Origin of the sequence: Dyadobacter endophyticus, from assembly GCF_014641595.1 — a bacterium.
Taxonomy (GTDB): Bacteria; Bacteroidota; Bacteroidia; order Cytophagales; family Spirosomataceae; genus Dyadobacter; species Dyadobacter endophyticus.
The window spans coordinates 634,387-749,729 of sequence record NZ_BMIA01000002.1; the positions used below are offsets into that span (position 1 = coordinate 634,387).

Here is a 115,343-nt window from a genome sequence, read left to right on the forward strand (position 1 = left end):
GAACTATGAGCAATTGGTGGCCCAGCAAAAAACCGACCCGCAGTCGATGAACCAGTTGCAGACTTACATGAATGATTTCCTAAACAACACGCGCTGGACGAACGATCAGTTTGCTAAGGAAGAGAAGATCAAATGTAAGCTCAATGTAAACCTGACCCGCTCGCTGGCACAGGGAAACTACGAGGGCAATGCGCAGCTGGTAGTGTCCCGGCCTGTTTATGGCTCCACCTACGAAACCGTGCTCTTTACCTACGTCGACAAAAATTTCACATTTACCTACCTGCCCAGCACTCAGCTATATTTCAATGAAAACAGCTATACCGAAGAGCTGCCGTACATGCTGGCGTTCTACGCCAACATTGCGCTGATTTTCGATTACGATTCATTCAGCAAAATGGGCGGATCACCCTATGTACAAAAAGCGTTCAACCTCGTGAACCTCGCAAGGAACTCCTCCCCCAACAAACGCGGCTGGGACTCGAACGGCGATTCAAAAAACCGTTATTGGCTGATTGAAAACCTCCAAAGCCAGCAATTCACACCGTTCCGCGAGGGAATGTATAAATATTACCGCCAGGGCCTGGATATCGCTACGCAGAATCCGGCGGAGACCCGTGCAAAAGTGCTCGAATTTTTGAATACCATCAAGGACGTCAATCAGCTACGGCCGGCAAGTGTGGTAGTGAACTCTTTTTTTGACGCCAAATCGGACGAGCTTTACAGGATATTAATTGAAGGATTGCCGGAACAACGCGCGCAAGCCTATTCGCTGCTGGTAAATCTCGACCCATCCAAAACTCAGCTGTATCAGCGGCTATCCATGTAGCAGATCAAAATCAATGAGTAAACGATTGATACGGGTCAAACCCGACGAAATACGAAGCAAGCAAGGCACTTTGCTCAGCCACCCATTCAATGCGGTTCTTTCAAACGGCAACACGATTTTCGGCAGATTAATATCCTTGGATGAGATGCAACTTGTTTTGAAAGATACCCGTGACCATCATCACCGGATCGCTCTTTCCGACTTGTACGAGGTGGTTTACGACGACAACTCGGGTATCGTTCCGCCAAGCAGGCATACTACGCTATAAAATCCGGGTTACTTCCCCTTATATTTCCTAATTGGGAAGATCATGCCTATATTCGTATCGGAGACGACCTTGATCCCTTCATCATAGCCAGATTGCATCATCTCCGGCGATCTGCTGCATAAATTAGACATGCTTTCTAATTTACTGATCAAAAACTATGCGCTGATAAAGCACCTAGAAATGTCCCCCGATCCCGGCCTGAACATCATTACAGGCGAAACGGGAGCTGGCAAATCCATTATGCTTGGTGCAATAGGCCTGCTGCTCGGAAATCGGGCTGACGCTAAGTCGTTATACGATAGCAGCGAAAAGTGCGTCATCGAAGGCACATTCAACCTGACCGGCTACGATCTCGCCCCCAATTTCGAAGATGAAAATCTCGATTTTTCGGAAGAATGCATTGTCCGCCGCGAAATTTCGGCAGCCGGCAAATCCAGGGCATTTATCAACGATACGCCTGTCAACCTGGAAACCTTGCGGAAAATAGGTATGCAACTGCTCGACGTCCATTCGCAGCACGACTCCATCCTACTCGGTAACAACGAATTCCAGTTGCGGGTAGTGGATTCCTATGCCGAAAATGCCGATTTGCTTAAAACGTATCATATTGATTTTAATGCTTACAGGGAAGCCGTCAGAACCTTCGACGAACTAAAAAAACAGGCACATCAGCTTCGGAAAGAGTTTGACTACGACCAATTTCTTTTTCAGGAATTAAACAATGCAGGCTTGAAAGCCGACGAGCAGGAAAAGCTGGAACATGAGCTGACCATACTTGAAAATGCGGTGGAGATCAAAGAGCGGCTGCAACTGGCTCATGCATATCTCGATAATCCCGAAAATTCTGTGCTCGACTTACTCAAGAGTGCCGTCGGGTCCCTCACGCAGGCGTCGCGACTGGTTACCGAATACGATGTGCTGCGTCAGCGCGCTCAAAGTGCATTGATTGAACTCCGCGACCTCGCCGAAGAAATCGATCAGGTGAATGGAAATATAGATCTGGATTCCGCGCGAACGGAGGTTGTGCAGGAACGGCTTGACCTGATCTATTCGTTGCTCAAAAAACATCAGGTATCGACTATCGGACAGTTGCTGGATATTGAAGCCGGATTGCAGGGCAAATTGAGCATTGTGATGAACCTGGATGAAGATTTGGCGGCGGCGGAAAAGAAAGTAGCGCAAACGCAAAACAAAATGCTCGCAGGTGCGAAAGTACTTTCCGACAGACGCAGGAAAGTGACCAAAGCCATTGAAAAGCTTATTCTGGACCGGTTGTACGAATTGGGAATCCCTAATGCTTCGCTAAGCATTCAAATCAATGAGACTGCGCCGACGACTGCGGGAATTGACTCTGTAACCTTCCTTTTCAGTGGAAATAAGGGAATTGTTCCGCAAGAATTGAAATTAGTTGCATCCGGCGGGGAATTTTCCCGCCTCATGATGGTTATTAAATATATACTCGCCGACAAGCGGAAACTGCCAACCATTATTTTCGACGAAATCGATACCGGCGTTTCGGGCGAAATTGCCAAAAAGATGGGGAAAATGATGCAAAATATGGCTATAAACCACCAGATTATCGCCATTACCCATTTGCACCAGATCGCCAGCAGCGGCGACGCACACTATTTTGTATATAAAGACCACTCCTCCGACAGGACTGTCAGCAGGATCAAAAAACTCACCATCGATGAACGTGTACAGGAAATCGCCCAGATGATCGGCGGACATAATCCGTCGGAAGCCGTGTTGCATAATGCACGCGAGATGATCCTGAGGGATTGACATACACCAATTCGGTTAACTCGATTTTCTATGAAAAACCTTATCCTACTATCGTTCCTGATCACGCTTTGCTTTGCTTGTGGAAAGGACAAAGACCTGGAAAAAGTTGCTGGACTTGAAACGGAAGTCCTGGCGATCCACGACGAAGTAATGCCCAAGCAAGAAGATATTATGGGCCTGAAAGCTCAGCTTTCGAAGAAAATTCAGGGCATAGACAGCCTTCAAAACGTAGGTGTGAGCAGCAATACAATGGCCGAGCAGCGCATTAAGGCCGTTGATTTAAACCAGAAACTGGCTGATGCCGACAAGCTTATGATGGACTGGATGCACGCCTACCGCGGCGATTCAGCCAAAAAACTGGATTCCAAGCAAGCTGTCCTCTATTTCGAAGGCGAAAAAGAAAAGATATTGCTGGTAAAGCAAGCCACCCTGAAGTCCATTCAGGAGGCCAAAACATTTTTAGAATAACCCGTTTATGAACTCAAAAGTAAAATCAATTCTTTTCCACTCCCTGTTTGTTTCCGCCTTCTTGTTTGCTATCACCGCCTGCGGCGATTCAGAAAAGAAGCTACCGATCCTCGGGGAGCGCGACTGGGTGAAGAAGACCGTCGATGGAAAAGAAGTCGTTGACACCATTTATAATACAATTCCAAAATTCGCCTTCGTCAATCAATATAGCGATACCGTTACCGAGAAAATTGTCGAGAACAAGATTTACGTGACCGACTTCTTTTTCACAACCTGCCCCACCATTTGCCCGGTGATGAAAAAACAGATGGTGAAGGTCTATGAGGCATACAAAGGCAATCCCGATGTAATGATCCTCTCCCACTCCATTGATCCCGAGCATGATACGCCGGCAGTACTTAATAAATTCGCAAAAGACCTGGGCGTGGAAGGCCAGCAATGGCAGTTCCTGACAGGTGACAAGGCCAGAATTTATGAAATCGGCCAAAATAACTACATGTCGACCGCCAAAGAAGACACTACGGTGCAGGGCGGCTATATCCACAGCGGGGCGTTCATCCTTGTCGATAAGGAAAAACACGTGCGGGGAATGTATGACGGAACCACAGAAGAAGGTACTAAGAAGTTGCTCAACGACATGGAGCGGTTATTGGCCGAATATAAGAAATGATACTTCCACAAAGTACCCTTGCAGGCACGGCCCGCGTGCTGGCGTTCCTGATGCTGGGCTTGGCTTCCTGCCGGAGTTCGGAGGAGCTTAAAAGTGAGCAATATTTCGTGACCGGGCAGCAATTGTATATGACGCATTGTGCCAATTGCCACCAGATGGAAGGCAACGGGATGTCCAACCTCTACCCTCCTATTGTCGGGTCACAGATCCTTTCCGATAAGGCTCGGATTGCCTGTATTGTTCAATACGGGATGAGCGATACAATCGTCGTAAACGGCAAAAAGTTCAGTCGACCTATGCCTCCTAATCCTAAATTAACCGAAATAGAAATCGCGGAGATTGTGAGTTTTGTATCGATGAAATGGGGAAAAGACAGCCTTTATACGCCGATCGAGTTTGTACACAAGGCACTAGCCGACTGCAAGCCTGATTAGATGCCCTTCGAAATAACCGTTCCGGTCATTTTCCGCAATTTGATCCGCGAAAAGTCCTGCTCGGCATCCATGCCAACGGCATTCGTCACCTCCGGCGACTGGGTATTTTTTATAGTCAGCGCCTTGTCCGTAAAAACCTTCCGAGTTCCGGGACTCCAACTGAGCTCGGTTGTGTTCAGGATCTGGTGTGTTTCGAATTTTACGACCCGTACGTGTCCCTTCACAATGTACACATCCGCATTGCGGTCGTACCTGCCCGAATCGGAGCGCAACGTGGTCACGACCGTGCCCAGCGAATCATAAAAGCTGATATTGACCGAATCAGGGAATACACGGGTTTCATTTTGGTAAGTCAATGATTTGGGTGTTTTAACATACACCTTCATTTTCCCCTGCTCGCTGTACTTCACAACCAGGTCATTGACAATTTCAAACGGCCCGTTGTACGCGGCGCCTATCTTGTCTGTTTTTGATTCACAAGCCGCAAAAAACAGCACGCAAAGTACCAGAATACAAAAAGGAGATAAATGATTATCTCCTTTTAACAAATATTTTTGAATGCCTTTACTAAGCATAAGATTGCCTGTTAATCGATCCGCCTTTTCTCGAACCATCTTTCCATAAGCGTCACGCCCAAAACCATTCGGCCGTACCGCTCGCGGATCGCGCCTCCGGAATTGGTTCCCCGCTGCCCCGCTACGAATGCTACGGAGAGTAAGTTGGCAAAACCACGGCCCATCGGGAAAGTAAAACCAAGGCTGACATTTGTATCGTTGATTTTCGTAATGCCAACCACATAGGGCGTATTACCGGTGCTGAAACCAATGCGGTAACGTACGTTGTCAAAATAACTAAGCGAGCCAAAACGCGGTATATATTCCGCACCAACATGCAGGCGGTTCACATCCTTCATACGCTCATTCACATTGCCGAAGCCCCGGTACTGTGACCATGACTGATGGCTGTAATCCACAGACAGCGTCATTTTGAACGGCCATTCCAGGCTAGCTCCTACCTGATATTGTTCAGGTACTGTCATCGAGCCTCCCAGGTTATTTTCGAGTGTATCGGGTACTGCAACGGGGAATGAGCCTTGTGTTAGTTCAAAAGAAGTAGTTTTAGTAGCGTTCAACGAGGTGCTGAAACTATATGCACCACCCAGGTTGAGGTTCAGCTTATTTTCTTTTTTAAGCGGAATCCGAACCGTACCGCCTGCCCGGAAAGCCACATCCGAATAGGTATTACGTTCGTTGAGGCTCACGATATAGTCGGACGGAACTCCATTGACATACAACAAAATATCCGACGATCTCCGCACGTTGCCAAAAAAGTAGCTGCTCTCCAGGCCCAGTGTTACATAACGGCCTATTTGAAATGAGTTGACCAGCGAAGCCTTGTTAACGCCTCCTTTTCCCGAAACCGTATATTCTGCAACACCCGGCGATCCCGAAACCGAACGGGTAAATGTGTTTTGATAATCGATGAAGCTGTAAGGCTTCAAATTCGCACCGATCACCCATTTGGGTGTGATGGGAAACGACAGCGACAGGTAACCCAGGTTTCCGCCTGCATTTCCCTGCTTTAAATTACCCGAAGCAATGTCTTTATACTGCCCGATCAGCCCGACATCCAGCGTTGTAAACCTGTTGCGTACCCAAAGCGCCGGATTCAGGTTATTGATCTGGAACCCGCTTGAAGTACTTACCCCGGAACCTCCCATTGCAGTGTTGTCGGAATATGCATCCCCGTAAAACTCGCCCATTCCGAGCGATGAATACGGAGAATTGCCCAATCCTTGTGCTTTTGCAAGATTTGTACAACTCCAACCGAGTGTAATGGCAAGCGTGATTATTCCTATTCTACTGTGAAGAGACATTATATGTTAAAATTCTGTTCAATCCTATTAAAACCAGTTCCGGCACCGCAAAGATGGGTGGTTTCAGGCTACTTTCAAAAAAAGCAGCATCCCCACCGCATAATACTACGCGTAAAGTCGGGTAATTGTGTCGGTATCGTTCAATAATTCCTTCGATTTCAGCAAGTGTGCCATTCATCACACCGCTCTGCATGGCCTGACGGGTGCTTTTCCCGATCAGATCCGGCTCTTTTTCAGGCTCGAAAAGTGGAAGTCTTTTAGTAAACGTATGCATCGCATTGAATCGCATCCGCACGCCGGGAGAAATTATCCCACCTTGGAACGCGGCATTGCGGTCGATGAGGTCGTACGTAATACAAGTGCCCATATCGATCACCACGAGATCCTCCCCCGGAAAAATAAAGTTAGCACCTGCGACAGCTGCGATCCTGTCGGCACCGAGGGTTTGCGGGGTGTCGTAATGCTTGCTGATCGGCAATGGCGTATCGGGTGTCAGGCCCATTACCCTGACCGGTTCGTCCAATGCTTCGAGAAACTCTTCCTGTGTTCTCCCGACGGAAGAAAAAAAGAGGTATTCCGGCAGTTCCGCCCTGATGTGACGGATCAGTTCCGGGAATTCCAGGTGCGTCGTATATCGTATAAGTTTTTCCCCTTCGAACCATCCTATCTTCGAAAAGGTATTACCGGAATCCACAACAATATTCATAGTCCGGCAAAAATCCGATTTTCCGGCCATAAAAACTAAGACTTAAAGGAGGTTAATGCACGTTAAATCATCGACTTCGCACTCTGATGGAAGATTTTTTGGCATTTGTAAGCAATAACAATGCCGTTGGCACGGTTTTAAAGCTAAATATTTGGAAATTAAACCACATATATTTACCTTCGTCCATCCAAGTCAGTATCGACTTATAAATCCAAAATCCATCTCGCGGTAATTCTAATCTCAGCGTTATCGAGGTTCAAAATCTTGCCGATTTATTGTCAATACTTCCGGTTTGTACCTGTTACAATTGTCAGATTTGATCCATCAAAGTTTTGCAGTTAGTAAAGCCTTTCGCGCAGGCTTTCGCAATAAATGCTTATCAACCTATCAATGACCATCACGTGACTTCAGGGCGCGCAGTCCTGTTTATATCCAATTATATTCACAATCTTATTGTCCAATTGGTAAAGTGACCCTTTACTTTCCATTTTCTGTATGCCTACAATTGATGATTTAAACATTAAGCTTTTATCAGAGCTACGAGAAATAGCGGGTTCCCTGGGAATACCCGATCACGCCAAACTTCCTAAAAAAGAACTGATTAACCGGATAGTTTCGCAGCATGCAGCACCTGCACCTGTTGCAGAACCCGTTGCCGTGGAAGCCCCTGAGCTGGATGACAGCTCAAACGATTCGGGTGAACCGAAGAAAAAACGTGCCCGCAGGCCTATTGAGCCAACTCCGGTGCCCGTTACGGGAAAAGGCGGAAACAACCGTCCTGCCCGCAATAAAAAAGATAGCAATCAAACAGGCCCTTCTTCTACGCCGTTATTCGATACACCTGCCCGTCAGGAAATCCTGAAACGCGCAGAAGAACGTCCGAAAAACATAGATACTTCGCTCGAAATCGACGAGGACAATGATACCCTCAATGACCTTGGCCGGGAAGAAATCACTGCGGAAGCGGAGGCGACTACCGAGCCGGAAGTAGCGGTTGAAGAAATTCAGGCTGATAATCAAACCGAAAAACCTACGGTAGTTTCGCAGGAACCGGCAGCTCAACCTCGTGAAGAGCGCCAGCCACGTCCACAGCAGGAGGGTCAGGAAAGGCCCCAGCAGCCTCAGCAGCCTCAGCTGCAACGCGAGGATCCTTCCTCTAAGATCAAACGCAATTACAACAATTATGTAAGAGAGTTTGATGGCCTGATCGTCAATGAAGGCGTGCTGGAAATCATGCAGGATGGCGGCTACGGCTTCCTTCGCTCTGCGGATTACAACTATCTGGCGAGCCCCGACGATATTTACGTTTCACCTTCGCAAATCAAATTGTTCGGTCTGAAAACCGGTGATACCGTAAAAGGTCAGATCCGTCCGCCGAAAGAAGGAGAAAAATACTTTGCGCTTTTGCGCGTGGAGACGGTTAACGGTAAAACTACCGAGGAAATTCGCGACCGTATCCCATTCGAATACCTTACCCCATTGTTCCCCGACGAATGCCTGCGCCTCAGCTCGCGCCCGGAACAATATTCAACCCGTATTCTCGATCTTTTTGCACCTATCGGAAAAGGGCAGCGCGGTATGATCGTTGCGCAGCCTAAAACCGGTAAAACGGTCTTATTGAAAGAAATCGCAAACGCTATCACCCGTAACCACCCCGAAGTGTTCCTGCTGATCCTGCTCATCGACGAACGTCCTGAGGAGGTGACTGACATGCAGCGCAGCGTACGTGCGGAGGTAATCGCGTCGACTTTTGACGAGCAGGCCGACCGCCACGTGAAAGTAGCTAGCATTGTTTTGGAAAAAGCCAAAAGAATGGTGGAATGCGGTCACGACGTGGTGATTTTGCTTGACTCGATCACGCGTCTGGCGCGTGCGTATAACACGGTAGTTCCGTCATCCGGTAAAATCCTTTCCGGTGGTGTGGATGCCAACGCATTGCACAAGCCGAAACGTTTCTTCGGTGCGGCACGTAATGTTGAAAACGGAGGCTCGCTGACCATTATCGCCACGGCGTTGATCGATACCGGTTCTAAGATGGACGAGGTGATCTTTGAAGAGTTCAAAGGTACCGGTAACATGGAATTGCAACTCGACCGCAAGCTGTCCAACAAACGCGTTTTCCCCGCTATCGATGTGATGGCTTCCGGTACACGCCGCGAGGATTTGCTGCTCGACAAGGAAACACTCAAAAAAGTGTGGATCCTGCGCAAGCACATGTCGGATATGAATGCGATGGAGTCAATGGACTTCCTTCTAGAACATATGAAAGGGACCAGGAACAACGAAGAGTTCCTGATCTCGATGAACCGATAAATAATAAAGCCCGGGCAAACGTTCCGGGCTTTTTCATGTTACCTCCCCTCCTATTGCATCTTGTCCCGCGGAATCTTATTTTTAGGTAGTTTAAAACACACATTCCCTACCGTTAAACTTCCGTTCCTCATGTTCAATAGTAAGGCGCTTTGGTGGACTTTCCTGGGATTCTGGATGGCAGGTTCCATTTACTGGCATGTATGCAAGATCGAACAATACTGCGATATGCTGTTCGATTCGCACGGCCTTCTTCCCGAAATGTCCGCTCAAAAGGGGCAATTCACCCTTTCATTGAGGGATATAGGCCTCCCTGCCTATCACATAGCGTTCACGCATTTCTGGCAGCATGTGATCATGATCGGGGTGGCACTAATCTTAGGTTTTGTGCTCGGTACTACCTACGAAATGAAGAAAACGAGGGAGTTGCGGTACCGACTGAACCGTATCCGCCGTGAGTTGGTCTTTTACCAATCAAAACAATGAATTTCCCCGCTATGTCGCTCGATTTGGACAGTTTCCCGGTAGCAATTGCAGAAATCGCATTGCTGCTGCTTGGCGCTACTGTCGCCGGTTGGTTCTTGGCAAAAGTGATTATCAAAAAGAGAATCGATAACTTGCGCGAATTATTAGAAGAGAAAAAATACGAACTCGCTCAACTCCGGACTTTAACAGACACCACAGTGGATTACCCGATTGCAACCAACGCTTCCAAAACTGTTTACCCTACCATCAGTCCCGATCACGCGCCCGATGATCTCAAAATAATTGAAGGAATAGGCCCTAAAATTGAAGAAATTTTGAACAAAGCGGGCATTCATACCTTCGAGCAACTTACAGAGACACCGGTGTTGCGTATGGCAGGTTATCTCAAAAAGGCCGGCCCGCGGTATCAGCTGCAAGATCCATCCAGCTGGCCGGAGCAGGCAGCATTGGCGAAGCAGCAAAAATGGGAGGAATTGGAAAGATTAAAGCTTAAATTGATTTCAGGAAGAGAATAAAACAATAAAGCCGCTCCGATGAGCGGCTTTATTTATGTTAATCAACACACTACATTAAAGCGTGTTCACTGTTCGCTGAATAAAACTTGTCAGATCATTCCCTGACAGCATTCCCTGCGAAAGCAATGCAAGATCATAAAGTTGCTTCGCCAGCGACGCTTGCTCCTCTTCATTTTCCGAACCGGCGATCTTTCCGATCAGCGGGTGGTTGGAATTGAGCGAAACCGTGTACATCAAAGGCATATCGCCAAACATTGACCGCTGCCCGGACGAGGCTTGCATGTCGGTCATCCGGCGCATGAATTCCGGAAACGTGATCACCACCGGCAGTTCGTCGACTGGCATTGCTTCCACCTGAATGTGCGCCGTCTTGCTTTCCGAAACGCCTTCGAAAACTTTCTTCACTTTGTCCTGATCGTCGGAAGATAGAATGCTTTCCAGCTTCACTTCTTTTTCAACCAGCTTATCTAATGTATCCGCGTCGACACGTTTGATACTGATCTTTTCCAGCTTCTGCTCCAACGCGTTGATAAAGTGTGAATCGATCACGGTATTCAGGACGAGCACGTCGTAGCTGCGCTTTTTAGCCGATTGGATGAATGCATCCTGCTTTTTCTCGTCGGTGGTGTACAGCCAAACAAGTGAATCGTTCTTGTCGGTCTGGTTTTCCTTAATATGTTCGCGGTACTCTTCGAATGTGAAATACTTACCCTCTGTGTTTTTCAACAGACAGAAATCCTTCGCTTTTTCATAGAATTTGTCATCGCTGATAATGCCGTATTTCACAAACAGGCCAATATCATCGAATTTCTTTTCAAATCCTTCCCGGTCGTTTTTGAAGATTTCGAGCAGTTTATCAGCCACTTTCCGGGTAATGTAGCCGTTAATTTTCTTCACATTGCCGTCCGCTTGCAGGTAGCTGCGCGATACGTTCAACGGGATATCCGGCGAGTCGATCACCCCGTGCAGCAGTTGCAGGAAGTCGGGAACGATGTCTTTCACTTCGTCGGTAATAAACACCTGGCGGCTGTAAAGCTGGATTTTCTCACGTTGTCCTGAGAAATCGTTACGTAATTTCGGGAAATACAGAACGCCCGTCAGGTTGAACGGATAATCCACATTCAAATGGATCCAGAAAAGCGGGTCCTCTCCGAATGGGTAAAGTTCTTTGTAGAACGCCAGGTAATCTTCATCTTTCAGGTCCGACGGGTTTTTGGTCCAGATCGGGCTTGGGTTGTTAATAACCTTGTCTTCGAACTCGATTTCGATCGGCAGGAATTTGCCGTACTTTTCCAGAATTCCCCGCAGACGGTGCTCATCGAGGAATTCTTCTGAATCCTCGGCGATGTGCAGGATAATGTCCGTTCCGCGCTCTTCCTTTTCTATGGATGAAATTTCGAACTCTGTCGAACCATCGCATTCCCAGCGAACAGGCTCCGAACCTTCGCGGTATGATTTGGTAATGATCTCTACATTCTGAGCCACCATATAAGCCGAGTAGAAACCCAGACCGAAGTGACCGATAATGCCTTTGTCGCCCTCGCCTTTGTCCTTATATTGCTCTACGAACTCGGTAGCACCCGAAAATGCGATCTGGTTAATGTACTTTTTGATTTCGTCGGCTGTCATACCGATACCATTGTCACTGATTGTGATCGTTTTGGCATCTTTGTCCAATTTGACAATTACTTTAAGATCGCCCAACTCCCCGTTGTATTCGCCGTACGAAGCCAGCTTTTTGATCTTTTGTGACGCGTCGACCGCGTTGGAAACGAGTTCCCTAAGAAAGATTTCGTGGTCCGAATAAAGGAATTTCTTGATAATCGGAAAGATATTCTCTGTGTGAATGCTCAAATTCCCTTTTTCCTGAATCACTGATTCCATAGTTATGCTATCGTTTGTTTTATATTTTAAGAATGTAATTTCACTTTGCAATACGAGGCACAAATATGCGTTCCAATTACAATCAAAACGCTTACCGGCTGACACATTGTCAGTATAACGCTACCAGGTGGTACGAAAGCTTAATCGGCTGGTATCTGAAAGGCTTTTTTACTAATATTGCGACCGGTATCCAACTCAACTAAAATCACCAAACCAGTTCCGCCGAACACCAATTTCTGACATGAATCTGATTAAAAAAATTTTTGTAGGAGTATTCTTTTTCAGCGGGTTCTCCGCCTGCACCACGATGAACTCCGTTCCTCTCTCGAATTACACCGTTTTTACCGAAGACCTCCGTCGCGACCTGGAAGCTGCCAATATTTCCCTTACGAAAGTTCAGTTTTTCAACGACAAGTCGATCAACATCCGTCGTGAAGTGACCGACCCGAACGATATTAAGGTAAATCCCGAAGGACAGATCACCATGAGCAACGGGAAAAGCATTCAGACGATCAACGTGCTGCCATTTACTCCGGGTGTCGCCTTGAAGACCGGCGACGGGACTATCAACGTTTCCTGGGACGATACGCAGCAGGATACCAAGGGAATGAAGTTCAACCTGAGCGGGCAGAACTACTTCCTCGACGTGCTTCCCAATAACAAATTCGATTACAAAGAGCGTACTTTCGACCTGCAAAGCGGTAATGGTGCTCGCCTGTTTGTAAAGAAGGATTTGTTGAAACAGGTGAAAAACCAGAGAGAGACATTGAAAGGACGTAAAGTGAATCAATAATCCGCTTACATTTCAAAAATAAAAGGTCGGGAAACCCCGACCTTTTATTTTTGAAATGTTCCTTATCAGTTTAGGTTAAAATATTGGCTTTTCTTACTATTCGCCCGGGGCTTCTGCACGATCTGCGAATTGCGGATCAGAACAATCACTACTAACCCCGTGACTATGGCGAGGGAGATTTGCAAAAACGAGATTATACCAAAGCTCGCCACATTTACTTTCGACGCTCTCACCAGGTCCTTACCGATCGTCGACTGGATTGCAGCCAGTTCGTTCAGATTCAAAATCGTACTTTCGAATGTTGCTCCGCCAGGCGCAGAAAACAACTGTTTTGCCTCCGCAAACGATCCGGCCACACACAACGCAAGCACCTGATTTTCCAGCTTCGCATAATTGCTGATCTGATTCTTGAATCCATGCAGGCTTTTTGCCTCCTCATCCACCAGATAAGTCTTTTCAAACAACCGGATCAGCGAATCGATACTCCGATCGTGTGCGCGTAGCTGCGCCTTCACATGCTCGGGCGACTGCTGCGCATCCGAGTAAAGATGGTTTTCCAGCGACAGGCGCTTGCGGTACAGGTTCTCGGTTAAATACAGGATAGTTGTCGCCGGAACCAGGCGATCCTTGTAAATAGACGAAAACGACTCGTCGATCCCCTCCACATTATAGCGGGAAATCAATGTAGCTCCAACGATCAATGCCATGATCCCTCCCAACAAAACCGCAGCTTTGAACTTCTGCTGAATAACAAATGACCACTTCATGGCAACGACTTCATGAATTGAAAATTAACTTTCCCAAGGTATCATTGTATTTACAAAATACAAAAATATCTTTCTATATTAACGAAAAAGTATGCTGTGTAATATCTGTTTTGCAATGTACACACAAAAAAAGCGCAGAGACAAATGTCTCTGCGCTCGGCGGCAATAGTTGACCCAACTAGTTCTGCTGACCGCCGCCTCCTACAACATCCGTATTGTTAACCGACTTCGTTTTCTTCTTCGGCGCATTGAAACTCATCTTTCCGATCGAATAGCTGAATGTCACCTTGAAATTGCGGTTGTAAAGTTGCGTTGCCCCGGTCTGCACGAATTGCGGCGAAGTCAGGTCCGACGTGAATCGTACGCCCTTGGTCAGGAAGTTTTCCGCTCCGAAACCGATGCTGCCCTTTTTGTTGGCAAAATCCTTCTTGAACCCTAATGAATATATGTAGAAACCGGTGCGTGTGCCCTGCAATTGAATCTCCTTACCCCGGTAAAAACCGAATGCCTGCAATCCCCAGCCATTTTGCAGCGAAATCTGCGACATTAAGCGGCCACCATAGTTAAAACCGGAATTGCTCATTGCTTGCGAAGTACCGTCGAGGCCGGTAGTTTGCCCTTCGAGGTACGAATGGAGAATGTCGATGCTACCGTTCAGTGTCCATTTCGGCGTCAGGTATACGTTCGCGAAGATGTTCGCCCCGTAGGCTCTCTGTTTACCGATGTTTTCGTAAGTCGTAACAATGGCACCTTGCAATGTATCCACCGCCATTCTCACTTGTGTGATCGAATTGTTGGTCTGGCGGGTGAAAACCGATGCATTAATGTAAGTCTTCTTGATATTGGTGCTCAATGCAACCTCGAAATTATCTGTCAACTCAGGGCTCAGTGCCGGGTTACCCGTGCTGATGCTCTGCGGGTTCGACAGGTTCACGTTCGGGTTGAGCTGCTGGATACCCGGGCGCTGAATGCGGCGGTTATATGCTGCTTTTAAAGTAGTACTTCCCGAAAGCGCCTTCGAAACGTTGATGCTTGGCACCAGGTTTCCGTAAGCCGGGATGTCGATGGGCTTATTTTCTCCCATATCCGCGGTAATGCCCGTGTATTCGTAACGCGTTCCGAGTTTGAACGTGTATTTGTTTTTGGTAGAAAGGGTGTAGGACAGATAACCCGCCGCCACGTTCTGTTTATAGTTCAATGCTCCTGCCGGATTGGTTGTACTCAGCACAAAATCACCCGACTCGCCAGCCGTAAGGTATTTAAAATCACTATTTACCGTCCTGAAAATACCTTTCGCACCGAATTCAATCAATTGGTTCTTGCCCAGGGGCGTCTGGTAATCGGTTTGGAGGGTCAATTCCGAGTTCTCGTTTTTGTTTTCGTTTTTCAACTTGCTGTTTACCGCGCCGGATTCATTCAGGAGATCGGTATTGAAGTTGTTTGTCAGCCCCGTGCGGCTGTACAATGTCGAAATACTCCACTCTTGCTGCGGTTTGAAGGTGCGGATGTAATCGATATTGAAATCCACAGTTCCGGAGAGATCCTTGCGGTCGACCTTGCGCAATGAACTGTTATTCAAAACGCTGTTTTCGTATTGGTTAATGGTCAGATCCTGTTTTTGGATAAAATTCCGCGTTCCATAGCGCAGTCCGGCCGAAAGCGCCTGATTTTTACCCAAATCATAATCCCAGCCCAATGAATACTGTCCGAACAAGCCGCGATCTTTGGCGGTCGAGCTTTGGTTAGTAAGGAACGAACTTCCACCCGAATACGTCGTCTGATCCAGCACCGATGTGGCTTTGTTATAGAACGCGCGACCGAAACCACCGAGCGTGAAACCCATTTTGCCTTTACGGTAGCTTCCGTTCAATCCGAGGTTCGAACCGCGGTTCCCCACTCCCGAATCGATATTCAGCGTCAGGCCTTGCAGGTTATTCTTTTTGGTAATGATATTAATGATTCCCCCCGAGCCTTCGGCGTCGTATTTAGCCGATGGCGAAGTGATCACCTCCACGGATTTGATCATATCTGCCGGAATCTGCTTCAAGGCGTCCGCCACGTTGGCCGCGATAATCGTAGAAGGTTTGTTGTTGATCAAAACCCTAATATTCGAGCTTCCGCGTAACGATACGTTGCCATCGAGGTCCACCGAGAGCATCGGCACTTTGCGCAGCAGGTCCGATGCGTCGCCGCCTTTGGAAGTAATGTCTTTCTCCGCATTGAATACCAGCCTGTCTACCTTCTCCTCCACCAGCGACTTTTCGCCGGTAATGGTAACCTCCGCCAAATTTTGCACGCTCGAAGCAAGCTGAATTGCCCCCAGTACGACATCTTTGCCCTTCTCCACTTTCACACTCACAGCCTTGTCTTTGTAGCCGATAAAGGAGATCATCAACTTGTAGGTGCCTGGCGCCACTTTCACGATGGCAAATTTACCACTCTCGTCGGCGGTGGTACCGTCAATCGCTTTGTTATCAGCTACATTGAATAATGCAATACTGGCGAACTCGACGCCTCTCGCGGCGGCTGAATCCAGTACAATTCCTGAAATTTTAGAGTCTCCCTGCACAGGCGCTTGTGCAATGGAATGGTTGGCCGCGATGGCCAGGAAAAGCGTCAAAACGGCGAATCTGACGACTGATAGTAAGGGATTCTTCATGGTTTCCATAAGTTAATCAAAGAGGGCGCTCTCGCTGCTGTCCTACTTAAATACAATTCTCAATACAAATGAAATACATGCTGTGCATTTATTATTTGATAATAGATAGCTCCCCCGAATTCATCTGCGAATCGGCACTTTGAAGGTACCAACCTGAAAACAGGCAAGTGGTACAATTTTGGTGGGGAGGGAAGATAAGCGTACTTTTGAGACTCGAATGCAAACCGGTGAGATCCCGTTTGCGCTAACTTACTCGTCCGTTCATGAATGAAGCTGTTATAGATTTTAGCAAAGTCCACCAGATAAATTTATTCGGAATACCCATTATGGAGCCCTCGACGGTACTGTCGAGCCTGATGATGACCGCGGTGTGCATTTACGCCTTTTTTCACCTCAACAAACTGGGCCGCGCGCACCGGATGTATAAGCAAATCCAGTATTTCTTCCTTTTTATGGCTATCGCAACGGCCATTGGCGGAATTCTGGGACACGGTTTTCTGTACATGACCGGCAAAGTCGGTAAGATCCCGGGCTGGTTTGCAAGCATGATCGCCGTCGCATTGTTTGAACGCGCGGCAATATGGCATATCAAACCGCTGCTGCATCAGCGCAATGGTCTTATTCTGGGCTGGCTGAACTATGTAGAGCTTACCGTATTTTTTGTACTCACTTTCATTACCCTCGATTTCAGGATTGTGGAAGTTCATGCATTCTACGGGCTTTTTCTGATGCTCTTCATGATCGAACTCTATGTTTACAAAAAGAAAAAGGATCCCGGAAGCAAAAATATCTTCCTCGCTACGCTCATGGGCGCGATAGCCGCCGGCTTCCATGCATTGAAATTCAGCTTCGGCGATTGGTTCAATTATAATGACATTGCCCACATCCCGATGTCGCTCTCTATCTGGTTCTATTACCAGGGCGCTCGGCATATGATTTACTATGGCGAAGAGAAGATTGTGCCGGAGGAGGTCATTGAAAGCGAAAGCGGCAGTTAAATAAAAAAAGCGGATGTCCCGATAAGAGGCATCCGCTTTTTCATGCAACCGAAAAAACTTACTTATTCGGCTGCGGCGTGTAGCGCAGGTACGGCTTCACGATATTCAACCCTTTGGTAAACTTCTTTTGCGCGTCTTCGGTGCTCACTGCGGGCACAACGATGACGTCTTCACCGTCTTTCCAGTCGGCCGGCGTTGCTACGGAATAGTTGGCTGTCAGTTGGAGCGAATCCACCACGCGGAGGATTTCGTTAAAGTTACGGCCTGTCGACGCAGGATAAGTGAGCGTGAGCTTCACCTTCTTGTCGGGACCGATCACAAATACAGAGCGTACTGTCGCTTTTTCACTCGCATTCGGGTGGATCATATCGTACAGCTGAGCTACCTGGCGGCCTTCGTCGGCGATAATCGGGAAGTTCACTTCGGTATTGTTTACTTCATTGATATCCGGGATCCAGCGTTGGTGCGAATCCAGGTCGTCGACGCTCACGGCGAGTACTTTCACATTGCGTTTCTCAAACTCACCTTTCAAAAGGGCCGTTTTACCCAATTCGGTTGTACAAACGGGAGTAAAGTCAGCGGGGTGAGAGAACAGCAATCCCCAGCTATCTCCCAGCCATTCGTGGAATTTAATAGGTCCCTGAGTGGTATTTGCTTCAAAGTCCGGTGCGATATCTCCTAGTCGAAGTGACATAATGGTGAAGGTTTAAAGAATGAAACATTAATCTACTAACATTGTAGAGTAGAACACAAAATTAAAGAAATAGTTTCATTTAATGCCCCATTTCCTCGATTAATAAATCCAACGGCAAGGCGCCCATCACCGAACTACATTACCAGCTGATAATCTTCATTTTAACTAATTTTAACCGCTTTTTAAGGCTTGTTTAATTGCGTTTTAATTGCTGTTTGGCTCCTTTGAGAAACGAAAACCGGAGGTGGCTCACGTCCCCGGCCGGTCGGTAAAAGGACTTTGTAAAACGCTATCAGCTTCTGCACATGACAGCCCGGAACAACTCTTTCGACGAACAAGCGGTACTGCATGAGTTGAAGCAGTTTTTGCCGGCGTTGTCACCGGGAAAGACATTTACCTATCGAAACCCATTGGAAGGGTTTCAGGAGCAAACCTTTGATGACGCGCTGCGGCACGCGTCCGAAATGCTGGGCTACCGTACTACGCTCTCTTTGGAAGAATACCGTTCGCTTTACAATTCCAAAAGGGTGAAACCAGGTGTCCTGGAAAAAGTGCTGGTCGAAAAAAAAGGCGCTGCCAATACATTTGAATGGCAGGACAAGGTGCTGATGAAGAAATTTCCGGCCGCCGCCGAATCCCCGTCAAAGATCGGCAAACTGAGGGCTAACTGGCAAAAGCAATACAAAACCGACCTGGATGCACGTGTCCATCCGAGACTGTTCCGGATTCTAGGCAACTATCTCGACCACGGTGTTTCGGATTGGAAATTTCCGGTACGCGGAAAAGGCTTTCTCGATTCCATGCGCGAAGTGGAATCGAACAGCTTTGTCAGCGCATTCAATACGCCCCGGGCGCGGAACCTGCTTTTGCAAGCGAGCTCTTCTATCAACGATCTGCTGACGGTCATTGTCGGGGACGAAATGCTTTTCAAACAATACCTTTTCGACCAGCAATTTGCCCACCGCGGCTGGTCCGGACTGGTAGCGACACTGGAAATCGGCCGGGAAATTTCACCCAATGGCAGCAATATTACCCTGCGCGAGCTGATCGTGTTCGAATTGCTGCTCGAAATCGATGTCCTGGATGATCGCCTGGGCAGGCATTGGGAGCCCCTGTCTTACCGGCTACCGGCACCTCCCGAGGATTTGTTTGCGCCAGTTCCGGTCGGCGAAAAGAGTGAAGTACTCGCCATTTGGCAGGAAGCGGTTGAATGGAGTTATTATGAAGCGATTTTGGCTGAATTGCGCCAGGATCCGCAAAATACCCGGAATCAAACCGGTACGCGGGTCACGGAAACAACGTTCGCCAATGCGGTGGATTCGTTATGCATCATCGGCCAGCCATCGCTACTCCGGAGCGTTACGGCAGAACACCGTGCATTCAGGCACGGCTACGATTTTTCGCTCGATCCGAACGGTGAAATGCTGGAAGAGATACTGGAAGCAGTGGTACCCTCACTCGGAGTCGCTAATCTTGAATGCTTCTTTGCACGGACCGGCCTGGCGGGAATGGACGATATTTTGACCGATCAGATGATCGGGTTGTTGGGGCTGGCCGACACTGCCCGGGGCGATTTACAGGCGCCCTTGCCCGCCGGGCTAACCAAAGATTTCGAACCCATGCGCCTGTTGTGTGTCGTTGAACAGTTCCCCGAAACGGTATTGGAGGTGATAGACCGGCTGGCCGTGCAATCGACGTGCGTCGGGCGGCGATCCGTCGGGCGGCGATCCATCGCACTATGGCTGCTGAATGAGTGGGTACACCTCGTAGTGATCGATCCTGTCTCCCGTGAACTCCGGGTTTTGAAAAACAGGAAAATGATTACTTATAAGTCCGCCCCCCGGATCGTCATTGAAGATGCCGTCCATTAAAATATTCGCTATCGGTGGCTGGTGATTGGTGAAGCCGCATTACTGATTGATACCGGTTGTCGATAGCTTTTTTAAATGAGTATATGTTTTGGAGTGATTTCCATTTTGACGGTTTGACGCTAGCCTACCTGACAACAGGGTTCGCGATGACGCTCCTGGCCGTCTGGAATGGCCACAGAACATTGCGCGGGCACAAGCAGTGGCCCCGCTTCGTGTGCACGGTTGTGTTTTTTTGTACCGGTTACGGGCTAACCATTTTTTCAGGTGGTTTGAAAACATTACTGCTCGGCTGGGAGGTCATGGGGATAGCTTCATTTCTGCTCATCATCCTCCACCGGGAATCAACGCGCGGCATTTCGGCGAAAGCCTTCTTTATATATCGCTTGGGTGATGTGGGCTTGCTCCTTGCCATGTGGGCAAGCCACCACCTGTGGCGGGAAAACACGTCGCTCGTATCGTTCCTGTTGGTGGCAACGGCCTCCATGCAATCGTCGCAGCTGCCGTTCTTTTCGTGGCTGCCCCAGGCACTGGAAAATGCTTCCACTGCGAGCGCTATTCTACTTACCACACTCACGGCCCAAATGGGTGTGTTCCTCTTGCTGCGGACTTCTCCGTTTTGGGAACACCAGGTCTCCGTCCGTGTGCTCATCGCATTACTCGGGTTGGCAGGGGCTGCAATGGCGGCTGGCTTTGCCAGGGCGCAATCATCGGTAAAGCGACGCATTGCTTATATTTCAATGGCTCATACCGGACTCATTTTTATCGAAGTAGCCGCCGGATTTAAGAACCTGGCACTCATGCACATCGCAGCAAATGCATTTCTGAATGCGTACCGGCTACTGGTTCCGCCTCCACTGGTTGGCCCGATAGTCGGGGAACGAATTGTTTCAAATAACAAAACCTGGGAAGACCGGCTTCCTAAAAAGCTGAAATACACTGTTTATATGCTCTATACAAAGGAATGGGGCTTGTATTCGCGCTTGTCGAGATACCTGCGGCAATGACCTTATCGATGTTAACCAACAACCAGATCAGTAAACTGAATACCAATTTTCATAATTATAGTTAACCTGTTCGTTTAAGTTTCGGAAACCATCTCATGTTTAAAATGAGATGGTTTTTTGTTTATTTTGAACTAAGCCTGCGTGTTTTGCTTTTTTAGATTAAAACCAACCTTTCCCCCCTTGAAACTGCCCGTCTACCTGGATAATAATGCGACTACCCCTGTGGACCCAAGGGTCTTGCAGGAGATGCTCCCCTATTTTTCGGACAAGTTCGGGAATGCCGCGAGCCGGACACATTCCTATGGCTGGGAAGCGGAAGAGTCGGCAGATATGGCCCGCGAGCAAATTGCCGGCCTCATAGGTGCGCACCCGCAGGAGATTGTGTTTACATCGGGTGCTACCGAAGCTGTGAACCTGGCTATTAAAGGTGTTTTTGAAAATTCGGACCAACAGGAGAAGCATATCATCACCGTATGCACCGAGCACAAAGCGGTGCTCGATACGTGCAAGCATATCGAACGTCTCGGCGGCAACGTCACCTATTTACCCGTCAACACCAGCGGGCAGATCAGCCTTACAGATCTCGAAAATGCCATTACGGCCAATACCATTCTCATTGCGGTCATGTACGCCAACAATGAAACCGGGGTGATCCAGCCTATCCGCGAAATAGCGGCCATCGCGAAAAAAAACCATATCGCGTTCCTGTCGGACGCCACGCAGGCTGTCGGCAAAATTCCGTTGAATGTCCAGAATGACGGCATAGATTTGCTGGCGTTGAGTGCGCACAAGATTTACGGTCCCAAAGGCGTAGGGGCATTGTATGTGCGCAAAAAGAATCCCACCGTGACCTTAACCGCGCAAATGGATGGCGGCGGCCATGAACGGAACATGCGAAGCGGCACATTGAATGTCCCCGGCATCGTTGGACTCGGCTGGGCCTGCGAGATCGCCGGTGCCGAAATGGTCCGGGAAGCCAAACGCATTGCCGCACTCCGGAATGCATTCGAAGTGGAATTGCTTGTGCTGCAAGATATCGAGATCAATGCTGAGGACGCGCGCAGGCTGCCGAATTGCACCAATATTTCGTTCGGACAGGTGGATGGCGAAAAACTGATATTTGAGGCCGGCAGCGACCTCGCATTTTCGCGCAGCTCGGCCTGTACCTCGGCCACCCTCGAACCCAGTTATGTACTGAAAGCAATGGGTTTTTCTGACGAACGCATCCATAATTCCTTCCGTTTCAGTTTCGGGAGGTTCTCTACGGAAGAGCATGTAAATCACGCAGTTTCGGTTATTTCAAAGATCGTAAAACAACATCGTCATGAAAGAGATCACGGACATCATCCGGTCGTATGAGCAGGCATTGACCTCGGGCAAGCGCATGGCGCTCGCGACGGTCGTGCATGTGGAAGGCTCCTCATACAGGCGCCCGGGCGCACGCATGCTCGTGACCGACGACGGCCAGCTCACCGGTGCTATCAGTGGCGGATGTTTGGAAGGTGATGCGTTGCGGAAGGCATTACTGGCTATCTCCCAACAAAAAAACAAGCTGGTAACCTACGATACGACCGACGAAAACGATACCACTCTGGGCGTTCAGTTGGGTTGCAATGGCATTGTACACATTCTTTTTGAACCTATTAAAGCTGATGACGCCGAAAATCCAGTGGAATTGCTGAAAAATATTTCGGCCAAAAGGCAGAATGCGGCTGTGGTGACACTGTTCTCACTGCATTCCCGTGCTGGGACACAACCCGGCACCTGTTTTTTGCATTTGCAAACCGATGATCAGGTGACGTGTAATTGCACCGACCCGGAAATGTACGATCTCCTACTGAACGAAACGCAGGCTGCCTACGAGCGTGGCGATTCATTTTTCAAGGCATTCGACCAGTCGCTAACCGGCTTTGTGGAGTATTTCAATACCCCGCCGTCGCTCGTCATTGCCGGCGCAGGTAACGATACGATTCCCCTCACCGAAATGGCAAGCGTACTCGGCTGGAATGTTACTGTGGTGGACGGCCGCACCGGCCACGCTACACGCCAACGATTTCCAAAAGCCGGAAAAGTGCTGGTAACGCGTGCTGAGGATGTTTTAAAGCATGTCACCGTCGATGAGCGGACGTTTGTACTACTCATGACGCATAATTATAATTACGACCTCGCATTGCTGAAACAGCTGCTCAATGTAGATGCTTGTCAATATGTAGGTGCACTAGGCCCGAAGAAAAAGCTCGAACGGATGTATGCGGAGCTCGAAAGCGATGGAATGGTGATTACGGATGAGCAGAAGGCGAAAGTATTCGGGCCTGTCGGGCTTGATATCGGCGCCGAGACCTCGGAGGAAATCGCATTGTCGGTACTGGCGGAAATTAAAGCCGTATTGGGTAAACGCGCCGGGTTTTCCCTTCGCGAAAAACTGGAACCGATTCACAACCGCTCCGATCAGCGAGTGGATTATACCCGTGACGAAAAGGAAGATTTTCTCTGCGCGGTTCAGACAATCGTCTCTTGACTGATTATGGCTCGCGCTGAATATGGCATTGTAATCCTTGCAGCAGGCAACTCATCGCGACTCGGTGAGCCCAAGCAGTTACTTCAATTTCAGGGCAAGAGTTTGATCCGGCACATTACGGGAGCTGCGCTGGCGACTGTGGGCAGCAATGTCATTGTAGTCACAGGTTCTAATTCTGAATTAATTGAAGCAGAACTTAAAGGCCTGCCATGCAAGCTGGCATTCAATGCCGACTGGCAGGAAGGCATGTCGGCCTCCATTAAAACCGGCATTCATGCGCTGCAATCGCGGTATCCGCAACTTACAGGGGCAATTCTGGCCGTAAGTGACCAGCCATTTGTTTCCTCAGAAATTTTCAATGCCTTAATTCACACTTTCGAAGCAAATGCCAAAGGCATGGTCGCTTCAAAATACAGTGATTCGCTGGGCACTCCTGCTCTTTTTGCTGCTTCCTATTTCCCTGCCCTGTTACAACTCACAGGGGCCGAGGGAGCGAAAAAGTTATTTAAACGCTCTCCTGACGACGTTTCGATATGCCCATTTCCACAAGGAAGCATCGATATTGATACGCAGGAAGATTACAAGCGCCTCATCTCAGGCGAGTAAGCCTCACTTTTGGTTTCTATTTCCTCAAAAATATTTTTTCAGCTACCTGTTGACAATGTCAAATCATCAGTTACATTTGCAGTGTACTATTTAACTAATACACTAAAACAATTGAGCCATGATTCACCTTAACCAGGTTTCTTTTGGGTATAGTAAACGCAACAAGCTTTTTGAAAATCTTAGTTTGAAACTGGAACCCGGCCATATCTACGGATTACTTGGCAAAAACGGGGCCGGCAAATCCAGCTTGCTTCGCAATATGGTAGGGTTATTGTTTCCCCGGGAAGGCCAGATTGAAGTGGCAGGCTACGAGCCCCGAAAACGCCAGCCTGCCTTTTTACAGGATGTCTTCTTTATTCCGGAAGAGATTTACCTTCCATCGGTGACTGTGGAAAAATACCTGGAAATGCTGGCGCCCTTTTATCCAAAATTTGACGAAAAGCAATTCAGAGGCTATATAGCTGAACTAGACATCCCACATGGTAACAAGCTGACCGGAATGTCTTATGGCCAGAAGAAAAAGGTATTAATCGCCTTCGCATTAGCCACCAATACCCGCGTGCTCATTATGGATGAGCCTACCAATGGGCTCGATATTCCTTCCAAGAGTCAGTTCCGGAAACTGGTTTCCTCCGCATTGGACAAAGACAGGCTAATTCTGATTTCCACACACCAGGTACGTGACCTTGACAATCTCATCGACGCCATTATTATTTTGGAAGACAGCAAAATCATGATCCGGCACAGTTTGGAAGCTGTTTCTGAACGTCTTTACTTCGGAATTTTGCCCAGCATTGAATACGACGATCGTGTGCTGTATTCAGAACCCTCATTACGTGGTTACAAGGCAGTTTTCGAGAATTCATTACAGGAGGAAAGCCGGGTTGATCTCGAACATTTGTTTAATGCGGTTATCGAAAACCCTGCGCGGATAAGCCAGATATTTGCTCACTAAGACCATGAGACTGATCATTGTGCTCCTGCTCATTGTGCTGGGCCTGATGCTCCGGCATATATTACCGTCACTTCTTCCTGTCCACTCGTCTCCATTTCTTTCACTATGAACCAGACATTCAATATACATCGCTTCACCCTCATGCTAAGGCTCGATTGGGCTGAAAAGGGCAAAAATTACTTGCTGATGGCATGCGTGTTGGTCTTCTGCCTTCTAATCCTGATGATGCCCGTCGCAATGTCCGATGAATACAGCAATTTCCGGGAGGTCCTGCATTACTTTGCGCTGATCATGATCCTGCTCCTTGGCGGAAGCCTCTATACCAGCACCGCATTCTCACAATATTCTGCCTCCGATACAGGCATTGCTGCATTAATGCTTCCCGCGTCCGGGATCGAGAAATTCCTCAGTTCGTTGTTGATCAACCTCCTTTTTGTCGTTTCATTCCTGGTCTTTTTCTGGCAGTTCCATTATTTCATCATCGACCTTGCCAACAAGAGCCTTCCTCCCAATGGCGACAAGTACAGGTACATTCCGGAAGATTTCATGCTGTACTCCACCTATTCCTACCTTGGCATCCAGAGTGCCGTTTTCCTCGGATCGATCTATTTCAAAAAGTCATCCTACATTAAAACGGCTGCCGTGTTCATCGGATTTGCGTGCATCACGACATTGATGAACCTCATGCTTGCCACAAGTCTTGCCTCAAATCCTTCCAAGATCGCGGTCTTTCCATTGACTGGGTGGAAGTTATGGTACTATCCCAAAGACGACATGTCGCCCCCCGAGTATGTCGCCGGGTTTTACCACTTGACGTTTCCTCCCGAGATGTTTACGGCATTACAAGTCTTTTCCGTGTTCATTGCATTGATGCTTTGGGCGTGCGCCTACTTTCAGATGAAGGAAAGGGAAATTTAACAAAGCTATTTATGGAATTTAAAGATAAACAAGCCATCTACCTGCAAATCGCCGACTACATCTGCGAGCAGATTCTACTGGGTAAATGGCCGCCCGGTGAGCGCATACCGTCGGTAAGGGACCTCGCCGCTATGATGGAGGTTAACCCCAACACGGTCATGAGAACCTATGACTTCCTGCAAAACAAAGAAATCATATTCAACAAGCGGGGAATTGGCTATTCGGCCGATGAGAAAGCGAACGAAAAAATATTGGCCTATCGGAAAGAGCGCTTTCTGGCAACCGAATTACCGGATTTTTTTAAAACTATGTATCTGCTCGACATCGGAATAGACGAGTTGCAAAACCGCTATCAGAAATTCATCGTAGAAATGTACCCGTTAACCAAATAATTCCGAGACCATGAAAACAAGTAATATCCTGCTTATCGTGACCGTGTCCTTATTTTTTCTGGTCACGCTTTCTTCCAATCTGGCATTGAAAAGCCAATTTGATAAAATCGACAAGAATGATGCGTTCTATGGGTTTTCACGACACCCGATCAAACCGTTTCAATACATCAAGCTGCTAGGCAAGGACGTTGGGTTAACCGAAATCCGACAAGGACCCGTTGCCGAAATCAGAATGATCACGCTACCGAAGTACCTGCGATGGGACTCCTCAGGTGACACCTTAATATTGACGTATACACCAGAAGTAAATCAGGGTTATCGGCCAAGAGGCGGTACCTATGGCTCACTTCCTTCCTTTTACGTGATAACGCCTAGCCTTCAAGGTATTATTTTGGACAACGTCCGGTGCAAAGTCAGAAACTTCAAATTCGGAGATCTGACGGTGCAGCAAAAAGGCGACGGCCTCTTTTTCGCGGGTAGTTCAATCGATAACCTGACGGCTAATGTGGCGGCAAACGGCTATCTCAAACTAGACCAGGACAATCAAATCGGAAGAGCTGATATTACGGTGCGAGATAGTAGTGTATTGAGCGCAGACAAGGATATGTTCAAGCTGTTTAATGCCAAAATCGACAGCTCGGCCTACATCAGTATGCCTGGAAGCATGCTTAAAAAGATGATGACGGGAAATAAAATAGCCCCGAGGTAATCCCGGGGCTTTGATTATTTTGTTCGCAACAATTATTGCTATTTAATCCCCAGCATCAAGCTCGTACTTCCGCCGGCATTCGTCGTCGGTAGTATGCCGTTCCATTTGGCGACCCATTCTTGCTGGATGAGCAGCGGGGTAATTGTTTTTTGTCTCAGCTGGTTGGCTTCCGCTTCCGCCCGGGCTTTGATTAATGTGGCTTTCGCCTGGCCCTCAGCGCGGGCGATAATAACTTTTGCTTCTGCTTCGGCCTGTTTCGCCTGGTTTTCAGCTTTCAGACGTGCCTGAATGGAGGCATTCTTTTCGTCGATCATTTGCCGGAGCGATGGCGGCGGGGTAATGGCGGAGGTCAGCTGGTCGTAAACGAAACCGTCTTTGCCGAGGGTTTTCGTCAAAACATTCTGAACTCTGTCTTCGAAAACCTCACGGTTCGACATGACGCTGTCAGAAGTGAATGAGTTGGCTACGATGCGGTAGGCGTCATAAATGGTGTTTTTCATAAAACCCTGCTGGATTTCCGCTAACGGTCTCCTGTATTGGCGGTAAATCTGCGGCACTTTATCGGGGTTAATGTGGTAGTTCAGTTTCGGATCGACTTTGAATTCGGCGGCGTCTTTCGTCGTAATCACAAATGACTCGTAATCAACACTCTGCGTATAAGTAGGGAATTCTACAATCTTGGTCGTCCAGGAATTGTACCAAACGCGGCCAGTTACCAAGGTAATGTTGTCGACACCCTTATCGCTACCGTAGAGATTAATGCGGATACCTACATTACCCGCATCAATGTTTTCGAACGAAAATGGTTGTATGGCGAGCGCCATGATTAGTACGATGGTTGTCAGAACTCCGATAATAATGTTGCGCTTCATATTCAATTACAGTTTAGATTTCAATTGGTTTACGATTTGTCCGAGGGCAATATTGAGAAAGTACAAAGACAACCCGATAATTGCTATGCCGGCAAAAACAAGCAAATCGGACTGGGCGTTGACGAGCCGGAGCGCGTAGGTTATCACAATGACAACCGCCGCGATTTTCAGAATGTGTATCATGTGGGTGAGGTTTGTTTTGTGTAAAATTAATGCGCAGACGGGTGAACGACCGTTAGATTTTATCTAATGGTGCTGCGCGTGGTTGAACGCGTCAAAAACCCCATAAACAGCACGAAGCACGCCGACGGATCGACGTGCTTCGCAGCATTTGGAATAACAATATAAATCTTACAGCAGCGCAGCCGCAGCCTCGTCCACAAACCAATGCAACTGCCCTTTTACGGGCTGAATAATCTGTGAAGGATAAAGGTCTACATTCTTTTCTCCTTCCAAAACCTGTTTCAGAACCTCCGACTTACCTGCGCCTGCCGCGAGGAAAACCACGCAGGCAGCCTCATTCACGACCGGGGCCGTGAGGGTAATGCGGTACATGTCCTGGGCTTGCAGGAAGAATGAGGTTGCAAGCGCATTTTGCTCGTGGATTACTTCCGTTCCGGGGAAAAGCGACAATGTATGACCATCATCCCCCATTCCGAGCAACACGAAATCGAAAGTGGTTTCAGAACCTTCGAAATAAGTTTTTACTATCTTCTCATATTCGGCTGCCGATTCCTCAGGCGTAATGTCCGTGCGCATGATGTGGATGTTTTCGGCCCTTACAGGCACTTTATCCAGCAGTTCGTCGTAGCACATTTTGGCATTATTCCTTGAATCTTCAAACGGAACCGCGCGCTCGTCGCCCCAAAAGAAATGTAACTTTTCCCATGGAATCGACTCTTTGTAAGGCGACTCGCCCAGCAATGCGTACAATGCCTTCGGTGTGCTTCCGCCCGAAAGTACGAACGTGAAACGGTCCTGCTTTGCAAGCACTTGCTGAATGTAATGGTTAATCCATTCAGCAAGGCTGGCACTCAATGCTTTGGTATCCTTCTCGATATGCAACTCCATAGCTTACGGGGTTGGAGGCAGGTTGAGCCAGGTATGTCCGTCGCGGGCGAGCAGCGCATCGGCCGCATCGGGTCCCCATGAATCCGGCGCATAGTTCGGGAAGTCCTGTGGCGGGCGGTTTTCCCAGGCTTCGAGGATCGGCATGATCACTCTCCACGCTGCATCTACCTGGTCGTTACGCATGAATAGCGTCGCGTCGCCTTCCATGACGTCCAAAAGCAATGTTTCGTACGCCTCTGGTGCGTGCTCTCCTGCTGCGTCGTAATCGAAAGTCATATCCACCGGATCGAGCATCATCGTTTGTCCCGGGCGTTTGGCCTGGAAACGGATACTGATGTCCATATTCGGCTGGATGCTGATCGTCAGACGGTTGGAACGCCAGGTTTCAGCAGACTCAGGCGGGAATGCATAATGTGGCGCTTGTTTGAAATGCAATGTAATATGGGTCGCTTTCTGGTTCAGGAATTTACCGGTCCTCACGTAGATCGGCACACCCTGCCAGCGCCAGTTATCGATATAAAACTTCACAGCCGCGAAAGTATCGATATTCGACTGCGGGTTCACACCTTCTTCCTGGCGGTAGCCTACCACTTTCTCGCCCTTTTTCCAACCACCCGAATATTGTCCGCGAACGGCGAAATCGTGTACTTGTTCTTTGGTAATGCGGCGGATCGCGTTCAGAACGTCTACCTTTTTATTACGGATCTCATTAGCATCGAACGACACCGGCGGCTCCATCGCAATCATACACAGGATTTGCAGGATGTGGTTCTGCACCATGTCGCGCAATGCGCCTGCGTGCTCGAAATAGCCTCCGCGGCCTTCGAGACCGACTGCTTCGGCAGCCGTGATCTGGATGTGGTCGATGTAGTTGCGGTTCCAGAGCGGTTCGAATAATGCATTGGCAAAACGCAGTGCAAGGATATTCTGAACCGTTTCTTTGCCCAGATAGTGGTCGATTCGGAAAATCTGCTCCTCAGCAAACATGCTCGAAAGCAGCAAGTTCAGCTCGTGAGCACTTTCGAGGTCGTGCCCGAAAGGCTTTTCAACTACAATACGGGTCGTGCCTTTCTCGCCGCAGATCTTCAACGCACCCAGTTTCTGAGCGATCGAAGGAACGAGCTGAGGAGCGACGGCGAGATAGAATATCACGTTGGGATGAACACCCCATTCTTCTTCTTTTTCTTTTACCAGGTCGGTGATCTTGTGGTACGCTGCCGCGTCGTCCCCGTCCATTTGCAGGTAGGAAACATGCTGCGTAAAATCCGTCCAGTGGCCATTTTGCTTACCCTTGCGGCGCGAGAATTTCGTAACGCCGTCTAGCAAATGCTCATGATATTTTTCATTGGAATAAGCACTCCGCCCGATACCCGCGATCGCGAACTGATCGGGCATCCAATTATCCAAAAATAAGTTATAAAGGGCGGGTGTGAGTTTCCGGTAGTTCAGGTCACCGCTTCCTCCGAAAATAAAGAGTACCGAGGCAGGGGGACGTTTATTGGTTTGCATAAAATTTCTGATTTATTGTTGACCCCATTCTGTATGGAAAGTACCTGGGATGTCGGTACGTTGGTAGGTGTGCGCGCCGAAATAATCGCGTTGCGCCTGGATCAGGTTCGTCGGCATGTACGCTGTTTTGTACGCGTCGAAATAGGCCAGTGACGACATCAACGCAGCGGCCGGGATACCCGACTGGGCGGCAAAAGCGACCAATGACCGCGTATTACCTTCCACAGACTTAACCAATGCAGCTACCTCTTGGTTCAACAGAATATTGGACAATTCCGGGGTTTGCTTGTAGGCGCTCGTGAACACACTGAGGAGCGACGAACGGATAATGCAACCACCTCTCCAAACGCTCACTACGTCCGTCAGCGGGATCTCCATTTGCAGGTCTTTCGAAGCCTGGAACAGCATTGCGAGGCCTTGCGCATAGGCCAGAATAGTGGCAAAGTACAATGCGTCGTGTACCTGCTGGATCAATACCTGGGTTTCTTCCGAAATCGCATTGCTTGCTCCATAAAGCTCAGCCGCAACCACTCTTTCATCCTTATAACCTGAAAGCGTACGCATAGCCACTGCCGAATCGATCACGGGAACAGCCACAGGCAATTCCATAGAGTCCTGCGAAGTCCACTTACCGGTTCCTTTCGAACCCGCTTTGTCGGAAATCACGTCAACCAGGTGCGCGTCGGTCTTGTCGTCCTTTTGCAGGAAAATATCGGCGGTAATTTCCACCAGGAACGATTGCAGGTCGCCATCATTCCAACTCTTGAATACTTCATGAAGTTGCTGGTTGCTCAAACCGGCCTTTTTCAGGATCGCGTACGATTCGCTGATGAGCTGCATAATGGCATATTCGATACCGTTATGCACCATTTTCACATAATGGCCGGCACCTTCTTTGCCTAGGTAGGCTACGCAAGGTTCGCCATTCACTTTGGCTGCAATGGCTTCCAGCATCGGCTGCACGTGTGCATATGCCTCCTTGTCGCCGCCGGGCATAATGCTCGGGCCTGTGCGCGCGCCTTTTTCACCACCGGAAACACCAATTCCCATGAAATGAATATCCTTTTCACGGAGGTATTTCACGCGGCGGAGCGTATCTGTATAATGAGAGTTTCCTCCATCGATGATAACATCGCCTTTTTCAAGAAGAGGTAATAGGGATGCGATAACATCGTCGACCGGCTGGCCGGCAGGCACCAGCATCATCACCTTACGGGGACGTTGCAGCAGCTGGATCATCTGGGCTAGTTCTGAAACGCCCTTAACAGTGGTGCCCGGGGTGGCACTGGATTCCAAAGCAGAATTTTTGGTTTCGTCCTTATCGAAACCGATAACAGAGAAACCATGATCGGCCATGTTCAGTAACAGGTTTCGGCCCATTACGCCCAGTCCAATCATCCCAAAATCGAATAAGTTCTGTGACATAGATTAAACGTCTTGAATTAAGAAGCTGCAATATCAGGGTTTTTCAAAGACCAGCTTACATCTTGATTGATAATCTGTTTAAAATTTAAATTGTTCTTAATATTTTATTAAATTCACCCTAACTATGGTTATTCAATAGTTAGTCAAATAGTCAATAATAACTATACACATTACTATGTACTACAAATTTATCCGGGTCGCCTTTCTGGCTATCCTTGCTTCATGCAATGCGTTTTCGCAAGATTCGCTTGTCATTAAAAACCGCTTCCTGGAAAGAAAATTCACTATAAGTGATAATTCTTTCCACACATCGCGCTTTCAACATCTTCTGACGAACAAAGATTACAGCCGCCCTGGCTCGGAAGAATTTTATTTTACAATTAACGGTAAGGCAGTAAGTGGCAACGGTGCGGATGGGTTATTTAAATACATCAAACACACATCGGCCAGGACGGGTGACGGAGTTCAAAAAGTGGTCGTACAACTCGCGGGACGATCGGGTAACAGCGCTGAAAATGTAGTAGTAGATTTGAGCTATGAGGTGTACGACGAGTTGCCGGTTATCAGAAAGCAAATCAGCATTACCAACAATGGCTCAAAGGCGATTGCTATCGCCGATCTGGAAGTAGAAAGACTGAATCTAGTGCCCGTTTCTTCACAGCAAAGTGAATTATACACCAATTACGGCTCCCGGTTCGCCTGGCGGCCCTATCACGGCGACCACCATGATGCAGCCATTTTTGTGTACAATAATTATGCAAAAGAAGGCTTCATCCTGGGTAATGAAGCGCCCAGCATTCTCAAAAAGACAGAAATCTACGCCGATCACCACCGCATTTCGATCGGTATGACCAAGCTGACTGACCATTATCCATTTAAAAAGTGGATTGAACCGGGAGAAAAGTTTAACAGCCCCAAAACATTCATTTGTCTCGTCCAATCACAGAAATGGGAAGATGCCTTCGAAGGCCATTTCGCCGACTTCATTCGCACGCGCCTGGGCGTGAAGCTTTTCGAGCGAAAAGAAATCCCGTTCACATTCTACAATACCTGGCGGCCTTTTTATACCAATATTAATGATACGCTGGTAACACAGCTCGCCGACGGCCTCGAAGGCACCGGCACCGATTTGTTCATTATGGATGCGGGCTGGGAAAACAATTACGGTGATTGGGAAGCCCACCCTACCCGATTCCCGAATGGCTTGAAACCAATCACCGACCACATCCGGAAAAGAGGAATGAAAGCCGGTCTCTGGATGGGCCTGGCATCGGTGGACAAAAACAGTAAACTTTACAAGGAGCATCCCGAATGGGCCATTTACGACAAAAACGGCGAACCCGCCTACCTGCACGAGGAAATGAAAGGCCGGGTTACCATGTCGCTTGCGTCGGGGTATTACGATTATATCCTGGAAAAAATAAAGCGTCACGTCCGTGAGAACGACCTTGCTTACATAAAGCTCGACCTGGCCATCGCCAATTCCGCTTACGTGCTCGACTATTCAAAAAAAGGAGATTACAAATCGGAAGGTAAAGCCCACAAAGACCGCGAGAGCTCGTATTTCGCCATTTACGAAAAAGCATTACAGCTCTTCGACGATCTGCACAAAGCATTCCCCAACCTGCTCGTAGATTGTACCTATGAGGTTTGGGGAGAGTACTATATCAATGACTATGCATTAATCGAACACGCCGACTACGACTGGCTCACCAACTACGACGACGACGCTCCCGTTGGCCCGATCAACATCCGGCAAATGGCTTTCGACCGTGGGCGGGCCATCCCGGTCGCTACAAACCTGATCGGCAACCAGTATATGGACTCGCCTTACTCCAAATACACATTTCTGTCGCTGGCCTCTGTCAAACCGATTCTCGTTGGCGACTCACGAAAACTGCCGCAAACGCTAAAACCCTGGTATTTAAAATGGAATACCTGGTTTAAAATGATGGACCAAAAATATCAGTTCACGCGCTTCTCGTATGTATCCGACATCTTCCAGCGGCCGACGATGAGCAACTGGGACGGGGTCTATAAATTCAATAAAGAGAAACAGGGCGGCGTTTTGTTCTTCTTCCGAAACGGGTCTGTTGAAACCACACGGACATTTGCATTTCCGCTTGCGCAGCCAGGCGGGCGTTATCGTCTGTTTTCACCCGAGGATGGCAAAGATCTCGGCATTTTCAGTGGAACAGAATTGCTTGAAAAAGGCATTCGAGTTACCATTGAAAAGCAGTTCGACGCCAGCGTATGGGGCATTGAGAAAGTGGAGTGACTAAATAGACAACCGGGCTAAGAGCAGCAAGCGCTATTTTCTCCTCGGTTTCCGGACTCCCCGCCACCAAAGCAAAAAGCCTGTGACAGATAATAGACCCGGAGCAAGCCCGGTTATCACATACAAAACCTTAACGGGAATGCCACCGAAATTCCCGACATGCAGCGGGAAGAATGTCGCTTCAATGCGCTCGGCCAAGGGCTTGTCCGAAAATCTGTTAATAGATAGTAACTCCCCGGTCTGCGGATCGATCTTCACCGAGTTGGAGCTTCCCCAGATCTTCCATTGCCCCGCCGAATAGCCGCGTACTTCAAACTTACGGGTTGGTTGCGTCGGCAGGTAAACATAGGTCGGCTGCAAATCCGGCATGCCCGAGAGCGCTTGTTTAAACATCCGATCCGGGGAGATGGTTATGAGTGTATTGGGCCGGGCGGCTACCTGCTCATTCTCCCACGTTTTGGCTTTGAACGCAAACAGGTTCATCCAGAATCCGGTAAAGAAAATCACAGCATTCAATAGCAGCGACCACACGCCCACAATACGGTGTAAATCCGAGCTGATCGTCCGCCAGTTCTTTCGGTTGATTTTTATTTTAAAACAAATCACTTTCCACAGCATCTTGCAGTAAACCACCGCGCCCGTGATCAGGGAAAGCAGCATGGTAATGCCAAAAACGGCAGTCAAAGCCGCACCGGGAATGCCTAGTTGGAAGCTGAAATGAAACTGGAAAAGCCACTCGATAAAACTGGGCGTGAACTCGCTCGACGGTCCCTCACGCAGAATCGCACCGGTGTGCGGGTCAAATGAAATCAGCCCGAGATCATACGTAAACAGGCGGGCGTCGTTGAAGTAAATCCTGAAATTGTAGGCATCGGTCGGCCCCGCGTCCGGATTTACCCATGCAATGCCGTCCAGATTCGGGTAGCGGGTGGTGATGTTTTCGTAACAACGCTTCAAGACCTGGTCAGTCGCGGTATTGGTTACCGGTGAAACATGCAGCAGATTTCGGTTAAAATACTGGTCAAGCTCCGTTCTGAAAACCAGAACGGAGCCACTTAATCCCAGCAAAATCAGAAATATCCCGGTTAACAAGCCAAGCCAGCTGTGTAGCCTGAAAACGGTCCTGGCAAATGGTACTTTCTTCATAATGCGCTGATAATCCGGTTACCAGAGTTGATAGCTAATTCCTAATCTTACATTAAATGGATCACCTAACCCTGCCAGCGTCACGCCGGAACGGCTTCCGGTGAAGTAGTGCTTGTTGGCCAGGTTATATGCATTCAACTGGACCTGGAACCTGTTTCGCTGGTACGAAAGCGCTGCATCCAGGACGATGTAAGAAGGGAAAACAAAGTTCTGATTGCTCAGCAAACCGACCTGGTCGCTCACATACCGAGCACCCGCCGCCAAACTGAACCCTTTGAGCACATTAGCAGGAAGCGCATATTTGCCCCAAAAGTTGATCTGATGCTTCGGCGCATTGGCAAATCGGTCGCCTTTTTTGCCGTAGGTGGTCGTGCTCACCAGCACGTGCTCGTTGAATGCATACCCAGCTATCAGGCTGAGCGCGTTCAGGCTGCCGGTAATGGAAAACTCACCTCCCCGGCTGCGCGTCCCATCGATCGCCGCCTGCCGGTGGGAGTTTTCTTCCGTCGGTGCGGCCGTCAGAATGTTAGCATAATTGATTTGATACAACGACAATGTTGCCGACAAGCGGCTATCGAGCACATCAGCCTTTGAACCAACTTCATACTGGGTCGCTTTCCGGGTCGGGAATGGGCCGCCAGCCAGCACATTGTTGGAAGTTTGAGGGTTAAAGGATTTTAGATAGGTACCATAAATCGAGACATTCTTCACCGGCAAATACACCAATCCGATCCGGGGAATCCAGCCAGAAGCTTGCAGCTCGTCGCCCTGCTTGTTGTCGCGGTCCGAAAGCGGCGTTTCCTTCGCATTATAGCTGTCGTAACGCAGTGAAAGCAGCACTTTCAGTTTACTCCCGATGCTCAGCTGGTCCTGGATATAGCCGCCGATCAGGTTCGTTACACGCTTATTGTCATCCGACTCGTCGGCCGGAACCGAGGCGTCGGGAACACTGCCGGTATAGTCGGGGTTCAGAATGGAAATGCGGGTGGATGGTTTGTATTGATAATCGTTTTCAGTCCATCCATAACGGTTATAATCGGTACCGACGATGACCTGATGCCCTACCGCGCCGGTTTTCGCGCTGTAAGTGGCGAAAGCGGTCGTTTGCAGGCTGAACCTGTCGGTCAGCCAATCCTGGTACCCTCGGCTGACCGAATCGTTTCTGATCCTTCCAACCGGAATATGGTCTGTAAAATCGAGCACATTTCGCACGGCCCGCTCCACGACTGTGAGTTTGAGATTGTCGTTGATCCGGTGATCGAAGGTGAGTGTGGCCGACATGTTACGGGTTTTGCCGTAATCTGTCGGGCTCTGGATGGTCAGCTTGTTGGAATAATGGTTGAAATCGAAACTGCCGTCGGGCCTGGTATAGATGAAGCTACCGTTGTCGTATTGCTGAACGGCCCTGGAATAGGCATAGTTGAGTTCGAGGTTCAACGAAGTCCGGCTGTTAAAAAGGTAGGTTAGTGACGGCGCAACGAAAAGGTTCTTTTTCTCCTGATAATTCCTGAAACTCTCCCCGCGGTCATAGCCGACGATCGCCCGGTATAAAAGCTTCTTCTCACGATCGATAGGCCCGGTAAGGTCGACCGATGCGCGGCCAAATGCCCAGCTTCCCAGAGAAAGATCCACGTTTGCCCGCTTTTCAGTCAGCGGCTTTTTAGTGACAAAATTGACGACACCACCCGGAGAACCCTCACTAAACAAAGCGCCAGATGGACCACGAAGCAACTCTACGGACTCGATATTATAAAGCAACGGCTGCTGGCTCCACAAGAACAGGTTCCCCCGTATCCCATTGTAAAGCAAGAAACTGGCGTCATTGGGTGAGTAAGCCGTAAAACCTCGTATCTGAAAGTTACCATTACCATTGTTGGCTTTCATGCCTGTAAATGAACCGGCAATCTCATTGAGCGTGAATGCCTGCCGGTCGCGCAGCACTTCCGCCGACATTACCTGCACCGATTGAGGCGTAGCAAGCAATGGCGTATTCGTTCGGGTGGATGCATGGGAGGATAAAACCTGGTAGCGGTTCTTCGCTGTACTCACTACCACTTCTTCCAGTTCCTGTTCTTTGCTGATGCTATGCCGGTTCAGCGAATCAGGACGGGATTGGGCAAAGCTTTCTTCACAGATAGTTGCGGTTAAAAGAAATAGCAACAGATATTTGATTTTCATCGATAGATACAATTAATGTGCTCACCCGGTTTCAGAAGCGGGCGAGATAGGTTGGATATAAGCAGATGCGCTGATCCGGATGACGAGAGAGAGGTCATCGGAGCTAAATGCGGCGTTTCAAATCAAAAAATTGTGCTACGCACAGGGAGGAGGCACAAGTATGGAAAACGGCGCCTGATAGGTGGCCAACCGATATGGAACAATGCGCTGAACGGCTTGTGGTAGTTGCACCGGAATGAACTCGAAACGTGTTAATGCAGAAGCGAATAGTTGGAGCATCGGAATGCTTTCCACACGCTCGCTAGTCTGCCGGTCCTGTTTCTCCTGCTGCTCTTTGAGTTTTTTAGCCAGGTAGCATTTCCCATTGCAATGGAGCTGCGGTTTATCCCGGTTTTGGCAGAGGACACGCGTGATATATTCCTTGTTAAGCTTATAGTACGCAATCGTTCCCCACTGACTAAACGTCGGCAGGATCGTTGTAATAAGCCATATGTAAAGTATAAATGTACGCATCGATCGGCGCGCAAATATAGCAAATCCTAAGATATGCGTTAATTTGTGCGCTCAAAGTCGCATTTTATGAAAACGAAAAGACTGCTTTCCCTGGCTTGCCTGTTGTTATTTTGTTCATTGGCATTCGCGCACGAATTCTGGCTCGAACCCGTAAAATTCTGGCTTAACAAAAATGAAAAAGTCCGCATTGACCTGATGGTTGGTGAAGATTACACCGGCGAGCATTCGAACGGACATAAATACAAAATCGTTAAGCTGGATCACTACCATAAAGGCCAAAAACACGACGTTCGCAGCAACGTTTATGGGGATAGCCTCAGTAGTATCGATATGAGCTTTGCCTCGGAAGGAAGCCACCTCATTGCATTTAACAATACCAGCAAGTTTATAGAACTCGAAGCTTTGCAATTCAATGCGTACCTACGTACCGAAGGTCTGGATCATGCGGCAAAGCTTCGAGAACAACGCAAGGATACGCTGAAAGCTGGAAGGGAATTGTACCAGCGCTGCGTAAAGACGTTGATTCAGGTGGGAAAGCCAACCGATGAAACTTACGCCGTCAACACAGGTATGCGGCTTGAAATTATCCCTGCCAGGAATCCCTACGCGCAAACGGCCAAAGGCCCGATGACCTTTAAAGTACTTTTTGATAATAAGCCGTTGGGCAACGCACTGGTACTGGCTTGGCATAAGGTGGGAGGGAAAACAACCCATGAATCGTTTAGAAGTGACAACGACGGGAGCGTGAGTTTCTCCATTGATCAAACTGGAAAATGGATGATCAGCACGGTGCAGATGGTTCCCAATAGCGATCCAAAGCAGGCTGACTGGCAGAGCTACTGGGGAAGCTATACGTTCGGTTTTTACTGAATGATCCGTTCAATCGAAATTTTACCAAGCTGGACCGTCCTCCTCGTAATTCAACAGTACCAACAAGCAAATCGAAACCAGTGGTAACCAGATACTCATTCAAGCTAATACTGCTTGAATCGAAGTTTTGCAAAAGGATATTGAATTGAAAGTAGGCCTAAGATGTGGAGAACTCATTTGATAAAGCAAAACTTAGTTTAAATAGAGACTAAGCTTGATGAATAAATTGCTCCCGAAATGGTGAAATCATCGGAAAACTCAATTTGAAAGAATTTACTTCAATTAACTAATCAAAAAAATCTGTCAAAAAAAATCAGGGCTCTTCTGCATATGGAAATTTCTGGATTTATGCTCTTTCATCAGCCACGGTGAAAAGAAAAGGATTCAATTGTCTATAATATATTTAAAACCGATTCACCAATTAACGGTTCATTCGTCAGGACATATGTAACCGTTCGTCGAAAATACGATAGTATAAATAAATTGGAGCTTCAAAATCGCTAAACTTAAATACGATTAACCGTATAGGTTAAAAGTTGTAGTAAGAAGTTTGCTAATTATCCCCTGGGTTCTGGGGGATGATTCTCTTCATCAATAGACAAAAAAGAGTGCACCGTGCGTCGGCTTCGTTCGGATTCACTACTGGACAACAATTCTTCCGAGAGGCAATTGTTAATGGATCAGCTAATCCATCACGGGTTGGATGTCTTTGATCACAGGGCGGATGTTCTGGGAAGATGGTTTAAAACCCCAACTGCCATTTGGCATTTTTACGGGATATTAGGTTAGCTATTACCCTGAACTAACTCGGTATTAGTTGCTGAAGCGCGAAATGGTGAGCTAAAAAACATAGAATCGGTGGTGGCTGAGCCGGTCAACTGAACCAAAACGACAAAAAATGTTCGACCTAAAGAAAAAGCCACTTACATATAATTTGTAAGTGGCTGATTATCAAGTGGAGAATATCGGATTCGAACCGACGACCTCTTGCATGCCATGCAAGCGCTCTAGCCAACTGAGCTAATCCCCCGATTTCAATGTTTCGCCGACATTCCCGATGGAATATCTGGCCCCCGATTGAGGAGTGCAAAGATGAAACAGAGAACTTTCAGATGCAAGCACCTGCATGATTTTATATTTCAATTTATATCTTTTCAAAAACCGCTATCGCGAACCGCCCCCAAATGCCTTAGCCAACAGCCAGATTACGATGGCGATAATGCCTACCACGAGAATTACGCCAGTCCAGACGCCGGTTTTAAAGATATCGCCGATGAGTTCGCAGCTAGTGAGCGTAAAAGACAACAGGAGGATAATCAGAAGATTGATGTAAGCTTTCATGGGAAGGAATATTTAGTTAGTGATGCTAACCAATATTCAAAAACCATTCCATGAAAGGTTCGGGCCGATTTCGCTATTGATAAAGATTAATCGGAATAAGATTTTGGCGATCATTAGAGAGTAACATCTCAAAAAGGCGTACGGTTGCTTCCGCGTCACCATGAGCCCGGTGGCGGTTTTCGATCATAATTTCCAGACTCTCGCAAAGATTACCCAAACTGTACGATTTCAGGCCTGGGAAAATCTTCCGGCTCAGCTGCACGGTACAAAGCAAGTCGCGTTGAAAGTACTCATCTATTGCCCCGAATTCTTTTTTGATAAAGCCATAATCGAATTTGGCGTTGTGGGCCACGAACCACGCGTCGCGTGTCATTGCCCGCACAGCGTCCTGCACTTCGTAAAATGTGGGCGCGTCCTTAACCATCTCATTATCAATTCCCGTAAGCCGGGTTATAAATGGCGGAATGTATATCTCCGGGTTGATCAGCGAGTGAAAAAAATCGACAATCTGCACACCATCGTGCCTGAATACAGCAATCTCCGTAATGCGTGCAGCTCCTCCCCCGCCCGTGGTCTCAATATCAACTATCGCATACATTAATTACTCACACTGAAATGGTTACTCACAAATACTATTATCATCCGGCTTACCTGGTAGAAGATTTCAACACCACAAAAAAACAAAAAAATCCCCGCCGAAGCGAGGATTTTCTTCAATAACAGGGAGGCATCTACGCAATGAGCGATGATCAGTCCAGTTGAAATGCAATCGGCAGTGTAAATCTTACCCTTACCGGAACGCCGGCTTGCTTGCCCGGCATCCAGTCTTTCATCATCTTCACCACTCTAACCGCTTCTTCATCGCAACCAAATCCGATACCCTTCAATGCGGTCGCATTCTCTATTTTTCCATCAGAACCTACTGTAAATTGTACAAATACCTTCCCTTGCACGCCCGCTTGCGATGCAGGTCTGGGGTATTTAAGGTTTTTACGCAGGAAAGCCGACATCGCTTCATTTCCTCCCGCATATTGTGGCGACTGTTCTACATGCGTAAAAGTCTCATCTCTCCTCGTTTCGACGCCAGCGACTTCTGCCTTTGGCGCCGGTGCGTTTTCAACCGGAGGGGCAATCACGTCGATATTTTCAGCTCCGTCCACTGTTGCTGTCGACGGCTGCGCATTCTGAAGATCCTCCACCACTGGCGGCAGTTCTTCAATTTCAACCTCGTTATCTGGAAGCACTTCGGGAGTCAGTGCCTTCACCGTTTTCTGCACTGGAGCTGGTTCCTCCTTTGCAGGCGGCACCGGCGGTTCTTCCATTTTAATGTTCACGGGGTTCACCTCCACCAACCAGGCAACATCGTCCGGTTTGGGATCGGGCGTGAGCCTCGCGTACAATTTCGGGAACATCACCAGCAGCAGAAAAAACGCTACACCCATCACGACCGCCCGCTGGACGGTCTGGCCGTAACCTTTTCTCAGATCATACGCGCCGTAAGACTTGTTACGGTTCTCGAAGACGATGTCGTTCAAAGATTTTTCCATGGCTAATAGATTTTGATGATCAACACTCAGATTCAGGAGGGTTTGCGCATCAGCTGTTTTTACCATATCCTGGTAAATCTGCTCGAATGCCTGGCCATCCCAAAGACTTTCCTCCGCTTCACAAGCCAGGTGGTCGAGGATCTCCGGGAGCAATTCCGGATCCAGCTTGTTGGCCTGCAAATACTTGCTTATTTGGTCAATGCGATTTTCCTGAAGGCGTTTCATAGATCGATCTGTTTAAAGATTAGCCATGTACCTGTTATTTATTCTGTTGCCAGTTTTTTGGGGGCTAGCAGTAATCTTACTGCATCTATAAAACGCTCTAAGTCATCGGTTTTAGTGCGCGCGGTTTCATTTCCGCGATGTGTCAGCGAATAATATTTCCGGAGACGCCCGTCCACCTCCACCGACTCGGTCAGCAGCAGCCCGTCCTGTTCCAATTTATGGAGTACAGGATAAAGCGCACCGAATGTCAGGGCAATAGCGCCACCTGTTCTATCCTTAACCTCTTGGGTGATTTCATAACCGTACATGCGGTCGTGCTCTGCCAGCAAATTCAGCACGATGGTTTTTAATGTACCCCGTACATACTCGTTACTCGTTGTGTTATTCTCCATGAGTGAAATTTTTATACAGCAAATATATATAAGTTTTTTATATATACAATACAAATCTACAAATTTCTTTTAATGAGGTCAAGAGAAATCTTCAACTAGCTTTCAGCCAATGGAATAGAGCGGTTGATTCTTTCTTCCAGCGATATGAACGTTTCTGTGCGTTGGATACCGTTTACTTTCTGGATCTTGTCATGGAGGATTTCGCGAAGGTGCCCTGTGTCTCTGCAAACGATTTTCAGGAAGATACTATAAATTCCCGTAGTATAGTGGATATTCACAACTTCGGGTATCCCCTCCAATTCGGTGGCAACCTGCTCATACAACGAACTTTTATCGAGGTAAATTCCAAGAAAAGCGCTGATATCCCAGCCCAGTTTCGTCGGGTCGATCACGAGCTGGGAGCCCTTTACGATCCCCATGTGTTCCAGCTTTTTCATGCGCACATGCACGGTCCCGCCGGAGACAAACACACGCTTGCCTATTTCCGTGTACGGTAACGCTGCGTTCTCGATCAGCAGGGAAAGGATGCGCAGATCGGTACTGTCAATATCTGAATATTTTTGCATTTTGTGTTAAAAGTTTGAATTCTTCGCAACAATCAATCTCAAATTATGAAAGAATCGTAAATTTTAACAATTTTAAATGAAAATATTTTATAATTCAGAACAGAAGTTTTAGTTTTGCAGAACCAAAATCAGAAAAGTAGTTGGAAACAACGCTTTATTCGATTTGAGATCACATTGTAGGGTGATGAAATTGGCAGCCATGCCCTCCTGTCTCGGGGGTGGTGAATAAGGGATAAACGCGGCATAATGCCGACGCAAGTCGACTGGGGTGGACCACCAACAGTATTTGTACCGTAGCTAACCGCACCGTGGGTGGTTCGAATCCCCCTCCTACAGCAAAAAAAACTTGACAAGCGATTTTTTTCGTATTAGTTTTATTTGGTTTTTAGTTTGTTGATGAAGTGTAATTTGACACGCGGGTTCATTTTGAAACCTGCGTGTTTTTTTATGGCCGTTTCAAGCCCAATAGCAGCATTTCAGTGCCATTTACCACCCACCAGAATTGTCCCGACAATGATCCCAACCAATGCCAGCACAAGCATGATCACGGGAAGTAGCGCAACGAATGTGGCTGGCCTATCCGAGTGGAAGTAATATTTAATAAGAAGACTCGCGATAAGCAATACCGAGAGCACGAGGATCGGATAGAAAACCTGGCGGTAATATTCAGGATAGACATACCGCTGATCAGCGCGGAGCAACAGCCACGCTTTACGAATGAAATACACCAGCCCCGCCGATTCCAGGGTTACTGCTAGCCAAAATATTGTTTTCATGTCTTCCAGGTTAAACCAACCTGAAGTTAACAATCTGGCAGCACAGTCAGAACTCCGATTATCAATCGGTACGAAAAAGCTTTTCAGGCCGCCCCTTGCATGACACCCTACGCGGGCCGAACATGTAAGCTAACCAACTGAACTACCAAGCAAAAGCCCTAAAACGCAAAAAGCCCAGATTTCTCTGAGCTTTTGTGCGGTCTGGCTGGGCCGGCACACCGGCGGGACTCGAACCGCGCAGGCCAAACATGTATGCTAACCAACTGAACTACCAAACAAAAGCCCTAAAATGCAAAAGCCCAGATTTCTCTGAGCTTCTGTGCGGTCTGGCTGGGCCGGCACACCGGCGGGACTCGAACCCTGTGGGCCGAACATGTATGCTAACCAACTGAACTACCAAGCAAAAGCCCCAAAATGCAAAAAGCCCAGATTTCTCTGAGCTTTTGTGCGGTCTGGCTGGGCCGGCACACCGGCGGGACTCGAACCCTGTGGGCCGAACATGTAAGCTAACCAACTGAACTACCAAGCAAAAGCCCTAAAATGCAAAAAGCCCAGATTTCTCTGAGCTTTTGTGCGGTCTGGACGGGACTCGAACCCGCGACCCCATGCGTGACAGGCATGTATTCTAACCAACTGAACTACCAAACCATTAAATAAAGAACTTCAAAAAATCGGCGGTCTGGCTGGGCCGGCATTCCGGCGGGACTTGAACCAGCGCAACTAACCAACAATACTCAAAAAATCGGCGGTCTGGACGGGACTCGAACCCGCGACCCCATGCGTGACAGGCATGTATTCTAACCAACTGAACTACCAAACCATTAAATAAAGAACTTCAAAAAATCGGCGGTCTGGCTGGGCCGGCATTCCGGCGGGACTTGAACCAGCGCAACTAACCAACAATACTCAAAAAATCGGCGGTCTGGACGGGACTCGAACCCGCGACCCCATGCGTGACAGGCATGTATTCTAACCAACTGAACTACCAAACCGATTCGTTCCACAATCGTCCTTGTAAAACGTGGTGCAAAACTACTATTAATATTTACGATTGCAACACCTTACACAGCAATTTAGTTATTTTATTTGTAAAACAATAACCCTTCAATGAAGAATATTCTGAAAATGAAATAGTTGAACCACCAGAAAATTTATGACCTTCATCAAAGAAATTTTAGTCGAGCTTGAAAAGCTCGCACCGCTGCCCTACCAGGAAGATTATGACAACGCGGGATTACTGGTAGGCTCGCCGGATACTGAAGTGGCTGGCATCCTTTTCACGCTCGACATTACCGAGGAGGTCGTCGACGAGGCCATCCGTAAGCATTGTAACCTTATAGTGGCGCACCATCCTATTATTTTTAAGGGCCTAAAAAAACTCAACGGCAAGAATTATATCGAGCGGACGGTGATGAAGGCGATCAAAAACGATATTGCGCTTTACGCGACGCATACCAACCTCGACCACGTCGTCGGTGGCGTGAACTCGCAGATCGCCAGGCGTCTCGGCCTTCAGAATGTCAGAATACTGGCCCCCAAAAAGCAAATACTGACCAAACTGGCATTTTTCTGCCCTGTCGAAAATACGCAGAACGTCCTGGAAGCACTTTTCGAGGCCGGCGCCGGCGAAATCGGCGAATACCGTAATTGCAGCTTCCGGAGCGAGGGACTAGGTACATTCCTTCCCGGCGAAAATGCAAACCCGGTTACCGGCACACGTGGAAAACTAGAAACGGCGGAAGAACACCGTGTGGAAGTAATACTGCCCTCGCATTTGCAAGCACAGGTGCTGAGCGCACTCAAGCGCGCGCACCCGTACGAGGAAGTAGCTTATTACATGTCTGCGCTGGAAAATGAAAACCAGGACGTCGGCGCCGGGGCGATCGGGGAACTTCCCGAGGCGATGGATACAGCCGGCTTTCTGACCCATTTGAAGGATAAAATGGACGCATCGGTGATCAGATACACAGAACCGACCGACCGCAAGATCCGGCGCGTGGCGGTCTGCGGTGGAGCTGGCAGTTTTTTGCTACGCAATGCCATTTCCGCAGGTGCCGACGCGTACGTGACGGCGGACTACAAGTATCATGAATTTTTCGATGCCGAAGGACGCATTATCATCTGTGACATAGGGCATTACGAAAGTGAAGTATTTACGAAAAATTTATTGCATGAATATATATCAGGAAAATTTAGTAATTTCGCACTCTGTTTGTCAGAAATCAGTACTAATCCGGTGCGGTATTTTTCCTGAAAACCGGTTTTGACAACGAATTCTGCTGATAATCTGTTAATATTAGGGCTGACTACCTCACCATTCAAGCATTGAAACAAGTCCATAAGAGACATACATGGAAAACACAATCGCACAAAAACTAGATGCTCTCCTGAAACTTCAGGAAATCGATTCAAGCCTTGACGAAATACTAAAAACCCGCGGGGACCTTCCCGAAGAAGTAAGGGACCTGGAAGACGAGATTGTAGGATTCGAAACGCGGTTAGGGAAGTTTAAATCAGAAATTGCCAATCTGAATACAGAAATTGACAATTTCAAAAATGCACAAAAAGAAGGGGAAAAACTGATCAAGAAATACAAAGATCAGCAGATGAACGTTCGCAACAACCGCGAATACGATGCCATCACTAAAGAAATAGAATTACAGGAGCTCGACATGCAACTGGCCGACAAGAAAATTAACGAAGCCAGAGCCCGCATCCGCCTCATCGAAGAAGACGCAAACCGTGCGGAATCTATCCTGAATGAAAGAAACGAAGACCTGAAAGCGAAGAAAAACGAACTTTCGGTAATCACCAGCGAAAGCGAATCCGAAGAGAAGGCACTTAGCGCGGAAAGAGAGAAGCACGCAAAGAAAATCGAAGAACGTTTATTAAAATCTTACCAAAAAATCCGCGACAACTCGCTGAACGGTCTGGCCGTTGTGCACGTACAGCGCGGAGCTTGCGGTGGATGTTTCAGCATCGTTCCTCCTCAACGCCAGGCTGATATCCGCGAACGCAAGAAGCTGATCGTTTGTGAGCATTGCGGACGTATCCTCGCCGACGTAGAGAGCGTTCAACCGGTTCACCAGCGCCGCTAGGATCTTAAATATTAAATTGAAAGGTTGTCTTATCCGGACAACCTTTTTTTATGCGCATTACCATGAGCATGAGATTACCCAAAGGCAAATCCAAGGTGTACAGGCTGTTATTTTGTCTGCTTCTATTCGCATACTTCCCGCCTTCATTAGCTGTCGAGGAGCAAAGCGACGTTGTTTTTTCTCCAAAACTGCAAAAGGCCTATTTTGAAATACAAAAATTAAGACTCCCCGCAGCACGCGAACTGATCGACGAGGAAAGGGTGGTTAATGCCGAAAACCCGTTCATAGCTTACCTCGACAGTTACGCAGACCTCCATTATCTGCTCATTGCCGAAGACCGTTCCCGCTATAAAGTTTTCACCCAACAACAGGAAAAACGACTCGACCAGGTCGGGAGACTTTCGGAGAAGTCGCCCTACAAACGACTATTCCAGGCCGACATCCGCCTGCATTCTGCATTTGCCAAGCTCAAATTCGGCAATGAGGTTAGCGGCTCCTGGGAGATTATCAAGGCCTACCGGCTTTTGGAAGATAACCGAAAGAAATTTCCGGCATTTACCCCTACCCTCAAATCACTGGGCCTCCTCCACGTGCTGATTGGCTCAATTCCTGAAAATTATACCTGGATCGCCAAGATTCTGGGGTTGAAAGGGAATATCAAGCAAGGCATCCGCGAACTTCGGGAGGTGGTGAAAGAAGAACCTTTTTTCAAGCAGGAGGCCGAACTGATCGACCTCCTATTGCATGCCTACACCCTCCAACTAAGCCCCGAACAGCAAGCACGCATCCGGCAATGGCCCAAAGAGCAGCCTGATAACCTGCTACTGCATTTCTTCGCCACAACGGTTTTGATGAAAGAGAACCGAAGCGAGGAGGCCTCGTATTTCCTGGCAGAGGCACCGGTCGGCAAGGAATATATGCCCTTTCCATTCCTAAACTACCTGCGTGGGGAAATCGCACTTCAGCGTGGCGATTATGAGGAAGCACTCGCTTTGTATGCGCGGTTTTTGAAACAATATACCGGGTTCAACTACATTAAGGACAGCTACTTCAAAATGTTCCTGTGCCGCTGGCTCACCGGCCGCGACCAGGAGGCTGCGGGATATATTCAAAAGGTAACCCAAACCGGCAGTACCATCGTGGAAGCCGATCAGTTTGCGGAAAGAATTGCGAAGGAATTTGGCGAGGGCAAAATCAGCCCGATGCAAAAAGTGCTGTACAAGGCCCGGTATGCAACTGATGGCGGCTATTTTCAGAAGGCCGGGGAGTTGATGAAGACCGTTTCGGAAAAAAGTTTTGGCACAACTTACGAAAAAGCCGAGTTCAATTATCGTATGGCCCGAATTCTCCAAAAATCTGGTCATATCAACGAATCAATGCCATTTTACGACCGCTCGATCGCGCTTGGGCAGGCCGATGCCGGTGCGGGAGGTTTTGCGGCATCTTCGGCATTGCAAATGGGCTATATTTACCAGAAAAAGGCTGACAATCAGCGCGCTGTATTGTATTTCAAAAAAGCTATGAGTTTCAAAAAGCATGAATACAAGAACAGCATAGACAACAAAGCCCGTGCCGCCCTCACGGAACTGGGACAATAGCGTTTGTTACCAAAACGCACTTTCTGCGTATCAAGGATGCAAGCCTTAATGCGCCGGAATATGCCCAGAAAAAAAAGCGACAATCCGAAGGTGATCATCAACTGGCACGACGATGACAAACCCCGTGAAAAATTTATGAACAAAGGCCGGGCCGCATGCTCGGACTCCGAGCTGATGGCCATTTTAATCCGCTCGGGAACCACGGAAATGACCGCCGTCGACCTGGCGAGGGAGCTGATGGCGTCAGTTGGCAACAATATCAACGAACTCGCCAAGCTGAACGTCAGGGATCTGACCAAAATCAAGGGTATGGGCGAAGCGAAGGCGCTCACTATTCTGGCAGCATTGGAGCTCGGCCGGCGGCGCAGCGACATTGTTTCTAAAAAGAAAAATAAAATTATCGGCTCCAAGCCGGTCTACGAAGCCATGCGTCCCTATCTGATGGACAAAACGCATGAGGAGTTCTGGATTCTGCTGCTCAACCGGGGAAATTACGTGATGCGAGCCATACAGGTGAGCGTAGGAGGCATTTCCGGTACGGCTACGGATATCAAAATGGTATTCAAAATCGCACTGGACCATATGGCCAGCTCCGTTATTCTCGTCCATAACCATCCGTCCGGGCAACTGATACCCAGCCTGGCCGACAAGGTCCTCACCGAACAAATTACAAAGGCAGGCCGATTGCTCGACCTGCCCGTTCAAGATCATATAATCTTTACCAATGACGGCTATTACAGCTTTAAGGATTCCGGCGAGATGTAATCAGAACACCGCTTCTTTCCGGATAATGCCTTTCAGTTCTTCGTAAGGGATTGTAAATTCGATCGGACCACGGGCATAGGCCGCGATTTCATACGGATTGTAGTAGAAAAGGACGCCCTCGGTTGTGAAAACGTAATTTGCGGGAATGAAAAATTTGTGGTTTGCTAAAAAATAACCGGCGTCTTCCAGATCGACTCCGGGTGTCAGTTTTTCAAGTTCGCGAAACTTTGTTTCAACCAGTTTTAGCAAAGCCACGGAGTCGGCCACAAAACTTTTCATTTCGACCTCTTCGCCGGTTTTACCGTCGAATGCGTGGTACGACGTGAAGGTGTTCGGATGCGCACCGCCTGTAAATGCATAGTGGTCCAATTGATAAAAAAGCACTTTCGGCGTCGTCATCACGGTATCTCCGTGCAATTCTATCTCCCAGCAGCCGCGCGAGTCGGGAAAATCCTTTTTAAAATCGTTATAGTTCTTTTCGAAATCCTTAAATGCAGCGCTCGTACTTTTGTTTGCTTCGAGGCGCGCAGCAGCGCTGGCCGGGTCACCATAGGAATTCAGTCGCTGAATCGTCTTCTCATTCAAGATCTCCCGAATTTTCGCCGCTACTGCATTCGAATCGGTAGGTTGCCAAAGGTTGACAATCAGGGAAATGCCTTTGCTTGTAATAGTGTCACAACCGCCAAACTTCTCCTTTTTAACCTCACCCGTCTGATAGCTAATTCCAACGACCGCATTTTCCTTTTTTGGCGACTGGTTACATGCCCAGAACAACAAAGCGCCGAGCGCCAGGGCTGGCATTTGCTTCAAACCCATAGACATTGTTTTTATAGTTCGGGAAGACATTAAAGGCTCATTAGTTCCTTAAACCGGATCGCCTGACGACGGGATATCTCTATTTTATCCCCGCCCTGCAAGGTTACCAGAAGGCCTCCGCTAAACCACGGCTCGATTTTCTCGATCCAGTGCAGGTTGATAATGTGCTTGCGATTGGCGCGGAAATAGGTATTCGGGTCCAGGCGCTCTTCCAGATTGTTCAAAGATTTCAATACCAAAGGCTTCTGGTCGTCGAAATGCAGGCGGACGTAATTGCCCATCGATTCGAACAGCCGGATTTTGCCCAGTTTTACAAACCAGCATTTCTCCCCGTCTTTCACAAATACCTGGTCATTTTCGCCAAGTACTTTCTCCGCACGCTCGCTGGCATGCGCAGGAGATTCCGGCTGCGCCTGGTTTTCTTCGATGCGGTGAATGGTTTCTTTCAGGCGCTCAGTATCGATCGGCTTTAAGAGGTAATCCAATGCGTTGAATTCGAATGCTTTGATCGCATATTCATCGAATGCAGTCGTAAAAATCACCTCCGGGCTTTTACCTTCGATCGACGAAAGCAGCTCGAAACCATTTTTACCGGGCATCTGAATATCCAGGAAAAGCAATTCGGGCTGTTGTTCCTCGATCAGTTTCAGCGCCTCTTCCGCATTCGCGGCCTCTCCTACTATTTCAATTTTGGTGTATGGTTCCAGCAATCTCTTCAACTCGTTGCGTGCTAATCGCTCATCATCTACAATTAAGGTCCTCATGGCGGATGGATCAGTTAGGAATAATAAATAGAAAGTATATTGATTTGGTCATTAGTTTGCTTTTTCAGATCCCTCCCCCACCATCATCACACCTTCGGAAAGCATCGGGATTTTTATTTCCGAACAAACCACATTCTCTTTCTCCTGAAAAATCCGGAATGTTGCTGCCTTACCGTATAAAATCGATAGCCGTTCGGCCGTATTTTTCAAACCAACCCCACCGGATTCACTATTACCGAGGTTACCTGCATTCACTTCCGTGTCGCCCAGGTTACCTGAGTTATGGATAGTGATAACGAGCAACTCATTCGCAATTTCCGATTTTAGCCCGATAAATCCACCTCCCATTTGCTTTGCTACGCCATGTTTGATACCATTTTCGACGAGCGTCTGCAACATCATCGGCGGTACCTGCCAGTAAATGGCCTGGGGATTCGTGGTAATGCTGTAAGAAAGACGGTCTTCATAACGCACTTTTTCCAGTTCGAGGTAATCTTCCACGGTACGAAGCTCCTCCTGCAAATCGACTGTTTTGCGGCGATCGGCCAGCAATGAATTTCTTAATATATTGGATAGCTGCGTAATGCTCAGCTGCGCGCGTTTGGGATCTTCATACACGAGTGCGCGAATGCTGTTCAGCGCATTGAATGTAAAATGCGGGTTGAGCTGCGAACGAAGCACTTTGGCCTCCGCCTCGCGCATCGACATTTTCAGCATGATCTTCTCGTAGCTGGCCAGGCGCGTCTGTTCCACATAATGATAAACCGTGTAGGACAAAATCCAAGCCAGCAGGTTTTTGCACCAGTTGGCATAATAACCCCAGAAAACAAGCGGCTGGTTGAGCAGATTATGTTCCAGCACTTCGCGGTCCATCGGCTGATTGATCATCGCCATGATCAGTCCGAGCCACAATACCGAACCTATTACACGTAATGCAAGCCTGGGCAACGGCAATGACGACCAGTTCCACCGCCGGATAACTAGGCGATAGACGTGAGTAAGACAAATGCCTAACAATATATTGGCAAGTGCGGTATAGAATTCCCTCAGTTCGAAGCCGTACTCGAGTGCATACGGAATATATTCGAACATGATTAACAATGTCCAGCCAAGAATTTGCAGAGTCCAATAGATGCGTTTTTTGGACATGAACATAGGAACGCTGATAAGGTACTGAAAAGCCACAAATGTATTAATGCCCCCTCAGGAGAGGTACATTAATACACCAATGGAAACGAATCTACACAAACGGCTGCTATATCGTTTGCGGAATTTCGATGGAAAGAAGGTGCGTGATGTCGTTGGACACTTCCAGCTCGAACTGCTGGGTATCGTAAGAATAATTGATCTTGTAGAGGCAAAGATTGCTGTGTTCGTAGTCGTCCATCCGTACCAGCGGCTGGTTGAAAAGCGTCGTCAGCAAGACGCGCATGGCACGACCGTGCATGGCAATGAGGATGTTCCGCTCATGCGGGCGGGAAAGGATCGCGTCGATCACCGGAATCTGACGTTCCCTCACATCCAACGGGCTTTCGCCGCCTTCGGCTGCAAGCTCAACATTACCGGCTTTCCAGGCATTGACCAGCCCGCGGTAATAGTTATTGTCGCCCGTATTGGGTTCGCGGCCTTCACGGTCTCCCCACGATATTTCGTTCAGCCCGGAGTAGCTTTCATGCGGTATGCCGAGCCTGATGAACCCGCGGACGGTTTGATGTGTTCGCTTTAAATCAGAAGTATAAATTTTGTCAAACGGAACATGTTGATAAGCACTAAAAAAAGCTGCGGCCTGAGCTTCTCCCCATTCATTCAGCAAGGAATCAACACCACTTCCCTGAACAACTCCCCTGCGGTTAAAATCAGTTTCACCGTGGCGAATGAGGTAAATCGATTTTCTTTTCAAAATAATAGGATAATTTAAATATAAAATTTACAAAAACCTTGTTTTTACTCCGCAAAGCCAATACAAATTTATACATTTTTTAGATATGTTTAATAAAACCGTTACCGTCGATTCACTACAATCTTTTGGAAAGAACAGCATTGCCCATCACATCGGAATAGAGTTTACGGAAATCGGAAAAGATTATGTGTCAGCGCGGATGCCGGTCGATCAGCGAACGCACCAACCCTTCGGGATTTTACACGGCGGAGCGTCGGTGGTACTGGCCGAAACGCTGGGCAGTATCGCTTCATTTTTGTGTATTCCTGAAAACGAAAACAAACACGCAGTGGGGCTCGAAATCAACGCTAATCACCTCCGGCCTGTCAGGGAAGGTTATGTTTACGGAACTGTGCGGCCGATCCACATTGGCAAGACGACACACATTTGGGACATCAGGATTACCAATGAAGAAAATAAACTCGTTTGTATAAGTAGACTAACGGTCGCTATTGTGAATGCAGACCGCTAACATTATTTTGCAGAAAATTGACCTAACGGGATATTGCCCATTCGTTATAAATGCTATCAGTACAGACCGACACCGGGACCTCGATATTTGAAGGATTACAGATTCAGGAGCTTTGGCACGCATCCAAAATGACGGGTTTCCCCTCTGCATTATGGCGCCTGCCTCACACCAACGAAATAAAACTGCTTATCTCCATCCAGGACGGCATCCGTAAATGCCTCCCCGAACTCGAAAAAATGAGCCCGGGCTTTGTGATGAGCACATTCTATTGGGAAGACGACCAGGAAGTGCTCTTTCTGGAAGGTGATATTATCCTTACATTCTCCGAGGACAACCGGCTCACACAAATTGACAACCGGCTTGGCGAAGAGCATCCCGAAGTCAAAAGACTGGTACAATTGGCTTCCTCGGCAGGCGCAGAAAACCCCGTTAATCCGGCACCTGCAATCCAGCTCCTTCCGTTGAGCGACCGGCCCGATGCCAAATCCCGCTTCGAACGGACAGTAGAACTCGCCGTGGCAGCTATCCGCCAGAATCAGTTTAAGAAAGTGGTGCTCTCGCGGGCGAAAGACCTCCGGTATACCGACGCATTCCAGCCGGCCCAGGCATTTCAAAGGCTTGTAAAGGCCTATCCTCATGCATTTATTTCCCTGGTGAACCTGCCGGAAGAAAATGAAATTTGGCTTGGCGCAAGTCCCGAGCTATTGGTAGAGCAGCTATCTGCCGGCACATTCAAAACAATGTCCCTCGCTGGCACGCAAGCGGCACGCGACGCATCGGGGACACTTATCCCCAAATACGACATCCGCTGGGGCGAGAAAGAAATTGAAGAACAGGCACTTGTAAGCCGGTATATTATTGAATGCTTCAAAAAAATACGCCTGCGCGAATACCTGGAAACAGGACCTAAAACCGTTCTTGCAGGTAACTTGTACCATCTCAGGACCATTTTCGAAGTTGATACGGTAGCGCTCAACTTCCCCGAACTGGCTTCGGTCATGCTCAAACTTCTGCACCCTACATCGGCCATTTGCGGAGTCCCGAAAGCGCCCAGTCTTCAATTTATTAATGATGTGGAAGGCTATAACCGCTCCTATTACAGCGGCTTTCTGGGCCCGGCACAAGTGGGCGGGGATACCAATCTGTTTGTAAACCTCCGTACTGTGCGTTTTAAAGACGGTGTGGCCACGTTTTTCGCCGGTGCCGGAATTACGGAAGACTCTGTACCTGAGCAGGAATGGCTCGAAACCGAGCTGAAATGCGATACCCTGCTGAAAGTGATCGGGAGTACCTTATAAAAAAATTAGCTGGCATTAAACTTTTATAGCCGTAAAAAGTCTAATCCGTTCGAGATTAATATCTAATTTTGAACAAACCTCTGACCAGGACGTATTTAGTCCTGCGAACTCCTAAACCATTTAAGCCAGGTTAACCAAACCCTATGAATGTTATCGCCAGATCTGCCCGTGCAGAAGGACTGCCAAATTTAACCAAACCTCTGTCTTCACTTATCATTGCCGGTTCGCTCTTTATTACGCTTTCGTGCGGAGAAAAAAAGGATACTTTTCAGCAAAAAGGCGGTGGAGGCCCCACTGTCGTAGACGTGATCGTTGCGAAATCCGAGAAGGTCAGTGACAAGGTAGAAGTGAACGGCACTATCGTGGCCAACGAATTCGCAGAATTGCGACCGGAAGTAAGCGGCTTGCTCACATTCCTCGAAGTTCCGGAAGGCAAAACCGTACAAAAAGGAACCGTCATCGCGCGGATCAACAATGCCGACCTCCTGGCCCAGCTCAACCGGTCGAAAATCCAGCTGGACCTCGCCGAAACGACCGAGAAGAGGCTCAAACAGCTGATCGCCGTAAACGGTATCAACCAGGCCGACTACGACCTGGCATTCAATAATGTCAATACCCTCAAAGCCGACATGGCTTATACCCAGGCGCTGATCGACAAAACGATCATTAAAGCGCCGTTCACGGGCGTGATAGGCTTGCGCAAAGTGAGCGCGGGCTCATACGTAACGCCCCAGAGCGTCATCGCCACCATGCAACAGCTCTCGAATCTGCGCATAGATTTCACTGTTCCCGAAAGCTACCAGCAATATGTAAACAAAGGTGGTACAGTGGAAGTACTGCTCGACCAGGCCTCCGGCAAATACGAAACTGCCCGCATTCTGGCCATTGAGCCGCAAGTGAACCAGACCACCCGGAACCTTACCGTCCGTGCGGTGCTAAGCTCGGGGAATACCAGCCCCGGTTCATTTGCAAAAGTGTATATCACTGCCAGCAACAATAAAAATAGCATACTTATTCCTTCCAACAGCATTATCCCGGAAGCACGCAGCAAGAAAGTCGTGATCGTGAAGGGCGGCAAGGCTGTGTTTACACAAGTAGAGACCGGCGACCGCAGGGAGGATGTAGTGGAAGTGACCAAAGGCCTGAATGTCGGCGATACGGTGGTTGTTTCGGGCGTACTTTTTGCCCGTCCCGATGCTCCTGTGAAAGTGAGAAGTGTTAGAAACCTGAATGTAGCGACTAAGTAACAAATGCCTCCGCGGTACTTGTTGCAACGACCATTCCTTTGAAACCCATGCTATGAATATTTCAGAACTATCCCTGAAACGGCCCGTTCTGGCGGTCGTGATGAACCTGCTCATCATCCTTTTTGGTGTGGTAGGCTACAACTTCCTTTCACTGAGGGACTACCCGGCCATTGACCCGCCGATCGTGAACGTGCGAACGAGCTACACGGGCGCCAATGCCGATATTATCGAGAGCCAGATCACCGAACCGCTTGAAAAAAGTATTAACGGTATCCCGGGTATTAAGAGTATCAGCTCTTCTAGCCAGATCGGTTCCAGCAACATTACGGTGGAATTTAACCTGAAATCCGACCTCGAAGGCGCTGCCAACGACGTGCGCGACAAGGTGAGCCAGGCCGTTCGTAACCTTCCGCAGGATATCGATGCCCCGCCGGTAGTAAGCAAGGCCGACGCCAATTCCGACTTCATTCTCCTCCTGGCAGTGCAAAGCCCCTCGAAAGGTTTGCTTGAACTGAGTGAGTATGCCGAAAACGTACTCCAACAAAGCTTGCAGACGATCGACGGCGTGAGTGCGATCAATATTTTCGGGCAAAAGCGATACGCGATGCGCATCTGGCTGAATCCCGATCAGATGAGTTCCTACAATATCTCATTCAACGACATTACTAGTACCCTGGCTGCCGAAAACGTAGAACTACCGGCTGGTAAGATCTATGGCGACAATACAGAATTAACGATCCGGACAATGGGCCGGTTGAAAAGCGAAAAAGAATTCAATGACCTCGTGATCCGTAACGACAGCTCGGGGATCGTAAGGCTTGGCAACGTCGCCAAGGTGGAATTGGGCCCTGAAAACGAAGAACAAAGCTGGAAGTACAACGGCATGTATGCGGTAGGTCTGGCGGTAATCCCTCAGCCGGGTGCCAACTACGTGCAGATTTCCGACGAGTTCAACAAACGTCTGGCAGAAATCCAGAAATCCAACAAATCGGACATTACATTCAGCGTGCTGATCGATAATACGCGGCTTGTGCGGCAGTCGATCAAGGAAGTTGAAGAAACGCTGCTCATCGCATTCTCACTGGTGGTGATCGTGATCCTGTTCTTCTTCCGGAACCTGCTCGTGGCCATCCGACCGTTGATCGACATTCCGATATCGCTCGTGGCTACATTCTTCGTGATGTACTTATGCGGGTTTTCAATCAATATCCTGACGCTGCTGGGGATCGTACTCGCGACGGGCTTGGTGGTCGATGATGGTATTGTAGTAACTGAAAACATCTTCCGAAAGCTCGAAAGCGGTTTATCGATCCGACAGGCAGCGTTGGAAGGGAGCCGGGAAATTTTCTTTGCGGTTATTTCAACTTCGCTAACGCTCGCGGTGGTATTTCTTCCCGTGATATTCCTTGAAGGTTTTGTTGGAAGCCTTTTCCGAGAATTCGGGATCGTGGTCGCCTCGGCGGTGTTGATATCCGCATTCGTTTCACTTACGATTACCCCCGTATTGAACGTAGTCTTAAATCGCAAAGACGCAGGCCATGGCTGGTTTTATAACAAAACGGAGCCCTTTTTTACCGGAATGGAAGACGGCTACAACCGGATGCTCCGCGGATTTATGAAAGTGCGCTGGGTGTCCTGGGTACTGGTTGTGGCGTGTGGTGTGCTGATCTGGTTCACGTACTCGCATTTGCAAAGCGAACTTGCCCCAATGGAAGATAGGAACAGCATCCGTTTCAACCTTTCCGCACCCGAGGGAACCAGTTTTGGCCAAATGCAGCAGGTTTCGGACCAGCTTAGCGATTTTCTGAATGATTCTATTCCTGAAAAGGCATTTACCTTCTCGGCTACCCCGGGTTTTGGCGGCGGCGGTGTGAACAGCGGTACCGGCCGTATCGGACTGGTTCCGTCGGATCAGCGCAAAAGGAGCCAGAACGAGATTGCCCAGGATATTAATAAAAAACTGTCGAGATTTAACGATGCACGGATATTCGCGACACAGGAGCAGACGATTTCCGTAGGTATCGGTTCGAGAGGATCACTTCCAGTTCAGTTTGTATTACAAAACCTTGATTTCGATAAACTGAGTGAGGTTCTTCCGAAGTTCCTCGACGAAGCACGTCAGGACCCGACTTTCCAGAATGTCGACGTCAACCTGAAATTCAATAAACCCGAAGTGCGGCTTACGATCGACCGTCTCAAAGCGCGCGACCTGGGCTTGTCCACCACCGATGTCGCTGCGACCATCCAGGCTGCATTCAGTGGCCGCCGTCTGGCCTATTTTATCATGAATGGCCAGCAATATCAGGTAATCGGTCAGGTTGAGCGCGCGGAGCGTAACAAACCTGCGGATATTGACAAATTGTATGTGCGCAACAATCGCGGTGAGAGCATTCCGCTCACGGCCGTGGTGCATATGGAAGAGGAAAGCGGCCCGCCGACTATTTACCACTATAATCGCTACAAAAGTGCCACGATCTCCGCATCGCTCGTAGAAGGTAAAACCATCGGTGACGGCGTGGAAGCCATGCGCAGGATCGGCGCGAAACTGCTCGACGAGTCCTTCCAGACATCGCTCACCGGCCCTTCCCGCGATTTTGAAGAAAGTTCTTCCAATACCAGTTTCGCATTTGGGTTGGCACTTTTGCTCGTGTACCTGGTACTCGCGGGCCAGTTCGAGAGCTTCACCGATCCGTTCATCATCATGATCACCGTGCCATTGGCATTGGCTGGTGCCTTGCTAAGCCTTTATTTGTTTGGTTTAACCATCAATATCTTCTCCCAAATCGGGATGATCATGCTCATCGGGCTTGTGACGAAGAATGGTATCCTCATTGTGGAATTTGCCAACCAGAAACGGGAGCAGGGAATGGGCAGAATGGCCGCGGCGGTTGAATCGGCTACGCAGCGTCTGCGCCCCATTCTCATGACAAGCCTCGCAACGGCATTCGGCGCATTGCCGATCGCATTGAGCCTGGGGGCGGCGGCGACCAGCCGGGTACCGCTGGGCGTTGTGATCGTGGGCGGTCTGATGTTCTCGCTGATCCTGACATTGTTTGTGATCCCGGCGATTTACACATTCATTTCACCCAAAAAACACAAGGTTACGGAAGAGCAGAAAATGGCAGAGGAGCTTGTGGCTTAAAGGATATTTTTAATAAAATCAACTATTGTTTGTTACATGGGCTCGCTCACCTTTCTTAAGAAATACAAATACACATTCCTAATTGTTCTGCTGTGTTCCGGGACCTGCTGGGCCGGCCAACCGGGGGCTGGCCTTCCGGGGGCCGCAGCGCCCGCCGATACACTCGCGCTGACGCTTGAACAAGCCGTGGCTACCGCGCTCAAAAACAGCTACGAAATCGAGATTGCCAAAAACAATGTAGATGCGAACACGATCCTGAACAACTATGGCGTAGCAGGTGGCCTGCCAACCGTCAACCTGAACGCTACCAATACGGAACAGATCACCCAGGTAAATCAGAAACTAAACACCGGTGTAGAAATCAACCGTAATGCTGCTGCCGGTAACAATACCCAGGCGAACCTTTCGGTAGGGATGCTCCTTTATAATGGCAAACGGGTGGTGGCAACCAAAAAGCGCCTCGCTGAACTGCAGTACCAGAGTTCCGAGGTTCTCAACTCGCAAATCCAGAACACGATCGCCCTCGTTATGACAAGCTATTATGATGTCGTGCGCCAGTTGAGCTATATTAATACGATCCGCACATCCATTATCGCATCCGAAAAACGCCTCGAAATCCTGCGCGTGCGCAAGGAAGCGGGTATGGCCAATAACGCGGATATTTTTCAGGCGGAAATCGATTTGAACACGCTCAACCAGACCCTACTGAACCAGCAAATGGTGGCACAGGTGTCCAAAACAGAACTGCTTCGCACCCTCACGCTCGATCCGAAATCGGCATTGACCATCAAGGATACCATTACGGTGGACAACAATATGCAACTAGCCTCCGTAATGGACCGGCTGGCTTCCAATGCGGATATCAAAGCGGCGGATCGCCAGATCAGAATCAATGAACTGATTGTAAAGGAAACGGCTGCGCTCCGTTACCCTACGGTTCGTTTCAATGCGGCTTATAATTTCAGCCGCAACCAAACCGCTGCTGGCCTCACATTGCTCAACCGCGTGGCGGGTCCGCAGGCGGGCCTCTCGCTAGCTGTCCCGATTTACAACGGCTCGGCATTTAAACGCCAGAAACAGGCAGCTGAAATCGATACAAAAACGGCTGAATTGCAGAAAAGCACGCTACTTCGCGATTACAGCGCCAGCGCGGTTAAAATGTACCAGACCTACCAAAGCTCCATTGAACAACTCGAAAACCAAAAGAAGAACTACGCGCTCAGCAAGCAGCTTCTCGACCTGACCTTGCAGCGTTTTGAACTGATCCAGGCGACGATCATCGACGTACGCGAGGCTCAGCGCAGCTTCGAAGAAGCAGGTTACCGGCTGATCAACCTCAACTATGCTGCCAAAGCTGCTGAGATTGAATTGAAAAGACTTAGCAATACGCTTCAATAAAGCCACTTTCACGTCGCCGGAATAAAATTTTTTCCGGCGACGTGCATTGATTTCCTCACCAGTCCTGTCCAAAGTGTAAAGGCCCGAAAGAGCCTGGCTTTGGCTGACTGAAATCAGAAATCAATGAAGGTACTGGCTATCCATAATATCCTCTGGTCGCACTACAAGGCCAAAATTTTCACCGAACTTCACCAGCGTTTACGCAAAGAAGGAAACGACTTCTTTGTGCTGCAACTGGCATTCAGCGAACTGAGCCGGCTTGGCCTCAAAACCGATCTGAGCATTCATACCTACCCCTACGAAGTCCTGTTTCCCGACAAGGCCATCGAACATATCGGGCATGTCGAAAAAACCCAGAAGTTACTCGCCGCACTCCGTCATCACCGACCCGGCATTGTTTACCTCAATGGCTATTACGACCCTTCGTACTGGTTTGTATTGGCCTATTGTAAAATCAAAAAAATAAGAGTGGTGCTGGATTTCGAGAGTAGCGAAATCAGCAGGCGGCGGGTCTGGTGGAAAGAGGAAATGAAAAAAGCATTTCTGAGCCAATGCAACGCGCTGGTTTGCCTGGGGCAGAAAGCAGCCGAATATGCGCTGAAACTGGACGTGAAGCGTGAGCGTATTCTGAGTACCAAGAATGTGGGTGTCGACAACGATGCATTGCTCGAAATCTATACGCGCGAGCTCCTGTTGCGCGAGCACCGGAAAGCGGAAACGGGCCTGCCACGCTACAACTTTTTATACGCAGGCCGGTTCGTGGAACGGAAAAACCTCGACATGTTCATCAGGGCATTTCATGAGGCGAAAAGCTTCTCGGCACGCGGAACCGAATGGGGGCTCATCCTGAGCGGCGAAGGGAACCAAAAACCCCGGCTACAAGAGTTGATCGATTCGCTGGGCTGCGAATCCGTGCATTGGATGGAGCCCTGCGAATGGTATGAAGTACCGATCCGCTACACACTCGCCGACATAGCGGTGCTGCCAAGTACTTTCGAGCCCTTCGGCTTTCTGACCAACGAGGCGATGGTTTACTCGATGCCCGTCCTGGTGTCGGAGCGGTGTGGCAGTGCCGCCGACCTTGTGATCGACGGGCTGAACGGCTTCCGGTTCGATCCTTCGAATCAGCCGGATTTTACCAGTAAGCTGCTATGGTTCATGGATCATCCCGAAAAATTCAGGCAAATGGGCAGCAACGGGAAAGTGATCATCGACCAATGGTCGCCGGAAATCATCACAGAAGAGCTCATTCAATCATTTCACAAAGTAGCAGCACATGGTTAGCAAACAAAACAAAACGGTCCTGGTGACGGGCGGAGCGGGTTATATCGGCTCCGAGCTGGTCCGCATCCTCTTGCAGGACGAGTTTCGCGTGGTCGCATTCGATAACCTTTCTTTCGGCGGCGAATCGCTGTTGAGCTTTTGGGGTAACCCGTCGTTCAGTTTCCTCAAAGGCGACCTTCGGAATGACGAGGATATCAAAGCGGCGTTAAAAGGCGTAGACTACGTATGCCACCTGGCCGCTATCGTCGGTGAACCGCCCTGCAAGAAATATCCTGAATTAGCCCTGCAAGTGAACTGGCACGCGTCCGTACGCCTGTATGAGCTTTGCGAAGACGCCGGAATCGAGCGGTTCGTGTTTGCCTCCACTTGCAGCAATTATGGTAAAATGGCCGTTGCCGATTCATTGCTCGACGAAACGGCGGAGTTGAACCCGATTTCGTTATATTCCGAGACCAAGGTGAATTTTGAAAAATATCTGCTTAGCCGGGAAAACAACACTATTACACGCACTATTCTCCGCTTTTCCACAGTTTACGGAATATCGCCCAGGCCTCGTTTTGACCTTACTGTCAATGAATTCACACGCGATGCGGCATTGGGAAAACCGTTGCTGATTTACGGTGAAAACTTCTGGCGCCCATACTGCCATGTGAGCGACCTGGCCCGCTCGGTAAGAATCGCGCTCACTGCCGATAAAGACAAGGTCGACGGGGAGGCATTCAATGTGGGCGATACCTCACAGAATTATACCAAGAAGATGCTGGCCGCTGAGATCAGGAAAGCAATTCCCTCATTGGAAGTGAATTACCATCCGGTAGTTACCGATCCACGCGATTATAAGGTGAATTGTGATAAAATCAAAAATGTGCTCGGCTTTGCCATTTCTAAAACCGTCCCGAACGGTATCCGTGAAATTGCTTCCCTGTTCCACGAACAGGTGATCAGTGAACCGATGAATGCAAGATATGGAAACGTATAAACTCTCCTCTATCCCACTCTGCGAGCCAAATCTCAATGGGCGCGAAAAGCAATACATGGCCGAGGCCATCGATTCCAACTGGCTTTCCGGCGGAAGTTTCCTGCGCCGGTTCGAACAGCAGCTGGCCGATTACTCGGACGCGGCACATGTAATAGGCGTGAGCAACGGCACCAGCGCGTTGCACGTAGCGCTCACGCTCGCAGGTGTGGAAAAAGGGGATCTCGTACTGGTCCCCGATCTGACGTTTGTGGCGACGGCAAATGCGGTCAAGTACCTCGGCGCCAGTCCCGTAATGGTCGACATCGATGCCAGTACCTGGCTGATGGACCTGGATTTGTTACTGGATTTCCTCGAAAACCAGACCTACCAGAACAGCGGCGGGTGCTTCCACCGTGACAGCCACCGGCGGATCAAAGCAGTGGTACCGGTGCATTTACTGGGAAATATCTGCGAAATGGAAAGGCTTAATGCAATCGCCGGGCGGTTTGAACTGGCTGTGGTCGAAGATGCCGCATGCTCGCTGGGGTCGTTCCGGAATGGGCGGCATTCGGGGACGTCCGGTTTACTGGGAACAGTAAGTTTTAACAGCAATAAAATTATCACAACTGCCGGAGGTGGCGCTATCCTGACCAACGACGACGCCCTGGCAAAACGTGCGCGGCACCTCATTACCCAAGCCAAAAGCCACCCCACCGAATACATCCACGACGAATTGGGCTATAACTTCCGGCTCGTAAACCCACTCGCGGCGATGGGATGTGCGCAAATGGAACAGCTGCCCGGTTTTGTGCTAAAGAAAAAAGAAATAGCTGCTCATTATCGGCAGGAATTCGGCGATTACGAGGTAATGTTCCAGCAACTGACTCCCGGAACAGACTCCAATCACTGGCATTCTGCCATGCTTGTCAATGAAAGCCGCAGTCTTATCGCTGCTTTGGCGGCAGAAAATATCGAAACCAGGCCGCTATGGACGCCCATTCATGAGTTGCCGGTATTCCAACAGGATTTGTATATCAGCCGCGAAAACATAGCCGCGGATGTGTCCCGGCGGGGGATCATGCTGCCTTGCTCGACGTCGATCTCCGACGAACAGCTGCAAAGGGTTTGTCAAACCATCGGAAGATTTCTGAGTGTGAGTATTAAAATCTAAATAATATGTATTGGAACACGGAAGTGGGCCACTGGCCCGTGAATGTAATCATCATGGCCGGAGGCAAAGGCACCCGCTTGAAACCACTGACCGACAATACCCATAAATCGCTCATTCCTGTCGGCGGCAAGCCCATTATCCGCCATCTGATCGACCATTTGGCCGGATTCGGTTTTAGGGAAATCCACATTTCGGTCGGTCACCTGGCCGAGCAGATGATCGGCTACCTGGGCGATGGAAGCGACCTCGGAGTTTCGATCCGGTACATTCAGGAACGTATTCCAATGGGTAGTATCGGCGCCATGTCGCTCAAACATCGCTGGCCCCATGAACATTTCCTGGTGATCAATGGCGATGTATACTCTAATTTCGATATCGGGCATTTGTGCACAGAATATTTCTCTCAAAAAGCCGACATGGCCATTCTGGCTGTGCCAAACACGGTTAAAGTTCCATACGGAGTGCTTGAAATGACTTCCAGCGGCCATATCAGCAGTTTTACCGAAAAACCCGGATATGAATTTATGGTCAATGCCGGAGTGTATATTTTCAACAAGCGCACCTTGAATATGCTGCCAAAAGGTATCGCCTATGAAGGCTGGCAACTGGTCCAGTCGGTGCTACATGCGGGATGGCGTGTCGTCGGTGTGCCTCAGACAACGGGGTATTGGATCGATATTGGAAGTATGGAAACGCTCCGAAAGGCCCAGGAAATGAGCCAGATAGGTATCACGCAGGCATAGCAGAGCTGGCACGTGTTTTTCATGAAAGATTAAAAAGTCATTAAACCTTTACCCGGCTTTTCAATCTAACAGGCTCACCTTCAACCTAACATATCCCAGGCCCTGCCCGGTGTTATGGTAAATGCCGTCATGAAGAAAATACTACTGATCGTTTCACTCCTGAATTTCCTGTGCACGCAACTCTATGCGCAGGACGAACCCCTGGCAACCTATCCTATTACCGGCAAGCTCGAAGATTCCGAGAAAAAGCCGGTCCCTTTTGCGAATGTGGCCCTTCTTGCCGCGAAAGACTCCGCGTTGATCGGTGGCGGTACTGCGGATGAAAACGGGCTTTTCAATATCCCTGCCGAACCAGGCAGCTATCTCGTCAAAATCACTTTCCTGGCCATGGATGAGAAAATCATCCCTAACGTCCGTGTCGCAGCCCAGCCCGTAGCGCTAGGTACGATTACTCTCACATCGAACGCCCACGTGCTCGATGAACTGGTTGTTCAAGGCGAAAAGAGCCAAATGGACCTGCAATTGGACAAGCGGGTATTTAACGTGGGAAAAGACCTGGCCAACATCGGCGGCAACGCGTCGGATATTCTCAATAATATGCCTTCCGTGACGGTGGATGTGGAAGGAAATGTGGCACTTCGCGGCAGCGGAAATGTACGGATACTCATCGACGGCAAGCAATCCGGCATGGTGGGTCTGAACCCCGCCGAAGCGTTGCGCCAAATCCCCGCCGACCTGATCGAGAGCGTGGAGATCATTACGAACCCGTCGTCACGCTACGATGCCGAGGGTGAGGTTGGGATCTTAAATATTGTGATGAAAAAAAATATCCGCTACGGGCTGAATGGAACATTCACCGGCACGGCGGGCTATCCTTCCAATTTCGGCGCTTCTTTTAATGTCAACTACCGCAGAAAAAAGGTAAACCTGATCGCCAATTACGGCTGGATGTATCGTGATGGCCCTGGCCGAGGGCATTCAAGACAGGAGTACAACAGCGCCGATACCAGTTTTGTGTACGAACAAACCAACCGGCGCAACCGCGCGGGATATTCCAACAACGTCCGCGTAGGGCTGGATTATTTTTTGAATAACTACAATACCCTCACAGCTACCCTCTCTTACCGCAGATCACAAAACGACAACAAATCGCAGCTCGAATACCGGGATTTCGACATGAATAATGTTCTCACGCGCACGGTAACACGTGCGGAGGACGAAACGGAGCCGAGAACGAACATCGAAGCGGCATTGAATTACCGGAAAACGTTCGAAAGAAAAGGGCAGAGCCTGTCGTTCGACGCGAAATACATTCTCAGCGATGAAACGGAAGCATCCAAATACCACGAGGTGGCGAACAACAATTCGGTCGATATTCGTCAGCGATCGTATAACACGGAGGATGAAAAGAATTTTCTGGCCCAGCTGGATTACATACACCCGCTCGGCAAGGACGGAAAGCTAGAAGCCGGGCTGAAAACATCCGTCAGGCTGCTGGACAATGACTTTTCGGTTCATCAGCAATTGGAACCCGATTACTGGGTCATTCTGCCCGATTATGATAATCGGCTGGCCTACGATGAAAAGATCCACGCAGCATACCTGATGGCGAGCAACCAGTTCGGGAAAGTGTTTGTACAGGCAGGCCTACGCGGCGAATACACCGATATTCTGACCGAACTTAAAAAAACAGCTCAAACCAATCACCGGCAATACTTCAACCTCTTCCCCAGCATTCACTTATCCTACAAGCTGCAAGACGCCCAGACTTTGCAGCTCAGTTACAGCTACCGGCTGAGCCGGCCCAATTTCCGGGATTTGCTCCCTTTCTCCAATTTCAGCGATTCACGCGTTTTCCGCGCGGGCAATCCGCTGCTGAATCCGGAATTTACACACTCCTTTGAAGCGGGACATTTGCTGAATATGAACCAGGCAACCTTGCTTTCGAGCATTTACTACCGCCACCGGCTGGGCGTAGTGGAAAATATTACTTCGGTGGACTCTACCGGTTTTACCACTATTACGCCTATTAACCTCTCGACAGGCGATTCGTACGGTTTTGAATTCAACCTTACCTACGATCCGGCACCATGGTGGAAACTGACTGCCAATGCTAACATTTTCCGGGCGATGAACGAGGGGTATTACAATGATAAACTATACCAAAGCGATACCTACTCCTGGACCAGCCGGTTCTCGTCGCGCATTACGCTGTTCGGTTCGGTCGATTTCCAGACGTCGTTCAACTACCGCGCGCCGCGGCGTACCACCCAAGGTAAGGAGTTGTCGATTTACTTTATCGATCTCGGTTTGTCCAAGGATATTCTTAAAGGTCGCGGTACGCTTACTGCCAGCGTCCGCGACCTGCTCAATTCTCAGAAGCGCCGAAGCATTACAGAGAATGCGGGCTATTATTCGTATTCGGTATTCCAATGGCGGCCACGGCAGTTTCTGGTCACTTTTTCCTACCGCTTGAACCGCTCGAAAGAAAAACAGAATATGGATAAGCAGGGTGATATGAACGACGAAGAGTAAATCGGCTCGAAAGCACTACCTTTGTACCCGAACCTCGTTATTTGAATAATGCTATTTATCGGAAAATACAATTACCTGACCATCGAGCGGGTTACCAGCGTAGGGATGTTCCTGAGTGATGTGGAAGGTGAAGAAGTGCTGCTTCCCAACCAATATATTACGGACGAAATGCAGGTCGGCGACCAGATCAAGGTATTTGTGTACCTCGATTCCGAAGACCGGCCCGTTGCAACCACTCAGACGCCCAAGATCGTCCGGAACGAGTTTGCCTACTTGGAAGTGAAAGACGTCTCCGAGCACGGTGCATTCCTCGATTGGGGCCTTATTAAAGATCTTTTCGTACCATTCCGCGAGCAGCCCAAGCCCATGGAAATCGGTGAAGGGTATGTCGTTTTTCTCTACCTCGACCAGAAAACGCAGCGGTTGCTGGCCTCCGCGAAAATCGACAAGTTCCTGGAAAGCGAACGACTTACTGTTGCGGAAGGCGACGAAGTGGATCTGCTTATCTGGCAAAAAACCGACCTGGGTTACAATGTGGTCGTAAACCAATACCACAAAGGCCTCATATACGCCAACGAAGTATTTCAGCCGCTGAAAATCGGCGATTCGCTGAAAGGCTACGTCAAAAAGATCCGCGAAGAAAACAAGCTGGATATCAGCCTGCAAAAAACGGGTTACGAAGTAGTGGAGCCGGTAGCGAAGCAAATTCTGGAAGAAATAGAGAAAGGCAAAGGATTTCTGGCCCTTTCCGATAATTCATCCCCCGAAGACATCTACCAAAAGCTCAAAATCAGCAAAAAGGTATTTAAAAAAGCGATTGGCGGCTTGTACAAGCAAGGTATGATCAGGATTACCAGTGACGGGATTTATCTGATTGGGGAGAGCTGATTTTTAACCAAAATCATAAAAAGTAAAGGCATCCGCCGATAATAGACGGATGCCTTTTACAATTCCTGGCCTACTGACTAATTACTTTTTCCCATACTTCTCTTTATACTTTTCATAGAGTCGCTTCTGCTTGTCGTCCAGATTGACCTTGCCACCGCGGATGTAGGCCATTTGAACCATATTGCCGCGCATATCGAGAATATCGCCGTCTGAAACGAGCAATGAGGCTTGCTTGCCCTTTTCCAGCGTCCCCACCTGCTGGCCGGCTCCGATAATATCGGCTGCATTGCGCGTCACGAACTGCAATGCTTCTTCCGGCGTCACACCGCTGAAACCGGAGGCGGTACCAGCCAGAAACCCTAAGTTGCGCGTACGCCACCATTCGTCGGCATAAGTAATAGCCACTTTAACACCTGCTTTATGAAGCAATCCGGGCAGTTCGTACGGCAGGTAAACGTTCTCGTCTACACCCTCGGGGAGCCTGTGTGTGGTATTGATAATGACCGGAACCTGATTTTCTTTCAAAAATGAGGTCACTTTGTAGGACTCGTTCCCGCCTGCGATAACGATCTTTTTCACACCTGCTTCCTGAGCAAAACGTACGGATTCGATAATGTCTTTGGCATAATCGGCGCGGATGTAAAGATTGGCAGTTCCGGCAAAAAGTGGCCTCATCGCTTCCAGGCGCAGATTCACAGGGCTCGGATTAGCTATTTCTGCATAAGCCTTAGCCTCGGCGAACGTCTTCTTGAATACGTCTATCGTTTCCTGGCGCTTCTCATTTCGTTTGATAGAATAGGTAAAAGTCTCGTTATCGAAATTCCCTGCCAGAAAAGACGGCCAGCTTAGCCATATGCCATCATCCTTTTTCAAAACGGCATCCTCCCAGTTCCAGCCGTCGCTATAAAAAACAGATGACGAACCTGAGATCGCGCCTCCCTGCGGAACAGCCTGCGACAACAGGATACCATTGCCCCGCAAAGTTGGTATCACCTCCGAGTCGGTATTATAGGCTACGAGTGCGCGCACATGCGGGTTGATCTCCCCTACTTCATAGTAGTCGAGCGTAGCTCTTACCGATGCGATTTCCTGCAAGCCGACGGTCGTATTGAGCGAGATCAGACCTGGGAAGATATGTTTCCCTTTTACGTCCACGGTTTCGGCACCGGCCGGGCTGGTTAGCGACGCAGCCGGCCCTACTTGTGTGATAATGCCTTTATCGAATGCAATGGCGCCGTTCTGGATCACCTGCCCGTTTCCGATGTGGATCGTAGCGCCTGTGAGTACTACCGGCTTGGTTTGTGGCTTTGCAGGTGCCGGGTTTTGCGCATACGCTCCGGCTGTCAGCCCCAGCAGCAAGCCGGCAATTAATGTATATTTTTTCATAAAAATCAATTTGAATGTCTTGAAACAGTATTACTTGCCAGCATGTATATCGGCGTGTTCCGCGTGGATGCCTACCACATCTTCACAATGCCACATATGGGGCTTCGTGGCCTCTGGCTTCTGCGTGGGCTTGCCTTCGGCCTTTTCACCAAGCATTTTCTGGATCAGCCTTTCGCGTTCCACGGCGATGGATTTCTGTTTCTCCTCATCTTTCTTGCGGTCAAAATAAATAGCGCCTTCAACCATCGTGAAGTCGGGTCTTGCATATACCGAAAGCGGGCTCGCATTCCAGAGCACGAGGTCTGCATCTTTACCCGGCTTCACACTCCCCATCCGATTGTCGAGATGGAGTAGTTTTGCGGGGTTCAGGGTTACCATTTTCCAGGCTTCTTCTTCCGGCACACCACCGTATTCGACGGTCTTAGCAGCCTCCTGATTCAGGCGACGGGCCATTTCGGCGTCATCGGAATTGATCGCCACGGTCACGCCTTCATGGTACATCAGGGCTGCGTTGTATGGAATAGCTTCTTTCACCTCCATTTTATAAGCCCACCAGTCGGCAAACGTCGAACCGCCGATCCCGCGCTTCTGCATGCCGTCGGCCAGTTTATAACCTTCCAGGATGTGGGTAAATGTGTTGATTTTGAATTTCAATGAATCCGCTACGTGCATCAGCATATTGATCTCCGATTGCACGTACGAATGGCAGGTGATCGAACGCTCGCTACCGAGGATTTCCGCCAGTGCATCGAGCTCGATATCCCTCCGTGGAGGTGCGATATTCTGCTTTTTGGCATTCGCATTGTAGCTTTTCCAGCTTGCTGCATATTCTTTCGCACGCAGGAAGTGGTCAAAATAGATCTGCTCCACACCCATCCGCGTCTGCGGGAAGCGTACACGCTGCACATCACCCCAGTTCGACTGTTTCACGTTCTCGCCCAATGCGAATTTGATTGTCTTCACTTCCGGGACCAGCATTTCCGACTGGCTCGCCCCCCATTTCAGCTTGATCATCGCGCTCTGTCCGCCGATCGAGTTTGCAGAGCCGTGCAGCAAATGCGAGGCTGTTACGCCGCCCGCCAGCTGGCGGTAGATATTAATATCATCCGGATTGATCACGTCGCTCATGCGCACCTCCGCGGAGCTCGATTGCCCGCCTTCGTTAATACTGAAAAGCGCGATATGTGAATGCTCGTCGATAATACCGCTGGTAAGATGCTTGCCGGTCCCGTCGATCGTTCGTGCTCCGGACGGCGCTGCGAGGCTCTTCCCAACTTTGGCAATTTTACCGTCCTGGACAATCACGTCGGCATTTTGCAGAATACCCTCCTTTTCATTCGTCCAGATCGTCGCATTTTTGATCAGGAGCGTTTCTTTGGCGGGCAATGTTTCATTTCCATAGCCTACAAACGGATAAACGATCGGTCCTGTTTCCCTGCTTTTCGGCTTAGCGGTGTCTGCGGCGGCTACTGCAGCGCTCTTTTCAGTAAGCGTAGCGCTCCATGGAATCACAGTGCCGTTGGGCAACACACCTTCTCCACTGAACCCATTTCTGCTTAGCCAGCCTGTTAGACGGGTTGTACCGCCTACTTTTTTGTCTTGCTGGTAGGTCAATGTAAGCAATGCGTTTGCCAGGATCGCTTTTGGCGTAATATTGATCGAGTCCTGGACTGTGATCTTATATTCAGGCTTTTCCGGCGATCCGGTAATCTGCAACTTCCCGGCAGGCTGGTTATTCAGCGACAGCGAGTAAATGCCCCTGATATCCGGTACATCAAATGCCGTAAGCACGAATTTCTTTCCCTGGATCCAGTTTTCATAAATCACATTGTCTTTCGAAAACAGATCGCCCGAGGTAATGATAAAGTTAGCGAGCATTCCTGCTTTCAGGCTTCCGATCTTGTTTTCAGCCTTGATCAGCGAAGCAGGAAGTGTCGTCAGTGCAGCCAATGCCTTTTCTTTGGGTAAGCCGTATTCGATGGCTGTCCGGAGGTTTTTCCAGAAATCGGCTTTGTTGCGCAATCCCATGGTCGTCAATGCAAACGGAATTTCAGCTTTCGCTACCTCCGACGCGTTGCTCGGTGCCAGTTCCCAGTGTTTCAGCTGGCTCATGGTTACCACTTCCGCATCCCAGGGGTCTGTTACATCATAAGCATCCGGATATACGAGCGGCAGCAGCAACGTTGCCTTGCTCTTCTTGATCTCCCCAATACGCTGGTACTCATCTCCTCCTCCGCGGATAATGTATTGCACTCCAAACTCGTCCCCAATCTTATCGGCCCGCAGAATACCGTATTTATCACCGGCTTCAAAGAACGAAGGCAGCGCTTTGATCTGGTTGAATGCTTCGAGGGACAAATTGGTCTCTTTTTTGTTTCCGCCTTTCGCGTACCAGTCGGCGTCGTAATAGTTTTGTCTTAGAAGCGCCACCACGCCCATTCCCGACGATGGGTAGGTCTGTGATGAACTTCCTTTCCCGAACGAAAAATGTGCCGACGCTTTGCTATTAAGCATTGCCTTGTTCGCTGGTTCGTCGGTAAGGGTCACGAGCGCGCCGTTTCCACGCACGATGCCGTCATGCGAATGCACCAGCACGGTACCGAAACCAATTTTCCGCAGATCACCTGCCTTTTTAGAATCCGGTGTAAAAAGAATGCTGGCATCTGTTTCGGGCTGCATTGCCTGATTCCATCCGAATGCACCTTTTTTGTTCGATTCCAGCTGGGGGGGTTGCCGCCCCCCGCCGCCTTGCGCCCTTCTGACATCCGGCATCCCATAATCCGAATCCAGCTCGATGAGCGATGCATAAATGAATTTGCCTTTCAGGTCCACGGTAACTGTACCGGCAGGGACTTTCACCTGTTTCCCCGTTTCCCGGATCACTCCGTCTTCAATCAGCATTGTCGCATTTTCGATCGTAGTTTTCGGATCGACGACGATCGTAGCGTTTGTGAAGGCATATCGGCCGGCTCTTTCATCATAAGCACCGTTCCTTGGAAACGTTTCCTGCGCGTGGCAATACACGGCAAGCGTCATACAGCCTAATATCGTTGATAATTGTTTAAACATATATTGTTATCTTAATTACAATTGTGCCTTACAATATACAAGTTAAATCGTTAAATCAGGGCCCTGAGGCTTATATTGCAACAGGTTTTACCGTTGTCCATCATCTTTCCGCACATCATGACATACGAACAATTTCAGGAATCGATTTCACAACCCGCACCGCCGAAAGGCCTTCCGATCCTCCTTGAAGCACTTTGGCACGACGCCAACAACGATTGGGAAGCAGCCCATAATATCGCCCAAAGCAAAGAAGGTACGCAAGCTTACGACCGCTTACACGCCTATCTCCACCGCGTCGAAGGCGATACTTTCAATGCCGGATACTGGTACAGACGTGCTGAATCAGAGGTATTTAAGGGAAGTCTTAAAGAAGAATGGGCACATCTGGCAAATCTATTTTTGGAAAAAGCATAAGGCTTTTACCTTATATTAGTCCAATATAAGGTTTTTTACTTATATACTTAAAATATAAGGCTTTTACCTTATATTTGGCAATTATAAGCAAAAAACCTTATACTCATGAGAGCGTTCCGAGCAGTTATAACCGCTGATATGGTAAATTATACGCAGTTCTCGCGGGAAGAATCAACTGTATGGCTGGAAGAGATGCTTGCTGTTCTACACAAAAACCAGGCGTTCAAATGGGCTTTAAAGCCGGAAATCTACCGCGGCGACAGCTTCCAGGCAGTTTTAAAGAATCCCGAGGAGGTCATGCGGATGGCTATTCTCGCCCGTGTATGCATACGTAAGCACGCGCCCACCGCCGATATGCGCATCGCGGTCGGCATTGGGCTGACAGAACAGCTTACCGATCGCCCGGGCACCTCCGATGGCGAGGCATTCAGATTATCGGGGCATTTGGCCGATAAAATCCGCCAGCAGAAAGCGAGGATCGGCGTTGCATTACCCAAGCCGTCGGAGCCTTTAACAGCAACACTCGATTTACTCGAAACATTGATCGAAAGCTGGACGATAGCTCAAAGCCAGGTAGTAGAAGCCTTGCTAATGGGCAAAAATGTCACGCAGATCGCCGAGATGTTATCCATTAGTCAATCTGCTGCAAGCCAGCGGGTCGCGTCGTCGAAGTGGTGGGCAATTGAAAGTTTTATTGCTACCTTTCCAAAGCAGTTATCACTATACACCAAACGATAAATCACTATGACGGAATTCCTGCTCCTCCTCCTGGCACACGTTCTTGTAGATTTTTACTGGCAGCCCACCCACTGGGTAGCCGACAAAAAGGAGAAAAAATACAAATCCAGATACCTGTATCTCCACACTTTGCTGGTCATCATCGTATCATATATTGCCCTGCACCAGTGGGGAAACCCATTACCTGCCATTGCATTAGGCATTGCACACGGCGCGATAGATCTTATTAAAATATCATTCGACAAAAAAGGATCGCTCACCTGGTTCATCGCCGACCAGGCAGCACACCTGGCAACCATTGCGTTTACTGCACTCATGCTCACAAGCAGCATATTATCCGGTTTCGACACACTCATAACCTGGTTTAACACCCCAAAAACACTGGCAACGCTATCCGGGGCATTACTATCCCTCTCGCCCGTCTCATTTCTGGTGGGCATTCTCACAAAACCATGGCGGGAAGAGCTAAGCAGACTCGCACCCAATGCCGATGACAACCTCGCAAGCGCTGGCCGTTGGATAGGTATGTCTGAGCGGCTGCTCATTTTTGTTTTTGTATTGGTAAATCAATACTCGGCCATCGGCTTTCTGATCGCCGCTAAATCGTTATTGAGGTACAACGACAAATCAACCGAGCCGGGCATCCCACCGGCCTACATCAGTAAGAAATCGGAATATGTCCTGGTGGGCACACTGATGAGTTACACCTGCGCCATAGCTGTCGCATTGATGGTCCAGATACTCAGCCAAAAAATTAAATAGCCCGTTAAACTTAATGCTCGTTTTTCCATCTAACACGAGTATCTAAACTTTTGTGACCATGAGGAAATCATTGTTGGCTATTTTATTCGCCTTTGTAAGCTTCACAACTTTCGCGCAACGCGGCGGCAATGCAACGCCGGAGCAACGCGCCGAGAACCAGACTAAAACCCTGACCGAGAACCTCAAACTTTCGGACGACCAGCAGAAAAAAGTATACGATCTCAGCTTGGTCCGCGCTAAGAAAATGCAAGAATTAAGGGATGCCCAAAATATGGACCGCGAGCAAATGCGGGCTTCAATGGAAACATTTAATACCGAACTTGGCAAAATCCTGACCGTAGAACAGCAGGAAAAATACAAAACCATGCTGGAAGACCGCCGGAATAACCGCGGCGGCGGAGGAGGTGGCGGCGGGCCGAAAAACTAACGTCGATTTAAAGCAAAACAGGCTGCCATATATGAAATGTGGCAGCCTGTTTCAGTATTTGGCATTTTGTAATTCTAAATCACTCCTTCCTTCTTCAAAAGATCGTTCAGACAGAACTGGTATTGATCAAAAAGAGGAACAGTCTCATCCCACTCACAAACAAACCATTCGCGCGAACGGTCCATTACCATGATTTTACGGTTATCGGTAAGCACCCAGATCACACTTTCCGTTCCGAACTCGATCATCTTTTCGCTCTTGCGGGAAATATAATCCTTTGGATCAGGGAACTGATCTGCCTCGATTTTAATATCCACCCCAATCGCTACTTTCGGCGGCACATCTGCGTATTTTTTTGAGAAAATATCCTTAATCATCGCCCTATCGAAAACCGCGACATCGTTAGTCAAGTTATTCCCAAGTGACACGTGCAGCCCACCTTCATTACTGGTCACCAAATATGGCTTACCTCTCAGAATTTCCGCAAAATACGAACTAAGAATCCTAGCGATCAACGCCTGAATAAAACTGCAACCCATAATCTCTTCCGGAGACAAATTATTGGCCAAAACTTCCTTGTAGCCCTTGCGGTACAAGGGGCGTCCGTCGAGTTCTTCGAAGATCAAGCTGGCAGGAATCGTCTCAGTGAGTATCATGGTCTTTCACTTTGCTTCTAGACAAATATAGCGAATTTCAACCCAACTCAAAATCAGCCTTAAAGCGCCATTTCTGTCTTAAATTCCGACGTGAAATGGAAGTGAATAGCCGGGTTGTTCTCGCGGTTCATACGGATCATCCATTCGGATTCGGCGAGAAAAACCGGGTTACGGTCCTTGTCGTATGCGATTTGGTTGCCTTTCAGGCGGATAAATTGGTCCATGGCCGGTTTATCGTCGGCGGTGAGCCAGCAGGCGCGCGAGATATTCATCGGCACCCAGCGGCATTTCGCGCCGTATTCGTGTTCGAGCCGGTATTGGATTACGTCGAATTGAAGTTCTCCAACGGTACCTACTACTTTTCTATTGCCAAGATCGAGTGTAAAAAGCTGGGCTACCCCCTCGTCAGTAAGCTGCTGGATACCTTTTTCCAATTGCTTGGATTTCATTGGATCCATATTAATAAGCTCTTTGAATATCTCGGGCGAGAAACTAGGAATGCCCGAGAATTGCAAATTCTCACCCTCGGTCAATGTATCTCCGATTTTGAAATTACCGGTGTCATAAAGACCTACCACATCGCCCGGAAAACCCTCATCCATCACGCTCTTATCCGAAGCCATGAATGTGAATGGGCTGGAAAAGCGAACTTCCTTACCGAGTCGCACGTGTTTATAGAATTTATTTCTTTCAAACTTACCCGAGCAAATGCGCAGAAACGCAATGCGATCGCGGTGGCGCGGGTCGAGGTTGGCGTGGATTTTAAATACAAAACCTGTGAATTTCGGTTCCGTAGGCTCTACTTCGCGCACGTCCGTAGGGCGCGGCTGCGGGATAGGTGAAATATCGCAGAATGTATCCAACAACTCTTTGATACCGAAGTTGTTAATAGCACTCCCAAAGAATACAGGCGCAAGTTGCCCTTTTTGATAAGCCTCCTCCGAGAATGCATCATAAACGCCTTCAACAAGCTCCACGTCCTCCGTCAGCTGTTCTGCATCTTTTCCACCCAGCAAGTCGGTCAGTTTCTCGTCTTCGAGGCTCACTTTCGCTACATCGCTTTCAATTTTGGTTTTGTTGATTTTAAAGAAATATAGCATTTGCTCATACAAGCTGTAAACCCCTTTAAAATTGGCTCCCATATTGATCGGCCAGGTAAGCGGTCGAACCCGGATGTTCAACTTGCTTTCCAGCTCATCAAGCAGTTCGAAGGGATTCTGGCCTTCGCGGTCGAGCTTGTTGATGAACACGATCACCGGTGTGTTTCGCATGCGGCAAACTTCCATTAGCCGCTCGGTCTGCTCTTCGACGCCCTTCACGCAATCAACCACCAGGATTACGCTGTCTACGGCAGTTAATGTGCGGTAAGTATCTTCGGCAAAGTCCTTGTGGCCCGGTGTATCGAGGATGTTGATCAACAGATCCTTGTATTCGAAGGTCATTACCGACGTTGCGACCGAGATACCACGCTGCTTCTCGATTTCCATAAAGTCGGAAGTCGCGGTCTTTTTAATTTTATTGGACTTTACCGCGCCCGCCGTCTGGATCGCACCGCCGAAAAGGAGCAACTTCTCGGTCAATGTAGTTTTCCCGGCATCAGGGTGGCTGATAATCGCAAACGTGCGGCGTTTCTTTATTTCTTGTAAATTACTCATATATATCGCTGCCCGGAACGGACAGTCATTTTTCAGGGGCATTACCTAATGCACTTTATTTCAAAGCATTGGCAACACATTGCCTATTGTGACTGAATAGCAAAATTTGCACAAAGATAAGAATAAAGAAAAGCCGCCCCTAATGAGGGCGGCTCTAAATTATACAGCTTTTTACGCTGATCGGATATTCTCTGAATCTCAGTAATAAGAATGCTTGTAATCCTCCACCGAAGTAAGAATCACTTCGTGTGCCTCTTCTCTACCATACACATTGGTAATTTCGATATGCGCTTTCTCTCCCGGCAGGTTCTTATAAGTGAGGAAATAGTGCTTCAAACGCTCTACGATACCGTCCGGCAGCTCGCTCAGATCACTGTATTGCCCGTAAACTTCGTCGCCTTTCAGAACCGCGATGATCTTGTCATCAGCCTCGCCGCCGTCGATCAGACGGATGCCGCCGATGGGCTTCGCCTCGCACATGATGTTACCATGCGAAATGATTTTTTCACACAATACGATGATATCCAGCGGGTCACCATCTCCTTCGGTCACATCACGACCTGACCGTTCCCGTGCCAGCGCTGCGATTTTATCCGCGCAATAGGTCTTAGGAATGAAGCCGTACAATGCAGGAACGATGTTCGAATATTTCTGCGGGCGGTCGATTTTGAGGTAACCGGTCGCCTTGTCAATTTCGTATTTTACGGTATCGGTAGGAACAATCTCAATAAAAGCAGTAACTAATTCGGGTGCCTTGTCACCCATTGGGATTCCGTGCCACGGATGTGCTTTGTGTACGTTAGCGATCATTAGTTGTGTAATAGGTAATAACTTAAAACTTAAATTTCGTTGAATACTAATCTTAATTTCTTACAATCCCGCCTTTTCGGCAATGGTGTAATCCCCTGTCTTCGAAACAGATTGCTTCACAAACAATTCACCCAAAAATCCTGCGAGAAATAATTGAGACCCTACCATAATGGCCACCAGCGCCAAAAAGAACATCGGGTTCTCTGTAACATTCCGGTAAGGCAATAAATTGTAAATGTTATATATCTTTTTTCCGATAAGCCACACAGCTATAAGGCTTCCAAGAAAAAACATAAGGGTTCCGAGACTGCCAAACAAATGCATGGGTCTTCGTCCAAACTTATTCACAAAGGCGATCGAAAGCAAATCCAGGAAGCCAAAAATGAACCGTTCGAGACCGAATTTTGTGTAACCGTATTTCCGCGCCCGGTGCTGCACTACTTTCTCCCCTATTCTGGCAAAACCATTCCATTTCGCGATCACCGGAATGTACCGGTGCATCTCTCCGTAAATAGTGATATTCTTCACGACCTCCCCACGGTACGCTTTCAATCCGCAATTAAAATCATGCAAATAAACACCTGAAATACTGCGGGTAGCGGCATTGAACAGCTTGGTCGGTATTGTTTTGGTGATCGGGTCGTAACGCTTTTTCTTCCAGCCCGAAATTAGGTCGTAGCGGTCGTTAACGATCATATTGTACAGTTCGGGGATTTCGTCGGGACTGTCCTGCAAATCGGCGTCCATCGTGATCACGACATGGCCTTTTGCCGCTTGAAAACCCGTTTGCAAAGCCGCTGTCTTGCCATAGTTCCGCACAAAACGCATTCCCCGCACATTTGGATTTTCCTGCGAAAGCCGCTGGATCACTTCCCACGAGCGGTCCCGGCTGCCGTCATCCATGAAGAGCACTTCGTAAGAAAAATGATTCTCGTCCATAACCCTTGCAATCCACTCGCAGAGCTCTGGAAGCGACTCTTCTTCATTGTATAGCGGGATAACAACGGAAATCTGGATAGCTTGGTCGGTCATGTACGGTTTCAGTGACAATGCTTTGCCGGTAATTTGCCGCAAAGTTCGTGTTTTTCCTGATCAAAATTTCAAATAAAAAGCTTTTAGCAACTCCCTGAAACGTGGGTCATGGGTGATACCGTCCGTTCCATAAATATACAGATCGGGTTCAATGTGCACATTATGAGCGAATTCAGCATGCTGAAACAGCATTAACAAGCGAAATGCTTTTTTATCTTCCTGATGAAACAATGTCAGCTTGCGGGTAAGTTTCCAGCCTGCATTTTCCGCTTTCTCCACAAAGCGCTCGCCTTCATCCACGGGGAAAAGAATGTTGAATTTACCCTCCGGTTTCAAAAGCCGTTCGATGGCAACCAGCAGCTCCTCAAAATCAAGCGATTTGGCATGATGGGCGATATTCTTTTTATCGATCGGCGAAAGCAGGTCCGACTGGAAGAAGGGCGGATTGGTAATGATCACATCGTACAAATGATCGGAAACAAACTCCTGTACCGCCGAATGGAACAAGGTAATGCGGTCGTGAAACGGGCTTTGCTCCACATTTTCACCGGCCTGGTAAAATGCTTCCGCATCAATTTCCACTGCATCGATCATCGCGTAGGAGTTGCGCTGCGCGACCATCAGCGAAAGCAGCCCCGTTCCGGCGCCGATATCGAGAATACGGTCGGCGTCCTCCACCTCCGCCCACGCGCCCAGGACACAGGCGTCGGTACATACTTTCATGGCGCACTGGTCCTGCCGGACAGTGAACTGTTTGAACCGGAAATGGGCGTTACGGGGCATATTATGAGTTATTTTCTTCCAAAATCAGCCGGATTCTCTCCCCAATATTCCGTCTCCCATTTCAGTATCTTGTTGGGGTAAGTATTCGTTGCGAGCCAGCGTTCGGCGCGTTGCAACATTTCAAAAAGCGGCTTGTTCCGCGGGGTCAGAGCCAGCTTGGTATTCGCGTGTTTCTTCTTAATCCAGGCCATTGCCGTTTTGGAATCGGTATAAATGGGCAAGTCGCTTTCCTTCTTTTGCAAATAAGCCAATGCGTGCACGATTGCCAAAAACTCGCCGATATTGTTGGTCCCGTCTTTAAAAGGCCCTTGCAGGAAAATACGATCGCCGGTGGCATAATACACGCCCTGATACTCCATATCGCCGGTAGCGGTGTTCCACGCCGCGTCCACCGCAATGCTGTTTTTGATCGGCCGTCCTACGTTAGCAGGCGGCTCCTGTGCAGCCGGTTTGGAATCCTTTTTGGCCACGAATTCCCAGTAATTCCGCTGAATGGCCGCTTCGGCTTCCTGCAATGAGTCAAAAGACTTGTAGCGCGCATCCTCGAAGCCCTTAATCTGTGCCTCGCACTCCTTCCAATCGGTAAAAACGCCCGTCTTCCGGCCTTGCCACACTACGTAGAACTTTGTCTTTTTCAATTTTGAATGATTGAATATATCAATGATTGAATGACCGAATGATTGAATGACTGAATAGGTTTTATTCGGTCATTCAGTCATTCAATCATTCAAAATTATTTTTCCTCCCAAACGGTCGCCAATTCCACGATGACCTCCACCGCCTTTTCCATATCCTGCACCGATACCCATTCCAGTTTGGAGTGGAATGCGTGTTCGCCAGCGAAGATATTCGGGCATGGAAGTCCCATGTACGACAGCCGCGAACCATCGGTGCCGCCGCGAATACTGCGTTGGATCGGATTTAAGCCCACACGTTCCATGGCGGTTAATGCATTTTTTATGACTTCCGGGTGCTGGTCCAGTACCTCCTTCATGTTCCGGTACTGCTCCTGAACCTTGAATTCGCCGCTGGAATTGGGATATGCTTTCAATACTTCCTCCATAATACCTTTCAGAAATGCCTCTTTCTCGTGCAAGCCTGCAACAGTAAAATCGCGGATAATGAAGCTCAAAACCGCTTTCTCCTGGATGCCTTCCATTTGCACCGGGTGGATAAAACCTTCCTTATCCTGCGTGGTTTCCGGCGAAAGCGTATCTTTCGGAAGCCGCGCCAGTATTTCGGCAGCGATTTTCAATGCATTTTCCAGCTTGCCAATCGCATAACCCGGGTGTGTGCTCACGCCGTGAATGGTAATTTTTACCCCGTCGGCAGAAAACGTTTCATCTTCCAATGTGCCGATTGCCTCGCCATCGACGGTATAGCCGAAATCAGCACCCAGCTTTTGCAAATCTACATTTTCGGTTCCTCTCCCTACTTCTTCGTCCGGCGTGAACAGGATTTTAATATCACCGTGCTTAATCTGCGGATTGGCAAGTAAATACTCGGCGGCGGCCATAATTTCGGCAACACCTGCCTTATTATCAGCACCCAACAATGTGCTACCGCTGGCAGTAACAATGTCGTTTCCGATTTGCTGATCTAGATCGTGCAGTTCTCCTATTCTCAAAACCTGCGAATGATCGTCCGGCAGGATAATGTCCGAGCCGTCCCAGTTTCGGTGAACGATCGGCTTCACGTTTTCGCCCGTAACATCCGGCGAAGTGTCGACGTGCGAACAGAAGCAAATCACGGGAATGTCCTTTCTGTCGGAATTCGACGGAATCGTCGCGTACACATAACCGTGGTCATCCACATGTGCGTCCGCTACGCCCAGCGCACGAAGCTCTTCGGCGAGCAAGTTACTCAGGTTACGCTGTTTGGCGGTGCTGGGGAACGTCTCCGAATTAGGGTCTGACTGGGTATCAATTTGTACGTAACGCAGAAATCGTTCAAGAACTGAGCTCATAGTGGGTCGATTGAGGTTTTCTGAATACTACTAACCTATGATCGACGACAGGTCGGCAGGCGAATAATTGATATTCTTCAAAGTCTTATCGTCGGCGGTGCGGTACACCAGGTATTTGCCATTGTCTTCCTTAAAATAGCATTCGGTACCCTTCGCCTGGTAATGCGCGACGGTCGCTTCGGCTTCTTCTACTGAATTGCATGCCTTCGACATATTCGAACGCTGCACTTCGTCGAACAACGTCCGGAATTTCTCGCCCAGCCCGAATTCCAGCACCGCGCCCGACAATACATATTGCAGGTCGCAAAGCGCGTCTGCCACTTCCACTATATCCTTTTCGAGGATCGCAACTTCCAGCTCCTTCAACTCCTCGGCCAGCAATGCCACGCGCAGGCGGCTTCTTTCTTCGGAGGGGATCGTCGGGGTTTCCAGGATCGGGTGTTTGAAAGTTCTATGAAAATCCGCGACTTGATTAAGGCTATCCAGTTGTTGCATTGTTATATGGTTTTAAAATTTGTCTTACTTGAATGTAGCGTCGGGGCGCCACTTTACATCGAAAGGTTGGTTTTGAAAAGCTTGATAGCAATCGCCAGCAGGATAATACCGAAAACCTTCCGGAGAATATCCGTTCCCCCCTGCCCCAGCTTCCTTTCCAACCAGTTCGATGATTTTAATACGAGGTAAATAAAAAAGAGGTTCAGCACGATGCCGACCAGGATATTCTGGATCTGATAGGTCGACCGGAGCGACAGCAATGTAGTCATGGTAGCAGCGCCGGCGATCATCGGGAATGCGATCGGAACAATGGACGCCACGCTCACATCCATATTGCCGTGTTTGAATATTTCACGGCCCAGGATCATTTCAAGCCCCAGCAGGAACAGGATAATGGCCCCGGCAATGGCGAATGAAGCGATATCGACCCCAAAAAGGCTCAGTAGCCTTTCTCCCAAAAACAAAAAGATCACCATGATCAATCCGGCCACGATGGTCGTTTTTTCGGACTCTATCTTGCCGAGCTTCCGCCGAAAATCGACGATAACCGGCAATGAACCAAGCACATCGATCACCGAAAAGAGGATCAGCGTGACGGAGACGATTTCCTTGAAATTGAACATGGGCTTACACTTTGGGGCGTTTTGATCCCGCAAAGTTGCTCAAAACCGACTGTTTACACAACCTCAAAAACCAATGATCGTGAAATTAGCGGCGGCTAGGAAGCGCTTCCCGGCAGGAAGTTCAGGAATGTGTTAAACTGCTTTTTATACTTCTCCTCGTCGATTTTGTAAAAGAATGCCCCTTTTTTAGAATAGCCTTTCTGCTTTTCGTCCAGCTTTATCAATAAATTGGTTGACAGCAACTTACGGCTAAAATTACGCTTATCGAGCTCCGTCCCGAAAATTGCCTCATACAATTTCTGCAACTGCGGAATCGTGAATTTTTCGGGTAATAATTCAAAGCCGATGGGGTGCTGGGATGCCTTATAACGCAGGTGCTGGATCGCCATATCAACCATCATGGCATGGTCGAAAAGTAGTTTGGGTAACTCCTGCATTGAAAACCACTGTGCCTCATAGTTTTTGGATATCTTATGGTCATAATCCTCGACATTGATCAATGCAAAATAGGCGACAGACACGGTGCGCTCCACCGGGTCGCGGAGAGGGCTACCGAAAGTATGAAGTTGTTCCAGGTAAATGTCTGTCAGGCTGGTCAATTCAAAAAGAATGCGGGACGATGCTCCTTCAAGGCTTTCGTCGGGCTGCACCCAACCGCCCATCAGCGACCACGTATGATGCTCGTCTTCGATGCCCCTTTTAACCAGCAACAGTTTCAGCTCTTCGCCATCAAAACCAAAAATAATCGAATCCAGCGCGACCAGACATTTCGTCTGGGCCTGGTATTGCTTTAAAATATCTAATCGCACAACTAGTAAGTCGCAGGTGAGTGGATTTGTTTTTTAGTTATAAATACAAGGAAGGCCATTTACTACTCATTCCGTCAATTGGGGGCCATTTTCACTAAAAAAGCCTTCAATGTGGCAATTTCCTCATCGCTGATCGCCGGGAAGTTAGCGATCCGGAAACTGGTATCTTTCTCCTTGCCATAGCCGTTGCCCAACGTAATACCCTCTTTATAGGCTGCATTTTTCAGGAATTCAATACGTTTCTTTTCCGCGCGGACAGCGATGACGGTATCCGAACGCATTGCCGTATTTTCAACCACAAGCTCATACCCATTTTCCAAAAGGAACGCATACCAGTCGTGTGCACGACGGCGGGTATGCTTGTCCACCTCGTCGATTGGCGGCACTTGCTGCATAACCTTCCCGAGCAGGTAAATACCGAGGATATTGGGAGTAAAAGGGGTTTGAAACTTCAAAAAGTTATCGCGGATGAACAACAGGCTATTATAATGCTTCCGCTCGCCTACCTGGATCGCGCGCTCGACGGCTTTCGGCGAAACGATCATCACGGCCAGCCCGGCAGGCAGTCCGAAACATTTCTGCACTGAAGCGTACCAGATATCGGCATTCTCCCATGGCAAGACCACACCCGCCATCGACGACGTGGCGTCTACCGCAATAAGGTTATCGACCTTTTTCCGAATATCCAGCAGGAAATCTTCCGGAACTTTGGTACCGTTCGACGTCTCATTATGCGTCACGCAAATCAGCTCATTACGGGAGAACACGGCAGAACGGTCCATGAGTAAAGTTTCGTTCAACCCGAATGCAGCGTCACTGGCGCGGTGCGAAATGCGATGGGTATATTCCATCCATTTCTCGCCGAATGCACCATTATAAATATGCAAGCTCGAATCAATCAGCAGCGATTGAGCGATAATCTCCCAGCATTCCGTAGCCGACGACACGAAATAGGCCTCATAACCGGCCGGAACGTCCAGCTTGGCTTTCAGATCAGCGATCGTCTGTTCCAGCAGCTGCATAAAACCTCTGCTTCTATGGTTGGAGCTGACCAGCCCGCTCGCAAAAGCCTCGGAAATATATTGTTCGACCTGTGGATAAACCTTGCTGGGCCCTGGGTAAAACGTAATCATAGCATTTCGTTTTTGGTTTAAAACAAAACATCACAGGCCGGAATAAAATCCCCAAACCTGTGATGCCTGAAAATATAATTATAGAGCCGTGAATACCAAATAACTACACCTGACTATTCCTGACTTTTATTGTCACATAAACCCTTCGCGAACCATCGCCTTTGCCAGCTTCTCGCCCAGTTCTTTCGATGCTTTCAGCAATGGCAAACGTACATCCGAGCTGCAAATACCTTTAATTTCCAGGCATTTTTTGATCCCTACCGGGTTCGATTCGATGTAAAGCAATGTATCGAATTCCAGGAATGCGAGTTGCAGTCTGGCAGCTTCTTTGAAACGGCCTTCGAGCGCAGCCCAGGTGAGATCGTGGAATTCTTTCGGGAATGCATTGGCAATCACCGAAATAACGCCGTGCCAGCCAACGCTCACCATAGTGGTTACCAGGTTGTCGTCGCCCGACAGGAGCAAAAAGTCTTCGGGCACGCGCGAGGCGAGTTCCATGCTCTGCTCGATGCTGCCGCCCGCGTCTTTGATCCCGATGATATTCGGGTGGGAAGCCAGCTTCACGATGGTATCCGACTTCATATTAATTACCGTACGTCCGGGAACATTGTACAACAGCACAGGCACCGGCGAAGCGTCGGCGATAGCTGTAAAATGTGCGATAATGCCCTCCTGGGTTGGTTTGTTGTAATAAGGACAAACCGACAGGATCGCATCCACGCCCGTGAAATCGGTTTCCTTAATGGTATCCAATACCGACTGGGTATCATTGCTTCCGATGCCGTACACAATCGGGAGCTTCTTATAGTTGTTTTGGATTGTAAATGCCAGGATATCACGCTTTTCCTTGGAAGTAACTGTCGGCGACTCGCCAGTTGTTCCTTGTACTACCAGGTAGTCCGTACCACCTTCCGTCACCAGGTCGATCAGTCTTTTCAGACCCGGATAATCAATCTCATTCTGTTCATCAAAAGGTGTGATCAGCGCGGCCCCTACCCCTTTGAAACGTTGGTCCAATGGCATTATTTACTTATATAATTGTTAGATTTTAAAACACAAAGTTAGCCTTCCGGGGCTATTTTCTTTACTTAATTTCCAATCATTGCTAAAAATTCTTCCTCGGAGAGGATGGTTACGCCCAGTTTCCGCGCTTTTTCGAGCTTGGAAGGCCCCATATTCGCTCCTGCGAGCAAATAGTTGAGCTTTCCGGATACCCCGCTAAGCACTTTTCCGCCATTCGCTTCGATCTTCTCTTTCAGCTCGTCCCGCTCGAAATTTTCGAAAACACCCGAAATCACAAACGTCTTGCCATCCAGCAGGTCGCTTTCAATTTCCACCGGTTTTTCGTCGCCTTCCATTTGCAACCCGGCTTGCTCCAATCGCTCAACGAGCAGCTGATTTTCCGGCACACTGAAAAACGATTCGATGCTCAACGCAATGCGGCCGCCGATTTCAGGTACTGCAACGAGCTGATCATAGGAAGCGGCCCGCAATGCCCGCATGGATTTAAAATAGGCGGCCAGCTTTTCGGCCACAGTCTGGCCTACGAAGCGAATGCCCAATGCAAAAAGCACATTTTTAAATGGAACCGTTCGCGACAAATCGATGCCTTTGAGGATATTGTCGACCGTTTTCTCACGGAAACTGATCTTTTTGACCTTTCCGGTTTCTTCGTTGACCAGGTTCTTTTCCAGGCCCAGCAGCTTGTCGTAATTGAGATCGTACAGGTCCGCGGGCGTGCGCACGAGATCCAGATCAAATAGGAGCTCTATTTTGCCTTCACCCAAACTTTCGATATTCATCGCCTTTCGGTGAATGAAATGTTCGATGCGCCCTTTCAATTGCGGCGGGCAATGGCTGTCGTTCGGGCAGAAAAATGCCACTTCTCCTTCGTTGCGCTGCAATTCCGAATCACATTCCGGGCAATGCGTCGGGAAAACGATCTCCTCGGTTTCGTACTTTTCGCGTTGCGAAACGTCTACGCCCGTAATCTTCGGGATAATCTCCCCGCTTTTTTCCACAAAAACCGTATCCCCAATGCGGATACCAAGCCTTTCCAGCTCGTTCGCATTATGCAAAGTCGCCCGCTTCACCCGCGTACCCGACAAATGCACACCTTTCACCTGGTTGTAAGGCAATGCGCGCTCGGAGAGGTCGCACAGGTTTGCGACAGGCGTCACAGCACCCGTCCGGCCTACCTGGTAGGTTACCATCCGCAGCACGGCAGGTTTGTTTTCGGCCTTATATTTATAGGAAATCGCCCAACGTGGACTTTTAGCCGTAAAACCAAGTTCTTTTTGCTGAGCAAATGAGTTTACCTTAATCACAATGCCATCCGTAGCGAGCGGCAAATGCATCCGCTTCTCCTCCCATTCATGAATGTACTCGATGACCTCGTCGATATTAGAGACTTTCTTCCAGCCCGGCGAGACATTGAAACCCCATGATTTGATGCCTAGCAGGCTTTCCTCGTGACTTTTGAAATAATCATCATCCGACAAAAAGTAATAGAGGTAACAATCGAGGCCGCGACGCGCCGTTTCGGCAGAATCCTGCAATTTAAACGAGCCGGAAGCCGCATTGCGGGGATTGGCATACTGGTTTTCTCCTAATGTATCCATTTCCTCATTCAGTTTTTGAAATGAAGAAGTCGGCATGAAACCCTCCCCGCGAATTTCGAACAATGGCGGCAGGTTGTCGGCCTTCACGCGTAGTGGCAGCGAGCGGATCGTTTTGACATTATTGGTGATCTCGTCCCCGCGCGTACCGTCGCCGCGCGTCACGCCGCGCACGAGGACGCCGTTTTCGTAGGTGAAACTGAGGGAAATCCCATCGAATTTCAGCTCACATATATATTCGTAAGCCTCGCCATCCAATCCCCGGCGTACGCGGTCGTCGAAACTGCGGAGCTCCTCCTCGTTATAAGTATTGTCAAGCGACAGCATTGGGTACCGGTGGTACACCGCATTGAACGCCTTGGTTACCGTCCCGCCAACCCGTTGCGTGGGCGAATCGTCCTGTTTGAATTCCGGATACTGATTTTCCAGGGCTTGCAGCTCTTTGAGCAACTGGTCAAATTCATAATCGGATATTTCAGACACGCTCTCCTGGTAATAGCGGTCATTATAGTAATGCAGCTTTTCGGAAAGCTCCTGGATTCTCTGTTCGGGATTCATAATGGTCACGGCGGCTTGATGATTCGGCCCAAATTTAAGATTTATTCCAAATTCTGAGCATTCGATAACCGATGTGTTACCAATTGCGGGTTCATGCGTATCAATGGGACATTCACCTATCCATCACATGCTCAGTAGGTCACACATTTTTTGTATTTTCGTTCAAAACGGCAAAGCTTATGAAACCCCTGGAACCGACCATTTACTACAATCCGGATCTGACGCAGATTATCAACGGGGAGGAAATCATGTCGCCTAGCCCTAGATTGCTCCATCAAAGAGCCTCCATGAGATTGGAATGGCTCTTACTGAATCATCTGGCGAAATTTGATTTGGGTGAACTATTCCATGCTCCATTCGATGTTATTTTCGAGCAAGACTTCAATCATCTGCAACCAGATATCCTCTTTGTATCCAAACAAAACCAGGAGATTTTACAGGATTGGGTACGCGGCGTGCCCGACCTCGTTATTGAAATCGTCTCTCCCGGTTCGAAGAAGATGGATACCGTTATCAAAAAGGATATTTATGAACGCTACGGCGTTCTTGAATGCTGGATTGTGTTTCCCGAGCAGGTTTGCATTGAGGTTTATACCCTTGTCGATCGCCAATATGAGCTGTACGGCACGTTTTTGAGGCAGGACAGTGTGCATTCGAAGGTTCTGGAAGGGTTATCATTCCCTGTCAATGCTATTATCAAATGATTAACAGGCGGTTAGCAATGCAAAACCTTTGAATTACCCGCCTTCCCCATAAATTCACTAATTTCGGCCTCATTAATCATTACTAGCTTCTGATTTCATGGCTGAAATTGCCCCTTCTATACTGGCCGCGGATTTTGCAAACCTGCAACGCGACGTCGAAATGATCAACAGCAGTTCCGCAGGTTATATTCACGTCGACATTATGGACGGCATGTTCGTCCCCAATATTTCGTTCGGACTTCCCGTCTGCGAGGCCATTCATAAACATGCCCAAAAGCCGCTGGACGTACATTTGATGATTGAGCAGCCCGACCGCTACCTCGAAGCATTCCGTAATGCGGGGGCATCGGTGCTCACGGTACATTATGAGGCTTGTCCGCATTTGCACCGCACGATCCAGCACATCAAAGAACTCGGTGCAGAACCGGGTGTCGCGCTCAATCCACATACACCGGTGGAAGTTTTGAGTGAGATTATGGGCGATGTTTCGCTGATCCTGATCATGTCTGTGAACCCCGGTTTTGGCGGCCAGAAGTTCATTGAAAACAGCTACCGGAAAATCGCAGCGCTGGACGCCTACCGTAAAAAATTCGGCTACAACTTCAAGATAGAGGTAGACGGCGGCGTTAACCTCAACAACGCGCCCCGGCTTGTGCGCGAAGGCGTGGACATCCTCGTGGCAGGCAGCTTCGTTTTCACCTCGCCCGACCCCGTACAAACGATCACCGAGCTGGGAAATAGCTAGCATTCATTTAGCTGACACCCATGAAAATTTCAAAATCACTGGCTCTCATTTTGCTGGCCTGCATACTTCTGACAGCGTTTGCATTTCAAAAAGAAGATCAGGCCTCTGCAAAATTTCCGTTGAAAATCAGTCCAAATGGCAGGCATATTACCGACAACAACGGTACGTCGTTCCTGATGGTGGCCGATGTAGCCTGGCAAATGCTTCGGAAACTGAGCTATACCGAAGCGGTTCAGTATATGGACATCCGCAAATCGCAGTCGTTCAACACCTTCCTGGTGCATTTACTTCCCGCACTGCCCAATCAGCGGAATTTCAATAAGGTAGCGCCGTTTCTTGACAATAATGATCTTTTAAAGCCTAATAAGCCCTATTTCGATTACCTTGAAAAGATCGTTATAGCGGCCAGGGAACGTAATCTGGTGGTCGGCATTGTGGTGTCGCGGCAGAGCTGGAACACGGTTTTTGATACCCAAAAAGAAGAAGCGTGGAAAAGTTACGGGACTTATGTAGGAAAGCATTTTTCGAAATATTCCAATATCATCTGGATCATCAGCGAAGAAGAGTACCAGAGTGCCTCTCAATTTAAAGCCATTTCCGAAGGTATCCGGGCGGAATCCGACGGACAGATCGTGGCCTCGCTCAATACCTGCTCACCCACGAGCGTGAACGACAATTCACCCAATCACTCGGAGCTTAAATTCATTATTCCCGACTCCACGGTAACCCCCGCCGAATATGCCGCATTGGCTAACTGGCAGAAAAACTCGGCGGAAGCGGCATTAAGGCCGTTCCTGATCGCCAATTCGGAGTTCCCAAAGGAAATCACCGACCAGTCGACGCTCATCCGCAACCAGGCCTATCAATCCGTTCTAAGCTCGGCGGCCGGTTTCTGTCACATGAGCACGATCAAGAACTTTAATCCAACCTGGAAAGTCAACATTACCAAAGACGGTGCCGAATACATTCACCAGATGGTAAAAATCCTCAAAGGCATTCCGTGGGAATATATGCAGCCGGATACGCCCGACCTCCTCACAGACTCACTCGACAGGGCCGAGATAGGCATTGTTTCGCTTTCGAATAAAAAGATGGCCATGCTTTACATTCCTACCTCGCGACCAGTGCGCCTGAACCTCAAACATTTGGAAGGAAGCCTGTTCGGTGCGGTTTGGTACAGCCCGCGCACCGGCAAAAGGTGGAACGGAAAGGATCTGAAAATTGAAGAAGAAGCGATCGTTCAGCCACCCGACTCTCAGCCTGAATGGGACTGGATACTCCTCATCGGCGCCAAGCAGTAGATTGACATTTTTTTGTATTATTAATATATTACCAGATATTGAAAACCCCGGCCGGTATCTGACGACCCCATGCGCTTGACATTTACAAACACCCTTTTTGGCATATTACTGGCAGCAATGCCGCTATCCGCGTACTGCCAGGAGGTGTTATGGGCAAACAAGGTGCTGGGCTATTCTTCCGAATACCGCCCGTCGCAAATAGGCCACGCCTACCGCTCCAAACAGATCCTCGGCGTTCCCAGCAAGCTGCCGGATTTTGACGACAGCCCCTGCGCCTGGTCGCCAGCCGACGCCGACGGGCGTAACGAGGAATGGATCAAAGTTGGTTTTGACAAAACCATTCCATTAAAACAGATTGCGATTGCTGAGAACTTCAACCCCGGCGCTGTTGTGCGGGTATATGCATACGATCCCGCCGGCAAAGAATACCTGGTTTCTGAAACACCAGCTGCCCAGCAGACTGTAAGAGGCCGGATGCTCCATATTTTCCCCAAACAGAACATCCAGGCTAATGCGGTGAAAGTAGTCCTGCAACCGGGCAAAGTTTCGGGTTTCAACCAGATCGACGCGATCGGTATTTCCCCTGATGCGACACCAGTAGAGGCAAAAATCAATTTTGTCGCGTCTCAGCTCAAAGCGCAAAAGGAGAATATGGGTAAGGCGATCAACTCCAAAGGTCAGGAAGTGGCGCCCATTATCGCGCCGGATGGAAAAACGCTCTATTTTACGAGGAATAATTTCGAAGGCAATATCGGCTCACCAGCCCGTCAGGACGTCTGGTATTCGACGCTCAACGATCAGGGGCAATGGGCGGATGCGACCAATATAGGCCCACCTATCAACAATGCGGGAGATAATGCGATTACCAGTATTTCGGCCGACGGAAAAACGATTTACCTGATCAATGAGTACCGGCCCGACGGCAGTTTGTATTTCGGATTTTCACGTTCCTTTAAAACCAAATCAGGCTGGGGATTCCCGCGTACATCGCGGATCACCAACCTGATAAAGACGGCGAAAACCCTGGAAATCACAGTATCTCCATTCGAAAACGTGCTCATCATGTCTGTGGAAGGACTTGATTCGGAGGGTGGTAAAGACCTTTATATATCATTTTTACAAAAAGACAATACATGGTCCGAACCGCGAAACCTGGGCGGCGTGATCAACACCGCCGACACCGAAGGAACGCCTTTTCTCGCATTGGACAACAAAACCTTGTATTTCTCTTCGCAAGGCCACGCAGGTTACGGAGAAGGCGACCTCTTCCTCACCCGCCGCCTCGATGACACCTGGCTGAACTGGTCTACACCCGAAAACCTTGGCCCGGCGGTGAACTCACCACTTTGGGATGCATTTATCAACATCCCGGCAACCGGAGATTATGCCTATTTCAGCGCAAGTGACAAGGTTTTAGGACAGGAAGATATTTTCCGCATCCGCATGACGCCCGAGATCAAGCCGGATCCGGTGGCGGTCGTAAGCGGAAGCATTCTGGAAGCAGAGACGAACAAGCCGGTAAAATCGGACATTGTCGCCGACATTAAAAGCACCAATACCTCCTTCGCAACCGCTAGTTTCGACCCGGAAACAGGCGAATACCGGCTGATACTTCCATTGAAGGAGATATACCGCATTACGGCTTCCGGTGAGGGCCATTTCCCGGTTGCGGAAGATATGGACCTGAGCGCAGAAACCAGTTTCCGCACCATCCGGAAGAATATCTACCTGCAACCCATTAAGGCAGGGCAGCAGATCAGGCTTAGCAATACGATGTTTTCCCAAAGCAGCGCGGAAGTGATCCCGTCGTCATTTGCCGAGCTCGACAAGATCGCGGAGACGATGAAGACCTATCCAACGATGGAAATATTGCTGGAAGGCCATACCGACAACCAGGGTGAAGTACAAAAGAATGTCAAACTCTCGGCGGACCGTGTGGAACAGGTAAAAAAATACCTGTTATCCAAAGGAATCGACGGCAAGCGCATTCAAACCAAGGCCTGGGGCCCGGCGCGCCCCATCGCCAGCAACCTCACGGAACAGACACGCCAGAAAAACCGCAGAGTAGAGTTTACAATTCTTAAAATCTAAAAAATATCCTATAACGGGAAATTTCCTTATTTTCGCGGCGTCCATCAGCGAACGCACTAATGTCTCTCAACCAAACCAAGGAAACCCTGCGGTCAAGGCTTATACTATCCCTCATTCTGCTTGCTGGTCTTGCTTTAAGGCTCTACCATCTCGATCGTTACAGTATTTTCTTTGATGAAGTGAGCACGTTGCTCGTCAGCCAGGGCATTGTATTGGAAGGAGCCAATCAGAAAGAGGCATTTGCGACGCGCGAACTGGTCGATTCCCGTTTCTGGACGACGCCGGAAACTCCTCCGAAAGGCGTACTCCGTTCATTTACCGCTAACGAAGTTTTTCATCCCAAAACATTCACGCCTGCCGAATTCTGGGCCCCGAAATCGATTCCGGACTATTACGAGGCGATGACGCGCAGCGACATTGGAAACAGTCCCTTCTATTACTCGCTCCTCCATCCGTGGATCGATATTTTTGGCTTTTCCGATTTCTCGATACGCTTCTTTTCGGTCATTTTCAGCGTGTTGATCATTGCATTGACGTATGCCTTCGCAAGGAGGTTCTTTGGCATTAATACCGCATTGATAGCAGCCGGCATCACAGCCATTGAACCCTTTTTTATCGCTTACAGCCACCAGGCACGCAACTATTCGCTCACCTTTTTCCTGACGTTGGCCGCGACTTATTTCTTTTTACAAATCATTGAAAATAAAGCCAGTAAACGGAATACGCTCTGGTTATACATCGGTTATGTATGCTCCGCCGGGCTTGGGCTTCTCAGCCACTTTCTGGTAATTTCGGTGCTGCTGGCGCATGCGGTTTATGCATTGTTCTTCCTGAGAACCTTCAAAGGCTGGGTTCGAATGGCCATCGCGGCGGTATTCACGCTTTCGGGGGTTACCTGGTGGCTGATGTTCGGAGGCGGTGTTTACACATTGTCATCGTTGCAACATCAGGCCGATTTGTACCGGCGAATGGCCGAAACGGGCGAACAGACGTTCGGCAACATCCCTCCGGCAACGCCTATTAACGTCTTCAACAAATCGCTGCCTGTTTTTACCGACCTCGTCATTTTCACCAATGGCCTTACCGATGCACTGGGAGGTAAAAAGAATGTGGCGATTGCGCTGGTGGCGGCATTGATACTGATATGCTGGTACCGTTTTAAGGACAAAATCAATACGCCAGCCTGGCTGACACCACGTTTCCCGTATTTGCTGATCATTTTGGTTTCTTTCTTTTTTACTAATCACAAACTCCAGTTCAGCATTTTAAGCGTCAGCCTGTTTGCTTTGTCCTTCATTCCTGACCTATATAAAAATGCAAGCCGTGAGCAGCGGAGCCGGCTCTGGCTGCTGTATATGATGGCGCTCGTACCGACATTGTTCCTGATCCTGATGTCATTCAAAAATGGGCATACTTACGGCATTACGCAGCGCTATTCAGGGTTTTCATTTCCTTATGTGATCATTCTGCTGAGCCTTTTGCTGCAATTCTACACCACTTTGCAGGCGGAGTTCAGGGTACTTATTTTCGTGTTCCTGGCAGCTCAGCTTTATTTTGTAGGATTGAGGTTAAAAGAATTCTATGAAGACCGCTCGCCGAAATACGGATACTTCGCCGTACCGCGCGTGCCGAACCCTTACATAGAGGCAGCGAAGAAGATCGAAGCGACTTATCAACCCGGCGACACGGTTTACTACCCATCCCCTCGCTACGAGATCACTTCGGAAATGGATAGGACATTCCTCCCCTACTCGATCCACGATGCGCAGATTACCAACCTCTATTTCCCGAAAGACGCGCAGTATGTCCAGGCTATGGATACCACTCAGAACGAGCGGATCTGGATCAGAAAAAAAGGCCGGACGGAGCCTGTCGAAATCATGAAATTGACCGGCAAACGTTACGGTTTTGAGTAAGCGGCAAGGTTGTTTTGACAGAGCCGTCCAATAAGATTTCGTATATTGCGGACTTAAAACCGGAGATCTGGCCGTTATTTTGCAGGCAATACCTTACATCGACATACAACATCAGGCATGACAGCAGCAGAGATATTAAAAGACCCGAAACAGTTGAGCGGCGAGCTTCGCCTGAAAATACTGGGGCTTTACCACCAGGCCAACGCGGGCCACATTGGTTGCTCGCTCAGCTGCATTGACCTGATGATCGCGGTCCTTTTTCTCCAAAAATCGGTCGACGATACTTTCATTCTTTCCAAAGGCCACGCTGCGGCCGCGCTTTACGCCTGCCTCAATACCCTTGGCGAAATTACCGACGAAGAGCTCGATACATTCTACCTCGACGGCACCACTTTACCTGCGCACCCCGCACCGCGCCAGTACAAAGGCATTCCTTTTGCTACCGGTTCGCTGGGCCACGGATTACCCATTGCAACGGGCATTGCCCATGCAGCCAAGGTCGGCGAAGAAGCAACGTATTCCTTTACGCTGCTGTCTGATGGAGAAACCAACGAGGGTACCACCTGGGAGGCCGCCCACTACGCTATTCAGAACCAGCTAGACAACCTGATCATGCTCATCGACAAGAATGGCTTGCAGGGTTTCGGATTCACCGACAAAGTTCTGGGAGAAACCGCTTCCGTGGAAAAATGGAAAGCAATCGGTTTTGAAACCGTCGAAGTGGATGGTCACGACATTGCAGCCATCAGCGCGGCAATCAGCGAATTGAAGGAACATAAGAACGGGCTGCCCAAAGCGATCATTGCCAACACTGTCAAAGGAAAAGGGGTTTCCTATATGGAGAACAAATTGGAATGGCATTACCTGCCCATGAATAAAGACCAGTATGAGCAAGCTACACTGGAAGTAAAGGAACGTTATCTTAATGAATTGACGAATGCTTGATCATTTACCGGTTTACCGCGATAAAATAGAGAAATTAAAAGGGCCAGTTTTTGTTTTCGGTGCCAGCGGCTTCATCGGCGCCAATCTCTTCAATGATATATTCAAAATCCGGAAGGATTGCTATGCAGTAACGCACGACGCCACCAAAGCGTGGCGCTTGAAACTGCTGAATGTCCCGTTTGAAAACATCATTCACTGCGACATTCTTTCCGACAATTCGATTAAGGAAGTATTTGAAAAATACAAACCGCAAACGATTTTCAACCTTGCGGCTTACGGTGCGTATAGTAAACAAAACAATGTGAACCTGACCTACGAGACGAATGTGCTCGGAACAGTCAACATCCTTCAAAATTGCACGAAGGATATGGTTTACATCCATGCCGGAAGCAGTTCCGAGTACGGTTTCAACTGTACTTCTCCCAAAGAAACCGACCGCGTCGAACCGAACAGCCATTATGCGGTGTCAAAGGTTTCGGCCGCCTATTTGCTCGAATATTATGCCAAAGTCGCAGGACTTAAAACGCTCAACCTGCGCCTGTATTCGATTTACGGGTACTGGGAAGAACCCGACAGGCTGATCCCGCGCCTGATCGAGAATGCGCGTAAAAAAGGATTGCCCTCGCTGGTGTCACCCGATATCAGCCGTGATTTTGTGTTTGTGGAAGATTGCGTGGAGGCGTTCCTGGATGCCGCATTAAAAATCGATGATGAAAAATCGGGACGTTCCTACAACATTGCTACCGGACGCAAAACGACGATGGGCGACCTCGTGGAAGTGACCCGCAAGGCATTTTCTATTGCAAAGGAGCCGGAATGGGGCAGCATGTCGAACCGTAAATGGGACCTTGCCGAATGGTTTGGCGACCCTACCGCATTTGAAACCGATTTCGGCTGGAAAGCCCGGACTTCCCTGGAAGACGGCCTGACACGGTACAGCAAATGGCAGGATGCTGTTCAATATGAAGCACGCTTGATCCCGGCTTTTGAAAATCCAAAACTCAACCCGGTCATCACGGCGATCATAGCCTGTTACAAGGACGCGCAGGCGATCCCGTTCATGTACGAGAGGCTTGTCAAGACGTTCAATGAACTGAAAGTCCGCTACGAGATTATCTTCGTCAACGACAGCTCCCCTGACAACCAGGAGGAAGTGATCAATGCGATTTGCGATAAAGACCCTAATGTAGTCGGAATCAGCCACTCGCGTAACTTCGGTTCACAATCGGCATTCCTGAGCGGAATGGAAATCGCAACCGGCGATTGCGTGGTGCTGATGGACGGCGACTTGCAGGACCCCCCCGAAATTATCCCGGCATTCTACGAAAAATGGATGGATGGCTACGACGTCGTGTACGGCGTACGCGTACAGCGCGAAATGAAGCCGCATATCCATTTCTTTTATAAATCGTTCTATAAGATATTCCAGGGACTCAGTTACATTCCAATACCACGCGATGCCGGCGATTTCTCTATGATAGACCGCAAGGTGGTAAAAGAACTGGTGGATTTGCCCGAAACAGAACAGTTCCTGCGCGGCTTGCGTGCGTGGGTAGGTTTCAAACAGACCGGAGTTCCTTACGTACGTCCGGAAAGGATGTTCGGCGTTTCGACCAACAACTGGACGAAAAACATCTGGTGGGCTAAAAAGGCTATCTTCTCATTCAGTTTTGCTCCATTGGAACTGATGAGTTATGCGGGATTCGGCCTCACCGCCCTATCTATTTTGGGAATTGTTTGGCAGATACTGGCCAAATTCTTTTTCTTCCCGGATACGCCGAGAGGCCTCAGCACCGTAATTATCCTGATAGTCTTCTTCGGTGGGCTTACGATTCTGGGTATTTCGTTTCTTGGTGAATACATTACCAAGATATTCGAAGAGACTAAAAAACGTCCTAAGTATATCCGCACCAGAATTCGGCGCGGTTCGAAGGCATATAAAACTGCCGACGAGATCCGGGCTTTGGTGAAACAATTGAGAAAGTAGCTAAATTGCGTGATATCAACCGATTAGGCAACTAATCCATTTAAGTTAAGCAATCAATCGGCCTGGCGCCCACTTAACGATGAGAAAAGAATTTTCAACAGCCATAGAAGACCTCGCGGTGGAAGACGACTCCGTCATTTTCATCACGGGCGATCTAGGATATAATGCATTGGAGAACTTGCAGGCCAAAATGGGCAAGCGGTTTATCAATGCCGGTGTTGCGGAGCAGAATATGGTGGGCGTAGCTGCCGGCTTTGCGCACAAAGGTTATAAAGTATTCTGTTACAGCATTGCGCCGTTTATCGTGTACCGCTGCCTCGAACAGTTCCGTAACGACGTATGCTTCAACAACTTACCGGTCTTCCTGGTTGGTAATGGCGGCGGATACGGATATGGTATTATGGGCAGCAGCCACCATACCATTGAGGATCTGGCATGTTTGAGCGGCCAGCAGAATGCCCAGGTGTGGGTGCCTGCCTTCGCCGACGAGGTGATACCGGTTGTGCAACAGATCGCGGCAGACGCGCGGCCCGCCTACCTACGCCTTGGCGCCGGAAAAACTACGCCTGCAAACAGTTACCTGACAGGTTCATTTAAAGTAATACACCAGCCAGCCCACGCCGAAATGACCGTTTTTGCATTGGGCCCGGTTGCCAATAATGTGCTATCGGCGCTGGGGCTTACTCCCGAGCTGGCCGAAAAGGTGAACGTGGTCACTGCCCTGCATTTCCCGCTAGAACTGACCGACGAACTGATCGCGCTGGTCAGAAAAGCACCGGCGATCCTCGTTGCCGAAGAGCATATCAGCACCGGTGGTTTGGCTCAGCAGCTTTCAGTTCAGTTACTGGAAAAAGGTATTTTCCCATCGGTATTTAAAAGTCTGAAAGCGGAAGGCTACCCCAATAGCCGCTACGGCAGCCAAAGCTACCACCAGAAGCTTTCCGGACTGGACGCGGATTCGATATTGTCGAGCATCAGCCAACTAATGATCACGGCATGACGAAAAAGGCTTTAACCATTATCCTGAGCCTGATCCTGCTGTTACCCGTCGCCATTTATTTCACGGTTTGGGATTACTATGCCATCAATATCCCTAAGTGGGACGACCATGCGCTGAAAAATTTCATCGCCGAATACGCGCAGGCCGGTGACTGGAAGGGAAAAATCAAGGCGCTTTTCAAGCAGCATAACGAACACCGCATCGCGCTGACCCGGCTTTTTGCGTGGATTGATTATGCCGTTTTCGGACATCTGAACTTCCGGCATCTGATGACCGCAGGCAATATCATGCTCCTGGCGGCGATTCCGCTGTGGTATGATCTGCTCAAAAAGAATAAAAAGCCGCTTTTCGCATTGGTACCCATTCCATTCCTGTGGATGACGCTCGCATTCTGGGAAAATATGTACTGGGGAATGGCGGCCGTTCAGAATCTCGGCGTTGTTACGCTCGTACTCTGGACGTTATACCTGGTTATCAATCCCAAAGTGTTACCTTTCTCGATTGCTATGCTGCTGAGCGTGGTAACCGTACTGACAAGCGGTAACGGGTTGATGGTGTTACCCTTAGGTGCTATCCTGCTTTTTCTGGCACAGAACCGGAAGCGGTTTGCACTGTGGATCATCATCAGCATTGCCGAGATCGTCTGCTATTTTTATTGGTATACCAAACCTGAATCCAATCCGGAATCGAAAGCCGGTATTCTCCAACTTGCGAAGGGCTACATGGCGTTCCTGGGCTCATTTGCAGAGTCCATTCCGGTGCTGGATCATTTCAAGGTTTGCCTTTTTATTGGTATCGTGCTGTTTTTGGTAGCGATTTCCATTGCTTCTACTACCCTTTTCCGTATTGCACGCAACAAGTATTCCGTAAAGTTCGAGCGGACGACCGATCTGTTCTGCCTCGGCGCAATCCTTTTTATCCTCGGAACGGCGTTAATCGTGGTTTATACCCGCGCAGGTTTTGGTCTGGAAGGATTGATCACGAGCCGCTATAAAATCTATTCGGTACTGTTGCTGATCATCGCCTATATCTATGTGGTGGTTCCGATCCGCGGCAGCTTTCTTTCGCCTTACATTACGGCCATCATCGCGCTTGCAGTTACCTTTAATGTGTTCAGCTACCATTATCATCTGGTGGACGCCTATAACCTGAGGAAGCAGTTGGTAACCTGGCAGTTCAATTGGACATTTACGGATAAGTCATTGAAATACCCCACAGACACATCGTTTACGGCCAATATCGTGGAAAAAACGCCGGTGATCTACGACAAATGGCTGCCGCTGATCGCCATCGCCGACCGTCAGAATTATGCCGGTAGCTCGCGTGGAATGGTCGATTTGTATGATAAGACCACATTCACGACGGATACTGCATCCATTAAAATCAGTAACACCACATTCACCAGCCAGCGGTTGCAGGACAGCGGTGTGTATGTGCTCCTGAGTTCAGAAGAATGCTATTACATTTTCCCGGCCTTGCGCACACGTAACACGAGCCGAAAGCAACTGTTCCTGAAACAATACTACTTCGCCCCTGGCTTTTATGCCGACATTCCGTTCTCCGAAATGGACAAGGGTACATACAAAGTGGCGCTGATCCATCAGCAGGGCAACGAGACCGGCATTCTGTTCAAAGACCAGCGCGTGACGGTGAAACAAACCCGTAAAAAAGAAGTGAAAGTTAACTGGTAACCATGCGCACCAATTCGGAAGGACACATTATTCAACTTGACGGCGTGCGCTTTATTGCAGTAGGGCTTGTTCTGCTCGATCACCTGATCGTAGAGATCAACATTATCCCGTTCGGGGCGCTCGGCGTGACCATTTTCTTCGTGCTCAGCGGTTTCCTCATCTCCCGTATTTTGCTCAAAAGCAAGGAAAAAACTTATGGGACGCCCGGAGGCTTCAAAAAATACCTGCGCAAGTTCCTGATTCGCAGAACGATCCGGATATTTCCGGTTTATTACCTGATCATCGCAATACTGTTCATTCTCAATGTGCCGCCAGTCCGTGATAAGCTGGCGTGGCTCGCATTGTACGGGACCAACATTTATATTGCCCTGCACAAAACATGGATGGGCTCGGTGGACCATTTGTGGTCGCTGGCGGTGGAAGAGCAGGTATATCTCTTTTTCCCCTTCCTGATATTCTTTATTCCAAAGAACAGATTGGTGCCTGTGCTGGGCTTAATGGGTATTTTCAGCATTCTGCTGCGCGCTTACATTTTCTATTCCGGCAGGATTCCCGGCACCAACTTCGTCACAATGGCCGAATGGACGGTCGCATACGTATCCACGCCCGCTTGCTTCGATTCGTTCGCATTGGGTGGGCTTATGGCCTGGATGCAGCTTTACAAGAATGACCTGTTTGTCAAATTCTTCAACAAATCGTGGCCGGTTCTGCTCGGCTTACTGGGCTGGGTGCTGGTACAATGGTGGGCTAAATCGCTTGCTCAGCCTTTCAACTTCCCGTACGTAGTGCTCGACAGAACCTTGTCGTCCATTTTCGGGTTTATGCTCATAGGGCGCGCTGTGATGGGTTTCAAGGGCTGGATGGCCGCGTTTCTCGAAAATCCGGTGTGTATTTATCTTGGCAAAATCAGCTATGGCCTGTACCTGTACCACAATTTTGTATATAACCACTTTCACAGCGGTCCCATGCACCCAACGGTCAGGCTTTTCCGGAAAATCTATCAATATATCCCCAGCCTCGAAGGCAATATCGCATTCGAAGCAACGGTTGTAGTAGCGCTCACTGTCTTAGTCGCATCGGTTTCCTGGCACTTTTTCGAGAAACCGATTAATGCCTTGAAAGACAAGTACGCTTACTAAATAATGAAACCCCATAGCCCGGTTACAGGCTTTATTTATTAATTTCGCGCAACATACCAAATACGCTTTTGCATGTCATATCTTCTGAGTATAGTAATGCCCGCATACAATGAGCAGGATTGTATCGAAAAAGTAGTTTATAATTGGACCACCTTCCTCAAAACCAAATTCCCCAACGATAACACTACCCTGATCGTCATCAACGACGGATCAAAAGACAATACGAAGGTATTACTGGATGAACTCGACAAAAAGATCGACAACCTCACGGTGGTTCACCAGAAAAACGGCGGGCATGGTAATGCGGTTGTAAACGGCTACCGCAAGGCGCTGGAAGTTGGCTCCGAATATGTATTCCAGACCGACAGTGATGACCAGTTCGTTTCCGACGATTTCGACAAGCTCTGGGCCAAACGTTCCCAGTCGCAATTCATACTCGGTTACCGCCAGGTGCGGCACGATGCGGGCGTACGCCTCTTTATTACGAAATTCCTCCGCGGTACGATCTCTTCTGTTTATGGTACATTTATCATGGACAGCAATATTCCGTTCCGTCTGATCAAAGGAACATTCCTTCAAAAACTGATGGACCAGCTGCCCAACCCTGAACCGTTCGCACCGAACATTTTCCTGGCTGTGATGGCTAAAAAATCGGGACAGGAACTGTTCGATATCCCTATCACCCACAAAGACCGTGAAACCGGCACCGTTTCGATCGTGAAATGGAACCTGTGGAAAGTTTGTATACGAAGCTTTAAAGAACTCTTGCGGTTTCGCCTCGAACTGAATGATAAAGTGAAAGCGATCCGCGCTTAAAAAACAGGCTTGTGTCGAAAAAAAAACTGATTGCTATCCTGCTGGTCGTACTTATCGCGTCAGCAGGATATTTCCTGTTCAAATGGTCGAGGGGTTCGTCGGCAGCCTGGCAATTCATCCCGTCCAATGCCGTGGTGGTAATCACCAGCGAGCATTTGCAAGATTCGGCCTATACGGCTACCGAGGCCTCGCTTGACCTCAAACGGCTTCCCCTCCTGGACATCGCCAGCGATAATCTGACATTGCTCAACCTGCTGACGAAAGATCCTAAAAAACTCAAAACATTCCTGAAAGGCAAAGCCCTTTCGTACTCCTATCACCCGCGTACGAGCACGGAATGGGGGGTGATCATGTACATTCCCGTAACGGAAGAGGAAACCAAATGGCTCGCCAGCCCGCAGCACGCCAACATTCGGCTTCTGCACCATAACTTCCAGGACCACCGCATTACCGACGCCATCGACGCCAATTCGCGGCCGCTGTTCTCCTATCTGGTCAAAGACCACTTCCTGATCGTGAGCTATTACGGTGATCTGATTGAAGACGCCGTGCGTGCGTCGTCACTCAATATCGCCTCGTTCAGGCTGCGCTCACGCTTTTCGAATATCAATGATTCTGACTACGGAACGAGCATTTACCTGCGCACGGACGCCTGGAAATCCGTCATGTCGATGGAGAATGTGGCTACCCTGGCCGAGTTTGGCAAGAGTTTCCCCTCCTATCAGGATTTTCACATCGAAAAAGCCGAAAGTAAGGGTAATCTGGTCGTTAAATCGGACGGGGCGGATGCGCCGGATTATTACCTGGCCGAAATCCTGAAAGATAACCCCGGCACGCCATTCCTCGGGCATAAGCACGTTTCCCAGCAAACTTCCTTTTTGTACCGCGCAGCTGCATTCGACAAGGCGGCTTTCAAGGCAGCTTTTGCGAAATGGCATAGTAAATACAAGTCTCCGGCCTGGGACAAACTCAACTACTATATCGCGGGCGAAAGCAGTGTGCTGGTCGATAATATTGGTTCGGAATTTGTGCTATGCCAATTGGAAGAAAACAACAGCATTACCGACGGTAAAATACTGCTCACGGAATTTTCCAATTACGATAAAGTGAGGCCGGTGCTGCAAAAACTCGCGCGCCTGGCCAACCAGGAAAGCAACGCTTCCGCCGACCAGTACCAGGGCTATGACATTTACTCGGTACCCGTTCCTGAACTGCCGGCAGGATTGTATGGCCCGATGTTTACCGGCTTTCCGCGCAGCTACATCACTTATATCGCGCCCTACCTTGTGATCAGCAACAATTCGCAGGTTTTACAAAACTATATTGTCGATTACGAAAACCAGATCACCTGGAAACAGTCGCCTGAATACGACAGCGTGCTCACGAACGTGAACAACGAGGCGCAGCTTTCGATGATCGTGAACCTGCGGAAGGCGCAATCGGGCGAGGAGACGCAGGTAAGCAAGAAGTACAGCGACCTGACTGCCAAAATTGAGTCGATTACCCTGCAATGTCGTTTTGAAGGCAACGAGGCATTTCCGGAACTGACATTCCATCCCAAAAAACGGCAAACCGCCAGTAAGGTACTCAACCGTACGTTCCTGAATATCGACATAGAATGGCCGGATATCTACGATGCGGAACTAGCCGCATTGCAAAACCCGATCGACGGAAGTTCGGAAATATTACTGACCGACAAGGAACATAATCTACTCAGAACGAATAACCTGCGCGAAGGAAAAACGCAAGCGATTGCAAAGCTGAACGGCCCCATCAGCACAGCCGCTTACAAAGTCGACTTCCTGAACATCGGCCGCCAGCAACGTATTTTCGCCACCGGCCGCACGGTGTACGCATTGGATGAAGACGACTCCACCAATGTATCCGCATTCCAGGCGCATTTGCCTACCTCCGACCCTATTTCGGCATTGTACCTTATCGACGGCGGAGAGGACGGCAGTAACCGGTTTATCGTCAAGAGTTCGGCGGAAGAGCTGTTTGTTTGGGAAAGTGTGACCCGCTCACTCAAAAGGTTGAACCATTCGGTGGATTTCGAGAAGATTGTCGGACCGGTTGTAGCCTTGAACCAGATCGGCAACAGGGGCTTCATCGTGACGCAGCAGAATGGAAAGATCTATTTATTGAAAGAAAACGGGACGGTAAAACCCGGCTTCCCGGTCGATATCCTGACGCGCGCCGAAAGTCCGTTTACCTGGGCGCAAAATCCGCAGACCGGTCAGCCGGAGCTCGCGGGCGTGAGCGTGTCGGGTGAGCTGATCCGCATTACGCTGGACGGTAAAATCACTTCCCGCCGGCAGCTCCTGCGTCCCGAACCGGGTTCACGCTTCCGGATCCTTTTTGACCGCAATTCGCTGGATTGGATATTGGTCCGCTCCGTTAATTCAAAAACCGCCATTATTACCAAAGACGGTCGTGAACTGTTCGAAATCAAGGATATTTTACCCAATTCAACAATCCAATACCATTTTTTCGGCGTCGACAACCGGTTTATTACGATCAAATCGGGCAACTATACCACGGTTTTTGACATGAATGGAAAGCGCCTCGGCGACAAAGCTATCCCGTCGGAAATGCCGGTGCAGCTCACCTATCAGCCCGGTTATTATAAATTATTGATATTCAGCCGGTCGGAAAAGAAAATACAGGTCTGGTCGATCAAGTTGAGATAATGCTATGAAAATTTTAAGATATATCGCTCTGGCCGCTGGCTGCCTGATCTGGGCCGTGGGACTCATTCCGACCATTTTACCCTGGCTTTGGAAAGAACAGGTCGTGGAAGACGGTTATCAGTATGGCGATCTTTACAAACTCTCGAACCTGTCCGGGTTTCGCGATCCGCGCCATCAGTGCACCGGGTATATCCCCCCTGTTCGGCCGCAGTCTGCGAAAAAAGTGCATTTGTACATCATCGGCGATAGTTTTACGGAAAAAGGAAGGGTTGAAAAGAAGGACTTTCCGGTAGATGAATACACCTGGGTGAAATGGTCCGACTTCCTGCATATTAAACTCGATACAACCGAACACAACATTCTTCTGATCGAAAGCGTCGAACGGCATTTCCGCCAGAAATTCGCATCGTCGGTCCTAACCGTGCTCGTTCCCGACACCGCGACATTTGTTCGGGATGGGGCTCCCGCTAAGTTCATGTACCGCCTCGACGAAGCGTTCAAAGGCTCGCATACTGCCGACAGACTCGACGGTTTTCTCTTCCAGAACGACTTCGTGCTGCGCCTGAAAGAATGGAAATCCGATTTTAATCACCGCTTTTTTAACCGCACCGGTTCGGGTGTCACACTGGTAAACGACGATCGCGATATCGTGTATTACATGGATACCGACACGCCTAATATCACCTCGGCATTCACGCCGGTTCGCGCTACGGAAGTTGATTCGATGGTAACTAATCTCAACGCAAGCCGCGACTTCGCCGATTCGCTGGGCTTTAACAATGTGATATTGTCTATTATCCCAAATAAGGTTTCGGTGCTCAGCCCCGATTATGGTCCGTACAACAATGTGATCGAGAAGATATACAATCATCCCAAACTAGCGGTACCATATATCGATATCCTTCCCGATTTCCGGCGCATGGGCCGCTCGGCATATCTGAAAGGCGATTCCCACTGGACTTGCGAGGGGCAGACGCTCTGGTTGAATAAAATCAATGCGCTGATCAACCGGCTCGTGGCCGAACCTGCTTCCTAGTCAACCGCTTATTCCTCGTCGGGAAGGCGGGCGGTCAGCTTACTCACCGTGAGCCCCTGGACGATGATCGAGAACAGCACCACAAAATAGGTGATCGCAAGCAACACGTCTTTGTTAAGATCCTGATCAATGGATAATGCCAGCGCGATGGACACGCCTCCCCGCAATCCACCCCATACCAATATCGTAATCGATTTCTTCCCGAAACGCGTCCTGAATGGAATCAGTTTGACCGGAATGTAGATCGAAATAAAACGTGCCGAAAGCACTACCACGATGGCCGCCAGTCCTGCCCAGCCATATTGCTTCATATCCGGAATGAGCAGCAATTCGAAACCGATGATCAGGAACAGGATCGCATTCAGGATTTCATCGATCAGCTCCCAGAACTTATCAATATAGTCACGTTCCGTATCCGAAACCGCACCGGGGTTTTTACCATAGTTACCTACTACCAGGCCCGCCGCCACCATTGCGAGAGGGCCCGACATATGCAATGCCTGTGCAGCCAGATGCCCGCCCATCACGATCGCGAGCGTAATGAGCACATGGACATTGTAGCCGTCTACCCGGTACATCATTTTGGAACCCAGAAAACCGAGCGCCAGGCCGAGCAAAATCCCGCCAATCGCCTCTTTGACAAACAATCCGGCGATCCCTGTAAACGATGTATTCACCTCTTCCCCGCGCGCCAGCGCAAGCATGAGAATGAACACCACCACCGCCATACCATCGTTGAAAAGCGATTCACCGGCGATCTTGGTTTCGAGGGATTTGGGAACGCCTGCCTGTTTGAGGATACCGAGCACAGCAATAGGGTCGGTAGGCGAAATCAATGCGCCGAACACAAGACATTGGATCAGCGGAATGGTAATGCCGAGCAAAGGCAGAATATAATACATTAGAAAACCGATCACGAAGGTCGATATCACGACGCTGACGGTCGAAAAAATGATCACCGGCATGCGCTGTTCGCGGAGATCTTCCAAATGCAAATGGATGGCACCCGCAAAAAGCAGGAAATTGAGCATCGCCCCCATGAGTATTTCCGTAAGGTCGACGCTCGCAATGAGCGTGGAAATGCGGATGAACGTGCGCGGAAATATGCTGTCGGTTGCGATAAGCCCCAGTGAAACCATCAATGCGATCACCATGACGCCGATGGACGGAGGTAATTTCAGAAACCGGGAATTGAGGTAGGAAAATATCGCAGAGAGGACAATTAAGGCAGAAAAAGAGTAATACAGCTCCATGAAAATATTTTTTAGACTAGTCAAAAATAGAAAATTAAGGGCTCGCATTCAAGGCGGAAGGAGCCACGCGGGCAAACTCTAATAGTATTCTAATCGATTGTTTTCCTACATTAGTAATCCAAAGGTTGCTTTGTCATTCAACGCTTCGCTATCAACTATGCAAAAGACTCTGGCAAATTTCAAGCCGTGGCCGTCCAGGCATTTTTACCCGGTTTTGATGCTGCTAATCGGTATCTTCCCCGCTCGGCCCGTATTTTCACAAACCGGAAAACTGAAACCCGGCTTCGACAAGGCCGAGTACCAGGAGCTCGTGTATATGCACGCCCTGCTGTACGACACCGCCATGACCAACCGGCAAAAGTTCAAGGTACCGCGGCCGACCAGGGCCGACTCCATTTATTCCTCTCCCGTGATGGGGCTTGACAATCGCTGGGGGCTTTGGAAAAATAAATCTTCGGTAGGCGTGATCAATCTCCGCGGTACGACGATGAACGCCGTAGGCTGGCTTGAAAATTTCTATGCCGCGATGGTACCCGCACACGGGGAACTCAAAATCAGCGGGGATTATACATTCAAATATCATCTGGCCGATAATCCGAAGGCAGCCGTGCACGTTGGTTGGCTCGTCGGTACGGCCTATCTCGCCAGGGATATCGTCCCGAAAATCGATTCATTGTACAAAACCGGCGTTAAGGATTTCCTGATCATGGGCCACAGCCAGGGCGGGGCGCTCAGCTTTCTCATGACGGCCCATTTGTATTCGTTGCAAAAACAGGGTGCATTACCCAAAGACATCCGTTTCAAAACCTACGCCAGTGCCGCCCCCAAAGTGGGAAATACCTATTTTGCTTATGAATATGAACACCTGATCGACGGCGGCTGGGGTTATAATGTGATCAACTCTGCCGACTGGGTGCCGGAAGTGCCATTTTCGGTACAAACCCTCGCCGATTTCAACAATACCAATCCTTTCAAGAATATCGACGGCATTATCAAAAAGCAAAAGCTCATTGCCCGCATTGGCATGAGGCACGCTTACAAGGGTTTGCGAAAGCCGAGCGAAAAGGCGCAGCGCAATTATGAGAAGTACCTGGGCAAGTATGCGGGAAAGATCGTCTCCAAAAACCTGCCCGAATACCAATCACCGGCCTTCTATAAGAGCAGCAATTACGTACGCACTGGGCCGACGATCGTGCTGCTGGCCGATGCCGCATATTATACGCAATTTGAAGATTCGGACCAGAACGTCTTTATCCATCATGGTCTGCATCCCTACCTCCACCTGATCGAACAATACAAATACTAACCCCTTCATGCGCTCCAAACTGACACTAACCCTGCGGGGCATCCTGCCGGGCATCCTGCTGGGCATTGCATTTCCCGCCGCTGCCCAGTACCAGACCCTATTTGAAAAAAGCGGCGGCAAACAAACGCCTACCTACGAGGAAGGCATTGCATTTTACCGGCAGCTCGCGCGGAATTTCCCGCAGGTGCAAATGCAGGAAAAAGGCCCTACCGACAGCGGCCGGCCATTGCATCTGATATTGTATTCAAGAAATAAGGTTTTTGATATTAAAAAACTGAAAGCACAGGGAAAAGCTGTTTTGTTCATCAACAATGCCATTCACCCGGGTGAGCCCGATGGCGTGGATGCGTCGATGATGCTGTTGCGGGATATGCTCATTCATCCTGCCAAATTTCCGGAACTGGACAGCGTCGTGGTCGCCATTATCCCATTCTACAACATCGGGGGTGCATTGAACCGCAACAATACCACACGCACCAATCAGGTCGGGCCGGAGGAATATGGTTTTCGGGGAAATGCGCGGAATTACGATCTGAACAGAGATTTCATCAAATCGGACACCCGGAATGCACGGAGTTTCGCGGCCATTTTCCATGCGCTCGATCCCGATCTCTTCGCGGATACGCACGTAAGCAACGGAGCCGATTATCAATATGTGATGACGCTCGATTATGCCCAGAAAGACAAGCTCGGCGGCCCGCTCGGCGACTTTACCGACAAGGTTTTCCTGCCTTACATGTACAAGCATTTGAAAGAAACAGGCTACGAAGCGACGCCCTACGTGAATGCTTACGGACAGACGCCTGACAAGGGTTTTGTCCAGTTTCCCGACTGGCCACGCTATTCAACGGGCTATGCGGCTTTGTTTCATACAATAGGTGTAATGACCGAAACGCACATGCTGAAACCCTATGATCAGCGCGTGAAATCGACTTATGCCTATTTGCACGGCAACATCAGGTTCCTGGCCGCATATCGCAAAGCTTTGCTGAAACTTCGGAATGAGACGAAAGAGGCGGTTAAAAAGCAAGAGAAATTTGCCATTACCTGGCAAGTCGATAAGTCAAAACAATCTACTATCGCATTCAAAGGCTACGAACCGGAGTACATACCGAGCGAAGTGAGCGGGTTGCCCAGGCTGCATTACGACCGCTCAAAACCGTTTACGAAGGACATTCCGTTTTACGACACCTACGTTCCGCTGGATGAGGTGACCCGGCCCGAAGCTTACATTATCCCGCAGGGCTGGCATAATATAGTAGAGCTGCTGCGATTGAATGGTGTTGAAATGAATGTGCTTGACAAAGATTCGGAGATTAATGTGGAAACCTACCATATCCAAGAACTGGAAACTCCGAAACAGCCATTTGAAGGGCATTACTGGCACACTTCCGTCAAGCTAAGGACCGAAAAACAGAAGCTGATTTTCAAAAAAGGCGACTGGGTTGTTCCTGCCGATCAATCCGCCAACCGCTATATTATCGAAACCCTCGAACCGAAAGCAGTGGATTCTTTTTTCAAATGGAATTTCTTTGACACCATTTTACAGGCGAAGGAGCATTACTCGGGCTACGTTTTTGAAGATCTTGCCTCGGATTTGCTTAAAAAATCACCCGAATTGAAAGCGAGACTCGAAGAGAAACGTAAAGCCGATCCTGAGTTTGCCAAGAACGGCAATGCACAGCTGGATTTTATTTATCAAAATTCGGATTACGCGGAAAAGGAATATATGCGCTATCCCATTTTCCGCGTCGTCAAATGATCAGAAACGGAAGCCCAGATTGAAATTGAATTCACCGGTGATTTCCATCCCCCTGTTCCTGTAAGTTTCCGATCTGAATTTTTCACGGTCAATATACCGCGGGCCTAATCCTGCATTCAGGCCGATCTGGAAGTGTTTCGTGATCTGGAAATTCACGTAGTTATTGACGATCATTCCCATCCGGAAGCGTTCCCTTTCCTCGTCGCGGCTGGTGTGTACCTGCGTTGTAGGGTTGTAGTCCGTATAGTTGTACCAACGTTTACCAACACCGGCGTAAAGCGTGGGTCCCACTGCGTAGGTAACGCGCTTCTGGCCGAAGGGATAGATTTTTAAGCTTGGTGAGAAATAATACATCTGGTCGTTATCGTTTGATTCCGATCCGACGGGGAAGTAATAGCTGTCGGGAATGGTAAGCGTAAATGGCAGAAGCAAGCCAAAATAACCGCTTTTATCCAAAATTCTTTCATAACTGATCCCGAAGCCCGGCCCGCTATCGAGTGCTTTAAAAGGCGAGAAATCAATTTTGTTCCTGCGCATCTCTTCGTCCTGGACCACCGGCGAGTTGCGTTCGTGTCCGCGCTCGCTGCTGCGTTCGCTACTGCGTTCGCGACGTTTATCGAACCAGATCGTCTGGCCGTTCCCGAACTCGATCCGCAGCAATTCATTCTTTCTGATCACGAAATTGGCTGCATTGGCTTCCTGGCTGATCTTGTACAATACCTTGTCGATACCTACTTCCACTACCTTTCCTTCGATGGTAGAGCCATTTTTCCGGACCATTACATCCTGCCCATGAACGGCCACGAAGATGAACGACAATAAGAATGTGAGAGTAATAATTCTGCCCATAGCGTTGCTGCGTTGATGAATGATGACCAAATTTACACGATAAGTGAGTACTTTTGCCAAGTATACTCACTGAACGTTTAAAAACATACTTCTGTTATACACCTGGCCGGATCGGCCGATTCATATTATGCAGGCTGCGTTTAAAATGGATAATCGACACGCAGCCCTTAAAAAGACCAAATGACATTTCAGGATTTAGAACTCATTGAGCCGATCAAAAAGGCTCTTCAAGAAGAAGGATACACCACCCCCACCCCCATCCAGGCCAAAGCTATTCCGGTTATTCTAGAAAATAAAGACTTGCTGGGCTGTGCGCAGACAGGTACCGGTAAAACCGCCGCTTTCGCGATTCCGATGCTGCAATTGCTGCACGAAAACCCGGTTGGGAAGTTTGAAAAAAGCCGTATCCGTGCCTTGATTTTGACCCCTACCCGCGAGCTGGCGATCCAGATCGGTGAGAGTTTCGCTGCCTATGGGCGCCATACGCGTGTGAGGCACAGCGTTATTTTCGGTGGTGTGGGCCAAAAACCGCAGACCGACGCATTACTGAAAGGCGTCGATGTAGTAATCGCCACGCCGGGCCGCTTGCTCGATCTGATCAACCAAGGATTCGTTAAACTGAATCAGCTCGAATTTTTCGTGCTCGACGAGGCCGACCGCATGCTCGACATGGGTTTTGTACACGATGTAAAAAAAGTGATCAAGCTGCTACCGGCCAAGCGCCAGTCGTTGTTCTTCTCGGCTACGATGCCTCCGGCGATCGTAACGCTGGCGAGTACCATTTTGAGAAACCCCTCGAAAGTGGAAGTTACCCCGGTTTCTTCAACGGCCGATACCATTCGCCAATCGGTGTTTTTCGTAGATAAATCAGACAAAAATTCGCTGCTGCTGCATATTCTGAAAGATGAATCTATTGCAACGGCATTGGTTTTCACCCGTACCAAACACGGGGCGGATAAGGTAGTGAAAGTATTGCGTAAAGCAGGTGTTACTTCCGAGGCGATCCACGGCAACAAGTCGCAGACCGCCCGCCAGAATGCATTGAAGAATTTCAAAAGCCAGACTACCCGTGTTTTGGTAGCGACCGACATCGCAGCACGCGGTATCGATGTGGATGACCTTACACACGTGATCAACTACGAAATCCCGAATATTCCCGAAACGTACGTTCACCGCATCGGTCGTACGGGTCGTGCGGGTGCGAAGGGCATTGCGTTCTCGTTCTGCGACCGAGAAGAAAAGACGTATCTCAAAGATATTCATAAGCTGATCGCCAAGAACATCCCGGTAGTAAACGACCATCCTTACGCGCTGGGCAGGTAATTGGTAGTATGTCAAAAAAAACCTACTCGGATATTGACCTTCCGCAAGCGCTTGCATTAAGCCAAAGACCGGACACCGTGCTGGTGGATGTGCGTGAAAGCTGGGAGTTTGAGGAGTTCAATGAAGGGGGAATCAATATCCCGCTGGCCGAGATCAGGGAAAAACGGCCGCTGGTGGCTCCTTATCAGACCATCGTGGTGATTTGCACCAATGGCGTCCGAAGCAAGGTTGCCGCTATGGATTACTGCCGCGTGCCTGAATGGGCCGACAAGCAGATTTACCATGTGAGAGGCGGCATTATCGAATCCGAATAAAATAAAACAGCCTCGCAAATCACCAGGAATTGCGAGGCTGATTCATTATTCTGATCTCCTAGACATTTAGTGTACCTTCAAAAACGCGCACTGCGGGCCCTATCAGGTAAATATCATTAAATTGCCCTTCTCCGGCCGTCTGGTACTCAACGGACAGCGTACCGCCGATGGTCTCCACCTGCACCGGGCCTTCCCAACCTTCGCGGATATGTGCGGACAGCGCGCAGGCTGTTACGCCCGTTCCGCAGGAGAAAGTTTCGTCCTCCACACCGCGCTCGTAGGTACGCACGCTGAGGTGATTGTCTTCGATCACTTCCACAAAGTTCACATTGGTACCGCCTTTGGGACCGTATACTGAGCCGTATCTGATCTCGCTGCCAACAGCCACGACGTCGGCTTCGTGGATATCGTCCACATAAGTCACATAATGCGGCGAACCGGTATTCATGAAATCATACGCCTCATATTGCTCCACGCCTTTCACATTCGACATTTTGAGGCGGATCGTATCACCCGAAACCGTTGCCTCATGCTCGCCGTCGACCGCTATGAATTTAGTGCTGTCCTTAAACAGCCCAAGGTCATTCGCAAAACGCACCACGCAGCGGCCACCATTCCCGCACATACTGCCTTCGCCACCATCGGCATTGAAATACACCATGCGAAAGTCGTAGCCCTCTGCATTTTGCAGAAGAATAAGGCCATCGGACCCCACCCCGAACCGGCGGTGGCAGATCGACGCGATCAACTCTTTTGAAACCGGGAATTGCAAGTTGCGGTCGTCGACCATTACGAAGTCGTTTCCGGTGCCCTGGTATTTATAAAACGCGATACTCATATTTGTGGTCGTTTTCCGTCGGTTTAAACGGACGGATAAGGAAAAAACAAATCTTTCAGTCAAAAAAGCATCAAATCTCTCTCTTTCTCTCAATTCCCGTCAGTTTAAACTGACGGCAAGGGTTTTGTTTTTTAAAAAAAATCAGATTGATTTTTTTTAAAAAACAAAACCCTGCAAGAAAAATTCGCTTGCAGGGTTTTAAAATTTCGTGCCGAAGCTCTTTGCAGATTACTTCGTTGTTTTGAGCTCTTTAATACGAGCGGCTTTACCCTGACGGCCACGCAAGAAGAACAGACGCGCACGACGTACCTTACCACGACGAATAAGCTCGATTTTCGCGATGCTTGGTGAAAGGATTGGGAAAACACGTTCAACACCGATACCGTTTGAAATTTTACGAACTGTAAAAGTTTCGCCAGCTCCGTTTACGTTACGACGCTGCATAACGGTACCCTGGAACTGCTGGATACGCTCTTTGTTACCTTCACGGATTTTCACGTGAACGTTGATCGTGTCGCCTGATTTGAAATCAGGATACTCGGATTTACGATTTTCAATCGTAGCTTCTACGAGTTTAATAAGTTCGCTCATGACGAGTGATTTTATGGATTTAAAATGATAGCTTGCTCCCAGCGGACGGGGTGACGCCCCTTCATTCAAAACAGCTTTTGAGAAAACGAGTGCAAATCTAGCACTATTTTTTTGCAACTGAAAGCTTTTCCCGTGACTATCATGAAGATTTTCAATGTAGAACAGATCCGGGCCATGGATGCCTACACCATCGCACGCGAACCTATCAATTCCATCGACCTCATGGAGCGCGCCTCACAGGCATTTGTACGCTGGTTTTGTAATCAATATGTAAATACCCGTCCCATCGCCGTCTTCTGCGGCAAAGGAAACAACGGCGGCGACGGCCTGGCCATCGCCCGCATTCTGAGCGGATGCGGCTATGATGTACAGGTTTTCGTCGTCGAATATAACTTGAATGCAACCGACGACTTTCGTCAGAACTTGTCGCGGTTAGCCGATCACCTGACGCCACGCCTCATCCAATCTGAAAACGATCTTCCCCGACTGGAAAAGAAGGTCGTCTGCATTGATGCACTGCTCGGTTCTGGTCTGTCGCGGCCGGTGGAGGGATTGCTGGGCATTGTAATAAAGTATTTAAACGACCTCCCCAACCGGTTACTCGCCGTCGACATTGCCAGTGGCCTTTACACCGACCGCCCCAACGGCCCTTCTGATATCATCATAAAACCCAGATACACCATTACATTTCAGCTCCCGAAACTCTCATTCATGCTCCCGCAAAATGCGGAGTATGTCGGCGAATGGCATGTTGTGGACATTGGGCTGAGTTCGGAATACATCAAAAATACCGATACACATTACTATTTCACCGACAAACCAGAAGCCGAAAAGCGCATTAAACCAAGGCAAAAATTTTCGCACAAAGGCACATTTGGGCACGCCGTGCTCATTGCCGGAAGTTATGGCAAAATGGGTGCTGCCGTCCTCTCAGGCAAGGCGTGCCTGCGTTCGGGTGTGGGCCTGCTCACGATGCATGTACCCGCGTGTGGGTATGAGATTGCCCAGATATCAGTCCCGGAAGCGATGACGACGGTAGATGAATCCGAAAAATACATCAGCGAAGCACCTGACCTGGGCTCCGCCACGGCTATCGGCATCGGGCCGGGCATAGGCCAGGCCCCTGCAACAGCGAAAGTGTTGGAGAAAATCCTGGGACAGGCAAAAGTGCCGGT

At 48.9% G+C, this 115,343-nt stretch carries 103 protein-coding genes and 4 tRNA genes (2 of these 107 only partly in view); 59 read left to right on the plus strand and 48 right to left on the minus strand.

Annotation, left to right across the window (positions count from 1 at the left end; translation table 11 throughout):
• The 6 genes from porD to IEY24_RS14830 form a co-directional block, all read left to right on the plus strand.
• Positions 1–826, plus strand: the 3' portion of a protein-coding gene (gene porD / locus IEY24_RS14805) for a type IX secretion system protein PorD (RefSeq protein ID WP_188933362.1). 101 nt of this gene lie to the left of the window's left edge; 826 of the gene's 927 nt are visible here — the last part of the coding sequence; its start codon lies beyond the left edge, outside the window; the stop codon is at positions 824–826.
• A 13-nt stretch (positions 827–839) separates the two neighbouring features.
• Positions 840–1,094 carry a hypothetical protein gene (locus IEY24_RS14810; RefSeq protein WP_188933364.1) on the plus strand — a complete coding sequence of 85 codons (255 nt, stop codon included), beginning with the start codon at positions 840–842 and terminating at the stop codon, positions 1,092–1,094.
• Between the two features lie 129 nt (positions 1,095–1,223).
• On the plus strand, positions 1,224–2,879 hold the full coding sequence (recN, locus tag IEY24_RS14815; RefSeq protein WP_188933366.1) for a DNA repair protein RecN: 1,656 nt from the start codon (positions 1,224–1,226) through the stop codon (positions 2,877–2,879).
• A gap of 30 nt (positions 2,880–2,909) precedes the next feature.
• Positions 2,910–3,347, plus strand: coding sequence for a viral A-type inclusion protein (locus IEY24_RS14820; RefSeq protein ID WP_188933368.1), 438 nt, complete (start codon positions 2,910–2,912; stop codon positions 3,345–3,347).
• A gap of 7 nt (positions 3,348–3,354) precedes the next feature.
• Positions 3,355–4,017 carry an SCO family protein gene (locus IEY24_RS14825; protein WP_188933370.1) on the plus strand — a complete coding sequence of 221 codons (663 nt, stop codon included), beginning with the start codon at positions 3,355–3,357 and terminating at the stop codon, positions 4,015–4,017.
• Positions 4,014–4,451 (plus strand): c-type cytochrome, encoded by a 438-nt coding sequence (locus IEY24_RS14830; protein WP_188933372.1) that lies wholly within the window; start codon positions 4,014–4,016, stop codon positions 4,449–4,451. Before IEY24_RS14825 ends, IEY24_RS14830 begins: the two co-directional genes overlap by 4 nt.
• Here the strand turns inward: IEY24_RS14830 and lptC are convergent.
• Genes lptC through IEY24_RS14845 form a run of 3 tightly spaced genes read right to left on the minus strand, consistent with a single transcriptional unit; the run spans position 4,448 to position 7,033 of the window.
• Positions 4,448–5,026, minus strand: a complete 579-nt coding sequence (gene lptC / locus IEY24_RS14835; RefSeq protein ID WP_188933374.1) for an LPS export ABC transporter periplasmic protein LptC — start codon at positions 5,024–5,026, stop codon at positions 4,448–4,450. The genes IEY24_RS14830 and lptC overlap by 4 nt on opposite strands.
• Before the next feature lie 11 nt (positions 5,027–5,037).
• The gene (gene bamG, locus IEY24_RS14840; RefSeq protein WP_229222359.1) at positions 5,038–6,327 is read right to left on the minus strand and encodes a BamG family beta-barrel-assembly machinery protein; all 1,290 of its coding nucleotides are present in this window, start codon (positions 6,325–6,327) and stop codon (positions 5,038–5,040) included.
• Positions 6,311–7,033: a type III pantothenate kinase gene (locus IEY24_RS14845; RefSeq protein ID WP_188933376.1), complete on the minus strand. Its 723-nt coding sequence runs from the start codon at positions 7,031–7,033 to the stop codon at positions 6,311–6,313. Before IEY24_RS14845 ends, bamG begins: the two co-directional genes overlap by 17 nt.
• A gap of 495 nt (positions 7,034–7,528) precedes the next feature.
• On the opposite strand from IEY24_RS14845, the gene rho reads away from it, so the two are divergent.
• The 3 genes from rho (at position 7,529) to IEY24_RS14860 (ending at position 10,344) form a co-directional block, all read left to right on the plus strand.
• Complete coding sequence (gene rho / locus IEY24_RS14850; protein ID WP_188933378.1) at positions 7,529–9,346, plus strand: transcription termination factor Rho; 1,818 nt, start codon at positions 7,529–7,531, stop codon at positions 9,344–9,346.
• A gap of 129 nt (positions 9,347–9,475) precedes the next feature.
• The gene (locus tag IEY24_RS14855) at positions 9,476–9,829 is read left to right on the plus strand and encodes a hypothetical protein (RefSeq protein WP_188933380.1); all 354 of its coding nucleotides are present in this window, start codon (positions 9,476–9,478) and stop codon (positions 9,827–9,829) included.
• Complete coding sequence (locus IEY24_RS14860) at positions 9,826–10,344, plus strand: helix-hairpin-helix domain-containing protein (RefSeq protein ID WP_188933382.1); 519 nt, start codon at positions 9,826–9,828, stop codon at positions 10,342–10,344. The genes IEY24_RS14855 and IEY24_RS14860 overlap by 4 nt, the downstream gene beginning before the upstream one ends.
• Before the next feature lie 54 nt (positions 10,345–10,398).
• Here IEY24_RS14860 and htpG read toward each other — a convergent pair whose 3' ends face one another.
• Complete coding sequence (gene htpG / locus IEY24_RS14865) at positions 10,399–12,228, minus strand: molecular chaperone HtpG (protein ID WP_188933384.1); 1,830 nt, start codon at positions 12,226–12,228, stop codon at positions 10,399–10,401.
• 241 nt (positions 12,229–12,469) lie between these two features.
• On the opposite strand from htpG, the gene IEY24_RS14870 reads away from it, so the two are divergent.
• The gene (locus IEY24_RS14870; RefSeq protein WP_188933386.1) at positions 12,470–13,021 is read left to right on the plus strand and encodes a hypothetical protein; all 552 of its coding nucleotides are present in this window, start codon (positions 12,470–12,472) and stop codon (positions 13,019–13,021) included.
• Between the two features lie 65 nt (positions 13,022–13,086).
• Here the strand turns inward: IEY24_RS14870 and IEY24_RS14875 are convergent, their stop codons facing one another.
• Entirely contained in the window at positions 13,087–13,788 is a 702-nt protein-coding gene (locus IEY24_RS14875) for an MCP four helix bundle domain-containing protein (protein ID WP_188933388.1), read from the minus strand.
• Between the two features lie 178 nt (positions 13,789–13,966).
• Positions 13,967–16,456 carry a TonB-dependent receptor gene (locus tag IEY24_RS14880; RefSeq protein ID WP_188933390.1) on the minus strand — a complete coding sequence of 830 codons (2,490 nt, stop codon included), beginning with the start codon at positions 16,454–16,456 and terminating at the stop codon, positions 13,967–13,969.
• Between the two features lie 254 nt (positions 16,457–16,710).
• Between IEY24_RS14880 and IEY24_RS14885 the strand changes: the two genes are divergently transcribed.
• Positions 16,711–17,445 (plus strand): DUF6962 family protein, encoded by a 735-nt coding sequence (locus tag IEY24_RS14885; protein WP_188933392.1) that lies wholly within the window; start codon positions 16,711–16,713, stop codon positions 17,443–17,445.
• Positions 17,446–17,503: 58 nt separating this feature from the next.
• On the opposite strand, the gene IEY24_RS14890 is transcribed toward IEY24_RS14885, so the two are convergent.
• On the minus strand, positions 17,504–18,139 hold the full coding sequence (locus IEY24_RS14890; protein ID WP_188933394.1) for a peroxiredoxin: 636 nt from the start codon (positions 18,137–18,139) through the stop codon (positions 17,504–17,506).
• 305 nt (positions 18,140–18,444) lie between these two features.
• Here IEY24_RS14890 and IEY24_RS14895 point away from each other — a divergent pair, with 305 nt between their 5' ends.
• The 9 genes from IEY24_RS14895 to IEY24_RS14935 all read left to right on the plus strand — a co-directional run bounded on the left by IEY24_RS14895 (position 18,445) and on the right by IEY24_RS14935 (position 27,112).
• On the plus strand, positions 18,445–20,010 hold the full coding sequence (locus IEY24_RS14895) for a putative inorganic carbon transporter subunit DabA (protein ID WP_188933396.1): 1,566 nt from the start codon (positions 18,445–18,447) through the stop codon (positions 20,008–20,010).
• A gap of 83 nt (positions 20,011–20,093) precedes the next feature.
• Positions 20,094–21,014, plus strand: coding sequence for a proton-conducting transporter transmembrane domain-containing protein (locus tag IEY24_RS14900; protein ID WP_188933397.1), 921 nt, complete (start codon positions 20,094–20,096; stop codon positions 21,012–21,014).
• Positions 21,015–21,194: 180 nt separating this feature from the next.
• On the plus strand, positions 21,195–22,373 hold the full coding sequence (locus IEY24_RS14905) for a cysteine desulfurase family protein (protein ID WP_188933400.1): 1,179 nt from the start codon (positions 21,195–21,197) through the stop codon (positions 22,371–22,373).
• The gene (locus IEY24_RS14910) at positions 22,339–23,532 is read left to right on the plus strand and encodes an XdhC family protein (RefSeq protein WP_188933402.1); all 1,194 of its coding nucleotides are present in this window, start codon (positions 22,339–22,341) and stop codon (positions 23,530–23,532) included. The genes IEY24_RS14905 and IEY24_RS14910 overlap by 35 nt, the downstream gene beginning before the upstream one ends.
• Positions 23,533–23,538: 6 nt before the next feature.
• A complete protein-coding gene (locus IEY24_RS14915) occupies positions 23,539–24,138 on the plus strand; it encodes a nucleotidyltransferase family protein (RefSeq protein ID WP_188933404.1) in 600 nt (199 codons plus the stop codon).
• Between the two features lie 118 nt (positions 24,139–24,256).
• Entirely contained in the window at positions 24,257–25,093 is an 837-nt protein-coding gene (locus IEY24_RS14920; protein ID WP_188933406.1) for an ABC transporter ATP-binding protein, read from the plus strand.
• 105 nt (positions 25,094–25,198) lie between these two features.
• Positions 25,199–26,011, plus strand: a complete 813-nt coding sequence (locus IEY24_RS14925; protein ID WP_188933408.1) for a hypothetical protein — start codon at positions 25,199–25,201, stop codon at positions 26,009–26,011.
• Positions 26,012–26,022: 11 nt separating this feature from the next.
• A complete protein-coding gene (locus IEY24_RS14930) occupies positions 26,023–26,403 on the plus strand; it encodes a GntR family transcriptional regulator (RefSeq protein WP_188933410.1) in 381 nt (126 codons plus the stop codon).
• A gap of 10 nt (positions 26,404–26,413) precedes the next feature.
• Positions 26,414–27,112 (plus strand): hypothetical protein, encoded by a 699-nt coding sequence (locus IEY24_RS14935; protein ID WP_188933412.1) that lies wholly within the window; start codon positions 26,414–26,416, stop codon positions 27,110–27,112.
• Positions 27,113–27,150: 38 nt separating this feature from the next.
• On the opposite strand, the gene IEY24_RS14940 is transcribed toward IEY24_RS14935, so the two are convergent.
• The 5 genes from IEY24_RS14940 to gnd all read right to left on the minus strand — a co-directional run bounded on the left by IEY24_RS14940 (position 27,151) and on the right by gnd (position 31,989).
• Positions 27,151–27,984, minus strand: a complete 834-nt coding sequence (locus IEY24_RS14940; protein WP_188933414.1) for an SPFH domain-containing protein — start codon at positions 27,982–27,984, stop codon at positions 27,151–27,153.
• Between the two features lie 6 nt (positions 27,985–27,990).
• Positions 27,991–28,167 carry a hypothetical protein gene (locus tag IEY24_RS14945; protein WP_188933416.1) on the minus strand — a complete coding sequence of 59 codons (177 nt, stop codon included), beginning with the start codon at positions 28,165–28,167 and terminating at the stop codon, positions 27,991–27,993.
• A gap of 168 nt (positions 28,168–28,335) precedes the next feature.
• Positions 28,336–29,055, minus strand: a complete 720-nt coding sequence (pgl, locus tag IEY24_RS14950; protein ID WP_188933423.1) for a 6-phosphogluconolactonase — start codon at positions 29,053–29,055, stop codon at positions 28,336–28,338.
• Between the two features lie 3 nt (positions 29,056–29,058).
• Positions 29,059–30,564 carry a glucose-6-phosphate dehydrogenase gene (zwf, locus tag IEY24_RS14955; RefSeq protein WP_188933425.1) on the minus strand — a complete coding sequence of 502 codons (1,506 nt, stop codon included), beginning with the start codon at positions 30,562–30,564 and terminating at the stop codon, positions 29,059–29,061.
• Between the two features lie 12 nt (positions 30,565–30,576).
• Positions 30,577–31,989 (minus strand): NADP-dependent phosphogluconate dehydrogenase, encoded by a 1,413-nt coding sequence (gnd, locus tag IEY24_RS14960; RefSeq protein ID WP_188933427.1) that lies wholly within the window; start codon positions 31,987–31,989, stop codon positions 30,577–30,579.
• Positions 31,990–32,164: 175 nt separating this feature from the next.
• On the opposite strand from gnd, the gene IEY24_RS14965 reads away from it, so the two are divergent.
• The gene (locus IEY24_RS14965) at positions 32,165–34,267 is read left to right on the plus strand and encodes an alpha-galactosidase (RefSeq protein ID WP_188933429.1); all 2,103 of its coding nucleotides are present in this window, start codon (positions 32,165–32,167) and stop codon (positions 34,265–34,267) included.
• Between the two features lie 33 nt (positions 34,268–34,300).
• Here the strand turns inward: IEY24_RS14965 and IEY24_RS14970 are convergent, their stop codons facing one another.
• The 3 genes from IEY24_RS14970 to IEY24_RS14980 form a co-directional block, all read right to left on the minus strand.
• Positions 34,301–35,413: a PepSY-associated TM helix domain-containing protein gene (locus IEY24_RS14970; protein WP_188933431.1), complete on the minus strand. Its 1,113-nt coding sequence runs from the start codon at positions 35,411–35,413 to the stop codon at positions 34,301–34,303.
• Between the two features lie 18 nt (positions 35,414–35,431).
• Positions 35,432–37,591 carry a TonB-dependent siderophore receptor gene (locus IEY24_RS14975; protein ID WP_188933432.1) on the minus strand — a complete coding sequence of 720 codons (2,160 nt, stop codon included), beginning with the start codon at positions 37,589–37,591 and terminating at the stop codon, positions 35,432–35,434.
• Between the two features lie 135 nt (positions 37,592–37,726).
• A complete protein-coding gene (locus tag IEY24_RS14980; protein ID WP_188933434.1) occupies positions 37,727–38,104 on the minus strand; it encodes a hypothetical protein in 378 nt (125 codons plus the stop codon).
• A gap of 66 nt (positions 38,105–38,170) precedes the next feature.
• Here IEY24_RS14980 and IEY24_RS14985 point away from each other — a divergent pair, with 66 nt between their 5' ends.
• Positions 38,171–38,974: a DUF4198 domain-containing protein gene (locus IEY24_RS14985; RefSeq protein ID WP_188933436.1), complete on the plus strand. Its 804-nt coding sequence runs from the start codon at positions 38,171–38,173 to the stop codon at positions 38,972–38,974.
• Positions 38,975–39,930: 956 nt separating this feature from the next.
• Here the strand turns inward: IEY24_RS14985 and IEY24_RS14990 are convergent.
• The 10 genes from IEY24_RS14990 to IEY24_RS15035 form a co-directional block, all read right to left on the minus strand.
• Positions 39,931–40,004, minus strand: a tRNA-Ala gene (locus tag IEY24_RS14990).
• Positions 40,005–40,138: 134 nt separating this feature from the next.
• Positions 40,139–40,315, minus strand: coding sequence for a hypothetical protein (locus IEY24_RS14995; RefSeq protein ID WP_176885155.1), 177 nt, complete (start codon positions 40,313–40,315; stop codon positions 40,139–40,141).
• A gap of 73 nt (positions 40,316–40,388) precedes the next feature.
• The gene (locus tag IEY24_RS15000) at positions 40,389–40,913 is read right to left on the minus strand and encodes a 3'-5' exonuclease (RefSeq protein ID WP_188933438.1); all 525 of its coding nucleotides are present in this window, start codon (positions 40,911–40,913) and stop codon (positions 40,389–40,391) included.
• A 151-nt stretch (positions 40,914–41,064) separates the two neighbouring features.
• Positions 41,065–42,087 carry an energy transducer TonB gene (locus IEY24_RS15005; protein WP_188933440.1) on the minus strand — a complete coding sequence of 341 codons (1,023 nt, stop codon included), beginning with the start codon at positions 42,085–42,087 and terminating at the stop codon, positions 41,065–41,067.
• A gap of 38 nt (positions 42,088–42,125) precedes the next feature.
• Positions 42,126–42,479, minus strand: coding sequence for a PadR family transcriptional regulator (locus IEY24_RS15010; RefSeq protein ID WP_188933442.1), 354 nt, complete (start codon positions 42,477–42,479; stop codon positions 42,126–42,128).
• Between the two features lie 95 nt (positions 42,480–42,574).
• Positions 42,575–43,045, minus strand: coding sequence for an Lrp/AsnC ligand binding domain-containing protein (locus IEY24_RS15015; protein WP_188933444.1), 471 nt, complete (start codon positions 43,043–43,045; stop codon positions 42,575–42,577).
• 476 nt (positions 43,046–43,521) lie between these two features.
• A complete protein-coding gene (locus tag IEY24_RS15020) occupies positions 43,522–43,821 on the minus strand; it encodes a hypothetical protein (RefSeq protein ID WP_188933445.1) in 300 nt (99 codons plus the stop codon).
• A gap of 574 nt (positions 43,822–44,395) precedes the next feature.
• Positions 44,396–44,469, minus strand: a tRNA-Asp gene (locus IEY24_RS15025).
• Between the two features lie 98 nt (positions 44,470–44,567).
• Positions 44,568–44,641, minus strand: a tRNA-Asp gene (locus IEY24_RS15030).
• 98 nt (positions 44,642–44,739) lie between these two features.
• Positions 44,740–44,813, minus strand: a tRNA-Asp gene (locus IEY24_RS15035).
• Between the two features lie 161 nt (positions 44,814–44,974).
• Here IEY24_RS15035 and IEY24_RS15040 point away from each other — a divergent pair.
• The 4 genes from IEY24_RS15040 (at position 44,975) to radC (ending at position 49,282) form a co-directional block, all read left to right on the plus strand.
• The gene (locus IEY24_RS15040) at positions 44,975–46,075 is read left to right on the plus strand and encodes a Nif3-like dinuclear metal center hexameric protein (RefSeq protein ID WP_188933451.1); all 1,101 of its coding nucleotides are present in this window, start codon (positions 44,975–44,977) and stop codon (positions 46,073–46,075) included.
• A gap of 97 nt (positions 46,076–46,172) precedes the next feature.
• Complete coding sequence (locus IEY24_RS15045) at positions 46,173–46,919, plus strand: zinc ribbon domain-containing protein (protein ID WP_188933462.1); 747 nt, start codon at positions 46,173–46,175, stop codon at positions 46,917–46,919.
• A gap of 62 nt (positions 46,920–46,981) precedes the next feature.
• Positions 46,982–48,517: a tetratricopeptide repeat protein gene (locus tag IEY24_RS15050; RefSeq protein ID WP_229222371.1), complete on the plus strand. Its 1,536-nt coding sequence runs from the start codon at positions 46,982–46,984 to the stop codon at positions 48,515–48,517.
• Positions 48,518–48,577: 60 nt separating this feature from the next.
• Positions 48,578–49,282: a RadC family protein gene (gene radC, locus IEY24_RS15055; protein WP_188933464.1), complete on the plus strand. Its 705-nt coding sequence runs from the start codon at positions 48,578–48,580 to the stop codon at positions 49,280–49,282.
• Here radC and IEY24_RS15060 read toward each other — a convergent pair whose 3' ends face one another.
• From IEY24_RS15060 to IEY24_RS15075, 4 genes are all read right to left on the minus strand, one after another.
• Positions 49,283–50,098 (minus strand): DUF3298 and DUF4163 domain-containing protein, encoded by an 816-nt coding sequence (locus IEY24_RS15060; protein ID WP_188933467.1) that lies wholly within the window; start codon positions 50,096–50,098, stop codon positions 49,283–49,285.
• A gap of 29 nt (positions 50,099–50,127) precedes the next feature.
• Positions 50,128–50,862, minus strand: a complete 735-nt coding sequence (locus tag IEY24_RS15065; protein ID WP_188933469.1) for a LytR/AlgR family response regulator transcription factor — start codon at positions 50,860–50,862, stop codon at positions 50,128–50,130.
• Between the two features lie 51 nt (positions 50,863–50,913).
• Positions 50,914–52,011, minus strand: a complete 1,098-nt coding sequence (locus IEY24_RS15070; protein ID WP_188933471.1) for a sensor histidine kinase — start codon at positions 52,009–52,011, stop codon at positions 50,914–50,916.
• A gap of 106 nt (positions 52,012–52,117) precedes the next feature.
• Positions 52,118–52,762, minus strand: a complete 645-nt coding sequence (locus tag IEY24_RS15075; RefSeq protein WP_188933473.1) for a histidine phosphatase family protein — start codon at positions 52,760–52,762, stop codon at positions 52,118–52,120.
• Between the two features lie 85 nt (positions 52,763–52,847).
• Here IEY24_RS15075 and IEY24_RS15080 point away from each other — a divergent pair, with 85 nt between their 5' ends.
• From IEY24_RS15080 to IEY24_RS15130, 11 genes are all read left to right on the plus strand, one after another.
• Complete coding sequence (locus tag IEY24_RS15080) at positions 52,848–53,273, plus strand: hotdog fold thioesterase (protein ID WP_188933475.1); 426 nt, start codon at positions 52,848–52,850, stop codon at positions 53,271–53,273.
• Between the two features lie 50 nt (positions 53,274–53,323).
• Positions 53,324–54,571 carry a chorismate-binding protein gene (locus tag IEY24_RS15085; protein ID WP_188933477.1) on the plus strand — a complete coding sequence of 416 codons (1,248 nt, stop codon included), beginning with the start codon at positions 53,324–53,326 and terminating at the stop codon, positions 54,569–54,571.
• Between the two features lie 143 nt (positions 54,572–54,714).
• On the plus strand, positions 54,715–55,818 hold the full coding sequence (locus tag IEY24_RS15090) for an efflux RND transporter periplasmic adaptor subunit (protein ID WP_188933479.1): 1,104 nt from the start codon (positions 54,715–54,717) through the stop codon (positions 55,816–55,818).
• Positions 55,819–55,870: 52 nt separating this feature from the next.
• The gene (locus IEY24_RS15095) at positions 55,871–58,960 is read left to right on the plus strand and encodes an efflux RND transporter permease subunit (protein ID WP_188933481.1); all 3,090 of its coding nucleotides are present in this window, start codon (positions 55,871–55,873) and stop codon (positions 58,958–58,960) included.
• A gap of 36 nt (positions 58,961–58,996) precedes the next feature.
• Positions 58,997–60,358, plus strand: coding sequence for a TolC family protein (locus IEY24_RS15100; RefSeq protein ID WP_188933483.1), 1,362 nt, complete (start codon positions 58,997–58,999; stop codon positions 60,356–60,358).
• A 123-nt stretch (positions 60,359–60,481) separates the two neighbouring features.
• Positions 60,482–61,642: a glycosyltransferase family 4 protein gene (locus IEY24_RS15105; protein ID WP_188933485.1), complete on the plus strand. Its 1,161-nt coding sequence runs from the start codon at positions 60,482–60,484 to the stop codon at positions 61,640–61,642.
• Complete coding sequence (locus tag IEY24_RS15110) at positions 61,635–62,621, plus strand: NAD-dependent epimerase/dehydratase family protein (protein WP_188933487.1); 987 nt, start codon at positions 61,635–61,637, stop codon at positions 62,619–62,621. The genes IEY24_RS15105 and IEY24_RS15110 overlap by 8 nt, the downstream gene beginning before the upstream one ends.
• The gene (locus IEY24_RS15115) at positions 62,608–63,771 is read left to right on the plus strand and encodes a LegC family aminotransferase (RefSeq protein ID WP_188933489.1); all 1,164 of its coding nucleotides are present in this window, start codon (positions 62,608–62,610) and stop codon (positions 63,769–63,771) included. The genes IEY24_RS15110 and IEY24_RS15115 overlap by 14 nt, the downstream gene beginning before the upstream one ends.
• 5 nt (positions 63,772–63,776) lie before the next feature.
• The gene (locus IEY24_RS15120; RefSeq protein ID WP_188933491.1) at positions 63,777–64,514 is read left to right on the plus strand and encodes a nucleotidyltransferase family protein; all 738 of its coding nucleotides are present in this window, start codon (positions 63,777–63,779) and stop codon (positions 64,512–64,514) included.
• Positions 64,515–64,643: 129 nt separating this feature from the next.
• Positions 64,644–67,049, plus strand: coding sequence for a TonB-dependent receptor (locus IEY24_RS15125; RefSeq protein ID WP_188933493.1), 2,406 nt, complete (start codon positions 64,644–64,646; stop codon positions 67,047–67,049).
• A 48-nt stretch (positions 67,050–67,097) separates the two neighbouring features.
• Positions 67,098–67,937, plus strand: a complete 840-nt coding sequence (locus tag IEY24_RS15130; RefSeq protein ID WP_188933495.1) for a CvfB family protein — start codon at positions 67,098–67,100, stop codon at positions 67,935–67,937.
• A gap of 81 nt (positions 67,938–68,018) precedes the next feature.
• On the opposite strand, the gene IEY24_RS15135 is transcribed toward IEY24_RS15130, so the two are convergent.
• The gene (locus IEY24_RS15135; protein WP_188933497.1) at positions 68,019–69,323 is read right to left on the minus strand and encodes an amidohydrolase family protein; all 1,305 of its coding nucleotides are present in this window, start codon (positions 69,321–69,323) and stop codon (positions 68,019–68,021) included.
• A 30-nt stretch (positions 69,324–69,353) separates the two neighbouring features.
• Positions 69,354–72,392: an amidohydrolase family protein gene (locus tag IEY24_RS15140; RefSeq protein ID WP_188933499.1), complete on the minus strand. Its 3,039-nt coding sequence runs from the start codon at positions 72,390–72,392 to the stop codon at positions 69,354–69,356.
• A 117-nt stretch (positions 72,393–72,509) separates the two neighbouring features.
• Between IEY24_RS15140 and IEY24_RS15145 the strand changes: the two genes are divergently transcribed.
• The 4 genes from IEY24_RS15145 to IEY24_RS15160 all read left to right on the plus strand — a co-directional run bounded on the left by IEY24_RS15145 (position 72,510) and on the right by IEY24_RS15160 (position 74,733).
• Positions 72,510–72,806: a hypothetical protein gene (locus IEY24_RS15145; RefSeq protein ID WP_188933501.1), complete on the plus strand. Its 297-nt coding sequence runs from the start codon at positions 72,510–72,512 to the stop codon at positions 72,804–72,806.
• Between the two features lie 105 nt (positions 72,807–72,911).
• Positions 72,912–73,544, plus strand: coding sequence for a hypothetical protein (locus IEY24_RS15150; protein ID WP_188933503.1), 633 nt, complete (start codon positions 72,912–72,914; stop codon positions 73,542–73,544).
• Positions 73,545–73,550: 6 nt separating this feature from the next.
• Entirely contained in the window at positions 73,551–74,306 is a 756-nt protein-coding gene (locus IEY24_RS15155; RefSeq protein WP_188933505.1) for a DUF3307 domain-containing protein, read from the plus strand.
• A 58-nt stretch (positions 74,307–74,364) separates the two neighbouring features.
• Positions 74,365–74,733, plus strand: coding sequence for a DUF4890 domain-containing protein (locus tag IEY24_RS15160; protein ID WP_188933507.1), 369 nt, complete (start codon positions 74,365–74,367; stop codon positions 74,731–74,733).
• A gap of 74 nt (positions 74,734–74,807) precedes the next feature.
• Here IEY24_RS15160 and IEY24_RS15165 read toward each other — a convergent pair whose 3' ends face one another.
• The 13 genes from IEY24_RS15165 to ligA form a co-directional block, all read right to left on the minus strand.
• Positions 74,808–75,389, minus strand: coding sequence for a Uma2 family endonuclease (locus IEY24_RS15165; protein ID WP_188933509.1), 582 nt, complete (start codon positions 75,387–75,389; stop codon positions 74,808–74,810).
• 59 nt (positions 75,390–75,448) lie between these two features.
• The gene (locus tag IEY24_RS15170; RefSeq protein ID WP_188933511.1) at positions 75,449–77,044 is read right to left on the minus strand and encodes a peptide chain release factor 3; all 1,596 of its coding nucleotides are present in this window, start codon (positions 77,042–77,044) and stop codon (positions 75,449–75,451) included.
• Between the two features lie 198 nt (positions 77,045–77,242).
• The gene (locus IEY24_RS15175; protein WP_177193982.1) at positions 77,243–77,854 is read right to left on the minus strand and encodes an inorganic pyrophosphatase; all 612 of its coding nucleotides are present in this window, start codon (positions 77,852–77,854) and stop codon (positions 77,243–77,245) included.
• 60 nt (positions 77,855–77,914) lie between these two features.
• The gene (locus tag IEY24_RS15180) at positions 77,915–78,886 is read right to left on the minus strand and encodes a glycosyltransferase family 2 protein (RefSeq protein ID WP_188933513.1); all 972 of its coding nucleotides are present in this window, start codon (positions 78,884–78,886) and stop codon (positions 77,915–77,917) included.
• A gap of 60 nt (positions 78,887–78,946) precedes the next feature.
• The gene (locus tag IEY24_RS15185) at positions 78,947–79,669 is read right to left on the minus strand and encodes a tRNA1(Val) (adenine(37)-N6)-methyltransferase (protein WP_188933516.1); all 723 of its coding nucleotides are present in this window, start codon (positions 79,667–79,669) and stop codon (positions 78,947–78,949) included.
• Positions 79,670–79,677: 8 nt separating this feature from the next.
• Positions 79,678–80,307: a ribonuclease H1 domain-containing protein gene (locus tag IEY24_RS15190; RefSeq protein WP_188933518.1), complete on the minus strand. Its 630-nt coding sequence runs from the start codon at positions 80,305–80,307 to the stop codon at positions 79,678–79,680.
• A gap of 95 nt (positions 80,308–80,402) precedes the next feature.
• On the minus strand, positions 80,403–81,635 hold the full coding sequence (gene pepT, locus IEY24_RS15195; RefSeq protein WP_188933520.1) for a peptidase T: 1,233 nt from the start codon (positions 81,633–81,635) through the stop codon (positions 80,403–80,405).
• A 30-nt stretch (positions 81,636–81,665) separates the two neighbouring features.
• Positions 81,666–82,130, minus strand: a complete 465-nt coding sequence (locus IEY24_RS15200) for a pyrophosphohydrolase domain-containing protein (RefSeq protein ID WP_090157231.1) — start codon at positions 82,128–82,130, stop codon at positions 81,666–81,668.
• Between the two features lie 53 nt (positions 82,131–82,183).
• The gene (locus IEY24_RS15205) at positions 82,184–82,753 is read right to left on the minus strand and encodes a MarC family protein (RefSeq protein WP_188933522.1); all 570 of its coding nucleotides are present in this window, start codon (positions 82,751–82,753) and stop codon (positions 82,184–82,186) included.
• Positions 82,754–82,848: 95 nt separating this feature from the next.
• Positions 82,849–83,562 carry an NUDIX hydrolase gene (locus IEY24_RS15210; RefSeq protein WP_188933524.1) on the minus strand — a complete coding sequence of 238 codons (714 nt, stop codon included), beginning with the start codon at positions 83,560–83,562 and terminating at the stop codon, positions 82,849–82,851.
• A gap of 74 nt (positions 83,563–83,636) precedes the next feature.
• Positions 83,637–84,695 carry an aminotransferase class V-fold PLP-dependent enzyme gene (locus IEY24_RS15215; RefSeq protein WP_188933527.1) on the minus strand — a complete coding sequence of 353 codons (1,059 nt, stop codon included), beginning with the start codon at positions 84,693–84,695 and terminating at the stop codon, positions 83,637–83,639.
• Between the two features lie 132 nt (positions 84,696–84,827).
• On the minus strand, positions 84,828–85,718 hold the full coding sequence (gene dapA, locus IEY24_RS15220; RefSeq protein WP_188933529.1) for a 4-hydroxy-tetrahydrodipicolinate synthase: 891 nt from the start codon (positions 85,716–85,718) through the stop codon (positions 84,828–84,830).
• Positions 85,719–85,783: 65 nt separating this feature from the next.
• Positions 85,784–87,871 carry an NAD-dependent DNA ligase LigA gene (gene ligA / locus IEY24_RS15225; protein WP_188933531.1) on the minus strand — a complete coding sequence of 696 codons (2,088 nt, stop codon included), beginning with the start codon at positions 87,869–87,871 and terminating at the stop codon, positions 85,784–85,786.
• Positions 87,872–88,050: 179 nt separating this feature from the next.
• On the opposite strand from ligA, the gene IEY24_RS15230 reads away from it, so the two are divergent.
• The 13 genes from IEY24_RS15230 (at position 88,051) to IEY24_RS15290 (ending at position 105,932) form a co-directional block, all read left to right on the plus strand.
• Complete coding sequence (locus IEY24_RS15230; protein ID WP_188933533.1) at positions 88,051–88,575, plus strand: Uma2 family endonuclease; 525 nt, start codon at positions 88,051–88,053, stop codon at positions 88,573–88,575.
• Between the two features lie 97 nt (positions 88,576–88,672).
• Positions 88,673–89,320, plus strand: coding sequence for a ribulose-phosphate 3-epimerase (gene rpe, locus IEY24_RS15235; RefSeq protein ID WP_188933535.1), 648 nt, complete (start codon positions 88,673–88,675; stop codon positions 89,318–89,320).
• 20 nt (positions 89,321–89,340) lie between these two features.
• A complete protein-coding gene (locus IEY24_RS15240; protein WP_188933537.1) occupies positions 89,341–90,621 on the plus strand; it encodes an apiosidase-like domain-containing protein in 1,281 nt (426 codons plus the stop codon).
• 69 nt (positions 90,622–90,690) lie between these two features.
• Positions 90,691–92,712, plus strand: coding sequence for an OmpA family protein (locus IEY24_RS15245; protein ID WP_188933539.1), 2,022 nt, complete (start codon positions 90,691–90,693; stop codon positions 92,710–92,712).
• A gap of 59 nt (positions 92,713–92,771) precedes the next feature.
• The gene (locus tag IEY24_RS15250; RefSeq protein WP_188933541.1) at positions 92,772–94,628 is read left to right on the plus strand and encodes a glycosyltransferase family 39 protein; all 1,857 of its coding nucleotides are present in this window, start codon (positions 92,772–92,774) and stop codon (positions 94,626–94,628) included.
• 117 nt (positions 94,629–94,745) lie between these two features.
• The gene (locus IEY24_RS15255) at positions 94,746–95,573 is read left to right on the plus strand and encodes a transketolase (RefSeq protein WP_188933543.1); all 828 of its coding nucleotides are present in this window, start codon (positions 94,746–94,748) and stop codon (positions 95,571–95,573) included.
• Positions 95,566–97,560 carry an NAD-dependent epimerase/dehydratase family protein gene (locus IEY24_RS15260; RefSeq protein ID WP_188933545.1) on the plus strand — a complete coding sequence of 665 codons (1,995 nt, stop codon included), beginning with the start codon at positions 95,566–95,568 and terminating at the stop codon, positions 97,558–97,560. The genes IEY24_RS15255 and IEY24_RS15260 overlap by 8 nt, the downstream gene beginning before the upstream one ends.
• A 79-nt stretch (positions 97,561–97,639) precedes the next feature.
• The gene (locus IEY24_RS15265) at positions 97,640–98,560 is read left to right on the plus strand and encodes a transketolase family protein (protein ID WP_188933547.1); all 921 of its coding nucleotides are present in this window, start codon (positions 97,640–97,642) and stop codon (positions 98,558–98,560) included.
• Positions 98,557–100,251: a hypothetical protein gene (locus tag IEY24_RS15270; protein WP_188933549.1), complete on the plus strand. Its 1,695-nt coding sequence runs from the start codon at positions 98,557–98,559 to the stop codon at positions 100,249–100,251. Before IEY24_RS15265 ends, IEY24_RS15270 begins: the two co-directional genes overlap by 4 nt.
• Before the next feature lie 2 nt (positions 100,252–100,253).
• Positions 100,254–101,390 (plus strand): acyltransferase family protein, encoded by a 1,137-nt coding sequence (locus IEY24_RS15275; RefSeq protein ID WP_188933551.1) that lies wholly within the window; start codon positions 100,254–100,256, stop codon positions 101,388–101,390.
• Between the two features lie 72 nt (positions 101,391–101,462).
• Positions 101,463–102,206, plus strand: a complete 744-nt coding sequence (locus IEY24_RS15280) for a glycosyltransferase family 2 protein (RefSeq protein WP_188933553.1) — start codon at positions 101,463–101,465, stop codon at positions 102,204–102,206.
• Positions 102,207–102,217: 11 nt separating this feature from the next.
• Positions 102,218–104,896 carry a DUF3352 domain-containing protein gene (locus tag IEY24_RS15285; RefSeq protein WP_188933555.1) on the plus strand — a complete coding sequence of 893 codons (2,679 nt, stop codon included), beginning with the start codon at positions 102,218–102,220 and terminating at the stop codon, positions 104,894–104,896.
• A gap of 4 nt (positions 104,897–104,900) precedes the next feature.
• Entirely contained in the window at positions 104,901–105,932 is a 1,032-nt protein-coding gene (locus tag IEY24_RS15290; RefSeq protein WP_188933557.1) for an alginate O-acetyltransferase AlgX-related protein, read from the plus strand.
• Positions 105,933–105,940: 8 nt separating this feature from the next.
• Here the strand turns inward: IEY24_RS15290 and IEY24_RS15295 are convergent, their stop codons facing one another.
• A complete protein-coding gene (locus IEY24_RS15295) occupies positions 105,941–107,185 on the minus strand; it encodes a cation:proton antiporter (RefSeq protein ID WP_188933559.1) in 1,245 nt (414 codons plus the stop codon).
• 157 nt (positions 107,186–107,342) lie between these two features.
• On the opposite strand from IEY24_RS15295, the gene IEY24_RS15300 reads away from it, so the two are divergent.
• Both IEY24_RS15300 and IEY24_RS15305 read left to right on the plus strand, forming a co-directional pair.
• Positions 107,343–108,491: a lipase family protein gene (locus IEY24_RS15300; RefSeq protein WP_229222374.1), complete on the plus strand. Its 1,149-nt coding sequence runs from the start codon at positions 107,343–107,345 to the stop codon at positions 108,489–108,491.
• A gap of 7 nt (positions 108,492–108,498) precedes the next feature.
• Positions 108,499–110,253, plus strand: coding sequence for a M14 family metallopeptidase (locus tag IEY24_RS15305; RefSeq protein ID WP_188933561.1), 1,755 nt, complete (start codon positions 108,499–108,501; stop codon positions 110,251–110,253).
• Here the strand turns inward: IEY24_RS15305 and IEY24_RS15310 are convergent, their stop codons facing one another.
• Complete coding sequence (locus IEY24_RS15310) at positions 110,254–111,102, minus strand: hypothetical protein (protein WP_188933563.1); 849 nt, start codon at positions 111,100–111,102, stop codon at positions 110,254–110,256.
• Between the two features lie 180 nt (positions 111,103–111,282).
• Here IEY24_RS15310 and IEY24_RS15315 point away from each other — a divergent pair, with 180 nt between their 5' ends.
• Positions 111,283–112,425, plus strand: a complete 1,143-nt coding sequence (locus IEY24_RS15315; RefSeq protein WP_188933565.1) for a DEAD/DEAH box helicase — start codon at positions 111,283–111,285, stop codon at positions 112,423–112,425.
• 8 nt (positions 112,426–112,433) lie between these two features.
• Entirely contained in the window at positions 112,434–112,739 is a 306-nt protein-coding gene (locus IEY24_RS15320; RefSeq protein ID WP_188933567.1) for a rhodanese-like domain-containing protein, read from the plus strand.
• A 58-nt stretch (positions 112,740–112,797) separates the two neighbouring features.
• Here IEY24_RS15320 and dapF read toward each other — a convergent pair whose 3' ends face one another.
• Together dapF and rplS are read right to left on the minus strand one after the other, a co-directional pair.
• Positions 112,798–113,577: a diaminopimelate epimerase gene (gene dapF / locus IEY24_RS15325; protein WP_188933572.1), complete on the minus strand. Its 780-nt coding sequence runs from the start codon at positions 113,575–113,577 to the stop codon at positions 112,798–112,800.
• 228 nt (positions 113,578–113,805) lie between these two features.
• Positions 113,806–114,168 (minus strand): 50S ribosomal protein L19, encoded by a 363-nt coding sequence (gene rplS, locus IEY24_RS15330; RefSeq protein WP_188933574.1) that lies wholly within the window; start codon positions 114,166–114,168, stop codon positions 113,806–113,808.
• Between the two features lie 141 nt (positions 114,169–114,309).
• Between rplS and IEY24_RS15335 the strand changes: the two genes are divergently transcribed.
• Positions 114,310–115,343: the 5' portion of an NAD(P)H-hydrate dehydratase gene (locus IEY24_RS15335; RefSeq protein ID WP_188933576.1), read on the plus strand. It continues 448 nt past the right edge of the window; 1,034 of the gene's 1,482 nt are visible here — the first part of the coding sequence; the start codon lies at positions 114,310–114,312; its stop codon lies off the right edge, out of view.

Bases quoted from the DNA above. Each gene is read 5' to 3' on its own strand.
- IEY24_RS14915 (WP_188933404.1), top strand. From the start codon at position 23,539: ATGGCTCGCGCTGAATATGGCATTGTAATCCTTGCAGCAGGCAACTCA.
- IEY24_RS15290 (WP_188933557.1), top strand. From the start codon at position 104,901: ATGAAAATTTTAAGATATATCGCTCTGGCCGCTGGCTGCCTGATCTGG.
- IEY24_RS15250 (WP_188933541.1), top strand. From the start codon at position 92,772: ATGTCTCTCAACCAAACCAAGGAAACCCTGCGGTCAAGGCTTATACTA.
- gnd (WP_188933427.1), bottom strand. From the start codon at position 31,989: ATGTCACAGAACTTATTCGATTTTGGGATGATTGGACTGGGCGTAATG.
- lptC (WP_188933374.1), bottom strand. From the start codon at position 5,026: ATGCTTAGTAAAGGCATTCAAAAATATTTGTTAAAAGGAGATAATCAT.
- IEY24_RS14875 (WP_188933388.1), bottom strand. From the start codon at position 13,788: ATGAAGTGGTCATTTGTTATTCAGCAGAAGTTCAAAGCTGCGGTTTTG.
- IEY24_RS15045 (WP_188933462.1), top strand. From the start codon at position 46,173: ATGGAAAACACAATCGCACAAAAACTAGATGCTCTCCTGAAACTTCAG.
- IEY24_RS15000 (WP_188933438.1), bottom strand. From the start codon at position 40,913: ATGTATGCGATAGTTGATATTGAGACCACGGGCGGGGGAGGAGCTGCA.
- IEY24_RS15245 (WP_188933539.1), top strand. From the start codon at position 90,691: ATGCGCTTGACATTTACAAACACCCTTTTTGGCATATTACTGGCAGCA.
- rplS (WP_188933574.1), bottom strand. From the start codon at position 114,168: ATGAGCGAACTTATTAAACTCGTAGAAGCTACGATTGAAAATCGTAAA.
- pgl (WP_188933423.1), bottom strand. From the start codon at position 29,055: ATGGAGTTGCATATCGAGAAGGATACCAAAGCATTGAGTGCCAGCCTT.
- pepT (WP_188933520.1), bottom strand. From the start codon at position 81,635: ATGAGCTCAGTTCTTGAACGATTTCTGCGTTACGTACAAATTGATACC.
- IEY24_RS15165 (WP_188933509.1), bottom strand. From the start codon at position 75,389: ATGATACTCACTGAGACGATTCCTGCCAGCTTGATCTTCGAAGAACTC.
- IEY24_RS14935 (WP_188933412.1), top strand. From the start codon at position 26,414: ATGAAAACAAGTAATATCCTGCTTATCGTGACCGTGTCCTTATTTTTT.
- IEY24_RS15005 (WP_188933440.1), bottom strand. From the start codon at position 42,087: ATGAAACGCCTTCAGGAAAATCGCATTGACCAAATAAGCAAGTATTTG.
- IEY24_RS15090 (WP_188933479.1), top strand. From the start codon at position 54,715: ATGAATGTTATCGCCAGATCTGCCCGTGCAGAAGGACTGCCAAATTTA.
- IEY24_RS15310 (WP_188933563.1), bottom strand. From the start codon at position 111,102: ATGGGCAGAATTATTACTCTCACATTCTTATTGTCGTTCATCTTCGTG.
- IEY24_RS15065 (WP_188933469.1), bottom strand. From the start codon at position 50,862: ATGAGGACCTTAATTGTAGATGATGAGCGATTAGCACGCAACGAGTTG.
- IEY24_RS15260 (WP_188933545.1), top strand. From the start codon at position 95,566: ATGCTTGATCATTTACCGGTTTACCGCGATAAAATAGAGAAATTAAAA.
- IEY24_RS15095 (WP_188933481.1), top strand. From the start codon at position 55,871: ATGAATATTTCAGAACTATCCCTGAAACGGCCCGTTCTGGCGGTCGTG.
- IEY24_RS15280 (WP_188933553.1), top strand. From the start codon at position 101,463: ATGTCATATCTTCTGAGTATAGTAATGCCCGCATACAATGAGCAGGAT.
- IEY24_RS15135 (WP_188933497.1), bottom strand. From the start codon at position 69,323: ATGAAAAAATATACATTAATTGCCGGCTTGCTGCTGGGGCTGACAGCC.
- IEY24_RS15160 (WP_188933507.1), top strand. From the start codon at position 74,365: ATGAGGAAATCATTGTTGGCTATTTTATTCGCCTTTGTAAGCTTCACA.
- IEY24_RS14845 (WP_188933376.1), bottom strand. From the start codon at position 7,033: ATGAATATTGTTGTGGATTCCGGTAATACCTTTTCGAAGATAGGATGG.
- IEY24_RS14810 (WP_188933364.1), top strand. From the start codon at position 840: ATGAGTAAACGATTGATACGGGTCAAACCCGACGAAATACGAAGCAAG.
- IEY24_RS15305 (WP_188933561.1), top strand. From the start codon at position 108,499: ATGCGCTCCAAACTGACACTAACCCTGCGGGGCATCCTGCCGGGCATC.
- IEY24_RS15080 (WP_188933475.1), top strand. From the start codon at position 52,848: ATGTTTAATAAAACCGTTACCGTCGATTCACTACAATCTTTTGGAAAG.
- IEY24_RS15275 (WP_188933551.1), top strand. From the start codon at position 100,254: ATGCGCACCAATTCGGAAGGACACATTATTCAACTTGACGGCGTGCGC.
- IEY24_RS15320 (WP_188933567.1), top strand. From the start codon at position 112,434: ATGTCAAAAAAAACCTACTCGGATATTGACCTTCCGCAAGCGCTTGCA.
- IEY24_RS15125 (WP_188933493.1), top strand. From the start codon at position 64,644: ATGAAGAAAATACTACTGATCGTTTCACTCCTGAATTTCCTGTGCACG.
- IEY24_RS15010 (WP_188933442.1), bottom strand. From the start codon at position 42,479: ATGGAGAATAACACAACGAGTAACGAGTATGTACGGGGTACATTAAAA.
- htpG (WP_188933384.1), bottom strand. From the start codon at position 12,228: ATGGAATCAGTGATTCAGGAAAAAGGGAATTTGAGCATTCACACAGAG.
- IEY24_RS15070 (WP_188933471.1), bottom strand. From the start codon at position 52,011: ATGTCCAAAAAACGCATCTATTGGACTCTGCAAATTCTTGGCTGGACA.
- IEY24_RS15060 (WP_188933467.1), bottom strand. From the start codon at position 50,098: ATGGGTTTGAAGCAAATGCCAGCCCTGGCGCTCGGCGCTTTGTTGTTC.
- dapF (WP_188933572.1), bottom strand. From the start codon at position 113,577: ATGAGTATCGCGTTTTATAAATACCAGGGCACCGGAAACGACTTCGTA.
- IEY24_RS14860 (WP_188933382.1), top strand. From the start codon at position 9,826: ATGAATTTCCCCGCTATGTCGCTCGATTTGGACAGTTTCCCGGTAGCA.
- IEY24_RS14940 (WP_188933414.1), bottom strand. From the start codon at position 27,984: ATGAAGCGCAACATTATTATCGGAGTTCTGACAACCATCGTACTAATC.
- recN (WP_188933366.1), top strand. From the start codon at position 1,224: ATGCTTTCTAATTTACTGATCAAAAACTATGCGCTGATAAAGCACCTA.
- IEY24_RS15175 (WP_177193982.1), bottom strand. From the start codon at position 77,854: ATGATCGCTAACGTACACAAAGCACATCCGTGGCACGGAATCCCAATG.
- IEY24_RS14870 (WP_188933386.1), top strand. From the start codon at position 12,470: ATGAATCTGATTAAAAAAATTTTTGTAGGAGTATTCTTTTTCAGCGGG.
- zwf (WP_188933425.1), bottom strand. From the start codon at position 30,564: ATGCAAACCAATAAACGTCCCCCTGCCTCGGTACTCTTTATTTTCGGA.
- IEY24_RS14945 (WP_188933416.1), bottom strand. From the start codon at position 28,167: ATGATACACATTCTGAAAATCGCGGCGGTTGTCATTGTGATAACCTAC.
- ligA (WP_188933531.1), bottom strand. From the start codon at position 87,871: ATGAATCCCGAACAGAGAATCCAGGAGCTTTCCGAAAAGCTGCATTAC.
- IEY24_RS15155 (WP_188933505.1), top strand. From the start codon at position 73,551: ATGACGGAATTCCTGCTCCTCCTCCTGGCACACGTTCTTGTAGATTTT.
- IEY24_RS14925 (WP_188933408.1), top strand. From the start codon at position 25,199: ATGAACCAGACATTCAATATACATCGCTTCACCCTCATGCTAAGGCTC.
- IEY24_RS15150 (WP_188933503.1), top strand. From the start codon at position 72,912: ATGAGAGCGTTCCGAGCAGTTATAACCGCTGATATGGTAAATTATACG.
- IEY24_RS14930 (WP_188933410.1), top strand. From the start codon at position 26,023: ATGGAATTTAAAGATAAACAAGCCATCTACCTGCAAATCGCCGACTAC.
- dapA (WP_188933529.1), bottom strand. From the start codon at position 85,718: ATGCCATTGGACCAACGTTTCAAAGGGGTAGGGGCCGCGCTGATCACA.
- IEY24_RS15050 (WP_229222371.1), top strand. From the start codon at position 46,982: ATGAGCATGAGATTACCCAAAGGCAAATCCAAGGTGTACAGGCTGTTA.
- IEY24_RS15130 (WP_188933495.1), top strand. From the start codon at position 67,098: ATGCTATTTATCGGAAAATACAATTACCTGACCATCGAGCGGGTTACC.
- IEY24_RS14995 (WP_176885155.1), bottom strand. From the start codon at position 40,315: ATGAAAGCTTACATCAATCTTCTGATTATCCTCCTGTTGTCTTTTACG.
- IEY24_RS15265 (WP_188933547.1), top strand. From the start codon at position 97,640: ATGAGAAAAGAATTTTCAACAGCCATAGAAGACCTCGCGGTGGAAGAC.
- rpe (WP_188933535.1), top strand. From the start codon at position 88,673: ATGGCTGAAATTGCCCCTTCTATACTGGCCGCGGATTTTGCAAACCTG.
- IEY24_RS15315 (WP_188933565.1), top strand. From the start codon at position 111,283: ATGACATTTCAGGATTTAGAACTCATTGAGCCGATCAAAAAGGCTCTT.
- IEY24_RS14825 (WP_188933370.1), top strand. From the start codon at position 3,355: ATGAACTCAAAAGTAAAATCAATTCTTTTCCACTCCCTGTTTGTTTCC.
- IEY24_RS14985 (WP_188933436.1), top strand. From the start codon at position 38,171: ATGAAAACGAAAAGACTGCTTTCCCTGGCTTGCCTGTTGTTATTTTGT.
- IEY24_RS15120 (WP_188933491.1), top strand. From the start codon at position 63,777: ATGTATTGGAACACGGAAGTGGGCCACTGGCCCGTGAATGTAATCATC.
- IEY24_RS14910 (WP_188933402.1), top strand. From the start codon at position 22,339: ATGAAAGAGATCACGGACATCATCCGGTCGTATGAGCAGGCATTGACC.
- rho (WP_188933378.1), top strand. From the start codon at position 7,529: ATGCCTACAATTGATGATTTAAACATTAAGCTTTTATCAGAGCTACGA.
- IEY24_RS15230 (WP_188933533.1), top strand. From the start codon at position 88,051: ATGAAACCCCTGGAACCGACCATTTACTACAATCCGGATCTGACGCAG.
- IEY24_RS14880 (WP_188933390.1), bottom strand. From the start codon at position 16,456: ATGGAAACCATGAAGAATCCCTTACTATCAGTCGTCAGATTCGCCGTT.
- IEY24_RS15100 (WP_188933483.1), top strand. From the start codon at position 58,997: ATGGGCTCGCTCACCTTTCTTAAGAAATACAAATACACATTCCTAATT.
- IEY24_RS14830 (WP_188933372.1), top strand. From the start codon at position 4,014: ATGATACTTCCACAAAGTACCCTTGCAGGCACGGCCCGCGTGCTGGCG.
- IEY24_RS15205 (WP_188933522.1), bottom strand. From the start codon at position 82,753: ATGTTCAATTTCAAGGAAATCGTCTCCGTCACGCTGATCCTCTTTTCG.
- IEY24_RS15185 (WP_188933516.1), bottom strand. From the start codon at position 79,669: ATGCCCCGTAACGCCCATTTCCGGTTCAAACAGTTCACTGTCCGGCAG.
- IEY24_RS15105 (WP_188933485.1), top strand. From the start codon at position 60,482: ATGAAGGTACTGGCTATCCATAATATCCTCTGGTCGCACTACAAGGCC.
- IEY24_RS15240 (WP_188933537.1), top strand. From the start codon at position 89,341: ATGAAAATTTCAAAATCACTGGCTCTCATTTTGCTGGCCTGCATACTT.
- bamG (WP_229222359.1), bottom strand. From the start codon at position 6,327: ATGTCTCTTCACAGTAGAATAGGAATAATCACGCTTGCCATTACACTC.
- IEY24_RS15145 (WP_188933501.1), top strand. From the start codon at position 72,510: ATGACATACGAACAATTTCAGGAATCGATTTCACAACCCGCACCGCCG.
- IEY24_RS14900 (WP_188933397.1), top strand. From the start codon at position 20,094: ATGTTTTGGAGTGATTTCCATTTTGACGGTTTGACGCTAGCCTACCTG.
- IEY24_RS15295 (WP_188933559.1), bottom strand. From the start codon at position 107,185: ATGGAGCTGTATTACTCTTTTTCTGCCTTAATTGTCCTCTCTGCGATA.
- IEY24_RS15270 (WP_188933549.1), top strand. From the start codon at position 98,557: ATGACGAAAAAGGCTTTAACCATTATCCTGAGCCTGATCCTGCTGTTA.
- IEY24_RS14970 (WP_188933431.1), bottom strand. From the start codon at position 35,413: ATGAAGAAAGTACCATTTGCCAGGACCGTTTTCAGGCTACACAGCTGG.
- IEY24_RS15115 (WP_188933489.1), top strand. From the start codon at position 62,608: ATGGAAACGTATAAACTCTCCTCTATCCCACTCTGCGAGCCAAATCTC.
- IEY24_RS14980 (WP_188933434.1), bottom strand. From the start codon at position 38,104: ATGCGTACATTTATACTTTACATATGGCTTATTACAACGATCCTGCCG.
- IEY24_RS15170 (WP_188933511.1), bottom strand. From the start codon at position 77,044: ATGAGTAATTTACAAGAAATAAAGAAACGCCGCACGTTTGCGATTATC.
- IEY24_RS15110 (WP_188933487.1), top strand. From the start codon at position 61,635: ATGGTTAGCAAACAAAACAAAACGGTCCTGGTGACGGGCGGAGCGGGT.
- IEY24_RS15040 (WP_188933451.1), top strand. From the start codon at position 44,975: ATGACCTTCATCAAAGAAATTTTAGTCGAGCTTGAAAAGCTCGCACCG.
- IEY24_RS15255 (WP_188933543.1), top strand. From the start codon at position 94,746: ATGACAGCAGCAGAGATATTAAAAGACCCGAAACAGTTGAGCGGCGAG.
- IEY24_RS15140 (WP_188933499.1), bottom strand. From the start codon at position 72,392: ATGTTTAAACAATTATCAACGATATTAGGCTGTATGACGCTTGCCGTG.
- IEY24_RS14975 (WP_188933432.1), bottom strand. From the start codon at position 37,591: ATGAAAATCAAATATCTGTTGCTATTTCTTTTAACCGCAACTATCTGT.
- IEY24_RS14890 (WP_188933394.1), bottom strand. From the start codon at position 18,139: ATGTCACTTCGACTAGGAGATATCGCACCGGACTTTGAAGCAAATACC.
- IEY24_RS15300 (WP_229222374.1), top strand. From the start codon at position 107,343: ATGCAAAAGACTCTGGCAAATTTCAAGCCGTGGCCGTCCAGGCATTTT.
- IEY24_RS15180 (WP_188933513.1), bottom strand. From the start codon at position 78,886: ATGACCGACCAAGCTATCCAGATTTCCGTTGTTATCCCGCTATACAAT.
- IEY24_RS14965 (WP_188933429.1), top strand. From the start codon at position 32,165: ATGTACTACAAATTTATCCGGGTCGCCTTTCTGGCTATCCTTGCTTCA.
- IEY24_RS14895 (WP_188933396.1), top strand. From the start codon at position 18,445: ATGACAGCCCGGAACAACTCTTTCGACGAACAAGCGGTACTGCATGAG.
- IEY24_RS15215 (WP_188933527.1), bottom strand. From the start codon at position 84,695: ATGATTACGTTTTACCCAGGGCCCAGCAAGGTTTATCCACAGGTCGAA.
- IEY24_RS14820 (WP_188933368.1), top strand. From the start codon at position 2,910: ATGAAAAACCTTATCCTACTATCGTTCCTGATCACGCTTTGCTTTGCT.
- IEY24_RS14920 (WP_188933406.1), top strand. From the start codon at position 24,257: ATGATTCACCTTAACCAGGTTTCTTTTGGGTATAGTAAACGCAACAAG.
- radC (WP_188933464.1), top strand. From the start codon at position 48,578: ATGCCCAGAAAAAAAAGCGACAATCCGAAGGTGATCATCAACTGGCAC.
- IEY24_RS14855 (WP_188933380.1), top strand. From the start codon at position 9,476: ATGTTCAATAGTAAGGCGCTTTGGTGGACTTTCCTGGGATTCTGGATG.
- IEY24_RS15015 (WP_188933444.1), bottom strand. From the start codon at position 43,045: ATGCAAAAATATTCAGATATTGACAGTACCGATCTGCGCATCCTTTCC.
- IEY24_RS15200 (WP_090157231.1), bottom strand. From the start codon at position 82,130: ATGCAACAACTGGATAGCCTTAATCAAGTCGCGGATTTTCATAGAACT.
- IEY24_RS15020 (WP_188933445.1), bottom strand. From the start codon at position 43,821: ATGAAAACAATATTTTGGCTAGCAGTAACCCTGGAATCGGCGGGGCTG.
- IEY24_RS15085 (WP_188933477.1), top strand. From the start codon at position 53,324: ATGCTATCAGTACAGACCGACACCGGGACCTCGATATTTGAAGGATTA.
- IEY24_RS14885 (WP_188933392.1), top strand. From the start codon at position 16,711: ATGAATGAAGCTGTTATAGATTTTAGCAAAGTCCACCAGATAAATTTA.